This window comes from Rhodococcus yunnanensis NBRC 103083 (genome assembly GCF_001895005.1).
Taxonomy (GTDB): Bacteria; Actinomycetota; Actinomycetes; order Mycobacteriales; family Mycobacteriaceae; genus Rhodococcoides; species Rhodococcoides yunnanense.
Genome location: NZ_BCXH01000001.1, coordinates 230,444 through 345,786, shown reverse-complemented (window position 1 = coordinate 345,786; position 115,343 = coordinate 230,444). Strand labels below are relative to the sequence as shown.

At 63.3% G+C, this 115,343-nt stretch carries 103 protein-coding genes and 1 riboswitch (1 of these 104 cut by a window edge); of the genes, 44 read left to right on the top strand and 59 right to left on the bottom strand.

The window, feature by feature from the left end; genetic code table 11:
• Together RY1_RS01610 and RY1_RS01605 are read left to right on the top strand one after the other, a co-directional pair.
• On the top strand, positions 1 to 330 hold the 3' portion of the coding sequence (locus RY1_RS01610; RefSeq protein WP_072801762.1) for a phthiocerol/phthiodiolone dimycocerosyl transferase family protein. Its footprint begins 915 nt before the window's first position; the window shows 330 of its 1,245 coding nt (coding positions 916-1,245); its start codon lies off the left edge, out of view; its stop codon occupies positions 328 to 330.
• An 84-nt stretch (positions 331 to 414) separates the two neighbouring features.
• Positions 415 to 1,119: a M24 family metallopeptidase gene (locus RY1_RS01605; RefSeq protein WP_072801761.1), complete on the top strand. Its 705-nt coding sequence runs from the start codon at positions 415 to 417 to the stop codon at positions 1,117 to 1,119.
• A gap of 19 nt (positions 1,120 to 1,138) precedes the next feature.
• On the opposite strand, the gene RY1_RS01600 is transcribed toward RY1_RS01605, so the two are convergent.
• From RY1_RS01600 to RY1_RS01585, 4 genes are all read right to left on the bottom strand, one after another.
• The gene (locus tag RY1_RS01600; protein ID WP_072801760.1) at positions 1,139 to 1,351 is read right to left on the bottom strand and encodes a TOBE domain-containing protein; all 213 of its coding nucleotides are present in this window, start codon (positions 1,349 to 1,351) and stop codon (positions 1,139 to 1,141) included.
• 259 nt (positions 1,352 to 1,610) lie between these two features.
• Complete coding sequence (locus RY1_RS01595; protein WP_072801759.1) at positions 1,611 to 2,096, bottom strand: DUF2867 domain-containing protein; 486 nt, start codon at positions 2,094 to 2,096, stop codon at positions 1,611 to 1,613.
• A 127-nt stretch (positions 2,097 to 2,223) separates the two neighbouring features.
• Positions 2,224 to 2,796, bottom strand: a complete 573-nt coding sequence (locus RY1_RS01590) for a pentapeptide repeat-containing protein (RefSeq protein WP_072801758.1) — start codon at positions 2,794 to 2,796, stop codon at positions 2,224 to 2,226.
• A gap of 226 nt (positions 2,797 to 3,022) precedes the next feature.
• Entirely contained in the window at positions 3,023 to 3,523 is a 501-nt protein-coding gene (locus RY1_RS01585) for a nitroreductase family deazaflavin-dependent oxidoreductase (protein ID WP_072801757.1), read from the bottom strand.
• A 203-nt stretch (positions 3,524 to 3,726) separates the two neighbouring features.
• Between RY1_RS01585 and helR the strand changes: the two genes are divergently transcribed.
• Both helR and RY1_RS01575 read left to right on the top strand, forming a co-directional pair.
• Positions 3,727 to 5,964 (top strand): RNA polymerase recycling motor ATPase HelR, encoded by a 2,238-nt coding sequence (helR, locus tag RY1_RS01580; RefSeq protein ID WP_084727113.1) that lies wholly within the window; start codon positions 3,727 to 3,729, stop codon positions 5,962 to 5,964.
• The gene (locus RY1_RS01575) at positions 5,936 to 6,730 is read left to right on the top strand and encodes a HugZ family pyridoxamine 5'-phosphate oxidase (RefSeq protein WP_072801756.1); all 795 of its coding nucleotides are present in this window, start codon (positions 5,936 to 5,938) and stop codon (positions 6,728 to 6,730) included. The genes helR and RY1_RS01575 overlap by 29 nt, the downstream gene beginning before the upstream one ends.
• An 8-nt stretch (positions 6,731 to 6,738) precedes the next feature.
• Here RY1_RS01575 and RY1_RS01570 read toward each other — a convergent pair whose 3' ends face one another.
• The 8 genes from RY1_RS01570 to RY1_RS01540 form a co-directional block, all read right to left on the bottom strand.
• A complete protein-coding gene (locus RY1_RS01570; RefSeq protein ID WP_072801755.1) occupies positions 6,739 to 7,395 on the bottom strand; it encodes a nitroreductase family protein in 657 nt (218 codons plus the stop codon).
• A gap of 136 nt (positions 7,396 to 7,531) precedes the next feature.
• Positions 7,532 to 8,350 (bottom strand): ATP-binding cassette domain-containing protein, encoded by an 819-nt coding sequence (locus RY1_RS01565; protein ID WP_072801754.1) that lies wholly within the window; start codon positions 8,348 to 8,350, stop codon positions 7,532 to 7,534.
• 6 nt (positions 8,351 to 8,356) lie between these two features.
• Positions 8,357 to 9,415, bottom strand: coding sequence for an ABC transporter permease (locus RY1_RS01560; RefSeq protein ID WP_072801753.1), 1,059 nt, complete (start codon positions 9,413 to 9,415; stop codon positions 8,357 to 8,359).
• A 63-nt stretch (positions 9,416 to 9,478) separates the two neighbouring features.
• A complete protein-coding gene (locus RY1_RS01555) occupies positions 9,479 to 10,513 on the bottom strand; it encodes a substrate-binding domain-containing protein (protein ID WP_072801752.1) in 1,035 nt (344 codons plus the stop codon).
• A gap of 164 nt (positions 10,514 to 10,677) precedes the next feature.
• Positions 10,678 to 12,006 (bottom strand): hypothetical protein, encoded by a 1,329-nt coding sequence (locus RY1_RS01550; protein ID WP_072801751.1) that lies wholly within the window; start codon positions 12,004 to 12,006, stop codon positions 10,678 to 10,680.
• The gene (locus RY1_RS01545; protein ID WP_072801750.1) at positions 12,003 to 12,413 is read right to left on the bottom strand and encodes a hypothetical protein; all 411 of its coding nucleotides are present in this window, start codon (positions 12,411 to 12,413) and stop codon (positions 12,003 to 12,005) included. Before RY1_RS01545 ends, RY1_RS01550 begins: the two co-directional genes overlap by 4 nt.
• Positions 12,410 to 12,562, bottom strand: a complete 153-nt coding sequence (locus RY1_RS30035; protein WP_169914525.1) for a hypothetical protein — start codon at positions 12,560 to 12,562, stop codon at positions 12,410 to 12,412. Before RY1_RS30035 ends, RY1_RS01545 begins: the two co-directional genes overlap by 4 nt.
• Positions 12,563 to 12,564: 2 nt before the next feature.
• The gene (locus RY1_RS01540; RefSeq protein WP_072801749.1) at positions 12,565 to 14,451 is read right to left on the bottom strand and encodes a hypothetical protein; all 1,887 of its coding nucleotides are present in this window, start codon (positions 14,449 to 14,451) and stop codon (positions 12,565 to 12,567) included.
• A 273-nt stretch (positions 14,452 to 14,724) separates the two neighbouring features.
• On the opposite strand from RY1_RS01540, the gene RY1_RS01535 reads away from it, so the two are divergent.
• Positions 14,725 to 16,116: an NAD(P)/FAD-dependent oxidoreductase gene (locus tag RY1_RS01535; protein ID WP_072801748.1), complete on the top strand. Its 1,392-nt coding sequence runs from the start codon at positions 14,725 to 14,727 to the stop codon at positions 16,114 to 16,116.
• 20 nt (positions 16,117 to 16,136) lie between these two features.
• On the opposite strand, the gene RY1_RS01530 is transcribed toward RY1_RS01535, so the two are convergent.
• The 9 genes from RY1_RS01530 to RY1_RS01490 form a co-directional block, all read right to left on the bottom strand.
• Positions 16,137 to 16,511 carry an ArsR/SmtB family transcription factor gene (locus tag RY1_RS01530; RefSeq protein WP_072801747.1) on the bottom strand — a complete coding sequence of 125 codons (375 nt, stop codon included), beginning with the start codon at positions 16,509 to 16,511 and terminating at the stop codon, positions 16,137 to 16,139.
• Positions 16,508 to 17,173 (bottom strand): urease accessory protein UreD, encoded by a 666-nt coding sequence (locus RY1_RS01525; protein ID WP_072801746.1) that lies wholly within the window; start codon positions 17,171 to 17,173, stop codon positions 16,508 to 16,510. The genes RY1_RS01530 and RY1_RS01525 overlap by 4 nt, the downstream gene beginning before the upstream one ends.
• Positions 17,163 to 17,855, bottom strand: coding sequence for an urease accessory protein UreG (ureG, locus tag RY1_RS01520; RefSeq protein ID WP_072801745.1), 693 nt, complete (start codon positions 17,853 to 17,855; stop codon positions 17,163 to 17,165). Before ureG ends, RY1_RS01525 begins: the two co-directional genes overlap by 11 nt.
• A 53-nt stretch (positions 17,856 to 17,908) precedes the next feature.
• A complete protein-coding gene (locus RY1_RS01515; RefSeq protein WP_072802231.1) occupies positions 17,909 to 18,550 on the bottom strand; it encodes an urease accessory protein UreF in 642 nt (213 codons plus the stop codon).
• A gap of 11 nt (positions 18,551 to 18,561) precedes the next feature.
• Entirely contained in the window at positions 18,562 to 20,283 is a 1,722-nt protein-coding gene (locus tag RY1_RS01510) for an urease subunit alpha (protein ID WP_072801744.1), read from the bottom strand.
• On the bottom strand, positions 20,283 to 20,915 hold the full coding sequence (locus tag RY1_RS01505; protein WP_072801743.1) for an urease subunit gamma: 633 nt from the start codon (positions 20,913 to 20,915) through the stop codon (positions 20,283 to 20,285). Before RY1_RS01505 ends, RY1_RS01510 begins: the two co-directional genes overlap by 1 nt.
• A 168-nt stretch (positions 20,916 to 21,083) precedes the next feature.
• Positions 21,084 to 22,352, bottom strand: a complete 1,269-nt coding sequence (locus RY1_RS01500; protein WP_139279692.1) for a DUF6986 family protein — start codon at positions 22,350 to 22,352, stop codon at positions 21,084 to 21,086.
• A gap of 5 nt (positions 22,353 to 22,357) precedes the next feature.
• The gene (locus tag RY1_RS01495) at positions 22,358 to 22,759 is read right to left on the bottom strand and encodes a PaaI family thioesterase (RefSeq protein WP_072802229.1); all 402 of its coding nucleotides are present in this window, start codon (positions 22,757 to 22,759) and stop codon (positions 22,358 to 22,360) included.
• A 291-nt stretch (positions 22,760 to 23,050) separates the two neighbouring features.
• Positions 23,051 to 23,812 carry a hypothetical protein gene (locus tag RY1_RS01490; RefSeq protein ID WP_072801742.1) on the bottom strand — a complete coding sequence of 254 codons (762 nt, stop codon included), beginning with the start codon at positions 23,810 to 23,812 and terminating at the stop codon, positions 23,051 to 23,053.
• Between the two features lie 206 nt (positions 23,813 to 24,018).
• Between RY1_RS01490 and RY1_RS01485 the strand changes: the two genes are divergently transcribed.
• Genes RY1_RS01485 through RY1_RS01475 form a run of 3 tightly spaced genes read left to right on the top strand, consistent with a single transcriptional unit; the run spans position 24,019 to position 27,463 of the window.
• Positions 24,019 to 25,494 (top strand): iron chelate uptake ABC transporter family permease subunit, encoded by a 1,476-nt coding sequence (locus tag RY1_RS01485; protein ID WP_072801741.1) that lies wholly within the window; start codon positions 24,019 to 24,021, stop codon positions 25,492 to 25,494.
• Positions 25,491 to 26,597, top strand: coding sequence for a FecCD family ABC transporter permease (locus RY1_RS01480; protein WP_245819454.1), 1,107 nt, complete (start codon positions 25,491 to 25,493; stop codon positions 26,595 to 26,597). The genes RY1_RS01485 and RY1_RS01480 overlap by 4 nt, the downstream gene beginning before the upstream one ends.
• Positions 26,594 to 27,463, top strand: coding sequence for an ABC transporter ATP-binding protein (locus RY1_RS01475; RefSeq protein ID WP_072801740.1), 870 nt, complete (start codon positions 26,594 to 26,596; stop codon positions 27,461 to 27,463). Before RY1_RS01480 ends, RY1_RS01475 begins: the two co-directional genes overlap by 4 nt.
• Here the strand turns inward: RY1_RS01475 and RY1_RS01470 are convergent.
• Both RY1_RS01470 and RY1_RS01465 read right to left on the bottom strand, forming a co-directional pair.
• On the bottom strand, positions 27,460 to 30,018 hold the full coding sequence (locus tag RY1_RS01470) for a bifunctional lysylphosphatidylglycerol flippase/synthetase MprF (RefSeq protein ID WP_139279713.1): 2,559 nt from the start codon (positions 30,016 to 30,018) through the stop codon (positions 27,460 to 27,462). The genes RY1_RS01475 and RY1_RS01470 overlap by 4 nt on opposite strands.
• A 50-nt stretch (positions 30,019 to 30,068) precedes the next feature.
• Positions 30,069 to 31,370 (bottom strand): alpha/beta hydrolase, encoded by a 1,302-nt coding sequence (locus tag RY1_RS01465; RefSeq protein WP_072801738.1) that lies wholly within the window; start codon positions 31,368 to 31,370, stop codon positions 30,069 to 30,071.
• A 179-nt stretch (positions 31,371 to 31,549) separates the two neighbouring features.
• Between RY1_RS01465 and RY1_RS01460 the strand changes: the two genes are divergently transcribed.
• From RY1_RS01460 to gnd, 4 genes are all read left to right on the top strand, one after another.
• Positions 31,550 to 31,966 (top strand): BlaI/MecI/CopY family transcriptional regulator, encoded by a 417-nt coding sequence (locus RY1_RS01460; protein WP_072801737.1) that lies wholly within the window; start codon positions 31,550 to 31,552, stop codon positions 31,964 to 31,966.
• Between the two features lie 24 nt (positions 31,967 to 31,990).
• Positions 31,991 to 32,950 (top strand): M56 family metallopeptidase, encoded by a 960-nt coding sequence (locus RY1_RS01455; protein ID WP_072801736.1) that lies wholly within the window; start codon positions 31,991 to 31,993, stop codon positions 32,948 to 32,950.
• A 261-nt stretch (positions 32,951 to 33,211) separates the two neighbouring features.
• Positions 33,212 to 34,894 carry a DEAD/DEAH box helicase gene (locus RY1_RS01450; protein WP_072801735.1) on the top strand — a complete coding sequence of 561 codons (1,683 nt, stop codon included), beginning with the start codon at positions 33,212 to 33,214 and terminating at the stop codon, positions 34,892 to 34,894.
• A gap of 146 nt (positions 34,895 to 35,040) precedes the next feature.
• Positions 35,041 to 36,492: an NADP-dependent phosphogluconate dehydrogenase gene (gene gnd, locus RY1_RS01445; RefSeq protein ID WP_072801734.1), complete on the top strand. Its 1,452-nt coding sequence runs from the start codon at positions 35,041 to 35,043 to the stop codon at positions 36,490 to 36,492.
• Between the two features lie 93 nt (positions 36,493 to 36,585).
• On the opposite strand, the gene RY1_RS01440 is transcribed toward gnd, so the two are convergent.
• A complete protein-coding gene (locus RY1_RS01440) occupies positions 36,586 to 37,098 on the bottom strand; it encodes a DUF4262 domain-containing protein (protein WP_072801733.1) in 513 nt (170 codons plus the stop codon).
• 143 nt (positions 37,099 to 37,241) lie between these two features.
• Between RY1_RS01440 and RY1_RS01435 the strand changes: the two genes are divergently transcribed.
• The 9 genes from RY1_RS01435 (at position 37,242) to RY1_RS01395 (ending at position 49,715) form a co-directional block, all read left to right on the top strand.
• Positions 37,242 to 38,528, top strand: a complete 1,287-nt coding sequence (locus RY1_RS01435; protein ID WP_072801732.1) for a DEAD/DEAH box helicase — start codon at positions 37,242 to 37,244, stop codon at positions 38,526 to 38,528.
• Entirely contained in the window at positions 38,525 to 39,391 is an 867-nt protein-coding gene (locus RY1_RS01430) for a DMT family transporter (protein ID WP_072801731.1), read from the top strand. Before RY1_RS01435 ends, RY1_RS01430 begins: the two co-directional genes overlap by 4 nt.
• Before the next feature lie 18 nt (positions 39,392 to 39,409).
• Positions 39,410 to 40,846: a GMP reductase gene (gene guaB1 / locus RY1_RS01425; RefSeq protein WP_072801730.1), complete on the top strand. Its 1,437-nt coding sequence runs from the start codon at positions 39,410 to 39,412 to the stop codon at positions 40,844 to 40,846.
• A gap of 349 nt (positions 40,847 to 41,195) precedes the next feature.
• A complete protein-coding gene (locus RY1_RS01420; protein WP_072801729.1) occupies positions 41,196 to 42,578 on the top strand; it encodes a hemolysin family protein in 1,383 nt (460 codons plus the stop codon).
• Positions 42,571 to 43,689 carry a hemolysin family protein gene (locus RY1_RS01415; protein WP_072801728.1) on the top strand — a complete coding sequence of 373 codons (1,119 nt, stop codon included), beginning with the start codon at positions 42,571 to 42,573 and terminating at the stop codon, positions 43,687 to 43,689. Before RY1_RS01420 ends, RY1_RS01415 begins: the two co-directional genes overlap by 8 nt.
• Positions 43,690 to 43,706: 17 nt before the next feature.
• Positions 43,707 to 44,591, top strand: a complete 885-nt coding sequence (locus RY1_RS01410; RefSeq protein ID WP_072801727.1) for a 3-methyladenine DNA glycosylase — start codon at positions 43,707 to 43,709, stop codon at positions 44,589 to 44,591.
• Between the two features lie 67 nt (positions 44,592 to 44,658).
• On the top strand, positions 44,659 to 46,833 hold the full coding sequence (locus RY1_RS01405) for a malate synthase G (protein ID WP_072801726.1): 2,175 nt from the start codon (positions 44,659 to 44,661) through the stop codon (positions 46,831 to 46,833).
• A gap of 17 nt (positions 46,834 to 46,850) precedes the next feature.
• Positions 46,851 to 48,572, top strand: coding sequence for a substrate-binding domain-containing protein (locus tag RY1_RS01400; protein WP_245819453.1), 1,722 nt, complete (start codon positions 46,851 to 46,853; stop codon positions 48,570 to 48,572).
• A 3-nt stretch (positions 48,573 to 48,575) separates the two neighbouring features.
• On the top strand, positions 48,576 to 49,715 hold the full coding sequence (locus RY1_RS01395; protein ID WP_072801725.1) for a metallophosphoesterase: 1,140 nt from the start codon (positions 48,576 to 48,578) through the stop codon (positions 49,713 to 49,715).
• 24 nt (positions 49,716 to 49,739) lie between these two features.
• Here RY1_RS01395 and gcvP read toward each other — a convergent pair whose 3' ends face one another.
• From gcvP to RY1_RS01330, 13 genes are all read right to left on the bottom strand, one after another.
• Entirely contained in the window at positions 49,740 to 52,619 is a 2,880-nt protein-coding gene (gcvP, locus tag RY1_RS01390; protein WP_072802226.1) for an aminomethyl-transferring glycine dehydrogenase, read from the bottom strand.
• A gap of 157 nt (positions 52,620 to 52,776) precedes the next feature.
• A riboswitch (glycine riboswitch) is annotated at positions 52,777 to 52,874 on the bottom strand.
• Positions 52,875 to 52,885: 11 nt separating this feature from the next.
• The gene (locus tag RY1_RS01385; RefSeq protein WP_072802225.1) at positions 52,886 to 53,458 is read right to left on the bottom strand and encodes a MerR family transcriptional regulator; all 573 of its coding nucleotides are present in this window, start codon (positions 53,456 to 53,458) and stop codon (positions 52,886 to 52,888) included.
• Positions 53,459 to 53,849: 391 nt separating this feature from the next.
• Complete coding sequence (locus RY1_RS01380; RefSeq protein ID WP_072802224.1) at positions 53,850 to 54,323, bottom strand: bifunctional nuclease family protein; 474 nt, start codon at positions 54,321 to 54,323, stop codon at positions 53,850 to 53,852.
• A gap of 114 nt (positions 54,324 to 54,437) precedes the next feature.
• A complete protein-coding gene (ftsR, locus tag RY1_RS01375) occupies positions 54,438 to 55,175 on the bottom strand; it encodes a transcriptional regulator FtsR (protein WP_072801724.1) in 738 nt (245 codons plus the stop codon).
• Entirely contained in the window at positions 55,172 to 55,669 is a 498-nt protein-coding gene (odhI, locus tag RY1_RS01370) for an oxoglutarate dehydrogenase inhibitor Odhl (RefSeq protein WP_072801723.1), read from the bottom strand. Before odhI ends, ftsR begins: the two co-directional genes overlap by 4 nt.
• 210 nt (positions 55,670 to 55,879) lie before the next feature.
• Positions 55,880 to 56,308 (bottom strand): glycine cleavage system protein GcvH, encoded by a 429-nt coding sequence (gcvH, locus tag RY1_RS01365; RefSeq protein WP_072802223.1) that lies wholly within the window; start codon positions 56,306 to 56,308, stop codon positions 55,880 to 55,882.
• 18 nt (positions 56,309 to 56,326) lie between these two features.
• Positions 56,327 to 57,115: a DUF881 domain-containing protein gene (locus tag RY1_RS01360; protein ID WP_371829441.1), complete on the bottom strand. Its 789-nt coding sequence runs from the start codon at positions 57,113 to 57,115 to the stop codon at positions 56,327 to 56,329.
• A 5-nt stretch (positions 57,116 to 57,120) separates the two neighbouring features.
• Complete coding sequence (locus RY1_RS01355; protein ID WP_139279712.1) at positions 57,121 to 57,453, bottom strand: small basic family protein; 333 nt, start codon at positions 57,451 to 57,453, stop codon at positions 57,121 to 57,123.
• A 146-nt stretch (positions 57,454 to 57,599) separates the two neighbouring features.
• On the bottom strand, positions 57,600 to 58,454 hold the full coding sequence (locus tag RY1_RS01350) for a DUF881 domain-containing protein (RefSeq protein ID WP_072801722.1): 855 nt from the start codon (positions 58,452 to 58,454) through the stop codon (positions 57,600 to 57,602).
• Positions 58,447 to 59,055 (bottom strand): CDP-alcohol phosphatidyltransferase family protein, encoded by a 609-nt coding sequence (locus tag RY1_RS01345; RefSeq protein ID WP_072802220.1) that lies wholly within the window; start codon positions 59,053 to 59,055, stop codon positions 58,447 to 58,449. The genes RY1_RS01350 and RY1_RS01345 overlap by 8 nt, the downstream gene beginning before the upstream one ends.
• Positions 59,056 to 59,128: 73 nt before the next feature.
• Complete coding sequence (locus RY1_RS01340) at positions 59,129 to 59,749, bottom strand: NUDIX hydrolase (protein WP_072801721.1); 621 nt, start codon at positions 59,747 to 59,749, stop codon at positions 59,129 to 59,131.
• A 75-nt stretch (positions 59,750 to 59,824) separates the two neighbouring features.
• A complete protein-coding gene (locus tag RY1_RS01335) occupies positions 59,825 to 60,229 on the bottom strand; it encodes a nitroreductase family deazaflavin-dependent oxidoreductase (RefSeq protein WP_072801720.1) in 405 nt (134 codons plus the stop codon).
• A gap of 101 nt (positions 60,230 to 60,330) precedes the next feature.
• Positions 60,331 to 61,977 carry an FAD-binding dehydrogenase gene (locus tag RY1_RS01330; RefSeq protein ID WP_072801719.1) on the bottom strand — a complete coding sequence of 549 codons (1,647 nt, stop codon included), beginning with the start codon at positions 61,975 to 61,977 and terminating at the stop codon, positions 60,331 to 60,333.
• A gap of 248 nt (positions 61,978 to 62,225) precedes the next feature.
• On the opposite strand from RY1_RS01330, the gene RY1_RS01325 reads away from it, so the two are divergent.
• From RY1_RS01325 to RY1_RS01300, 6 genes are all read left to right on the top strand, one after another.
• A complete protein-coding gene (locus RY1_RS01325) occupies positions 62,226 to 63,569 on the top strand; it encodes a sensor domain-containing phosphodiesterase (RefSeq protein ID WP_072801718.1) in 1,344 nt (447 codons plus the stop codon).
• A 161-nt stretch (positions 63,570 to 63,730) separates the two neighbouring features.
• Positions 63,731 to 64,915 (top strand): M4 family metallopeptidase, encoded by a 1,185-nt coding sequence (locus tag RY1_RS01320; protein WP_084727106.1) that lies wholly within the window; start codon positions 63,731 to 63,733, stop codon positions 64,913 to 64,915.
• Between the two features lies 1 nt (position 64,916).
• On the top strand, positions 64,917 to 65,243 hold the full coding sequence (locus RY1_RS01315; RefSeq protein WP_072801717.1) for a protealysin inhibitor emfourin: 327 nt from the start codon (positions 64,917 to 64,919) through the stop codon (positions 65,241 to 65,243).
• 135 nt (positions 65,244 to 65,378) lie between these two features.
• Positions 65,379 to 66,812, top strand: coding sequence for a short-chain fatty acid transporter (locus RY1_RS01310; RefSeq protein ID WP_072801716.1), 1,434 nt, complete (start codon positions 65,379 to 65,381; stop codon positions 66,810 to 66,812).
• Between the two features lie 112 nt (positions 66,813 to 66,924).
• Positions 66,925 to 67,695, top strand: coding sequence for a PIG-L family deacetylase (locus RY1_RS01305; RefSeq protein ID WP_072801715.1), 771 nt, complete (start codon positions 66,925 to 66,927; stop codon positions 67,693 to 67,695).
• Between the two features lie 102 nt (positions 67,696 to 67,797).
• On the top strand, positions 67,798 to 68,955 hold the full coding sequence (locus RY1_RS01300; protein WP_072801714.1) for an alpha/beta fold hydrolase: 1,158 nt from the start codon (positions 67,798 to 67,800) through the stop codon (positions 68,953 to 68,955).
• Between the two features lie 4 nt (positions 68,956 to 68,959).
• Here the strand turns inward: RY1_RS01300 and RY1_RS01295 are convergent, their stop codons facing one another.
• Together RY1_RS01295 and gabT are read right to left on the bottom strand one after the other, a co-directional pair.
• Complete coding sequence (locus RY1_RS01295) at positions 68,960 to 70,414, bottom strand: NAD-dependent succinate-semialdehyde dehydrogenase (RefSeq protein ID WP_072801713.1); 1,455 nt, start codon at positions 70,412 to 70,414, stop codon at positions 68,960 to 68,962.
• A gap of 1 nt (position 70,415) precedes the next feature.
• Complete coding sequence (gene gabT / locus RY1_RS01290) at positions 70,416 to 71,783, bottom strand: 4-aminobutyrate--2-oxoglutarate transaminase (RefSeq protein WP_072801712.1); 1,368 nt, start codon at positions 71,781 to 71,783, stop codon at positions 70,416 to 70,418.
• Positions 71,784 to 71,909: 126 nt separating this feature from the next.
• On the opposite strand from gabT, the gene RY1_RS01285 reads away from it, so the two are divergent.
• A complete protein-coding gene (locus RY1_RS01285) occupies positions 71,910 to 73,421 on the top strand; it encodes a PucR family transcriptional regulator (protein WP_072801711.1) in 1,512 nt (503 codons plus the stop codon).
• Between the two features lie 40 nt (positions 73,422 to 73,461).
• On the opposite strand, the gene RY1_RS01280 is transcribed toward RY1_RS01285, so the two are convergent.
• The gene (locus RY1_RS01280; RefSeq protein WP_072801710.1) at positions 73,462 to 74,643 is read right to left on the bottom strand and encodes a phytanoyl-CoA dioxygenase family protein; all 1,182 of its coding nucleotides are present in this window, start codon (positions 74,641 to 74,643) and stop codon (positions 73,462 to 73,464) included.
• A gap of 129 nt (positions 74,644 to 74,772) precedes the next feature.
• On the opposite strand from RY1_RS01280, the gene RY1_RS01275 reads away from it, so the two are divergent.
• Positions 74,773 to 75,795, top strand: coding sequence for a LacI family DNA-binding transcriptional regulator (locus RY1_RS01275; RefSeq protein WP_072801709.1), 1,023 nt, complete (start codon positions 74,773 to 74,775; stop codon positions 75,793 to 75,795).
• A gap of 2 nt (positions 75,796 to 75,797) precedes the next feature.
• Here the strand turns inward: RY1_RS01275 and RY1_RS01270 are convergent, their stop codons facing one another.
• A complete protein-coding gene (locus tag RY1_RS01270) occupies positions 75,798 to 77,144 on the bottom strand; it encodes a YhgE/Pip domain-containing protein (RefSeq protein ID WP_072801708.1) in 1,347 nt (448 codons plus the stop codon).
• Between the two features lie 126 nt (positions 77,145 to 77,270).
• Positions 77,271 to 78,101 carry a class I SAM-dependent methyltransferase gene (locus RY1_RS01265; RefSeq protein ID WP_072801707.1) on the bottom strand — a complete coding sequence of 277 codons (831 nt, stop codon included), beginning with the start codon at positions 78,099 to 78,101 and terminating at the stop codon, positions 77,271 to 77,273.
• 121 nt (positions 78,102 to 78,222) lie between these two features.
• Between RY1_RS01265 and RY1_RS01260 the strand changes: the two genes are divergently transcribed.
• Both RY1_RS01260 and RY1_RS01255 read left to right on the top strand, forming a co-directional pair.
• Positions 78,223 to 78,933, top strand: a complete 711-nt coding sequence (locus RY1_RS01260) for a winged helix-turn-helix transcriptional regulator (protein ID WP_072801706.1) — start codon at positions 78,223 to 78,225, stop codon at positions 78,931 to 78,933.
• A 501-nt stretch (positions 78,934 to 79,434) separates the two neighbouring features.
• Positions 79,435 to 80,454, top strand: coding sequence for a GGDEF domain-containing protein (locus RY1_RS01255; protein ID WP_169914540.1), 1,020 nt, complete (start codon positions 79,435 to 79,437; stop codon positions 80,452 to 80,454).
• Between the two features lie 15 nt (positions 80,455 to 80,469).
• Here the strand turns inward: RY1_RS01255 and RY1_RS01250 are convergent, their stop codons facing one another.
• Positions 80,470 to 81,198, bottom strand: a complete 729-nt coding sequence (locus RY1_RS01250) for a hypothetical protein (protein WP_072801704.1) — start codon at positions 81,196 to 81,198, stop codon at positions 80,470 to 80,472.
• A 225-nt stretch (positions 81,199 to 81,423) separates the two neighbouring features.
• Between RY1_RS01250 and RY1_RS01245 the strand changes: the two genes are divergently transcribed.
• Complete coding sequence (locus tag RY1_RS01245; protein ID WP_084727163.1) at positions 81,424 to 83,562, top strand: Rv1355c family protein; 2,139 nt, start codon at positions 81,424 to 81,426, stop codon at positions 83,560 to 83,562.
• A gap of 123 nt (positions 83,563 to 83,685) precedes the next feature.
• Positions 83,686 to 84,546 carry a DUF4436 domain-containing protein gene (locus RY1_RS01240; protein ID WP_084727101.1) on the top strand — a complete coding sequence of 287 codons (861 nt, stop codon included), beginning with the start codon at positions 83,686 to 83,688 and terminating at the stop codon, positions 84,544 to 84,546.
• A 48-nt stretch (positions 84,547 to 84,594) separates the two neighbouring features.
• On the opposite strand, the gene RY1_RS01235 is transcribed toward RY1_RS01240, so the two are convergent.
• Complete coding sequence (locus RY1_RS01235; RefSeq protein ID WP_072802217.1) at positions 84,595 to 85,995, bottom strand: FAD-binding oxidoreductase; 1,401 nt, start codon at positions 85,993 to 85,995, stop codon at positions 84,595 to 84,597.
• 176 nt (positions 85,996 to 86,171) lie between these two features.
• Here RY1_RS01235 and RY1_RS01230 point away from each other — a divergent pair, with 176 nt between their 5' ends.
• Positions 86,172 to 88,472: a thiamine pyrophosphate-binding protein gene (locus RY1_RS01230; RefSeq protein ID WP_072801703.1), complete on the top strand. Its 2,301-nt coding sequence runs from the start codon at positions 86,172 to 86,174 to the stop codon at positions 88,470 to 88,472.
• 13 nt (positions 88,473 to 88,485) lie between these two features.
• Here the strand turns inward: RY1_RS01230 and RY1_RS01225 are convergent, their stop codons facing one another.
• Positions 88,486 to 88,998 carry a VOC family protein gene (locus RY1_RS01225; protein WP_072801702.1) on the bottom strand — a complete coding sequence of 171 codons (513 nt, stop codon included), beginning with the start codon at positions 88,996 to 88,998 and terminating at the stop codon, positions 88,486 to 88,488.
• Between the two features lie 230 nt (positions 88,999 to 89,228).
• On the opposite strand from RY1_RS01225, the gene RY1_RS01220 reads away from it, so the two are divergent.
• The 4 genes from RY1_RS01220 to RY1_RS01205 all read left to right on the top strand — a co-directional run bounded on the left by RY1_RS01220 (position 89,229) and on the right by RY1_RS01205 (position 92,837).
• A complete protein-coding gene (locus RY1_RS01220) occupies positions 89,229 to 90,419 on the top strand; it encodes an acetyl-CoA C-acetyltransferase (RefSeq protein WP_072801701.1) in 1,191 nt (396 codons plus the stop codon).
• Between the two features lie 94 nt (positions 90,420 to 90,513).
• Complete coding sequence (locus RY1_RS01215) at positions 90,514 to 91,338, top strand: SDR family oxidoreductase (protein WP_072801700.1); 825 nt, start codon at positions 90,514 to 90,516, stop codon at positions 91,336 to 91,338.
• A gap of 136 nt (positions 91,339 to 91,474) precedes the next feature.
• The gene (locus RY1_RS01210; protein ID WP_072801699.1) at positions 91,475 to 91,771 is read left to right on the top strand and encodes a DUF503 domain-containing protein; all 297 of its coding nucleotides are present in this window, start codon (positions 91,475 to 91,477) and stop codon (positions 91,769 to 91,771) included.
• A 91-nt stretch (positions 91,772 to 91,862) separates the two neighbouring features.
• Positions 91,863 to 92,837 (top strand): ABC transporter substrate-binding protein, encoded by a 975-nt coding sequence (locus RY1_RS01205; protein WP_245819449.1) that lies wholly within the window; start codon positions 91,863 to 91,865, stop codon positions 92,835 to 92,837.
• 98 nt (positions 92,838 to 92,935) lie between these two features.
• Here the strand turns inward: RY1_RS01205 and groL are convergent, their stop codons facing one another.
• From groL to RY1_RS01175, 6 genes are all read right to left on the bottom strand, one after another.
• Positions 92,936 to 94,585, bottom strand: coding sequence for a chaperonin GroEL (groL, locus tag RY1_RS01200; protein ID WP_072801697.1), 1,650 nt, complete (start codon positions 94,583 to 94,585; stop codon positions 92,936 to 92,938).
• Entirely contained in the window at positions 94,507 to 95,199 is a 693-nt protein-coding gene (locus tag RY1_RS01195) for an iron-sulfur cluster assembly protein (protein ID WP_072801696.1), read from the bottom strand. Before RY1_RS01195 ends, groL begins: the two co-directional genes overlap by 79 nt.
• 2 nt (positions 95,200 to 95,201) lie before the next feature.
• Positions 95,202 to 95,546, bottom strand: coding sequence for a propane 2-monooxygenase effector subunit MimD (gene mimD, locus RY1_RS01190; protein ID WP_072801695.1), 345 nt, complete (start codon positions 95,544 to 95,546; stop codon positions 95,202 to 95,204).
• Complete coding sequence (locus RY1_RS01185) at positions 95,543 to 96,649, bottom strand: aromatic/alkene monooxygenase hydroxylase subunit beta (protein WP_072801694.1); 1,107 nt, start codon at positions 96,647 to 96,649, stop codon at positions 95,543 to 95,545. The genes mimD and RY1_RS01185 overlap by 4 nt, the downstream gene beginning before the upstream one ends.
• Positions 96,650 to 96,697: 48 nt before the next feature.
• Positions 96,698 to 97,741 carry an FAD-binding oxidoreductase gene (locus RY1_RS01180; protein WP_072801693.1) on the bottom strand — a complete coding sequence of 348 codons (1,044 nt, stop codon included), beginning with the start codon at positions 97,739 to 97,741 and terminating at the stop codon, positions 96,698 to 96,700.
• A gap of 88 nt (positions 97,742 to 97,829) precedes the next feature.
• Positions 97,830 to 99,461, bottom strand: a complete 1,632-nt coding sequence (locus RY1_RS01175) for a ferritin family protein (RefSeq protein WP_072801692.1) — start codon at positions 99,459 to 99,461, stop codon at positions 97,830 to 97,832.
• Between the two features lie 194 nt (positions 99,462 to 99,655).
• Here RY1_RS01175 and RY1_RS01170 point away from each other — a divergent pair, with 194 nt between their 5' ends.
• Positions 99,656 to 101,398, top strand: coding sequence for a sigma-54-dependent Fis family transcriptional regulator (locus RY1_RS01170; protein ID WP_245819448.1), 1,743 nt, complete (start codon positions 99,656 to 99,658; stop codon positions 101,396 to 101,398).
• A gap of 90 nt (positions 101,399 to 101,488) precedes the next feature.
• On the opposite strand, the gene RY1_RS01165 is transcribed toward RY1_RS01170, so the two are convergent.
• Both RY1_RS01165 and RY1_RS01160 read right to left on the bottom strand, forming a co-directional pair.
• Positions 101,489 to 102,514 (bottom strand): Gfo/Idh/MocA family protein, encoded by a 1,026-nt coding sequence (locus RY1_RS01165; RefSeq protein ID WP_072801691.1) that lies wholly within the window; start codon positions 102,512 to 102,514, stop codon positions 101,489 to 101,491.
• Between the two features lie 32 nt (positions 102,515 to 102,546).
• On the bottom strand, positions 102,547 to 103,452 hold the full coding sequence (locus RY1_RS01160; protein ID WP_072801690.1) for a sugar phosphate isomerase/epimerase family protein: 906 nt from the start codon (positions 103,450 to 103,452) through the stop codon (positions 102,547 to 102,549).
• A gap of 229 nt (positions 103,453 to 103,681) precedes the next feature.
• Here RY1_RS01160 and RY1_RS01155 point away from each other — a divergent pair, with 229 nt between their 5' ends.
• Positions 103,682 to 104,689, top strand: a complete 1,008-nt coding sequence (locus RY1_RS01155; RefSeq protein ID WP_072801689.1) for a LacI family DNA-binding transcriptional regulator — start codon at positions 103,682 to 103,684, stop codon at positions 104,687 to 104,689.
• A 281-nt stretch (positions 104,690 to 104,970) separates the two neighbouring features.
• On the opposite strand, the gene RY1_RS01150 is transcribed toward RY1_RS01155, so the two are convergent.
• Both RY1_RS01150 and RY1_RS01145 read right to left on the bottom strand, forming a co-directional pair.
• Positions 104,971 to 105,588 carry a GyrI-like domain-containing protein gene (locus tag RY1_RS01150; RefSeq protein WP_072801688.1) on the bottom strand — a complete coding sequence of 206 codons (618 nt, stop codon included), beginning with the start codon at positions 105,586 to 105,588 and terminating at the stop codon, positions 104,971 to 104,973.
• A gap of 6 nt (positions 105,589 to 105,594) precedes the next feature.
• Positions 105,595 to 106,227, bottom strand: a complete 633-nt coding sequence (locus tag RY1_RS01145) for a TetR/AcrR family transcriptional regulator (protein ID WP_072801687.1) — start codon at positions 106,225 to 106,227, stop codon at positions 105,595 to 105,597.
• A gap of 227 nt (positions 106,228 to 106,454) precedes the next feature.
• Between RY1_RS01145 and RY1_RS01140 the strand changes: the two genes are divergently transcribed.
• The 3 genes from RY1_RS01140 to RY1_RS01130 are packed head-to-tail and all read left to right on the top strand — an operon-like array spanning position 106,455 to position 109,904.
• Entirely contained in the window at positions 106,455 to 107,582 is a 1,128-nt protein-coding gene (locus RY1_RS01140) for a DUF5938 domain-containing protein (RefSeq protein WP_072801686.1), read from the top strand.
• Between the two features lie 10 nt (positions 107,583 to 107,592).
• Positions 107,593 to 109,152: an AMP-binding protein gene (locus tag RY1_RS01135; RefSeq protein WP_072801685.1), complete on the top strand. Its 1,560-nt coding sequence runs from the start codon at positions 107,593 to 107,595 to the stop codon at positions 109,150 to 109,152.
• Positions 109,149 to 109,904, top strand: a complete 756-nt coding sequence (locus tag RY1_RS01130; RefSeq protein WP_072801684.1) for an SDR family NAD(P)-dependent oxidoreductase — start codon at positions 109,149 to 109,151, stop codon at positions 109,902 to 109,904. The genes RY1_RS01135 and RY1_RS01130 overlap by 4 nt, the downstream gene beginning before the upstream one ends.
• A gap of 118 nt (positions 109,905 to 110,022) precedes the next feature.
• On the opposite strand, the gene RY1_RS01125 is transcribed toward RY1_RS01130, so the two are convergent.
• The 4 genes from RY1_RS01125 to RY1_RS01110 all read right to left on the bottom strand — a co-directional run bounded on the left by RY1_RS01125 (position 110,023) and on the right by RY1_RS01110 (position 113,853).
• Complete coding sequence (locus tag RY1_RS01125) at positions 110,023 to 110,790, bottom strand: SDR family oxidoreductase (RefSeq protein ID WP_072801683.1); 768 nt, start codon at positions 110,788 to 110,790, stop codon at positions 110,023 to 110,025.
• A 158-nt stretch (positions 110,791 to 110,948) separates the two neighbouring features.
• Complete coding sequence (locus tag RY1_RS01120) at positions 110,949 to 111,542, bottom strand: TetR/AcrR family transcriptional regulator (RefSeq protein WP_139279711.1); 594 nt, start codon at positions 111,540 to 111,542, stop codon at positions 110,949 to 110,951.
• Between the two features lie 20 nt (positions 111,543 to 111,562).
• On the bottom strand, positions 111,563 to 113,005 hold the full coding sequence (locus tag RY1_RS01115) for an MFS transporter (RefSeq protein WP_084727096.1): 1,443 nt from the start codon (positions 113,003 to 113,005) through the stop codon (positions 111,563 to 111,565).
• 152 nt (positions 113,006 to 113,157) lie between these two features.
• Entirely contained in the window at positions 113,158 to 113,853 is a 696-nt protein-coding gene (locus RY1_RS01110; protein ID WP_072801682.1) for a TetR/AcrR family transcriptional regulator, read from the bottom strand.
• Positions 113,854 to 114,170: 317 nt separating this feature from the next.
• Here RY1_RS01110 and RY1_RS01105 point away from each other — a divergent pair, with 317 nt between their 5' ends.
• On the top strand, positions 114,171 to 115,289 hold the full coding sequence (locus tag RY1_RS01105; protein ID WP_072802213.1) for an NDMA-dependent alcohol dehydrogenase: 1,119 nt from the start codon (positions 114,171 to 114,173) through the stop codon (positions 115,287 to 115,289).
• Positions 115,290 to 115,343: the final 54 nt, after the last annotated feature.

The window sequence follows — 115,343 nt, the reverse complement described above, 5'->3', positions numbered from 1 at the left end:
CATATCCGATCGATCGGTGCTGCGGTGCACACGCTTGCCGACCACGCGCCGACCGATGTGGACAGTGCCGAGCAGGCGATGCTCGCTGCGACGAACGCCGATATCGAGATCACCAATCTCGGTGTGACGGAACAGCAAGAGTGGGATGACTCCGTTCGAGCGGTCTGGGGTCCGGTCATGAGTACCCAGGTAGCAGGTGAGCGAATTCTCGGCGTTGCCACTCATCTCGGACGGTTGCGCCTGGCGTTGACCTCGCACGAACACGTCGACCAGCTGCTGTCCGGCATCATCGACGTGCTGACCACATCCGCGAAATCCGGCGGGGCGTAGCTCTGTGGGTCAGACCCGTTCTACCCATCTACCTCTGCCACGACGAGTCCGGGAGTCACCCAGAACTTTTGCTAGATTCTGGGAATGGTTGTGAGTGTGGAGAGCGAAGACATCCGCGTCACGAAACTGCTCGACGCGCAGGACAAGGCGGTCGAGTTGTTCGATGCGATCACCGACCGTGGACTGATCCGCGCTGGTGCACAGGAAAAACAGGTCAGCGACGAGATTCGCGACCTCGCATCCGAGATGTTCGGGACCACCAAGTTCTGGCACAAGCGCATCGTCCGCAGCGGCATCAACACGTTGCAGCCATATCGCGAGAATCCACCGAATCGCACCATCGCCGACGACGATATCGTCTTCTGCGACTTCGGGCCCATCTTCGAGCAGTGGGAAGCGGACTTCGGTCGCACCTTCGTCCTCGGTGACGATCCGGTCAAACGTCGCCTGCGCGATGGATTACCGACGGTCTTCGATGCCGGCCGTGCCTACTTCGAGGCGCACCCCGACATCACCGGTGAGCAGCTCTACGCAGCAGTCGTCGAACTGGCCCAGCAGTCGGGGTGGGAGTTCGGGGGTGCCATAGCCGGGCATCTGGTCGGTGAATTTCCCCACGAGAAGATCGCCGGCGCAGAGATCGGGTCGTACATCGCCCCCGGTAGCGATCAGCCGATGCGCCGACTCGATCATTCTGGGCGCGTCTGCCACTGGATCCTCGAGATACATCTTGTCGACCGCAGCCGCGACATCGGCGGATTCCACGAAGAGCTTCTCGACCTAGGCCATTGAAAAACCAAGCAACAGAGTTTTATTCGACACCGATGGTGACCTCGGTCGACTTGACGAACACAGTGGCCGCTTGGCCGGCTTCGAGGCCGAGTTCGACCGCGGCTTCTCTGGTGATCGAGGAGGTGACCGTCTGCTCTCCGCCGTCGAGCTTGACCTTCACCGTCGCCATGACACTGCCCAGGGTGACGTCGGTGATGACACCGGTGAGTTGATTACGTGTAGATAGCCGCATGAGCGTTCCTGTTCCGTCGAGGGGTGCTGATGGATCAGTACCGAACGTTAATGGGCGAATCCTCGCTGCGCGAACGTGTCCGCGAACGCGGGCGGATCGGACTGTGTCTACCGCAATTCGTGGTTTCGACGATGCGTTGCGCCACGGCGTGGCAGCAGTCAGGTGGGCGGCGCGGCCCGATACACCCAGGCCCTGCGCCGTGATCCGAGGGTGACCAGCATGCGCGAGTAGTCCGCGACTCCGTATGTGTCCGCTGGGGTCAGTTGTGTCGCGGTGACTGTGAAAGCGGTGCCTTCGACGCGTCCCAGTGGACGTCCGACATACTCGAGCGCAATACGCCAGCCATCAGCAATCTGTGTACCGGCCAGATCAGAGTCAAATACACCGCGCCGACACGATCCTTGCTGTGCGTCTCGGTCTCCAACACTCCGTAGGAAAGCCCCGCCCGCTTGTCGATGCGGAACGTCGACCCGAATACGATCCGGCTGTCGCTGTTCCCCCCGCGTACGGCGGCGGAAGTCACGTCGGAGAATATGAACGGGCCTGCCGTCCCGCCAACCGCAATGTCCGGTGTCCGCGAACGGCCGGGTTGGGTGGCAAACCCAAACCGGCTCACTATTTTGTCTCGCAGATCCACAAGGCCCGTCAGCCACCTCGGCGCGCGGCCCAGGACCTGCCCGGCGAAGTCGATTGCGGTCCATCCTGCGGGGACCCGTATCTCGTGTCTGTCCGCGTACGCGACCATGTTCCTCCCTCGAGCTGAATACCAGCGTGACCACCTCGCCGATGACAGCATAAGCGGAAGTTTCATGTCATGGCTTGTCGCACAGCAATTTCGGACACCGAACCATCCGAGATGACGAGTGCTGGGCTCAGTCGGTCGTAGTACCGTTCGGAAGAGTGACATCGGTGAGATCGGCACCGTCGAGGACGGCGGCTGTCATCTTCGCTCCCACCAGGTTGGCTTTGCGCAGACACGCATCGGTCAAGTTGGAGCGGGTCAGATCTGCGTCGCCGAGGTAGGCGCCGGTCATGTTCGCTCCCGACAGATCGGCGCCGGCGAGGTTCGCGTGCCCGAGGTAGGTCGATATCAAGAACGCCATCGTAAGGTCGGTAGCTCGGATATCAGCGCGGGTGAGGTATGCACGCGTGAGATTGGCGTCGTGCGCTCGGACGCCAGACAGATCGGCTCGCGACAAGTCCGCGCCTACCAACTCGGCCGAAGTGAGAGTGGCGCCTCTCAGGTTCACGTCGGTCAAGGTGCATCCCGACAGATCCGCTCCTGTGAGATCAACACCGGAGAGGTCGGCGCCTGCGAGGTAAGCGCCGGCAAGATCGGCATCGACGAGCATCACGCTCGGCGCGCTCACTGAACGAAGAACATTCCAGGCCGCGACGTCCGAGCGCAGCAATTCGACCTGGTGATCACGCGTTGCTGGATTCATCGAAGCCCCCTGGTGAATCGGATCGAAACCCGACAGCTACATCTGCACAACCGACAGTGCCGTTACGTCGATCTCGCCGGCCCGTTGGACGGCCGTGTTGCTGAACATCGGAGCAACGGCGACATTCGTCACGCGAATTTCACTGATTGACAGAGAGTTACGGTCCGAGAATTTATCACTGGAGGATAGTTCCCGACCCATCTCGGCAAGTGACCGACTCACCACATCAGGACTTCGGGTCGGAACGCCGATCCTGCTCGAGTACCACCACAGGAATCTCTCGGTCCGTCCAGGATTGATAGTCCGCGAATCCGGAGTAGGCAGTCACCAGCATGGACCACAGGTCTGTTCGTTCCGAGGCTTCGGCAACGCGAGCCACAACCGCGACGTACTCGGTGCCGATCTGTACACGAGCTTCTGGGTGCGCGCGGAGATTTCGGTACCACTGTGGATTCTCTGCCGCACCGCCCTGCGACGCGGCAACCACGATATCTTCGGCTTGCCGTACGTACGCCAGCGGTGTGGTGAACTTACGGCCCGATTTCCTTCCGGTGTGTTCGAGAAGCAATATCGGCACGGGTTTCCTGAACGCGCTTTTCAATCGCCACTGACCCCCAACGCGCCCGCCCGTCGTTCGATACACAAATGCCTGCGCCTTGGATGCGAACTTGACTATACGAGGGGTAAATGGTGAATCGAGATATCTCGGCCGTTTTGGATGAACCATGACGACGCCTCTCCCCCAGGCATTTTCGACTCTCGATGATCTCCCGTGGACTCAGTCAGCGCAGCGCAGTGAACCGGAAGTCGACTAGTCCATCCCCTGTTCCCCTTTCAACTTATATCCGACACCGGGTCTTGTGGCAAGACCCCGTCTGTCCCTCATACTCGTGTGCCGACGCCACGACCAGCAGGAACGAGAGTGATGCAATGTCAGAATCCACAATCGGACATCTCGACTCGGAGCTGGGTGCCGTGCATTCGGATATCAGGAGCACCTTCGATCTACCCGAGCGCCTTCGCCACAAGGCCGATCCGGTGCTGATTGCCCGCGACGAGTCCTTCTTCACCACAGTCGAGAGCACACTCGCGGACTCCATCGCCGAATTGCGTCACCGTCTCGACGCCGCCCGCACCGCCCCCGTCGAGCTGGGACAGCAGGCACTCGAGCGAGACATGGAAGTGCACCGCCTCGAAGCCCGCATCCGTACTCTCCGCCGTTTCGGACTGGACCTGTGCCTGGGGCACACCATCGGATCGGATGATCGGCAGCCTGTCTACATCGGGCGCCTGGGGTTGCTGGACAGTGCAGGAAATCAGCTGCTGGTCGACTGGCGCTCCCCCGCGGCAGAGCCCTTCTTCGGGGCAACGCACGGGCATCCGATGGGACTTGCCCGAAGGCGCCGGTATCGCTGGACGAACGGACGAATCAGCGACTACTGGGACGAGGTGTTCGACGCGAGCGAGCTCGACGGCGACGGTGAACTCGAGAGAGCTGCCCTCGACGATCAGTCTGCGTTCATCGCCAGCCTGGGCGCCAGCCGGTCGACGACCATGCGAGACGTTCTGGGCACCATCCAATCGGATCAGGATGCGATCATTCGTGCTGGATCGGCTGGTGCTCTCGTCGTCGACGGCGGACCGGGGACCGGCAAGACAGTCGTCGCCCTGCATCGCGCGGCATATCTGCTCTACTCGGATCCTCGGCTGCGCCACGGTGTGCTGTTCGTGGGCCCCCACGACCCGTATTTGGCCTATGTCGCGGATGTTCTTCCACGTCTCGGAGAGGAAAGCGTGCACCTGTGCACTCTGCGGGATCTCGTCGCCGAAGGCGCTTCGGCGCGCGAAGAGTCCGATCCGGAGGTCGCTCGGCTGAAGGCATCGGCGGATCTCGTGAAGGCAATCGAAGCGGGAGTGAGGTTCTACGAGGAACCGCCCGGACAGGGAATGACCGTCGAGACCGAATGGGCGGACATCTGGCTCAGCCCCTCCGACTGGTCCGAGGCCTTCGCTGCTCCAGAACAGGGAACCCCGCACAACGAGGCACGAGAACAGATTCGTGACGTGCTCGTCATGATCCTCATGGACAAGTACGACGGCGATGCCCCAGCACACCTGCTTCGAAATTCGTTGGTACAGAACGAGGAACTACGCCTGCAGCTCGACGATGCGTGGATCCTGATCGACGCCGCTGACCTCGTGGCAGACCTGTGGACTGTGCCTGCTTATCTACGAAAATGCGCTCCGTGGCTGACCCCCGCGCAGATCGAGAAGTTGCAACGTCCCGCGCCGACGCAGTGGACACTGTCCGATCTGCCCCTGCTCGACGCGGCGCGAGCGCGTCTCGGCGACCCCGAAATCGCACGACGCGACCGTAGAAACAAGGCAGCTGTCGAGGTCGAGCGTGCGCAGATGGCCCGAGTCGTCGAAGATCTGATCGCGACCGACGATTCCGAGCTTCTCGTGATGTCCATGTTGCGTGGAGACGATCTACGCAACGCCCTGGACGACGATTCTGTGCTCGCGCACCCCGATCCGGACCTGCTTGCCGGTCCATTCGCGCATATCGTCGTCGACGAGGCTCAGGAGTTGACCGACGCCGAATGGCAGATGTTGTTGCTTCGGTGCCCTTCCCGCAGCTTCACGATCGTCGGAGATCGGGCCCAGGCCCGACTCGGATTCGCCGAGACCTGGGAACAAAGATTGACGCGGCTGGGCCTGGACCGCATCGAGGTCGCGTCGCTGACCGTCAACTACCGAACACCCGAGGAAGTGATGGGCGCTGCGGAGCCGGTCATTCGCGAAATGCTGCCCGATGCGAACGTTCCGGTGTCCGTGCGCTCGAGCGGGCGAGCCGTCGTCCACGGGGTTCGATCGGACCTCGATCGAATACTGAAGGATTGGCTCGCCGAAGGGGTCGATGGAACGGCCTGCGTCATAGGAGATTCCACGTTCGAACCGACTGCGCGTATTCGATCACTGACGCCGGAATCGGCGAAGGGCCTCGAGTTCGACCTCGTGGTTCTCGTTGCACCGGAGAAGTTCGGAACCGGGCTCGCCGGTGCCGTCGACCGATATGTCGCCATGACCCGAGCGACGCAACGACTCGTCGTCCTGACCGACTCCGTAGACTTCGCGCATGGCACTCGATCACGGCGACCCCGGTGACGCCCCATCCGTACCCGAGCCACTCATCGATCTTGCATCGGTACCTCGACCCACGCCGGCGGAGGAAGCTCGGACTGTGGTGGCTTCGACCAACATCGCGACTCTTGCGAGTCTGACGGCCGACGGGGATCCGTGGGCGTCCTACGTGACGTACGGACTGGTCGGCGGCTCTCCCGTCCTGTGTGTCTCACGGATGGCCGAGCACGGTCGCAACCTGTCGCACGACCCACGGGCGAGTCTGTCGATCGTCTCCCCCGCATCCGTATCGGACCCTCTGGCGACATCTCGGGTGACGTTGGCGGGCACCGTGGACCGACCTGTCGGCGATGAGCTCTTCGCTGCCCGCACGGCGCACATCGCGGCCGTGCCCGCTGCGAAGTACTACATCGACTACAGCGACTTCACCGTGTGGATACTTCGGGTGGACAGAGTCAGGTGGGTCGGTGGCTACGGCCGGATGGACTCGGCAGCAGGCGCAGACTATGCGTCCGCGTCTCCTGACCCGGTTTCGCCGCACGCGGCGGACGCGGTGGCACATCTCAACGGTGACCACGCGGATTCGCTGCTGGCGATGGCACGAAACCTCGGCGGCTACCCGGATGCAACCGAGGTCTCGTGTTCGTCCGCCGACCGCTACGGCCTCGACCTCAGCGTGGTCACGCCCCGCGGAAAGGCCGTGACTCGAGTGGGCTACGCCGAACCGATCGACAGTGTCGGAGGACTACGTCCGGCGACTGTCGAGTTGGCTCGACGCGCCCGAGGCTGACTGCTCGGTCACCATCTGTCGACGTGCAATACCGAGTCGAGGGGTTCACGCGGTGCGGGCTTGAACGTCTCGCCCGTGAAGTAGGCCGTGGGAAGTAGGGCGGCCTGATGAAAGCCCTCCGGAATCCCGAGCAACTCGGCTACCTCGGCTTCTCGCGAGAGATGCAACGTGGTCCATGCAGTACCAAGACCGCGAGCCCGAGCGGCAAGGGAGTAGCTCCATGCTGCCGGAAGAATCGAGCCCCACAGTCCTGCCTGGTTGCCCGCCGGAAGTTCGACGCCACCGCGAATGCACGGAATCACCAGTACGGGAACCTCACCCATGTGCTCGCCGAGCCATGCCACACTGTTGCCGATCCGTCGCTGTACAGGCCCACGGTCCGGATCGTCGACGAACTGCTTGGCTGCCGACGCCTGAGATGCCAAATACTTCTCGACCTCCTCGCGATAGATGTCGCCGATGCGGGCGCGCAGTGCGGGTTCGGTGACGACCATCCACTGCCATCCCTGACGGTTGGAGCCCGACGGTGCTTGCAGCGCGACCTCGAGACATTCGCGAATCAACTCGAGGGGAACCTCGCGGGTCGTGTCGAGGCGTTTGCGTACCGTCCGAGTCGTGGTCAGAAGCTCGTCGGGGGTCAGGTCGAGAACGGGGTATGACGTCATCGGTCGAGTCTGTCATTACCGGATCGACGTGCGGTTCGCACCCATGTCGGTCGTGCGGTTCGCACCCATGTCGGTCGTGCGGTTCGCGCCCGTGTGCTCGGTGGCCGTGGCGACCGAGCACACGGGCGACAGTGCGCTAGCGACGCAGCTCGTGGGTGAGGGTTTCCAGCTCGTCCCCACCCGCCATCTCCTTGGTGAGGTCGTCGAGGCTGATGTCGTCGTACGTGCAGTCGAGTTTCTGCCGACCACGGTTGAGGAGAACGAAGTGATCCCCGACCATGTATGCGTGATGCGGATTGTGGGTGATGAACACAACCCCGAAGCCCTGCTCCTTGGCAGCGGAGATGTACCGCAGCACCATTCCGGACTGCTTGACGCCCAACGCGGCTGTCGGCTCGTCCAGGATCAGCACGCGGGCACCGAAGAAGATCGCACGGGCGATCGCAACACATTGGCGCTGGCCGCCGGACAGCGAGCCGATAGGTGCGTCGACGTCGGGGAGGTCGATGCCCATCTTGTGGAGTTCTTCGATGGTCGTCGCGCGCATGGCGTTGACATCCAACGACTTGAACAAGCCGCCCTTGCGCAGTTCCTGCCCGAGAAAGAAGTTCCGCCACACCGGCATCAGGGCCACGACCGCGAGGTCCTGATAGACCGTGGCGATGCCCTTGGAGAGGGCGTCCTTCGGTGAATCGAACCGGGTGTCGACGCCGTCGACGAGAAGCTCCCCTTCGGTCTGCTGGTGCAGACCGGCCATGATCTTGATCAGGGTCGACTTGCCTGCACCGTTGTCACCGAGGACGCCGGTGACTTCGCCTGCGCCGACGCGGAGGTTGATACCGGAAAGGGCGATGATGTTGCCATACGACTTACCGACGTTCTTCAGTTCGATGAGGGGTGTACTGCCGCCGCCGGAAGGTGCGGGTTCGACCGGAGTTTCAGCATGAGTGGTCATCTCGGGTCACCTTTTCGCTGCGTAGGTACGGAATGAATTGTTGGCAATGACGGCGAACAGCAGCATCGCGCCGAGGAAGAACTTGAACCAGTCGGGATTCCAACCGGCGTAGACGATGCCCTGGTTGGCCATGCCGAAGATGAAGGCACCGATCATGGCGCCGACGGTCGTACCGAAACCACCGGTGAGCAGGCAGCCTCCGATGACGGCGGCGATGATGTAGAGGAACTCGTTACCGACGCCCTGCCCCGACTGGACAGTGTTGAACGCGAACAGCAGGTGCATGCCGACGAACCAGGCGCAGAACCCGACGAACATGAACAACCCGATCTTGACCTTGGTGACGGGTACACCGATGGCACGTGCCGAATCCTGGTTGCCGCCGACTGCGAAGATCCAGTTACCGATCCGGGTCTTCATCAACACCCACGTGGAGATTGCGGTGAAGAGCAGCCACCACAGGACTGTGATGCGGATGGACACGCCGCCGATGACGAACGAGGACGCGAAGACTTTCTTCGCCGAATCGAACCCTTGCATGTCCGAGATCGAGGGGGTGGCTACCTGGCCGGTGACGAGCTTGGTGACAGCGAGATTGATACCGGTGAGCATCAAGAACGAAGACAGCGTGATCAGGAACGACGGAATCTTGGTCTTCATCACCAGATAGCCGTTGAAGAACCCGACCGCGAGCGCCAACACCAACGCCAGCGCGGAACCGAGCCAGACGTTCAGGTGCAGGTTGTAGGCAATCATCGACGCCATGATCGAGGAGAAGGTGACCGCAACGCCGGTGGACAGATCGAATTCGCCGCCGATCATCAACAGCGAGACGCCGATGGCCATGATGCCGATAGTGGACGACGCGTAGAGGACGGTGGCGAGAGCCTCAGGCGACCGGAACGGTGGTGCGACGATGCAGAAGAAGACGAAGATGACGATCGCGCCGAACAGGGCGCCGATCTCGGGCCGGACCAGCAGCCGCTGAAACGGCTTCTGCTTGCGGACTCGTTCATCGGTGACAACGGTGTGCTTGGACAGATCCAGATCGGCCTGCGTACTCATGAGAAATCCTTCCGTGCTGGAGGCAGTCTGCCCGGCCCGAGACAGGTCGGGCAGACCGCAGTCCTAGCGAGTTCCGTTCTTGGCGTACTCGGCAATGGCGTCGATATTGGACGAGTCGATGAACGCAGGGCCGGTCAGAACCGGCGTGCCGCCACCGATGGTGTTTCCGTTGTTCAGGTACAGCCACAGTGAATCGACGGCCAGGTAACCCTGGAGGTAGGGCTGCTGATCGATTGCCCATTCGACGTCGCCGGACTTGATTGCATCGACAAGAGCGGAGTTGGTGTCGAAGGTGACGACCGTAGCGTCGCTACCGGCATTGGCCTTCGACTGCACAGCGGTGAGTGCGATCGGCGCACCGAGAGCGACGATGTGGTCGATGCTCGGATCCTGCTGGAGCTTCGCGGTGATCGTTGCCTCGACGGACGGCATGTCCTTGCTGTTGACGTTCAGGATCTCGGTGCTTCCACCGGTGAACCCCTTGGTCACGCCCGCGCAGCGAGACTCGAGCGCGACCTGGCCTTGCTCCTGGATGATGCAGAGCGTCTTCTTCGCTCCATCCTGGGTGAGTCGAGCTCCTGCTGCCTCGCCTGCGATCACCTCGTCCTGGCCGAAGTACTGCTGAACGCCCTGCGCCTTCCACGAGTCGTAGCCGGAGTTGAACGCCACTACTGGCACTCCTGCTGCTGTCGCCGCTTCCACTGCCGGCGCCATGGCGTCGGGCTTGGCCAGGGTGAGTGCAATTCCGTCGACCTTGGAGTCGATGGCGCTCTGCACCAGGTTGGCCTGGTTCGGGGCCTCCGGGTCCGAGGAGTACCGCAGTTCGATGTTGTCCTTCGCTGCAGCGGCCTCTGCGCCCTTCCTGATCAGGTCCCAGAAGGTGTCACCGGGTACTTCGTGAGTGATCATGGCGATCGTTGCACGCGGTGTGTCTGCCGTACCCGCGTTGGAGCCGCCCCCCGTGGACTCGGGTGCGCCGCCCGTACTGGAACAACCGGCGGCCACGGTGGCGCACAGCGCCAAACCGATGACGGCGCCTGAGCGCAGCCGGCGGATCGTTCCCGGATTGCCTGTACCGCGACTCGTGTGAAGTGTCATCAATTCTCTTTCTCGACGCCGGACCGAGGATGGCCGGTGGTGAATCAATCGATGTAGCGATCAATATGTAATCCACATCACAGCCTAATGTCAAGCATTTATCCGGACATTAGGAAGTCTTCCCATTTGAAATGTCGGGTCCAGTGACGCGATCGTCGCCTCGGTCAGCCCCCGAAAAGCAAGAACAGGCCGCCGAAAGTGAACCCGACCATCAACACCATCAGTGCCAGTTGACCGGTCAACTGATGTCCGCGGGGCAGCAGACGAAGGGATGCGTCATGGGCAGCCGCCACCCCGAGGACGTGTCCGGCCAGGACGCACAGGACCTTGATGGACGAGACGACACCAGGATGCTCGGACAGCGCGTAAGTCACTTCCCAGCTCTGCTGGCCGAGCAGGTTCCATCCCCGATCGAGCGGATCCAACAACAGGAGGATGGTTGCCTGGCCTTTTTCCACGAGGTAGGTCAGATAATGCGCGAGGACGTATCCGAAAACGATCGGCACCAGAGAATGGACCAGGTGCCCTGGCAATCGCCTGCGTTGCTCGGCATCCACGCCGCCTGTGGCCCGAGCGCACAACCAGAACGAGGCGCCCACGAAACCGATGAGAACGGACAACCCCGCAGTGCGCCACACCATGCTCGCCACGCTGTTCGACGCCATGTCGTCGACGAGGTTGCGCCACGCCGGAAGTTGCGAAGCGCTGTCGAATGCTGTGGACCCCAGTAGCACTGCAACCACCGCGACGGCGCCGGGAAGCGTGGGCAGCGAAGGTAAGCCGTCCAAGGGATTTCGAAGAACGAGGGAGCGATCGGTTCGGTTACGTGCCAATACCGCCAGAGTCGAGACGGTGTCGCTGTATCTTTCGAACGGGTCGGCATTGGTGAACCAGACGTCGCCGAACACTGCCGCTCCGACGAACATCACCACGAGGTAGCCGCAGCACCAGAGTCGGATGGCGGTCATGGAACCGGGATCGGCCGCGGCCAGCTCCAGCCACACGAAGGCAAACAGACCGGCGGCGGCGGGCCATGCGCCCAACCACCGCGGATACTTCGTCACTGACCGCGAGGGGTCGCGGGCGATCGACCTGCACACCGCCGCGTGCACCGTCCTGACCGGAGATACGATCCGCCAGACCGGACCGAGCACCGCCGACGCGACAGGCACACCGACCCAGACGAGGACGTAGAACACACCGGGCAACGCGTTGGAGGCGTTCTGTGGGCCGCTGATCGCGACCCAGACGACGAACGCGGCGAATGCCAGCGCCGCCGTGCGCACGGCCGCGCGAGTTGCGCAGGCATCGACAGTCCGAGTGATGCTGCTCGGCAATCGAACCCAGAAATGCGTCGGGTCGAGACGGGGGGTTCGCCAGGCGAGGATCAGGACTGCGAACGAGATGGACAGCGCCCACGCTCCCCCGATCAGAACGAAGGTGACCGGGAGTGGCAGATCGGTAGATCCTCCTAGCCCGTGGGCAAGAATCACGGCCTGACTACAAGTGTGGCGATCGTGCGGTCCGCATGATGGAGCTCGAGTGCCACCTGGCCCGGAACCTCGACGGTGAATTCGAAGGACTGCCCCTCGGCGGCCTCGATCTCGAAAGAGTGCTCGGGGACAGAGTGAACGTGCAGCTCGTCCGAGGTGTCGCTGTCGACGGTGACCGTGATCTCCTCGCCCACCGATGCGTCGTACCGCACGTTCGTGGGCGTGACCGATCCGTTCTCGATCCGTACGTCGACAGTCAGCCCGGAGGGTTCGGAGAGATCTTCCGATGCAGGACTGGCGACACTGTCGGTGATGGTTGTGTCCGCCGCGTTCGGCTCTGTGGAGCACGCAACCGAAAGAGCAAGCGCAGCAGTGATGATCACCGCCAGGTGGGCCCCGGCTCTCATGAGTCCTCCTCGTCGTTCTCGCGCCGCTCCGCCCGACGATCCCGGCCGACGACGAACAGCACGACGGCCACGATCACGAATGCAGGGATCAGGGCGGGCAGAGCAAGTACGACCGAGTGGTCGGCCAGGTACACGGTGTCCGCAGGCATGCTCATATCCGACTCGGCGTCGACGTGGATCGGCGGTTCCGCAATGCATGTCGAGGAGTGACCGAACTGATCCGGACCGTTCCCCACGACAACGCCCACACGAGCAGAAGCGTGCACACGAGCACCGTCAGCGATGCAACGGCGAAGAGCCACGTCGGATGGTCGAAGCTCCGTTCACGTTGAAGCAGTGTGATTTCCGAGACGAGACCACGCGTGAATGCGGGCTCTGCGGATACCTCGGCCGCGCCGATCCCAGGATCTGCTGCCATGAAGATCGGTGCCGCAGTCAGTGTCCGGCCGTCGTGCACACGCAGGACCGTCTTCCATGAGCCGTCGACGGGAACGGGCCTGGTCGATCGGTATGTTCCCGGACCTGTTCGCTCCAGTTGGTCGACGACCAACCCTCGCAAGCTCGCCCCGCCGCCCTGCCACGCGAGGATGGCGACCCACTCGGGGTCGTCGCCGACCAGATCGGCTGGATCCACGGTGACTTCTGCTGTCACCATGCGGAACCCGTCGACCTGCCCTGCCTCCGCCAGACGAACCGAGGCCGTGGCATCGGAGGGGACGTCGAAAGTCAGACCGTTGGCGACGGTGGCTCCGAGAGCCACGATCATGGCCAGCACGACGCTGCGGCGCAGCGCCGGCCGCGGGAGGCCGTCACCGCTGAGGGCCTGCGCGAACAGGCCGGCGCAGAGACCTGTGGTGACGCCGACGGGGACGGTCATCCACAGTGTGTCGACCCACATGCTCGTCGTCCATGGAAAGACGTAGACCGCGTCGATCCACAGCGATTCGAGCCAGACTCCGATCGTTCCGACCGCGAGCCCTGCCACCGCACCGAACAGCAGTCTGCGTTTGGCGAGTGGCGTGAGCGCGATCGCTTCGACGACGACGGCTGCGCCCAGGTACAGCGCGAACACGTTGTGCGGTTCGCCCAGAATCGGTCCGACGACGATCGCGGTGATCTCGCGGATCACCGCCGCGAAACCCACCGCGAACAGTGCGGCGCCCGGACCGACCATGAGGCGTGCGGCTACCAGAGCGAAGGCACCGGCGCCCACGATGAGCATCGGCTGAAAGATCAACTGGAACTGCTCGACGCCGAAGTCGAACTCGATCTGGAACACCGACAGACCGATCAGCAGACCACCGAAGGCCGAACCTCGGATCACCCACGTGAGTATCGGGCTCTTGTGCCACCGAGGATCAGGTCCGTCCGCGGCGGAACCCATCGAAATGCGTCCCTCGTGTTCGAGCAGAATCACTCCGACCAACGACAATCCGGCTCCGCCGATCAGCATCAGATGCGTCGGCCCCCACAGGGTGACGTCCTGCCCGAACATCCGATGCCAGATGTCGTCGAGCGGGAACCCGATGAGGGCGTAGAGGCCTGCACCCGCGATGAGGATGCCGCCCGTCGGTACGTACCAGGTTCTGGTCAGCTTGACAGCCGCCCGCCCGGGCTTCTCGTCCAGCGGCAGGATCATCGCCAGAGCACCCGCGATGAACAGGAAGAACAAGCCCACGAGGATGAAGTAGTGGGCGGGGTTGGCCAAGGGGCCCTCGTCCCGGCCGCGGCCGATATGCAGGCTCACATCCCAGATGAACCCGAGGAACGCCGTCAGGATCGTCGAGATGAACAAGACGAGGGGCAATGCGGCCCAACCGGGGAGGTTCGCCTTGGATCCGGCGAAATCCGCGAGGCGGCCCAACCAGGTGATTCTGCGCGTACGGTGCAGAAATGCGAGGTAGAGAAGCCCCGCCGAGATGACCCCGGCGGCTGCACTCATCCCGAAAACCTGGTCGAGAGCCGCTCCCCCTCCCTCGGCGGCAAGGGTATCGACGGACATGTTGAGGTTACCGGAGGTAACACTTATCTCGAACATGGTCAGAGTATGAACCTCCGGACGGGGAAAAACCAGACTTTGCTCGGAACCGTCGCGACGGGTGAAACCGACCGCGCTTCTGAAGCGATCAAGAAGCGATCAAGGGCGGCGCTCACGGTTACCGCTGACACACCGTGAGTAGGTACTGCAGGTCAGCCCCTGTGCGCGAAGGATCGAAGCGCGACCGAGGCCTCCACATGGGAACCTTGCGGAGACGCCTGAATCGATGGCGGCTACCGTTGTACCGACATCTCAATCTCTAGGGAGCAGGTAATGAGCATCCAACCGGTCGAATCGAAGCGTCATCACGTCGTTGTCATCGGTTCCGGATTCGGAGGTCTTTTCGGCGTCAAGGCACTGAAGAAGGCCGACGTCGACATCACACTCGTCGCCAAGACCACCCATCACCTCTTCCAGCCGCTGTTGTACCAGGTGGCCACCGGCATTCTGTCCGTCGGTGAGATCGCGCCAACGACGCGAGTGATCCTGCGCAAGCAGAAGAACGCCGAGGTCCTGATGGGTGAGGTTCTCAACATCGACCTCGCCGCCAAGACGGTGACATCCAAATTGCTCGAACGCGTCACCGTGACGCCTTTCGACAGTTTGATCGTTGCTGCGGGCGCCCAGCAGTCCTACTTCGGCAACGACCACTTCGCCGAATTCGCGCCCGGAATGAAGACGATCGACGACGCGCTCGAGCTCCGCGGCAGAATCCTCGGCGCCTTCGAGCAGGCCGAGCTGTCCGACGACCAGGAAGAGCGCGACCGTCTGATGACGTTCGTCGTTGTCGGCGCCGGTCCGACCGGTGTCGAGTTGGCAGGACAGATCGCCGAGCTCGCCGACCGAACCCTCGACGGTGCGTTCCGCAACATCGACCCACGCGACGCCCGCGTGATTCTTCTCGATGCGGCGCCCGCGGTACTGCCCCCCATGGGCGAGAAGTTGGGCAGAAAGGCCGCCGAACGGCTCGAGAAGCTCGGCGTCGAGATTCAGCTCAACGCGATGGTCACCGACGTGGACAACGACGGTCTCACCGTCAAGGAGAAGGACGGCACCCTGCGGCGGATCGAAGCGCAGTGCAAGGTGTGGTCCGCGGGCGTGCAGGGCAGCCCGCTCGGAAAGCAATTGGCCGAACAGTCGGAGTCGGAGACCGATCGCGCCGGTCGCGTCATCGTCGAGCCGGATCTGACCATCAAGGGCCACCCCAACGTATTCGTCGTCGGTGACCTGATGTTGGTCAAGGACGTACCGGGAATGGCGCAGGGTGCCATTCAGGGTGCCAACTACGCGGCGAAGCAGATCAAGGCATCGCTCGCCGGCAGTGATCCCACGCAGCGTCAGCCGTTCAAGTACTTCGACAAGGGTTCGATGGCGACGGTGTCGCGCTTCAATGCCGTGGCCAAGGTCGGAAAGCTCGAATTCGGTGGCTTCATCGCGTGGGTCATGTGGTTGGCGTTGCACCTCTACTACCTCGTCGGTTACCGAAGCCGCATCACGACGGTCATCTCGTGGTTCGTGACGTTCCTCGGTCGCGGACGCGCGCAGATGGCGTCCACGGAACAACAGGTGTTCGCGCGACTGGCCATCGAGCAATTGAACTCGTTGGAGTCATCGGGATCGGCGAACCTCAACAAGGTCGAGCAGCAGGAGAAAGCTGCGGGCTGATCTTCCCCGACGTATCGGCGTCACTCCTGCACGTGATGTGCATGGGTGGCGCCGACTTCGTGTAGCAGAGTATGCACTACATCGTCGTCGAGGCGATACGTCATCTTCTTGCCGTCACGTTGCACCGCGACCCATCCTTCGTTTCTGAGGAGTCGTAGTGCGTGCGATACCGACGTCGCCGACATTCCGAGCGCCGCAGACAGATCCGACACGCAAATCCCCGGTGCGCGGTGCATGCACAGCAGGATCCGCAGTCGCGTCGGGTCGCCGAGCAAGTCGAACCGCTGAACCCAGACACCGAGATCGTCCACGGCGTCGAGGGCGGCACGCGCCTGCGCCACGTGTTCCGGATCGAACGGCTCGGTCGAGTCCTTGTCGACGGGCGCACTGTTCATGACAGCAACGGTAGTGCGTCGAGACGGGGCCCGGTCGAAGTCGTCAGAGTTCCACCGCCGGCAAGCGGCATCCGCACCGCCGAGCTCCCCACCGCCGCCGCGACACGAGTGTCGGGAAACATCACGCTGCTGCACAATGCCATCGGCGCGGATATCGCATCATGGCCCACCGTCCCTGCACCCAGTTCGACGCGGTGTCGAAGGTGCGGCACGCCACCGATATCGGTCCGCATGGTTCCGTGCCACCGGCCTGCGTGCTCGCCTGCCCTCCCGATCTGTACCCGTTCTCGGTAGTCGACGGTCGCGTCGGCGGCGAACGCGATGTCGGTGAGAGTTCGGTGAACGGCGTTGCCCGCCACGATCATCGGTTCGGGATCGAAGACCAGCACTCCCCCCTCGTCGACGACGAACAGCCATTCCGCCGACGACTCGACCTCGGCGCCGCCGGGAAGAGCGACCGACGCCGCGACGCTGCGAACCGTCAGTCTGGCCCCTGCGCCGACGACGATCCGGATGCTCATCTCGTCTCCGCCCAGCGGTGTCGCGGCAGTACCGATCATGTGGACGGTGTCCGGCCCGGTGAGGCGTCCGCTCAGTCCTCCGACCGATCTGATTCGCGGACTACGGTCCGCGGACGCCTCGATGGTGAGCTCAGTGCGCATCGGCGGCGGCCGACTCCTTCAGCTGCGATCGCACCCATTCGAGCACCAACGATGCGGACGGGTCGTCGGTCAGCGAGATCAACGCGGTCGGACGACCCTCCCGGACGCGCACGGCGTCGTTCTCCATGACAGTCAGATCCGCCCCCACGAACGGCGCCAGATCGGTCTTGTTGATCACCAGCAGGTCGGAGAACGTCACTCCCGGTCCCCCCTTACGCGGAACCTTGTCACCACCCGCGACGTCGACGACGAATATCTGCACATCGATCAGGCCGGACGAGAACGTGGCGGTGAGGTTGTCGCCACCCGATTCCACGAGAATCAGATCCAGCGGCGGATTGCTCTCGACCAAGTCGTCGATCGCGTCGAGATTGGCCGTGATGTCGTCGCGAATCGCAGTGTGTGGGCATCCACCGGTCTGTACGGCAGTGATGCGCCGATCGGGAAGAACCGCGTGCCTGCGCAGGAAGTCGGCATCCTCGGTCGTGTAGATGTCATTGGTCAGTACCGCCAAGGACAGCTCGTCTCGTAGCTCACGGCACAACGCCGCCACCAGCGCGGTCTTGCCCGAGCCGACAGGCCCGCCGATCCCGACGCGCAGCGCTTCCCCGGGAACGCGGGCGCGTTTGGGTCGGTCGAGACCGTGTTGGTGGGGCTCACCGTCGATGAGATGCGGGGGCATGGTTGCCGCCTTTCGTGTCGAGAGATACTTCGATGTCAGGATACGAACAGAGGTCAGGATACGAACAGTGGACGTTCGCGTAAGGCGTGTGATTCCGACAGCACGTCGAGCAGCGGATCGGACAGATCGATCAGCGCAGGTAGTTCCGCGCACACCTGATCGGTGACCTCGTTGCAGATGCGAGCCAGCCGCAAGGTGCACGCAGCCACCTCGGAGGGATCGAGCGCAAGCAACCGCTGTGCTGCGATGGCTGCGCCCGTCATGGTCGTGTAGATCTGGACCGATGCCAGGTCCTGCCCCGTGAGCCCCACTACTCGACCTACCACTCCGGCCACCACCGGCAGGTGAGGGCGACGCCCGAGCGCGGCCCAATCGTGTTCCGGCCATGTAGTTGTGGCCAGCCGAAGCAAACCTCTCCCCTGTGCGCGCGAGCTGCGGCGCGCGGCGGGCGACGGGGTGCGAGCGTCGGTCTCCGCTTCGGCGGCAGTCGCGTTCAGGAAGCCGGCGCAGACCGCGGCCGCGATCGACGCGGCGACGGCACCGCTCGTTCGCAGTCGCCGCGTCAGAAATGCCTCGACGGTCGGAACGTCTCGAACGAGCCCTTGTGCGATGGCTTCCTCGACTCCGCCGGAATGGACGTGCCCGCCGGTCGGGAGACGAGAATCCGCCAATGTCAGAACGGTCGACACCTGCATGGCCACCGCACTCAAAAGAGGAAATACCTCTGCGCCATCGGCAATTCGGTGGCCGGTTGTTCCTTCCACACCTCACCGTCGATTCGCACCGTGAACGTGTCCGGGTCGACCTCGATTCGAGGCTGCGCGTCGTTTCGAGGCATATCGGCCTTGCCGACGGAACGAACGTTGCCCACCGCCACCAGCTTTCGGTCGCAATTGAGTCGATCGGCCAAACCGTCCTCGATCGCCTGGGGCGCAACGAAATGGACCGATGTCGCCGCTGCGGCCTTCGCCGACGCGCCGAACATCGGGCGGGGCAATTCCGGTTGCGGGGTCGGGATCGACGCGTTCGCATCTCCCATCTGCGCCCACGCGATCATGCCGCCCTTGATGACGGCATGTGGGCGAACACCGAAGAACGCCGGATCCCACAGCACGAGGTCGGCCAGCTTTCCCAGTTCGACCGATCCGATCTCGTGGTCGAGGCCGTGCGCCACGGCGGGACAGATGGTGTATTTCGCGATGTATCGCATTACTCGATTGTTGTCCGCTCGGACATCACCCGAGAGGTAACCGCGCCGCTGCTTCATCACGTGAGCGGTCTGCCACGTGCGCAGTACGACCTCGCCGATCCGGCCCATGGCCTGCGCATCACTGCCGATCATCGAGATGGCGCCCATATCGTGCAACAGGTCCTCGGCAGCAATCGTCGACGGGCGAATCCTGCTCTCCGCGAACGCAAGATCCTCCGGAATCGACGGGCTCAAGTGGTGGCAGACCATGAGCATGTCGAGGTGCTCGTCGAGGGTGTTGACGGTATGCGGCCGCGTGGGGTTCGTCGAACTCGGCAGGACGTATCCCTGGGAGGCCACCGTGATGATGTCGGGTGCGTGTCCCCCACCCGCGCCTTCGGTGTGATAGGCGTGTATGCCGCGCCCCTTGATGGCGGACAGCGTGGTCTCGACGAAACCGGCCTCGTTGAGCGTGTCCGAGTGCAGCGCAGCCTGTACTCCGGCGTCCTCGCACACCGACAGGCATGCGTCGATCGCGGCGGGCGTCGAACCCCAGTCCTCGTGCAGCTTGAAACCCGAAGCGCCGGCGCGCAACTGCTCCCACATCGCATCGCGGCTGACGGTGTTTCCCTTGCCGAGCAACACTATGTTGATCGGCCAATCGTCGAGCGCTTCCAGCATGCGAGACAGGTGCCACGCGCCCGGCGTCACGGTGGTCGCCTTACTGCCTTCGGCTGGACCGGTACCGCCGCCGATGACGGTGGTGATGCCTCCCCCGAGCGCCTCCTCCATGATCTGCGGACAAATGAAATGGACGTGGCAGTCGATGGCTCCCGCGGTGAGAATCTTGCCGTTTCCGGCGATGATCTCGGTGGACGGGCCGATCACGAGGTCGGGATGAACTCCTGACATCGTATCCGGGTTTCCGGCTTTACCGAGCGCGACGATACGTCCGTCGCGAATTCCGACGTCTGCCTTGATGATTCCCCAGTGGTCGACGATCACGACACCCGTGATGACGGTGTCGGGGGCGCCGTCGGCGCGGCTCGCGCGGGACTGACCCATCGATTCGCGAATGACCTTGCCACCGCCGAAGACTGCCTCCTCGCCCGCCGCGCCAGGCCCACCACTGCGATCCTCGGTGACCTCGATCAGAAGATCGGTGTCTGCCAGTCGAATTCGGTCTCCGGTCGTCGGACCGAACAGCTGCGCGTAGCGCGATCGACTCAGTTGGGCCATCAGGAATCCAGCTTTCCGGGAGGAGTGAGGCTCAGTCCGTACACCTCTCGGCTACCGCCGAGTGGGACGAGTCGAACGGTCATGGCAATGCCGGGTTCGAACCGCACAGCGGTGCCCGCGGGAATGTCGAGCCGCCGTCCGTGAGCACGCGCGCGGTCGTAGTCGAGCGCGGTGTTGGCCTGAGGGAAATGCACGTGGCTCCCCACTTGAATCGGCCGGTCGCCGGTGTTGACGACGTCGATCGTCACGACGTCGGCGCCTTCGTTGATCTCGATGGTGCCGTCCAGCGTGATGACCTCGCCCGGGACCAGGTGATTGTCACCGCGTTTCGGCGATATCGGTTCATGGACGGTGATGAGTTTGGTTCCGTCCGGGAAGGTGGCTTCCACCTGCACTTCGGGAAGTAGTTCCGGGACACCGCTCATGACGTCGTCGGCGGTCAGAACCTCGCGTCCGGACGCCATGAGCCGAGCAACCGAATGTCCGTCGCGCGCGCCCTCGAGCAGATGGTCGGTGATGAGTGCAACCGCTTCGGGGTGATTCAACTTGCATCCGCGTGCCCGGCGCTTGCGCGCCAACTCCGCGGCGTAGCTGAGAAGCAGGCGATCCTGCTCGTGCGGAGTCAGCCGCATTGGTTCTCTTTTCTCTCACTCGTACGCCGTCTCACGACAACGCTAATACTGACACGATTCGGGTCGGCGGGCAGCCGATGTCGAGCGATCAACCGTTACGTCGATGTGACCTGACCGAAACACGACCGGCTGTGCCTTGCTTCCGAAATCCGAACCGGTGGAGAGCAATTAGAACTCGGCGGCTGCGGTTCTACCCAACAATCCGACCAGCACGGACCGAGACACGGACGAGGAGACGTCGAGCAGTTCCTGCTCGGTCACCGCTCCTGAATCGAGTCCGCGCACCAGCACACCGGCGAGGGCCTGCGCCGTCGCGGGCTCGTCCATGACGCCGCTGTCCCGACGATCGAGATAGGCCGCGACACGGGTGGCCGCCGTCGGCATGGCAGTTCGAAAGAACGTCAGCGTGGCCAGCCACCGCGTCACCAGATGGCCCGGATGCATGTCCCAGCCCTGATAGAAGCCACGTTCCAACGACCTGGTCACCAACGCGAAATGCCGTCGCACTGCAGCCTCGATCTCGATCTCGGAGCCCGACGGCACCACCTGGGTGGAACCGTCGCACACCCACACCCCGGACTGGGCCGCCGCCACGAGCATGACGTTCTTGGCATGATCGGCAACCGGATGGGCCAGAGACTGCTGCGCCGACGTGATGCCGCACGCCGCGCTGTAGTCGTACGTGCCGTAGTGCAGCGACGTGCAACGGCCGTCGGCGAGCCCGAGTGCCCGTGCGACGGTCGCAGTTCCGTCCCGCCCGACGATCGCCTGCGGACTCTCGATCTGTAATTCGAATCGAAGCGCGCGGTCCGGTAGTCCGTGAGCCCGCTCCAGTTCTTCGCACAGGGCGACCACCGCGGTGACCTGTTCCGCGGCGCGGAGCTTCGGGACGGTGAAGACGAATCCGTCCGGCACGCCCCCTGCACCGTCGAGCACGAGTTCGAGGGTCCGGATGCCACGAAGCCTTTCGTGTGGCGCAAGCCCTTTCGTGCGGACACCCAACCACGTCGGACCCAGCGGATCCACCGACAACGTGCGGAGAATTTTTCCGCTCTCGCGTGCGTGGCGATCCTCCTCCGTGTCCGATCGCCAGCCGTACCCGTCCTCGAAATCGAGCCGAACATCCTGGATCGGACTGGTGGAGAGCGTCGCGCGTACCGACGGCAGAACCCCGGCGGGGTCGAGGGACTCGAACAGCTCGGCGTTGCTCTCGAGCAGACTCGACGCCTGTGAGCCCCAGTGCCGGAGAACATTCGGATCGGCGTCCGATGCGGGCAGGTACACGGTGTGGATCGGTTGGCCCCCGATGCGATCACCCGGATAGTCACGCCCCAGCCGCGCATCCACCGGTCCGAGGATCGATTCGATTCGTGAACGGCCGACGTCGTCGAGTCGAGTACCGTCGAATCCGGATTCTGCGATCTTGTCGTCTCTCACACGGCCTAGTGTCCCAGAGTTGCGGTGTCGACGATGTTCGCGAGCCGGACCTTTCCCTGCGCGACGAGTTTGCCCGCATCGTTGGAGATGTCGACCTGCCACAGCTGCTGCGTCCGTCCGCGGTGGACCGGAACGGCCTCGGCGCTCAGACGACCGGTTCTCGAGGCGCGAAGGAAATCGGTGTTGTTGTTGACGCCGACGACATGCCCACGCTCGCCCAACCATGCCGTGGCGCCGAGGCTGGCCAACGACTCGACCACAGAGCACAACACGCCGCCGTGCATGATGCCCGCGGGCTGATGCAGGCTCGGCGTCACGGTCCACTCGGCGCGCACTCGATCGGCGGTCACCTCGGTGTAGACGAGACCGATGGCCCCGTCGAATCCGCGCCCGCACAGCTCTGTCACGACGGCGGGATCGGTACTGACGGTCGGTCCGCCGGTCGATGTCGGTTCCTGATCGGTCAACGTCTCTCCTCATGCAGGTTCCGCGCCGAGGCGACGTCGGAAGTCTCAATCAGGACTACACGAGACCGAACACAGAAAAATCGGCGGGCCTCACATTCGATGAATGTGGGGCCCGCCGTGGCAAGGACCGGGAGTCACTGCAGCCCTCAGGACTCCGGCGCGGTCCGTTCGTCTGTGATTACCATAGGCTAGCCTTACCTCTTTGGCAAGCGTCTCCGAGGCAAAGGTTTCTCAGGACGCACGCATGCGAATCCGGCCCAGTGTTGCCGGACGCGATCTGACCGGCGCCCCGGCGGCAACGAACGCATCGAGAAGCAACTGCCCGCGCCGCGCGCCAGTGGACGCATGCGTGCCTGCCAGGATCGGCACGTAGGTGGAGGCGCCGAGCACGGCGTCGCCGACCAAGCTCCAGAACGTTCGAGTATCGAGCGGAGCCCGGTCACCGATTGCGCGCAGCACTGCCTCGAGCGAGGTGATGCATCGGTGTGCGGTCCACACGAAGAGCGCCTCCTCGCACGGGAGCGTCACTGTGCCCGGGGCACCTTCGAGTGAGTCACCAGGGAGAATTCGGAGAACCGGGGACGCAACTCCCGCCCAGTCGATGCCGCCGTCGCTGTCCATGTGAATCCACATGTTGTCGATGCCCGGATCCCATGCCCGGCCGTCGAGGACCAGAAGTGCCGCAACGCGGCCGACGACGGCGTGCACGAGGGCGGTGGCGACCTGTGAGGCGGCCGCCTCGGTGGTTCGAAGATCTTCGACGCATCGCGCGAGCATCTGGTCGGTGCGCCCGTCGTCGAGCCCGGCTGCCAGCTGCCACCATCGGCGTTTTGCCTCGTTCGCCATCGTTGCTACCGCATACATCCTCGGATAGTCAGCGTTGAGCGCACGAAGCCGGATGCACGAGCGAGCCAGCGGACTGCCTTCGTCGGCGCCGGCGAGTGAACGATGCACATCAGCCCAGGCAGCGGTAGTGGTAGTTGCTACTGACATCAGACACTCCCTCTATCGACAGACGTGACCCTGAGGTCCGTTTTACATAGGTTAGCCTAACCAAGTGATCCGGGCGGGCCGAGGGGCACGCCGTGTTCCCTCCGTCACGCGCCACCTTGGCTAGCCTTACCTGGACGCGCACTTCGGTGAAGGGTTCCGTAACCTAAGCCGGTACCACTTCTACACAGTGAGGAGTCACAACAACAGTGACCACGGCCCCATTGCTCGGCCCGGGAAATCCTCACCCGACGCCCGACGAAAACTTCGCCAAAGAAGAGATTCCTCGCGGGACTGCACCGTGGCGTCTGCGCCTTGCTGCTACCGTCGTCGATCTCGCGATAGTTCTTCTCCCCCTTGCCATCGGCTGGTCGATCGTCGATTCCCTGCGCGACGACAACGGCGGCGGTGAAGCCGACCGATTCGTGTTCGGAGCCATTGCCGTCGCCGTCGCCTGTGGGCTGCTGCTGTGGAACCAGGGGTTTCGAGAGGGCCGCGAGGGCCAGAGCACCGGCATGCGGTGGACCGACCTCATCGTGCGTGATTCCGAGTCGGGCGGACCGCTGGGCCTGCGGCGCTCACTGCTCCGACAGATCGGTATCGGGCGGCGCAATACCCAGGTGGTTCGCGAGAAGACCGCGCTGGACGAGCAATTCGAACCGATTCCCAGAGACAACACCGTGGCCGGAATTCGGAAGCGGAGAGTTCTCGGTCTCGTCGTGCTTGCGATTGCTCTTGCCGCCGCAATACTCGCCAGCATCGCGATCGGGGCACGGCCACTGACGTTCGCCGAGATCGGACACGCGCTGCTGAACTCGACCGGCACGGACACTGACATCATCATCCGCACTCTCAGAGTGCCCAGAACTCTGCTCGCGCTCGTCGTGGGTATCGCGTTGGGTATCGCAGGCGCGTTGATTCAGGGACACACCAGAAACCCGTTGGCCGACGCAGGCCTTCTCGGACTCAATGCCGGTGCAGCGTTCTTCGTCGTGCTCTCCATCTACCTCTTCCGATTCAATTCTCCCAGTCAGTATCTGTGGTTCGCCTTCGCTGGTTCCGCAGTCGCGAGCATCGTGGTGTTCGGCTTGTCGTCGATAGGAAACGGAAGAGCGAGTCCGCTCAACCTGGCGCTCGCAGGAGCCGGAGTCGCGTTCTTTCTCGCCGCCATGACCAACGCTGTCGTGTTGCTCGATCAGACCAGTCTCGACGGATACCGGTTCTGGTCGGTAGGTTCCGTGGCAGGGCGAGGCCTCGATGTGCTGTGGCAGGTGCTGCCGTTTCTCGTCATCGGAGTTCTGATCGCACTCGCGAGCACCCCAGGCCTCAACGTCATGAGCCTCGGCGAGGACGTCGCCAGATCTCTCGGCACCAACATCGCTCTCACGCGCACGGTCGGCATCATCGCGATCACACTGCTCACCGGAGCGGCAACCGCGGCGTGCGGCCCGATCGCCTTCATCGGTCTCGTCGTCCCACATGTCGCGCGGGTCGTGACAGGTCCCGACTATCGCTGGCTGGTCCCCTACGCCGGACTCATGGGCGGAGTGATGCTGATGATCGCCGACGTGATCGGACGAGTGGTCGTCCGACCGGGTGAGCTCCAGGTCGGCATCGTGCTCGCACTGTTCGGTGCCCCGTTCTTCATCGCTCTCGTTCGTCGTCGGAAGTTGGCAAGCCTGTGACCGCGCATCTGGAATCACCACCATCGGACCTCGACGCCGGTGAATCGACGGTTCCGTCCAGACCAGGCTTCCGCCTCGGACCGGTGTCACTGGTTCGTCGGCCACTGATGGTTCTGATCAATCTGGTGCTTCTGGCTGCTCTGTTTCTCGTCGTGTGCATCAACATCGGTCGCGGTGATTTCCCGCTCTCGATCGGACAGGTCGTCGACGTGCTCGTCGGCGGCGGTTCGCGGATCGATCGCTTCATCGTCATGGATCTTCGCCTTCCGCGATCGCTGACCGGACTATTGGTAGGCATGGCTCTCGGCATGTCGGGCGCCGTGACGCAGTCCATCTCGAGAAATGCTCTTGCGAGCCCTGACATCCTGGGTATCACTGCAGGTGCCAGTGCCGCTGCCGTGGCCCTGATCGTGCTCGGCGGCGGAGGAACCTTCGTCGGCATCCTCGCGACTCTCGGCCTACCCGTCGCTGCCCTGATCGGCGGTGTCATCACCGCGATCGCGATCTACGCACTCGCTTGGAAGCGAGGTGTCGAAGGTTTTCGATTGATCCTGGTGGGTATCGCGATCAACGCGATGCTCACTGCCGCGATCGGGTGGCTGCTCATCAGTGCCGATATCAACGACGTGTCACGAGCCCAACTGTGGCTCAACGGATCTCTGAACGGTGCCGACTGGGGCAAGGTGTGGCCCGTCCTGATTGCCATCGTGGTGGTCGGATCCATGACCGTCGTGTCGACCTTCACACTCGGCGCGCTTCGGTTGGGCGACGACAACGCCCGCTCGCTCGGCGTCCGACTTCAGTACGGTCAGGCATCTCTACTGCTGGCGTCGGTCGCCCTTGCTGCGATCGCCACCGCCGCAGCCGGACCCATCGGATTCGTCGCTCTTGCAGCTCCGCAGATCGCACTTCGGTTACTGCGCACTCCCGGACCCCCGATCATCGCCTCGGCGATCATGGGCGGACTGCTGGTGGTGGGCAGCGACCTCATCGCTCGGACCATCCTGCCCGTGGAACTTCCCGTGGGCATCGTCACGTCGGCCCTCGGCGGACCGTTCCTCCTCTATCTTCTCGTTCGTGGTAATCGAAAGGCCTCCGTATGACAAGCATCGACCCGTCACGTCTCGTCGCGGAGGACCTCACTCTGGGTTACGGTGACCGCATCGTCGTCGAGAACCTCGACCTGCAGGTACACACCGGTGTTGTCACCACCATCATCGGACCCAACGGATGTGGCAAGTCGACGCTGCTGCGCGCGCTCGGACGTCTTCTGAAGCCGAAGTCGGGCAAAGTGATTCTCGACGGCAAAGCGATCTCGTCGATGCGAACCAAGGATGTAGCGCGGGTGCTGGGCATGCTGCCTCAAGCTCCGACAGCTCCGGAAGGCCTGACCGTCGGTGATCTGGTGTCCCGTGGCCGCCACCCACACCAGTCGTGGATTAGGCAGTGGAGCTCCGACGACGAGTCCGAGGTGGCGAACGCTCTCGAACTGACCGGCGTCGGCGACCTCGCCGACCGGCCGGTCGACGAGCTGTCCGGCGGACAGCGTCAGCGGGCGTGGATCTCGATGGCACTCGCGCAGGGCACCGACATTCTGCTTCTCGACGAGCCGACGACCTACCTCGACCTCGCGCACTCGGTGGAGGTTCTCGATCTGGTCGACCGCATGCACGAGGACATGGGTCGCACCGTCATCATGGTTTTGCACGACCTCAATCTGGCCGTGCGATACAGCGATCAGCTCATCGTGATGTCGCAAGGCAAGATCGTCGAGTCGGGTCGCCCACAGGATGTCATCTCCGAGCAACTACTCCTCGACGTCTTCGGTCTGGAGGCAACCGTGATCGAGGACCCCGTCTCCGACCGACCGTTGATAGTCCCCATCGGCACACGACACGTCTATGGCGCCGTCGGCGGTCCACAGAAATCGGCTGCGCACTCCGTCGCGGCCCCGCAGTCGACTAACTAACGCTCTATCATCGTCTTGACGAGTCGATACCCCTGACCGAACGACACCTCGGGCAGGTACGCCCGCCCGACTGCGTTGCCGATGCTCGGTAACGCAGCCGGGTCGGCATAGGTCATGTGCATCGGTTCGTATCGCGGCTGGAACTTCGATTTGAAGGCCAGAAGGGACCTGAATCCGTACACCGGTTCGAGAGTCTTGCCCAGCACGTCGAGGAGCCTGTCGAGAAGCCTGGAGAACGTCAGCTCCTCGGAATCGGAGTCTTCGGTGCCGCCGTCGTCGATCTTGGCCAGCGGCGCGCCGGACAGGCTGAGGAAACGGACCCCCTCCTCCTTCAACAGAATTGCCGCCGACGCGATGAGAAACTCCATCGCCGGTCTGAACCCTTCCGATCGTCTACGCATGAAGTCCAGTGTCCAACCGACGATCTGACCGTCCTCGTACACCGGCATCCACGACGTGACTCCGTGTACGGTTCGGTGCTCGTCCACCGCGATCAGACAGCGCACCTGCGCGTCGTCGACTTCTTCCAATCCGCCGAGCGTGAAACCCATCTCGGGCATGCCCTTGTCTGCCACCCATTCTTCCGAGATGGCGGTGATCTGGTCGGTGATCGCGAGTGGGGCCTCAGGAAAGCTGATCCATTCCGCCTCGACACCCGCCTTCTTGGCCCGATTGAGCGCAGTGCGAACATCCTGAAATCTCTTGCCCGTGAACGCGAGAGCCTCCAGATCGAGTATGGTCTCCTCCCCCACCTGGATTCCACCCCACCCGATGCTGTCGGTGATCTCGCGAACCGCAGGGGTAACCGAATAGAAGCAGGGAATCCACCCATTCTTCGACGCGAACTCGGCAAAGTCGACGACGCTGTCCCGCAGTCGTTCCCGCGGGCCGACCGGATCGCCTGTAGTAAGAGCGACGCCGGAGATGACGCGGTACGCGACGTAGCTTCGCCCGTCGGGTGAGAACCAGTACGTGTTTCCACGCCATGTCGTCATCCAGGACAAAGCGCTGCCTGTACTCCGGGTGAGCAGCTCGCGTGCTCGCTCGGTCGAGTCGGTCTCCGCACCGAATGCCGGTGTGAGGAACGTGTTGAGCGTGACTATGCACAATGCTCCCCAGAACAACACTCCGGTCCACTCGAACAGCAAGGTCGTCGGGACACTTCCGGGGAGGAAGCGAGGTTCGAGCCACTGCAGATAGACCGGCGGAACGAGGCGTTGAGGGAAGTCGGCGAGAAGGCCGAGAGCTGTTGGTTCGTTGTCGAACCCGCTCCGTGCAGCCAGTCCTCCGAGGACGTACAGGACAGCCAGCACCACCGCTGTTCCTACTGTCACCAGCGTCCATCGTCGGTAAGTGCCTTTCGGCGCCGATACATCGAAGAACTTTCGGGTCAGAAGCAAGAGAATCAGCACTGCCAGCGGAAGCAGGAACGGGACGATCGTCCGATACGCCGTGGGCGATTCCAGGCCGTAGAACACCGACTCGTCGTCACCGGACTCGATGAATCGAATGGCGTAGTTCGCAACGGACACGATGAGCAACACCACTTGCGCGAACACTGTGGCACCCCAGGCGAATTTCCGGCCTCGACGTAGGCCGTCGGCCAGGAACAGCAGGAAGATCGACGGCATCAGCGACAGGATGGTCGGACCGACGCCGCCGAGACGCAGTTCGAGCAGCCCCGTTCGGCATTCGGGGTCGGTTGCCGAATCAGCGCAGATTTCGCGAACTTCCGCAGCGGTGTACGGCACGCCGCGAACGACGTCGCGGAGTACTGCGAAGGGCCCCACCGCATCCGGACTCAATGCGGCGAGCACAGGGCCGAGTGCGCTGGCCGCGACGACGAGAGCGACGAGGACGCGTCCCTCGCGTTGGGTCCCTGCCAGTCGCGGCCCCCGCGCGGACCTCCCGACGATCACCGGCCCCAGCGCAAGGCCGACCACCGCGGCTGCAAGACGGACCACGTCCTGCAGGTGGCCGCTGAACAGGGCAGACGTGATCAGCAGAGCGAGTAGCCCGACGCGGATTCGGCGACGCCACAGAGTGTCCATTCGCGCGGTCGCCACCATCACCACCCCGACGATCCAGGTGGTCGGGCCGATCGCCGTGCCGACGTGCAGACGGAACCCCCAGTCGGCGTCGAACAGTTTGGCGAGCGCCGCGACGCCGAGACCGAGCAGCGACCCGAGAACCTGAGTCGATGCCGCAGCGAGTGCGAACTTCGCCGACCCGAATCGTCGCTCGATCGGGGCCGCCGCCACGACGACCGCGATGACGACGAACACATAGCCGGCCACGCCGGGCGCAAACAATCCGGCGGTCAACGCGGTCCAGACGCGGAATTGCTCGAACGGCATGATGCCGAGGGCGAAATCGTGGTGCAGTGTGTTGCCCCCGACCGCGAGTCCGACTACCCCGAGCGCCAGAACGACGGCCAGCAATCCGAAACTGACAGGGGCGCCCTTTGCGCCGTACACGATCAGCGCCCGCAATCGCGACAATTGCCGCAGCGACTTCTTCCAATCCGTGGCCAGGCGATCCTTCCGTAGTTGCATCCAGCTCGGAGCGATGTCCTCGACCGGTCGGGTGTCTTCCACGGACTCGTTCACGAGATCAGACCCACTCTCTGCATCAGCCACGGTAATTCGAGTTCGAGGCCCTTGGACCAGACAGCGAAGCTGTGTCCGCCTGGAACCTCGTCGTAGCGCACGTCCATGCCGGCCGCCTTGGCTGCCTGGTACATCGTCTGCTGCCCCGGTTTGTAGTCGTTGTCGTCGGCGCCGACGACAAAGGCTCCACCCGAGTCCGGGTACTTCTTCGTCTTCAACAGATCGAGAGGGTTGATTGCGACGAACGCGGCCTCGTTGCCACCGAACGCCTCGTTCACGGTTCGCGAACGATCGCCCAGGGTCGGCTCCAGCTGCCCGGACAGGTCGAGAAATGTTCGATATACATCGGAATGGTTCGTTGCCATCTGTATCGAACACGTTCCGCCGTAGGAAAGCCCGCCGATGATCCAGCTGCGTGGATCGGGATCGACCTGCAGATTCGACTTGATCCAGTTCGGAACGTCCTGAGACAAGTACGTCGCGACGTTGCCGAGTGCCGAATCGACACACAGCGGATTCGCGAGAGTCGACCCCGTGGCGTCGGCGACCACGACGACCGGTGCAAGACCCCCGTGGTCACGTGCGAACGCATCCATGGTGGCGGTCAACTTTCCGCCCTCGAGCCAGTCGTCCGGCCCTCCCGGCTGGCCGGCAAGGAGCACCAGCACCGGCAGCAGCGGCCGAGGGTCGGCGAAGTACGACGGCGGCAGATAGACCTCGGCCGGTCGGGCGGAGAACGAGGACACCGTGGGCGGAATCGTCACCGACGTCAACTTGCCCCCCGAGGGCATGGTCGAGGGGGCGGTCCATGCAGCATCGAGTGGATCCCCGGTGACGACCTGCGCGCGCGGTCCTGGCACGTCGCTCAGTGAGATTCGGTCGACGTCGTCGACACCGAGCACCGTCGCGACTGTCGGGTACGCGGCGAAGACGAGATTCACATGGGCGGCGGCGGTGAGAACGACCAGAATCGCCGCGAGGATCGACATCCCCTTCGCGAGAGCACCCTGCGCCGCGATCGTCCGAGGAGCGACAAGCAGCAGCGCAGCGATTCCGATGGAGATCCACACGTAGATCTCGATCTCGATCGGATCGGGGAACGGTCGCCAGATCTTCTCCACGACGACGTAGAGCGCGATCCCGACGATCAGAGCTGCCGTCGTTGCAAGTGGTAGGGCCCGAAGGACATACCAGCGGCGTTTCGAGACGAGGAGCCAGAGTCCACCGAGTGCTCCCAGGACGGACACGAATGCCGACGTGGTGTCGCTCACGAGCGACAGCGAGAGGAACCAGTTCAATCCGTGCCTCCACCTCGCAGTCGAACGGGTATCAATGCAGGATAGGCATATCGGTGCCGTGAATTGCGGACCGTGGGGAAAATGACGGTAAGTGTCTATGACGCATCCCACATGAACGGACCGCCGTTACTACCAGCAGTAGTACGCATTTGTGTCGGACTACCCGTAGAATTCGTCGAATGGCTGGTCTAGGCGAACTCGAGCGTGCAGTGATGGATCACTTGTGGGACTCCACGGAGCCGCAGACCGTGCGACAGGTACACGAAGCTCTCGCCACGCGTCGAGAGTTGGCATACACCACTGTCATGACGGTGCTGCAGCGTTTGGCCAAGAAGCAACTGGTCGTGCAGCAACGAGACGATCGGGCCCACCGCTACGCGCCGTTGCACGGGCGTGATGAACTCGTGGCGAGCCTCATGGTCGACGCGTTGGCGCAGGCACCCGAGTCGGGAGGCCGCGCAGCCGCTCTCGTCCACTTCGTCGGACAGGTCGGTGCCGACGAAGCTGCGGCACTCCGAGAGGCCCTTGCTGCGCTCGAGGTGGCACAATCGTCAGGACACTCCGATACGGGCGACGACGAACGCCGTTCGGATTGACCCCAGCCGTCGGTTAGTGAGGATATGAACTCCACCACAGCTCTGGTATTCGCGCTGCTCGCTCTGCTGTTGGCGGGGCCGGTCCCTGCTGTCCTCAGCCGTGCGACATGGCCGTTTCGTGCCCCGCGCGCCGCACTGGTCCTCTGGCAGGCGATAGCGATCGCCGCTGTGTTCTCTGCCTTTTCCTCCGGTTTGGCGATCGGCGGCCTGCTGCTGGTGCCCGGGCCCGACGGTCGACCAACTACTGCGCCGACCGACGAGATCGATGCACTGGGGCTCCCGCTGTGGCTTCTGTACGTCGTCGTACTCGCGATCACACTCGGAATCGGCGCCAAACTGATCTTCTCGTTCGTCCAGGTGGCGGTGCGCACCCGTCGGAGGCGTGCGAGGCACCGCGTACTCGTCGATCTCCTCGACTGCAGCGACGACGGGCGCCCGTTCCCCGGCATCCGAGATGCCGACGTTCGCGTGCTCGATGCCGTCGAGCCGATCGCCTACTGCCTGCCGGGTCTACGGCAGCGGGTCGTGCTCAGCGAGGGCGTTCTCACTCACCTCAGCCGCTCCGAGGTCAAAGCAATTCTCACCCACGAGCGCTCGCATCTGCGGTCGAGGCACGATCTGGTTCTCGAGGCCTTCACCGCGGTCAACGAAGCTTTTCCGCGCATCGTGCGAAGCAAATCGGCGCTCGGAAGCGTTCAACTGTTGGTCGAGCTGCTCGCCGACGATTCCGCGGTGAAAGTCACCGGTCCGACGCCCTTGGCGCGTGCCCTCGTCACGTGCGCCGGGTCGACTGCGCCGCGGGGTGCTCTGGCGGCAGGCGGCCCGAGCACACTCATCCGGGTTCAGCGCCTCAACGGTCCACGAAGCGACATCACGATCAGCGCAGCGGCATACACGACGGCTGCGGTCATCCTCGTGGTCCCGACCATATTCGTGGCGATGCCGTGGCTGGAGGAATTGAGCCGTCTCCTCGGCCACCGCTGATCGAGTAGGGCAGCTCACACCTGTTCGAATCGTGAATCGAACAGGTGTCGCGTACAGTGGACCGAGGTCGCCATCGCGGCCTAGCAATTCGAAAAGGCACAAACAGCCCCACTCTGTGTGACATGTGTTCGCACACTGATGGCCAGGTGACAGTGCCCTGGCTCGTCTCTATGTGTTCTGGCTGTTGTTGGTGCCCCTTCTCGGGCGGTCTCTATAGCTGTGGCTTCGTGGCGTGCCCGTAATCCGGAGAGGTTCAACTGCGTGACCCACGCTGTTTCGACTAGTACACCCGTTTCCCCCACCGCGGACGCTTCCAGCGAACCCGCATCGATCACTTTCGCCGAGCTCGGCCTTCCCGAGCCCGTGGTTGCCGCACTCGCACGCAACTCGATCACCGTGCCATCGCCGATTCAGGCGAAAGCACTGCCCGACGCCATCGCAGGCAAGAACGTTCTCGGACGCGCACAGACCGGTTCGGGCAAGACGTTGGCCTTCGGCCTGCCGATCCTCGCGCGGCTCGCGCTGCACACCGATCGCCCGTCGGCCAAGCGCCCTCGTTCGCTCGTTCTCGTGCCGACCCGTGAACTTGCGTTCCAGGTCGTCGACTCCTTGACCCCGTACGCAGGGGCGCTCGGACTCACCGTCCGCGCAGCCGTGGGCGGAACGCCCTTCAACAAGCAGGTCGAGCAGTTGCGGCGCGGCGTCGACGTCCTCGTCGCGACCCCGGGCCGGCTCGCCGATCACCTTCGTCAGGGCACCTGCGTCCTCGACTCCATCGAGATCACTGCACTCGACGAGGCAGATCAGATGGCCGACATGGGATTCCTGCCCGAGGTGCGCGCCGTCCTCGCCGACACCCCGGCCGACGGTCAGCGAATGCTGTTCTCCGCCACGCTCGATCGTGAAGTCCAGTCGCTGGTCCGTCAGTTCCTGCCCGACCACGTCGAACACTCCACACAGGATGGCAAGGCCAGTGTGCGGACGATGGATCACTACCTTCTGTGTGTCGACCGCGGCCAGAAGGACGTCGTTCTGTCCGAGATCGGCGCCCGCGAAGGACGCACCATCATGTTCGCCCGAACCAAGCTGGGCTGCGACGGCATCACCGATCGCTTGCGCGCGTTGGGTATTGCGGCCGAGTCACTGCACGGCGGTAAAGCACAGAACCAGCGCACCCGAGTGCTCGAGCGCTTCAAGAACGGCCGTACTCCAGTTCTCGTCGCCACCGACGTCGCCGCTCGCGGAATCCACGTCGACGGAATCGATCTGGTGGTTCACGTCGACCCGCCTGCAGACCACAAGGACTACCTCCATCGCGCCGGACGTACCGCCCGTGCAGGCGAAAAGGGAACCGTCGTCGCGATCGTGCTTCCCAACCAGCGCCGTCAGGTTCAGCGTCTGACCGGCATGGCGGGCGTCAAAGCAACGTCGGTCAACGTCTCGCCTGGTTCAGCCGAACTCAGCAGCATCACCGGTGCCAAGAAGCCCACCGGCGAGCCGCTGCGCGCCGAGAGCAGCGCACCGAGGGATCGTCGTGACAGCCGTCCGCGTACCGGCGGTTACCAGGGTGACCGTCCGCGTACCGGTGGCTACCAGGGCGAGCGCACTGGCGGATACCAGGGTGACCGTCCCCGCACCGGCGGCTACCAAGGTGACCGTCCGCGTACCGGTGGCTACCAGGGTGACCGTCCGCGTACCGGTGGCTACCAGGGTGAGCGCACTGGCGGATACCAGGGCGACCGTCCCCGCACCGGCGGCTACCAGGGCGACCGTCCCCGCACCGGCGGCTACCAGGGTGACCGTCCCCGCACCGGCGGCTACCAGGGTGACCGTCCCCGCACGCATTCCAGTTCGGCTCACGAGGACTCGAAGTCGAGCGGATTCCGTAGCCGCACCGACCGTCGTTCCTACGACGGATTCGATGGTCCTGCGCGTACGCACTGATTCGCTTCGATGATGTGAATGCACTCGAACGGGGGTGCCGACTCGGTGGAGTCGGCACCCCCGTTTTCGGTTGTGAGATCCGACCGGAAACGACGCAGTAAACCCCCCGGCTTTCGTTTGTGCGCTCGGCAAGGAAAGCTGTACCCATGACCTCAGCAGTGGACCCGTCAGAACTCGCCCAGATCGGTGTCACCGGACTCGCCGTGATGGGCTCGAACATAGCCCGAAACTTTGCGCACCACGGACATACCGTTGCGCTGCACAACCGCAGCATTGCAAAGACCGATACTCTGCTCGCCGAACACGGTAGCGAAGGCAAATTCATCCGCACCGAGACGATCGAAGAGTTCGTCGCTGCGTTGCAGAAGCCTCGCCGAGTACTCATCATGGTCAAAGCCGGAGACCCCACCGACGCAGTCATCGAAGAACTCGCGGGCGCGATGGAAGAGGGCGACATCATCATCGATGGTGGAAATGCTCTGTACACCGACACCATTCGGCGCGAAGCATCGCTGAAGGAACGCGGCCTGTTGTTCGTCGGAGCTGGAATATCGGGCGGCGAGGAGGGCGCGCTCAACGGCCCGTCGATCATGCCAGGCGGGCCCGCCGAGTCGTACAAGGCGCTCGGTCCACTGCTCGAATCGATTGCAGCACAGGTCGATGGCACTCCCTGCTGCACGCACATCGGCCCCGACGGCTCCGGCCACTTCGTCAAGATGGTGCACAACGGCATCGAGTATGCCGACATGCAGCTGATCGGCGAGGCGTACAACCTGTTCCGCGATGCACTCGACTTGACCCCGGCGCAGGTTGCGGATGTGTTCACCGAGTGGAACAACGGCGACCTCGAAAGCTACCTCGTCGAGATCACGGCTGAGGTTCTGAAGCAGGTCGACGCCAAGACCGGGCAGCCACTCGTGGACGTCATCGTCGACGCCGCCGAGCAGAAGGGCACCGGCCGCTGGACCGTCAAGGCAGCACTCGATCTGGGAGTTCCGGTCACCGGAATCGCCGAAGCCGTGTTCGCCAGGGCGCTGTCCGGGTCGCGGAACCAGCGCAAGGCCGCTGTCGGCCTTGCCTCGGGTACCCTCGCCGAAAAGCCGTCCGATGCCGAGCAGTTCACGCACGACATCAGCCGCGCGCTGTACGCGTCGAAGATCGTCGCGTACGCACAGGGCTTCGATCAGATCGCCGCAGGCAGTGCAGAGTACGACTGGGATCTGCATCCCGGCGATCTTGCAACGATCTGGCGCGGCGGTTGCATCATTCGTGCCCGCTTCCTCGACCGCATCAAGGATGCGTACGACGACAACGCCGAGCTGCCCAGCTTGATTCTTGCGCCGTACTTCCGCGAGGCCATCGAGAACGCGATCGACAGCTGGCGACGTGTTGTCATCACCGCAGCATCGCTCGGCATCCCGGTTCCTGCTTTCGCGTCCTCGCTCGCGTATTACGACGCTCTGCGCGCGAAGCGTCTCCCCGCGGCATTGACGCAGGGACAGCGCGATTTCTTCGGTGCGCACACCTACGAGCGCACCGATTCCGAGGGTAAGTTCCACACGCTCTGGAGCGGTGACCGCAGCGAGATTCAGGCCTGACCCTGGCACACTCGGCCGGCGAGATTCGCTGGTCCCGCAGAACGTACCTGCGCGACCAGCGAATCTCGTTGCAGTTCACCGGTGGAACTTTCGTCAGATGTCGCCCTCGTACCACCCCGGCGGCGGACCGAGAACAGGCTGGACGATCGTCGACACGACGTCGCCTTCCCACGGCAGATTCCCCGTGGCGTCACGCCACACAGCTTGTACCGCCCGGACAGCGCCCGGCGGATATACGTTCTCGGCCATGAGCAACCACTCCCCGCTGTGCATCACGTCCACGAAATACAGATCGAACCCGGCTACCCACGCCCGTGAGCCTGCTTCGAACACCTCACCTGCAACCGAAATCCGGCGCCCGAGTGCGTTCAGTACCGTGGACGATTCGGCAGGCCCACGGCCGGTGATCACGATCTCAGGATGGCCGACGGCAGTCAGTCCCACCGTGTAGCAGAACGCGGGATCGACGCCACACCCGTCGAATTCCTCGTACGACGAGGGCGGAGCCGAGGCGACGTACTGCAACGCCCACCCGTGCCGGTCGATCGTGTCTTCCAGGTCGCGCACGTAGTCCTCGATGGACTGTCCGTCGCACAATGCACACATAGCTCCCCCAAGCTCTCGTTTTGGGCGCACGTTCCGAGAAGCCGAATGATTTCTCGGAAGCCGCCGCATTCGAACGTATGTTCCCGTGCACATACTGGCGTGTGCCACCGACAGAAACTTTGGGGTGGCTGTACTGTTCCGCTATGCCCCAGCACTCGTCGTTTGCAGATCTGGGGCTCGCACCCGTCGTGACACACGCACTCCGCCGAATCGGCGTCGAGTCGCCGTTCCCGATTCAGGCGGCCGCCATTCCGGATGCTCTGGGGGGCCGCGACATACTCGGACATGCTCCGACAGGGTCGGGCAAGACCCTCGCGTTCGGTCTCCCGCTACTTCAGCGGCTGTCGGGAAGCAGCAGTCGGCCGTCGAGCCCTCGTGGCCTGGTACTGGTGCCGACTCGGGAACTGGCTCTGCAGATCGAAGCGTCGTTGGACGAGCCTGCGCTGGCATCCGGTGTTCGCGTCATGGCCATCGTCGGAGGCGTTCCACTCAAGCGTCACATCGAGCGGCTCCGTCGTGGTGTCGACGTCGTTGTCGCGACGCCGGGACGCCTCGAAGATCTGACGGCTCAGGACGCGGTATCGCTCGCCGACGTGACCGTCACGGTCGTCGACGAGGCCGATCGAATGTCCGATCTCGGTTTCCTCCCCCAGGTGCGCAAGCTGCTGGATCGTACGAGCAAGGACGGGCAGCGAATGTTGTTCTCCGCCACGCTCGACGGCGATGTGTCCGAACTCGTCGAGCAGTACCTTCACTCCCCCGTCGTGCATCGCACCGAGTCGACGGAGCCGGAACGAGCTGCAATGAGCCACCACTTCTTTCGAGTTTCGGCCGAGGAAAAGGATTCGGTCGCAACAGTTCTCGCAGCCCGCGACGGTCGCACCATCGTCTTTCTGCGCACCAAGCACGCCGTCGACCGATTCGCCGAGGGACTCCGCACGGCCGGCGTCGATGCGGTCGCGCTGCACGGCGACAAGACACAGGCCGCCCGTACACGCGCACTCGCATCGTTCGGCAACGGATCGGTTCCCGTTCTCGTCGCGACGGACGTCGCTGCACGAGGGCTCCATGTGGACGGCGTCACGTTGGTGCTGCACGTCGATCCGCCCGCGGATGCGAAGGACTACACACATCGGGCGGGAAGGACCGCTCGCGCGGGAGACAGCGGAACCGTCGTCACGCTCGTGGCACCGGGTCAGGAGGAACATGTGAGTGCGTTGGCAATCGAGGCGGGAATCGCCGTCGCGTTCACCGATGTGACACGCTCCAGCCCGGTTCTGCGGGAGGTTGCCGGGGCCCGGGCGCCGACGGGCGTGCCCGTGGTGCGCAGCGCGGCGGCTCCCGCCGCGACCACTCCGCGGCAAGGTCGGCGGAACGCATCGCCCGCTCGCGGGTCGCGAGAACACGGTCAGCGACGTGGTCCTCGATGAACGAACTTCCGGTATTGGCCATCGTGCTGGCGTTGATCGCCGCGTTCCTCTTCGCCTGCGCCTCCGTTGCACAGCAGAGCGCCGCCGCAGCGGTGCCCGAGGGCGAATCCCTGATCGCCACGCTTCTGCGCAGCCCGCGGTGGTGGGCAGGTGTGCTCGGTGACATCGGCGGTTACGGGGTCCAGGTCGCCGCGTTGTGGGTCGGTTCGGTGCTGGTGGTCCAGCCACTTCTCGTCTCGATGTTGCTGTTCGCGTTGCCGCTGTCCGCGAAGTTCTCCAGCTATCGCATGACGAGGTCGACCTGGGTGCTGGCCGTAGCTCTCGCTGCGGCGCTCGCGGTGTTCATCGTCGTCGGTGATCCCACCGAGGGGCATTCGAATGCCCCGTTCTCGCAGTGGCTGGTGCCCTTGCTGATCGCCTCGGGCGTGGTACTCGCCGCGGCACTCGCTGGACTCCTGCTCCAGAAGCCGAGCCAGCGCGCACTTCTGCTGGGCGCTGCAGGCGGACTGCTGTTCGGCATGGCGGTCGCGTTCACCAAGTACGTCACCGATCTCGTCGAGAGAGACGTCGTCGAGGCTGTCACCGCGTGGCAGACCTACGCGCTCGTCGTCTGCGGGGTCCTCGGCTTCTACCTTCAGCAGCGCGCCTTCCAGTCCGGGCCGCTGTCCGCCTCGCTACCTGCCGTCACCATCGGGGAACCCTTCGGTGCGGCTTTCCTCGGCATCACGGTTCTGGGTGAACGTGTGCGTGACGATCCGTTCGAACTCACCGTGATCGGGCTCTGTGTGGCCGTCATGATCTTCGCGACGATCGCCCTGTCTCGCTCTCAGGCCAAGGTCACCGAATACGCAGAAGTGGCCTGACCGGTACGCTGGCGAAACGTGCAGTTCCTCGAAGGCCGGCGGCCACCGTACGATTTGACCTACGACGACGTCTTCCTCGTCCCCACCAGGACGGATGTGACGTCCAGATTCGACGTCGACCTCGCGACGGTCGACGGATCAGGGACGACCATCCCCATCGTGGTATCCAACATGACCGCGGTGTCCGGTCGTCGCATGGCCGAAACCGTTGCCCGGCGGGGAGGCATCACGGTACTTCCGCAGGATCTCCCGATCACGGCCGTGGCCGACACCGTCGAGTTCGTCAAGAGCCGTGATCTCGTCGCGGACACGCCCGTCGTGCTGGGCCCGGATGCGTCGGTGTCGGATGCTCTCGCCCTGATGCACAAGCGAGCGCACGGTGCGGTCGTCGTCGTCGACGGCGGCAAGCCCGTCGGTGTGGTCACCGAGAGCACCTGCGCGGACGTCGATCGTTTCGCGCGGTTGCGCTCGGTGGCGGTCCACGATTTCGTCACCGTCGCCGCCGACGCATCACCGCGAGAGGTGTTCGACGCTCTGGAGGTGGCACACGAGAGTCTTGCGGTCCTCGTCACGGGCGACGGTTCGCTGGCCGGGGTATTGACCAGAACCGGCGCGGTGCGTACCGGTATCTACACTCCCGCAGTCGACGCAGCAGGGCGTCTGCGAGTGGCGGCTGCGGTCGGCATCAACGGCGATGTTGCAGCCAAAGCGAAGGCACTCGCGAACGCAGGCGTCGATCTTCTCGTGATCGACACCGCACACGGTCATCAGGAGAAGATGCTCGAAGCGCTGTCCTCCATCAAGGCACTCGATCTGGGGATCCCCCTTGCTGCAGGCAACGTGGTGTCGGCGAGTGGAACCCGCGACCTGGTGCAGGCAGGCGCGGACATCGTGAAGGTGGGTGTGGGACCCGGTGCGATGTGCACGACCCGAATGATGACGGGCGTCGGCCGCCCCCAGTTCTCGGCGGTTGCCGAATGTTCGGCGGCTGCAGCCGAACTGGGAGCGGCCGTGTGGGCTGACGGCGGAGTACGGCATCCGCGCGATGTGGCACTGGCGCTTGCCGCAGGCGCGTCGAACGTCATGATCGGATCGTGGTTCGCCGGAACCTACGAATCACCGGGCGACCTGAAGTTCGACACCGCGGGCAACGCGTACAAAGAGAGCTTCGGGATGGCATCCAAGCGTGCGGTGGCTGCTCGCACCGTGACCGACAGCGCGTTCGACAGGGCTCGCAAGGGACTGTTCGAGGAGGGCATCTCCAGTTCGAGAATGCGCCTCGATCCGGATCGGCCGGGAGTCGAGGACCTCATCGATCACATCTGCTCGGGCGTTCGGAGCACGTGCACGTACGCGGGGGCACGGACACTGCAAGAGCTTCACCAGCGCGCTGTGCTCGGTGTGCAGTCCGCAGCCGGATTCGCCGAAGGTCGACCACTTCCCAGCGGTTGGTGACGTTGCCCCACTCGAGATCACACGAACGCCTGCAGCCGTTAGAATGATGGCTTCGCGATCGAACGAACACATTTTCGCCGGCCCATGCGAATCGGCGGTGCCCGAGCACCGGCGAAGCATTCGGCGGAACGACAGGAAGGAACAAGGTGCCTGAGGCACCCGTAATCACGACAGCCGTCGTCGCGTCCAGCGACCACGGCGACGAGGGCTCCACTTCGGAGGGCTCCTCTATCGAGCCGGGAGACAAACCCGGCGACACCCGAACATCGAAGATTCGCTCGCCTCGCCTCCTTCGGCAGGCAGAGCCCCACGGCGCGATGCGCCTGTCTCAACTTCGGCGGCGATAGCCGTGGACATTCTCGTCAGCATTCTCAGCCTGGTCGGCTTCGTGGCCCTCACCGCCGGAACGGCACTGTTCGTGGCCGCCGAATTCGCGTTGACGGCGTTGGAGAAGAGCGCCGTGGACTCGTCCGTCGCTGCGCTCGACGACATTCGTGCCCGGCAAGTACAGAAAGCGCACCGCACGCTGTCCTTTCAGCTGTCCGGAGCGCAGCTCGGTATCACCATCACCACACTCATCACCGGCTATCTCGCAGAGCCCGTTCTCGCGGGATTCTTCGTTCCGGTGGCCGAAGCGCTGGGCGCGTCCCAGTCTCTTGCGGAAGGCGTGTCGCTGGCCATCGCGCTGATCATCGCGACGTCGTTCTCCATGATCTTCGGCGAGTTGGTTCCGAAGAACATCGCGATCGCGATGCCGATGGGAACCGCGCGTTCGACGGCAGGAGCCATGTCCGGGTTCTCCGCAGTCTTCCGATGGGCCATCAACGGACTGAACGGATCGGCCAACTGGCTGGTCAGGAGACTCGGCGTCGAACCGGCCGAGGAACTCAGGTCCGCGCGGTCGCCACGTGAGCTCAGTTCCCTGGTCCGTACTTCGGCTCAACAGGGCTCGCTCGACGAAGGAACTGCCCGGCTCGTCGGACGGTCGTTGCAGTTCGGCGAACGATCGGCAGAGGAGTTGATGACCCCACGCGTGAAGGTCGAATCACTGTCGGTGTCGGACACTGCATCGGACCTCATCGAGACCGCGCGCAGGACCGGGTTCTCGAGGTTTCCGGTGGTCGACGGCGACCTCGACGACACGATCGGTGTGGTGCACATCAAGCACGCGTTCACCGTTCCTGCAGCGCTACGACGGACGACCCGGCTGGACTCGCTGGCCCAGGACGTCCCCGTCGTACCGTCGAGCCTGGACGGGGACACCGTGATGGAGCGCGTGCGCTCCGACGGAATGCAGGTCGCACTCGTCGTGGACGAGTACGGCGGCACCGCGGGGATGGTGACCATGGAGGATCTGATCGAGGAGATCGTCGGGGATGTCCGAGACGAACACGACGAACCCGAGATCGACGTTCAGCGGTTCGGCGACGGTTGGATCTGCTCCGGCCTGCTCCGTATCGACGAAGTTGCCGCGGCGACCGGGTACTTGGCCCCTGAGGGCGAATACGAGACCATCGGCGGGCTCGTGTTGTCCGAGCTCGGCCGGATTCCCGCCGAAGGAGACACCGTTGCGCTCCCCGACCCCACGTTCGACGATCCCACGGATTCCGACGGTGGATGGGTCGCCAGGGTGACGCGCATGGATGGTCGCAGGATCGACCGGGTCATGTTGCAGCCGGTGAATTCGGGAACGTTGGAGCACATTCGCGCCGAGGAGAACGCTCATGGGTGATTTTCTCGCGGTTCTGCTCGCAGTTCTTCTGCTCGCCGGAAACGCATTTTTTGTGGGAGCCGAGTTCTCGCTGATCTCCGCACGCCGTGACCGGCTCGAATCTTTACTGGCGCAGGGGAAGAAACGAGCCAAGTCCGTGATCGAGGCCGGGCAGAACTTGTCGCTCATGCTGGCTGCGGCGCAGCTGGGCATCACGATATGTTCGATTCTTCTCGGTCGCGTCGGCGAGCCTGCGGTGGCGCACCTGATCGAGAAGCCGATGGACCTCGTGGGGATACCGGAGTCCCTTCTTCATCCGATCTCGTTCACGATCGCGCTCGCGCTGGTCGTGGTGCTGCACATCCTCGTAGGCGAGATGGTCCCCAAGAACATCGCGATCGCCGGCCCGGAGAAGACAGCGATGTTGCTCGTACCGATCCATCTGATGTTCATCAAGATCGCCAAACCGCTCATCTCGTTCTACAACATCTGCGCCAACCTCACCTTGCGCGGGCTGAGGATCGAACCGAAGGACGAACTTGATTCGTCGGTGTCCGAAGACGAGCTGTCTCAGATGATCGGTGAGTCGAGGTCGGAGGGTCTGATCGACGAGGACGAGCATCGCCGACTGACCCAGGCTCTCGATACGTCCGGCCGCACCGTCGCCGAAGTCCTGATTCCGTCGACACAGGTACGCAGTGTTCGGCTGTCCGGTTCGGACGCCGCGTCTGGACCGACGCTCGGTTCGGTCGAGGAAGCGGTGATCGCCACTGGATTCTCCCGGTATCCGGTGCAGGCCGCCGACGGATCGCTCGTGGGATATCTGCATCTCAAGGACGTGCTCGAATACATGCTCGACGAGTCCGCAGGCCCGGACACCGAGATCCCACGCTCCGAGGTGCGCAGGCTCCCCGTCGTCGCAGCCGACACCATGCTCGACGACGCGTTGACCAGGCTTCGTCGTATGAGCAGTCATCTCGGTGCCGTGCACGACGCGTCGGGAAACACCATCGGAATCGTCGCACTGGAAGACCTCGTCGAGGAGTTCGTCGGCACGGTCCGCGACGGCACCCACCGCAATGCGGGACCAACACCCGGGCAAGCCACCATGCGTGGGGGTGGATCGTACTGACCTCGACCCGGACACGGATGTCGGAGCAGGAGTGGACGCTGCGGCGCGCCGCCCACTCGGACCGTATCGACGGTCTGATCGGGGACTACCTGCACCACAGAGCGCAGGGCGCAACACACCCCGTTCTCGATTTCCTGTTCACCTACTACAGCTTCAAGCCGGGACATCTACGACGCTGGAATCCTGGCTACGGTGTCGTGCTGACGGGCGACTCAGCGACCGACTATGCGTCCTTCGCCTCGTACGAACCGCACGACGGTGGCTTTCGGGTGCGTGAATCGCTGCTCGAGCGGCGTCGATCCGCCGTCGAATTCACCGCGGCCCTCCTGCGTTCGACACGCGCGCGCCAACCGAACCTCGGGTGCTTCGGACTGCACGAGTGGGCGATGGTCTACCGCGGCGGGCAGTCGGCCCTACGGCACGGTTCGGTACCGCTGCGGTTAGGGCACGACGGCACGGACGCCGTGGTCGATTCGATGAATGTGCGGTGTACGCACTACGACGCCTTTCGGTTCTTCACCGACGAGGCAGTCCCGAGAAACGCCCTGTACCTCGAGCCGACAAGCCGTGTGAACCACGAACAACCCGGTTGTGTGCATGCGGGCATGGATCTGTACAAGTGGAGCTACAAACTTGCGCCTCTCGTCGACTCGGAGCTGGTTGCTGATTGCTTCGAGTTGGCGCTCCGTGCGCGCACGATCGACATGCGGGCCAGTCCGTACGATCTGTCCGATTACGGCCTCACTCCGATCTCCATCGAAACTCCGGCCGGGCGAGCGGAGTACGTCCGCGCTCAGACCGACCTGATGGCCAGGGCAACCCCTCTCCGCACGGCATTGATCGAGCGATGCCAGAATCTACTCGTGAGCGGCGGTTACACCGTCGGACCTACTGCCGAGTAACATCGACGACGATGTCGTTGTGTGGGCGCCCGGGTGGCGCCCGTGATCCGGAAAGAGCGAGGGATTCATGACCGAGCGTGTTTCTGTTGGTGGACTTCAGGTTGCCAAGGTGTTGTACGACTTCGTACAGACCGAGGCGCTCCCGGGAACCGGAGTCGATTCCGAGCAGTTCTGGTCCGGCGCCGAAGGAGTGATCGCCGATCTGGCCCCGAAGAACAAGGCACTGCTCGCTGTCCGCGACGAGATTCAGGGCAAACTCGACGCCTGGCACGGAGAGCATGCGGGCCCGAACTACGACAAGACCGCCTACAAGAGCTTTCTGAAGGACATCGGTTACCTGCTCGACGAGCCGGCCGACTTCTCGATCACCACCTCCGGCGTCGATACCGAGATCACCTCCACGGCAGGCCCCCAGCTGGTCGTGCCGGTCCTCAACGCCCGGTTCGCGATCAACGCCTCGAACGCCCGCTGGGGATCGCTCTATGACGCCCTCTACGGCACCGATGCGATCTCCGAGGACGGCGGCGCCGAGAAGGGCACCAGCTACAACAAGGTCCGCGGCGACAAGGTCATCGCTTTCGCCCGGGGTTTCCTCGACGAGGCTGCACCCCTGACCTCCGGTTCACATGTGGGTACTACCAAATATGTGGTCGATGCTGCATCGCTTACGGTCACCCTCGCCGACGGCAGCACGGCCGGGTTGGCGGACCCGGCGCAGTTGCTCGGCTACCAGGGCGCCCCGGATGCGCCGTCGGCGATCCTGCTGCGCCACAACGGTTTGCACTTCGAGATCCAGATCGACCCGCAATCCCCGATCGGCAAGACCGACGCCGCAGGGGTCAAGGATGTTCTCCTGGAATCCGCCGTCACCACCATCATGGACTTCGAGGACTCGGTCGCTGCGGTCGACGCCGACGACAAGGTCCTCGGCTACCGCAACTGGCTCGGACTGATGCGCGGCGACCTCACCGAGGACGTCTCCAAAGGCGGCAAGACCTTCACCCGCACCCTGAACCAGGACCGCGTCTACACGGGCGCGGGCGGTGGGGAGTTGACCCTGCACGGACGCTCGCTGCTGTTCGTCCGCAACGTCGGTCATCTGATGACCTCCGATGCGATCCTCGATGCCGACGGCAACGAGGTCCCCGAGGGCATCCTCGATGCGTTGTTCACCTCGCTGACCGGACTGCATTCCTTGGCCGCGGACAACGTGCTGAAGAATTCCCGCACTGGGTCGTTGTACATCGTCAAGCCGAAGATGCACGGCCCCGACGAGGTCGCGTTCGCCGCCGAGCTGTTCGGGCGCGTCGAGCAGGTCCTCGGCCTGCCGGTCAACACCCTCAAGGTCGGCATCATGGACGAGGAGCGCCGAACCACGGTCAATCTCAAGGGTGCGATCGAGGCGGCGAAGGAGCGGGTGGTGTTCATCAACACCGGCTTCCTCGACCGCACGGGCGATGAGATCCATACCTCGATGGAAGCCGGCCCGGTCGTGCCGAAGGGTGAGATGAAGGCCCAGACCTGGATCAAGGCGTACGAGGACTTCAACGTCGACACCGGCCTCGCAGCAGGGCTCGAGGGCAAAGCTCAGATCGGTAAGGGCATGTGGGCGATGCCGGATCTGATGGCCGACATGCTCGAGCAGAAGATCGGTCATCCTCAGGCCGGTGCGAATACCGCGTGGGTGCCCTCGCCGACCGCCGCGACCCTGCATGCGTTGCACTATCACAAGGTCGATGTCTTCGCTCGGCAGGAAGAAATCTCCAAGAACAAGCGTGCCAGTGTCGACGACATTCTGCAGATTCCTCTGGCTCCGTCCACCGACTTCTCCGACGAGCAGAAGCGCAAGGAACTCGACAACAACTCCCAGTCGATCCTCGGGTACGTCGTGCGGTGGATCGATCACGGTGTCGGGTGTTCGAAGGTGCCCGATATCAACGATATTGCGTTGATGGAAGACCGCGCGACACTGCGTATTTCGTCGCAGTTCCTCGCCAACTGGATCCGTCACGGCATAGTCACCGAAGACCAGGTGCGCGAGTCGCTGAAGCGGATGGCTCCGGTGGTCGACCGCCAGAACGCATCGGATCCGACATACAAGAACCTGGCACCGGATTTCGATTCCAACATCGCGTTCCAAGCGGCCAGTGACCTGATCTTCCAGGGCACCAGCCAACCCAACGGCTACACCGAGCCGATCCTGCACCGCCGACGCCGGGAGTACAAAGCCGCCAACGCGTAACCGGTAGCCTTTCTCACGTGGGCGAACATCGAACTTCGGGGGGAACCCGAGGTATCAGTAAGGGCCCAGTGATCGCGGCGGGTGCCATCATCGTGCTGGTGCTCGCCGTGTTCGGGTGGTTTCAGCTTCGGGACCGCATCGCGAACCAAGGAATACAAGCGGCCGAAACATGTGTCGAAGGTCAGTTGACGCTGCCGGTCACCGTCGATCCGGACATCTCGACGCAGGTCACCGACCTGGCTGCCGAGTTCACCGCTACACGGCCCGTCGTCCGTGATCACTGTGTGGCCGTAGCAGTTACTGCCGCGGACTCGGCCCAGGTGGCAGGTGCACTCACCGCCGCGGACCCCAGCTGGGATCAGCAGACGCTGGGGCCTGCCCCCGCGCTCTGGATCCCACGATCCTCGGACACACTTGTTGGACTCCCGGCAGGGACGGTCGCCGGAACACCACGTTCGATTGCACAGTCGCCCGTCGTTCTCGCAAGCCCGATCGCGGTCACGTCCGCGATGCGGGACGCAGGGACGGGGTGGGCGGACCTTCCGGGACTTCAAGGCGCACCCGACGGTCTCGACGTGCTCGGGTTGCCAGGGTGGGGCGGTCTTCGGTTGCAGCTACCGATCGGTCCGTCTTCGGACTCCACCGCCGCCGCGCTGGCCGCTGTCGCTGAGTCCACTTCCGGCACTCCGATGACCCCCGAAGATGTTCGCCGCGGTTCCACGGTGTCTGCCATGTCTGCCCTCGGCAGCACCGATCATGACCGGAGTGCGGTGGTCACCGATTCGACCGAGACAGCGCTTGCCCGGCTGAGTGCAGACATCTCGCCCACGGCTGATTTTCATTCGGTCCCCACCACCGAGCAACAACTGGCCGCAACCTTCGCGGACAGCGGGATCTCGGCGTATGCACCGACCGGTTCGGCACCGATCGCGGACTATCCGGCAGCCATTCTGTCCGGGAGATGGACGGACGAGACACTGAGCCGCGCCGCGGCACAATTCGTGGACTTCGTCGGCCTCCCCGAGAACCGGGCGCACTTCACCGATGCCGGGTTCGAGACAGCAGACGCCCCGCCCGACGCACCGACCACGTCGGCGGACACGGCTCGCGCGTTGATCGACGCAGTGAGGAATCCAGCGACGCCGCGTCGGGCGACGATTCTTCTCGACGTCTCCGGGTCGATGGACACCGTCGAGGGTGGTCGCAGCCGCCTGCAGAACACCACCGCAGCATTGCGGCAACAGTTCGAGGCCGTGACGGACTCGTCCGAGCTGGGATTGTGGGTATACAGCAATGCTCTCGATGCGCAGCGGCCGTTTCGGGAGGAGGTGTCGACGGGGCCGGTCAGCGAGGCGTTGCCGTCCGGAACCAGACGCTCGCAACTATCGGCTGCGCTGGATGCTCTCCGGCCCAGTACCGCCACGTCGACGTACGAATCGGTCACGGCCACGTACATCGATGCCGTCGAGAACTTCGCGCCCGGTGTACCAAACAGCGTGATACTCGTGACCGACGGACCCAACGACGACCCCTCCATCTCGTCCGAGAGGTTCCTCTCCGTGCTGGCAAGCTCGAGCAAGCCGGACCGGCCCGTGTCGATCGACGTCGTATCGATCGGAACCAATTCGGACATCGGTACGTTGCAGTCCATGTCCGACATGACTGGCGGCTCGGTGACGACCGTCAATACGTCGGATGGACCCGAACTCCCCGACCTTCTCCGAAAGTTGCTGTACTGACCCATGACACGACTGCTCGTGTTCGGCACGTTCCTCGCTCTCGTCGGCCTCGTACTTCACTTCCGCTACGTCAGGGCGACACGACTGCCGCGGCCGTACTCCACGATCGCCGATGTCGTGTTGATCGGCATGTGGCTGCTGGCCCTGATCGGCATCGGATCCGGTGAGCTCTTCGATCCGGACTGGGCGCGTGGACCCGCGTTCGTCGGGCTCAGTTGGCTCGCAGTCGTGCTCTACCTCGTGCTCGGGACTGCGCTGGTCGGCCTCGTCACGGTGTCCATCCGCATCGTGATGGCAGTTCGCGGGCGCGACTCGGTGACCGCCCGCCGCAAGGCCACACGAATCGGCTCCGCCGTCGCCGCTGCGGTATCGGTGGTTGCCGTGGGCTACGGCCTCGTCGAGGCATCCGATCCGCGGGTCACCGAGACCACGGTCGCACTGAACCGGCTTCCGGCCGAGTTCGACGGACTACGTGTGGCCCTGGTGTCCGACCTTCACGTGGGGCCTGCCAGAGGCGAAGGCTTCGTGAGGAAAGTGGTCGACGACGTCAACGCCCAGTCACCGGACATCGTCATACTGGACGGCGACCTGATCGACGGTACCGTCGAACTCGTCGGTGCGGATCTTGCTCCACTGAAACAACTTTCGGCGCCGCTCGGTGTGTTCGGGGTGAGCGGCAACCACGAGTTCTACGCCGACGACGGTGGCAAGTGGCTCGATCTGTGGTCGACCCTCGGAGTCACCGTGCTTCGAAACGAGCGGCACGTCGTGACCAAGGACGGCGCCGCCATCGACATCGTCGGAATCAACGACGCGACAGCTCCTGCCCCGTACGAACCGGATCTTGCCGGTGCTCTGGCGGGACGCGATCCCGACAGGTTCTCGCTCCTGCTGGCGCACCAGCCCCTTCAGGCCGTCGAAGCATCCGATTTCGGTGTCGACTTCCAAGTCTCGGGACATACTCATGCCGGCCAGATCTGGCCTCTGCGATATCTCGTACCACTCCAGCAGCCGAGCGTCGAGGGGCTGGACCGCGTCGGTGGCACCACGTTGTACACCACCCGAGGGGCAGGTGCGTGGGGTCCACCGGTCCGTGTTGCAGCGCCGCCGGAGCTCGCGATGCTGCAACTGGTTACGTCCTAGGCTCGAGCCGAGTACGCAGGGCCGTCACGCGAACGCTTCGATGGGCGGGCACGAGCAGACGAGATTCCGGTCTCCATGCGCGCCGTCGATCCTGCGAACTGCAGGCCATACCTTCGCACGAGTAGTTACCGACGCAGGGAAGACAGCTTCCTCACGGGTGTAGGGATGGTTCCACTCGCCGACGAGGCTGCGGGCTGTGTGCGGGGCGCCTCGCAACGGGTTGTCCTCGACGGGCCACTCCCCGGAACCGACTCGGTCGATTTCCGCACGGATAGCGATCATGGCGTCGCAGAAGGCGTCGATCTCATCGAGGTTCTCGCTCTCGGTCGGCTCGACCATCAGCGTCCCTGCTACCGGGAAACTCATCGTCGGCGCGTGAAACCCGTAGTCGGCCAGTCGTTTCGCCACATCGTCGACGGTGACTCCCGTACGTTTGGTGAGCTCTCGAACGTCGAGAATGCACTCGTGCGCAACCATGCCGTTGTCACCGGTGTACAGAACGGGAAAGTGCTCGTCGAGCCGACGTGCGATGTAGTTCGCCGACGCGATGGCGGTCAACGTGGCCTTGCGCACACCGACTGCTCCCATCATTCGGATGTAGGCCCATGTGATCGTCAGAATCGACGCGCTTCCGAACGGTGCGGCAGCGACCGGCGCCCCACCACCGAGACCCTCGCGCAACGGGTGTCCGGGCAGGTACGGCTGAAGATGTGCCCGAACTCCGATCGGGCCGATTCCCGGCCCTCCGCCCCCGTGCGGGATGCAGAACGTCTTGTGCAGGTTCAGGTGGCTCACGTCCCCGCCGAACCGACCCGGACGGGCAAGTCCCACCAGCGCGTTCAGGTTTGCGCCGTCCACGTACACCTGACCGCCCGCGTCGTGTACTGCGGCGCAGATATCGTCGATTTCGTGTTCGTAGACGCCGTGCGTCGACGGATACGTGATCATGATCGCGGCCAGAGAATCTGCGTGCTGGGTGATTTTGGCGCGAAGATCGTCGACGTCGACGTCTCCGTTGGTCCGGCAGGACACCACGACGACCTTCATTCCGACCATGACTGCTGAGGCGGCGTTGGTTCCGTGGGCGCTCGATGGAATCAGGCAGATGTCGCGGTGCTGATCTCCGCGTCCCAGGTGGTAGTTGCGGATGGCAAGCAGCCCGGCGTACTCGCCCTGACTACCTGCATTGGGCTGCAGACTCACCGCGTCGTAACCGGTGATGTCGACAAGCCATTTCTCGACGTCGGCGATGATGGACCTGATGCCGACGGTGTCGGCATCAGGCGCGAACGGATGCAGCCTCGCGAACTGGGGCCACGTGATCGATTCCATCTCCGCTGTCGCGTTGAGCTTCATCGTGCACGATCCCAGCGGGATCATGCTTCGGTCGAGGGCAATATCCTTGTCCGACAGCATTCTCAGATAACGAAGCATCGACGTCTCGGTGCGATGGCGTGTGAATGCCGGGTGGGTGAGAAAATCGGACGTTCGGACGAGGCTCCCGGGAATGGACTCCGCGGCATCGGTTGTGGTCGGAGTCGCCCCGAAAGCGTCGAGAACCGAGGCGATGTGACCGACAGTCGTCGTTTCGTCGCACGAGATACCCACGGTGTCCTCGTCGATCAGCCGGAGGTTGATACCCGACTTCTTGGCTGCACCGACGACATCCCGTGCGCGCCCGGGGACCGACGCGGTCACCGTGTCGAAGAATGTATCGCTTGCGAGTTCGATTCCCGACTGCCGAAGTCCTGCGGCCAGTGCACGCGCGCGCGAATTGACCTGATGCGCAATGAAACGAAGCCCGTCGCTACCGTGGTAGCTCGCGTACATCGCCGCAACGATGGCGAGCAGAACCTGCGCGGTGCAGATGTTCGATGTCGCCTTCTCGCGTCTGATGTGCTGTTCGCGTGTCTGCAGGGCGAGCCGGTATGCCAGATCCCCGTCCGCGTCCACGGACACACCGACCAACCGGCCTGGCAGTTGCCGCGAGTGAGCGGAGTGGACGGCGAGGTAACCGGCGTGCGGCCCACCGTAGCCCATAGGAACACCGAATCGCTGAGTGGTACCGAAGCAGACATCGGCGCCGGACTCGCCCGGCGGCGTCACCAGCGTCAGAGCGAGCAGATCGGCGCCCACAGCGACCAGGGCGCCTGCCTCGTGCGCACTGGCGGTCAGGGCACGGTGATCCATGAGACGTCCACTGGCACCGGGGATTTGGGCAAGGACACCGAAGAAGTCACCGTCGGGGAGCCCGTGGGAAAGGTCGTGGTGCACGAGTTCGATTCCGAGCGGTTCGGCCCTCGTCTCCAGTACTGCCAGAGTCTGTGGGAACACGTCGGTGTCGACCACGAATCGAGGAGACTTCGACGTGCGGTTCGCCCGACGTAGCAGCGTCATCGCCTCTGCGGCCGCCGTCGCCTCGTCGAGCATCGACGCGTTGGCCACCTCCATACCGGTCAGATCCGCAACCATGGTCTGAAAGTTCAGCAGCGCTTCGAGCCTGCCCTGGCTGATCTCCGGCTGGTAGGGGGTGTAGGCCGTGTACCACGCTGGATTCTCGAGAATTCCGCGAGTGATCACCGGTGGTGTCAGCGTGTCGTAGTAACCGAGACCGATCATCGACGTCGCTACGGTGTTCTGCGCCGCACGATCGGCAAGTTCGGCAAGAGCATCGTGTTCTCCGACAGGCTCGGGGAGTGTGCCGAGCCCCTCGCTGACTCCACCCGAGGACTCGTCGAGAATCGATGCAGGAACGCACTTGATCGCGAGGTCGTCGAGAGTAGCGACTCCAACGACATGCAGAATCCGATCGAGCTCCGCGGAGTCGGGACCGATGTGCCTATCGGCGAAGATACGCCCGTGCGACGTCGGCGGTGTAGCTGAGCGAGAGTTCGTTTCGGTCACGAGGAGCTCCAAGGGTTCGGTGCGTACGACAGGGCGCTCCTCCCCCTCTGTCGAATGCTCACCGAAACGAGCGCCTGAGAGATTCGGCCCGCCGATGGCTACCGGACGTCCTTTCCCCTTGGGCGGATGGGTACTCCCATCACTTTCCAGAGACGTCGAAGCTCACACGGTCCGTGTGCCTGAGAGATTGACGGGGAGGTGTTGCTCCTTCGGCGTCCGGAACTGGCTGCCCCGGAACTCTCCCGCGCAAGCGCGACGTCTGAAGTCTAACCGGTCTTGCGGCTCGCGCGATTCTTGCGTCGAGACGCCAGCTCGTCCTCGGGCGTCGTCTCGGATTCTCCACCGTCCGCTCGCTCGGCGGGAAAGTCTGCGATGAGGCCGGTCAGTTCACGCATCGCGCCGTTGACAGCGATACCGAACACGCCTTGCCCACCCTGGAGGAGATCGACGACCTCCTCGGCGGAGGTGCACTCGTACACCGTCGTACCGTCGGAGAAGAGGGTGATATTGGCGAGGTCACCGACACCCCGCTGCCGAAGATGGTCGACGGCCACGCGGATGTTCTGCAGAGAAATTCCTGTGTCCAGTAGCCGTTTGACGATCTTCAGGACCAGCATGTCCTTGAAGGAGTAGAGCCGCTGGCTGCCCGAACCTGCCGCGCTTCTGATCGACGGAACGACCAATCCGGTGCGGGCCCAGTAATCGAGCTGCCGGTAGGTGATTCCAGCGATCTGGCATGCGCTGGGTACTCGATATCCGACAAGATCGTCGGGCACGGAGTCGTCGGGAAACAATCCTGGTTGAAAGTCTTGGACCTGCCGCGGGGGGACCGTGTCCACCGAACTCGCGGGGTTGTATTCTGTCGCGGTGTTCTCTGCTGTCGCGGTGTCCACCGTTGCGGGGTCGCCAGCTCCTGATGCGTCGGTCGCTGAACCGTGGTGGCGTTCCTGCGGCTGATCTCCCACTGACTGCTCCCTCTTCGGATGTCTCGACACTGCGCGTGAACCTGACTCAGGTTCTACCGGGATGCGCTCCCGGCGTACTGCCGCGTGAAGTCCATTCCGCGTACCAGGCCAGACTACTCTCCGGCGCGGATCGGCGACATACGATCGCCGACTGGAACTCACAGGCTGAACGCTATGGCGCGTTTCTCTCGGAATCAACGCGCCGCGCCGTAAACCTGAACCTAAAGTTGAGGTTGAGACTCTTCCGTTACCTCGATCGCGATCTTCAGCCGTCCGTGGCCTTGAAATCGTCGGGCGAAACCGATTCCAGAAATTCCTTGAACTTCTCGACCTCGTCTTCACGCTCGTCCGGCATCAGCAAGCCTGCCTCGGCGAGAACGGGCTCTTCTGCGTAGATGGGAACACCCGCACGCAGCGCGATCGCCACCGAATCGGACGGGCGGGCCGATACACGGACGTTCTTGTCGAACACGAGATCGGCGTAGAACGTCCCCTCTTGCAGATCAACGATCCGAACCTCTTTGAGGGTGTGGCCGAGCGCACCGATCAGATCCTTGATCAGATCGTGCGTCAAAGGGCGCGCCGGCTGTACGCCCTGCTGCTCCAATGCGATGGCGGCCGCTTCCGTCTGCCCGATCCAGATGGGCAGATAGCGTTCTCCATCGGACTCCCGCAGCAGAAGAACCGGCTGGTTCTGGGGCTGCTCGACACGAATACCGACGACGCGCATCTCACTCATGGTGACTGCCTCCCACATGCTTCGAAAATCGGGCCGCAGATCCGGGTCCGTCCACTGCGTCGAGTCTATTGGATGTTCGCGACGCAGTGGAGTCCAGCGACGACATCGAACGCGTCAACGATCGAGAGCGCCTCGCACAGCAGCTTTGACCAAACACGTATGCAGAGTCAGAGACAGCGCCGCAAGTTCGCGGATCATCTCCTCGGCCCTGTCCCGTGCTCCTGCATCGCGACTCTTCGCGACGGGTCCTGCAATTTGTGCGACCAAGCCGGCTTCGCGATCTGCCGCCAGCTTGAAGGCGCGAAGGTGCCGAACCTCGAGACCGAACTGCAACATTGCGTGGGCAGTTCGGGCGAGTACAACCGATCCTTCGTCGTAGAAACCGGCCTGTCCGGGAGTGACGAGACCAGCGCGGATCAACTCGGTCAGGAACGGGTCGTCGATGCCCGCCCGCTCCAACAGGTCGGACTTGCTCACCCGCGTTTCACGATCCGCCAGGAACTCGTCCGGATCGACCTCGCCTGGGGCAACGCTGAGCGTGCGCGGCTTACGCGGCGCAGGTTCGGCTCGCTCGACCCGCGCCGCGCCGCTGTCGATCGCCTCCAGCTGCTCTTTGATGACCTTGAGCGGAAGGTACTGATCTCGCTGCGCTGTCAGCACGAACCTCAAACGTTCACAATCGGCGACGGAGAATCTCCGATAGCCGGACGGCGTCCGCTCCGGCGAGATCAAACCCTCTGCTTCGAGAAATCTGATCTTGGAGATGGTCACATCTGGAAAGTCGGGCCGAAGTCGATCGAGGACGGAGCCAATCGACATCCCCCCGGGAGACTGCTGCCCGACGGCGGTCACTGGCTGCCCGCACCTGCAGACGACTCCCCTACCTGCGATCCTGCTCCTCCGCGTGGTCCGGTCAGGAAGACAAGACGGAACTTGCCGATCTGGACCTCGTCACCATTGGCCAGCACGGCCGAGTCGACGGGCTCGCGGTTGACGTACGTGCCGTTGAGGCTGCCGACGTCGACTACCTGGAACTCGTCGTCGTCCTGACGGAATTCAGCATGACGACGGCTCACAGTGACATCGTCCAGGAAGATGTCACTGTCGGGATGACGACCGGCCGACGTCGTCGGCTGGTCGAGCAGGAAACGAGAGCCTGCATTCGGGCCTCTCTTCACGACGAGAAGCGCGGACCCGACCGGTAGGCCCTCCACACCCGACACCGGAGCTTCGGAAGTCTGACTCGTTGCCGAGTTGTCCAGCTCCTGAAGGAAGTCTGCACGGAAGACCGACGTGGTCTCCGCCGGCGACTCTCCGTAGATGCCGTCGTTGTCGTTCTCGCTCACCGTTTCTCCTTCTCAGTCCGATCACCCGGGCGACGTACACCGCGGGCTACGCAGTAGATAGCTTGCACGTTCAGTTCTTGTTGCGGACCTGTCTTGTTGCGGACCTGTCTTGTTGCGGACCTGCGCCCCGACACGGCATCTACACATCAACGACCGTACCCTGCGTACGAGCGTGGGTGTAGACGGTTTCTCCAGTCCGCTCCCGCGAAGTTACCCGGCCGTAATGGCAGCATATCCGTCGGCGTCGAGCATCTGTGTCACCGCTGTGTTCAACGTGGCTTCGGTGTCGACCTCGAGCTCGACCAACCAGCCGTCGGTGTACGGACCGGTGTTGACCTTTTCCGGACCGGCATCCAAATCCTCGTTGACGGCAATGACTTTGGCGGAGATCGGCGCGAAGACGTCCGACACGCTCTTGGTCGATTCCACCTCGCCCATCGAGGACCCTGCGGTGACCTCGTCGCCGACGGCAGGAAGCTGGACGAAGACGACGTCGCCGAGTTGACCTTGTGCGAAATCGGTGATGCCGATTCTGACCGTCGTCGGGCCGGTCCTGTGCACCCACTCGTGTTCGGGTGTGTACAACAAGTCAGCGGATGGCACGGTGTCGCTCAACTCGGCAGTCCTTTCGGGTGGCATCCCGACCATGCGGTCGAGCTAGTTTCCGGGCTGAGCGTATTGACGTGATCGTGGGTCCCGCAAGGCGGACACGGTGACCTGGTCCGATTGAGATACTGCGCACTCTCCCCCATTTCGAGCGACTGTGTCGACCACTCCGCCAGGGATGTCGAGCGCAGCCGACAGAGTCGGCGGATCGCCTATCGCAGTCAATACGAACGGTGCGGATATCTCGCTCCCGTCGACGACGACGGATCCGGCTGCCCCCGCAATCCAGGAGTCGACGCCGATACGGATGGGCTCGCCTCCGTCACCGGAGATCTGCACCGCCTCGGCTCCCGCTGCGCGCAGTTCCTGTAGCGCATCGACCAGTACCTCCGATCCGACGCCCGTTCTCGGGTCCTCGACGGTGACGACGACTCCCGGTCCCGTGGCGCCGACAACACCGACCTGTATCGACAGCGCATCGAGCTTGGACTGAGCTTCGGTGAGCGCCGCACCCGACCCGCCTCCCTCGGCACGCAGGGCCGACAGCGTGTTCTGCAAGGTCGTGATGTCCTCGCGGATGGACGCTTCGCGCCGTCCGAGGTTGTCGAGGACAACCAGTAGATCAGCGGGTCTGGCCGAATCGAGCGAATCCTCGCTCTCGTTCACGCGAACTTGGGCGGCAAGCCCGATCCCGAGAACAGCCATCAGGAGGACGGCCAGACACCCGAACACTACGGACCGGCGACGGCCATCGACTCGACTGGGCCCATCGACGTGACCGTGGCCATCGACGTGACTATGGGGATCGTCGCGCAGTTGATGCTTCCCCTCGTGTGTCACCGTTCTCACGCTCCGAAGAGTCGGCGACGCAACGCCGCCGCATTGCCGAATATTCTGATGCCGAGCACGACGACGATTGCCGTCGACAGCTGGGTTCCGACGCCCAGTTGGTCGCCCAGCCACACGATCAACGCCGCGACGACGACGTTGAACACGAACGAGACGACGAAGACCTTCGCATCGAATATCTCGTCGAGATACGCCCGCAGGCCGCCGAAGACTGCGTCGAGGGCGGCCACGACGGCGATCGGAAGGTACGGCGCCACCGCTTCCGGAACCTCGGGTGAGGACACGGTTCCGATGACGACTCCGATTGCCAGCGCGACGAACGCCAGCAGTAGAAGGCTCCCGCCTCGTCGTGGGGCATCGGCGCGAGGCCTACTCGGCCCGGGAATCTCGCTCGTTCCCCCGCCGTCCGTGCCTTCGCCACCGTCCGTGCTTTCACCGAGGTTGCTGCCGTCCCCGATGTCGCTGCTGTCTTCGGTCATGGGGAACCCTCCGGGCGGGCAGCAGACACAGGACGCGCCGTGGCAGCGGGTAGTTGGAGATCGTTGTCGGGTCTGACGTCGAATCCGACACGGTACAGCTGGGACAGCGCCGACATTCGAAGGTATGCGTCGCTGACGGAGAACCGGGCCTGCAATTGCGATGGGGAGCCGATCGCTGAGATCGAATACGGCGACGGCACTGGGCGATTGTCGACCAGCATCGCTCCGCCTGCTTGTCTGATCGTGACGTTGGGGCCGATCCTGACATCCCCGACGGCGATGGCTTCCGCACCGCTCACCCAGAGCGAATTGACGACGACCTGGAGATCTCGATCTATGACCGCGGCCGCCGATCCACGCGTGCGCCGGGAAGCGTCGGACAGCGATGCAGGCGATGCAGGTTCCGAGACGACGACGGTGATGCCTGGACCGGATGCCGAGGTGGCGCCCGCCGCGACCTCGAGCGACCGCAGGTCGGTGAGTACCGAACCTCCTGCGTCGCTGCTCGCCAGCGCCGTTTCCCGTGCCGTGTCGACCTCGGCCACAAGAGCACTTCGTTGCGCTTCGAGGTCGTCCGCACGGTTCGTCGCAGCTCGAACTGTCGCAACCGTCTCTCGCTGAACTCCAGGGGCATCGGAGGGGTGGTCGGCCACTTGGGAGATGGCGAATCCGAACACGACACCTATGGACAGAGTTCCCAGTGCGGTCCATACGGCAGTCGATCGGACGGATGGCCGACCAGCGGTGTGCCGTCGAGAGTGCGCCGCGGCGGCATAACCGGGGTCGAGGTGCTCCGACATCAACGATCGCAACAGCGAAGGAACAGGGTTGCGGGTGATTGCCCTACGCATCGTGTGCAGCCCGGTCGGATACCGGCACCGTCGCACCGACCAGGACCGCCTTGTAGGTGTAGAGGATGCCGGTCCACACGTAGAGGGCAGTGCCCCACAAGAGCAAGGCATGGCCGATCGGGGACAGAACCTCGGCGACTTGCGAATCCCCTGTTGCGCCGAGCAGCACGGGCAGTGCGATCATGATCACGAACGTCGCGGCCTTACCGAGATAGATCACGTCCGGTGGTGGTAGTCCTCGCCTTCTGTACACGAGAATGGTCCCGGCGAGTATCAGGTCGCGGCCGATCAGAATTGCAGTCACCCACCACGGGATGATGCCCCGTAGCGAAAACGCGAGCAGCGTCGTCACCACCGACAGACGATCGACGAACGGGTCGAGCAATGCACCGAGCCTGGACGACTGGTCGAGGGCGCGCGCGAGTTTGCCGTCGAGCCAGTCCGTCGCCCCACTCACCAACAACACTGCCAGGGCCCAGCCGTCGGCCTCCCGTTCGAGCAGGAGGTAGAGGAACAGCGGAATCAGGAGCAGCCGTAGCACGCTGAGAACGTTGGGAACGGTGAGAATTCGATCCGAACGGTCCGTACCGGACGTGCTCACGCCGAACACCTCGATTCCTCGTTCGCAGCGAAGGCATCCCCGAATCGGCGGGAAACGACACTGCCCTCCGTCGTCACCGCCACGCGAACACCGGTTGTTCGAAGTCTGCCACGCGGGTGTGCCGTCCACGAAGTACGACTTCTCTGAACTGATGTACGACGGCTCCGGTGGGCGCATGGACGAGTGAATCGCGGAACGGCCACTGAACGACAGGTCTGTTCGACTGCTCGATCGTTACGAAACGTGCATCGACGTCGATTTCGGCAGACGAGACCTCGTACACCGTCGCGACTTCTGTCGGGCTCGGTGACATCTCGTCGAGCCGATCACCGACCCACACGACAAAAGGACTGATGACATATCCCGACCGAGTCTCGTAGTCGTCGAGGCGCCCGAGAACGCAGTCCTGCGGAACTGTCAGACCCAGCTCTTCCTGTAGCTCACGAAGACACGCGGCTTCCGTCGTCTCACCGGGATCGACCGATCCGCCGGGGAGTGCGAACTGGCCTGGATGAGCGCGGAGCCGTGAGGGTCGCTTGGTCAGCAGTAGCCGTCGAGCGTGCGCCGGGCCACCGATGGCCAATGCGACCGCCGCCGCTCTCCGCGTCCCCACCGTGACCGAACGATGGTCGAAATGGGACAGGGCGAGCTCGATGTTCGCTCGCTCGAGGCGATCGTCGGCTGGGGAGTTCATACAGTCGAGGCTAGAGGGTGCAATCCGTACTCGCCCACGCGACTTGCGGTGGGTCCTGTTTCGAACAACGACGACTCAGGGCGCAGCGAGAACGACGACCGGAATGACCCGGGAGGTCTTCTTCTCGTAGTCGGCGAAACCGGAGTACAGGTCGGCCTGCCGGCGGTAGAGCTCGTCTCGTTCGGCACCCTTCACTTCCGAGGCGACCACGCTGAGCGTCTTGTCGCCGACCTCGATCGTGGTGTCCGGATTGGCTTTCAGGTTGTGGTACCAGTCAGGGTTGCTGTCCGCCCCTGCCTTGGACGCGAAGATCACGTACGTGTCGTCGTTCGGCAGGTACATCAACGGACTCACTCGTTCGGTGCCGGTGCGAGCACCCACGCTGTGCAGTAGAAGCAGCGGCGCTCCTTCGAACGGGCCACCCACCTTGCCGTGATTGCTGCGAAACTCCGCGATGATCTGCTCGTTGAAGTCGGCCATCGAACGCTCCTCGAATGCGGTTGATCGGTGCGCACAACTTTACCGATGCGCGCCGACACGAAGGCATTTTCCGTTCGTCGCGCCATGTGTCATTCATCGTGTCATCGTGATGCAGCGCGACCCGCCGATCGGCCGGAGAAGATGCATCCGCCCAGGAACGTCCCCTCCAGCGACCGGTACCCGTGCACTCCTCCTCCGCCGAATCCTGCGACCTCACCAGCAGCGAACAGTCCCTCGAACGGGGACCCATCCGGCCGGAGCACACGGGAGTCCAGATCGGTCTCCAAGCCGCCCAGCGTCTTTCGGGTCAACAGGTGCAGTTTGACCGCGATGAGCGGTCCGGACTCGGGATCGAGCATCCGATGCGGTGATGCAATACGAGCTGCCCTGTCTCCCTTGTATTTTCGTGCGGCATGTATGACCGATACCGATAGATCCTTGCTGAAGCCGTTGTCCATCTCCCGGTCACGCGCCCGCACGAGATGCTCGATGTCGACCGGATCGAGTTCGATGTCGCCGATCTTGTTCATCCCCGCCACCAAATCGGTAACGGAATTCGCGACGACGAAGTCCTCCCCTCGACGCTTGAATGCTTCGACGGGACCAGGCGCGCCCGAACGCACTCGTTCGAGAAGCTTTCTCACGCTTCTACCTGTCAGGTCCGGATTCTGCTCCTGCCCCGACAGGCCGAACTCCTTCTCGATGATCTTCTGGTCGAGTACGAACCACGAATAGTCGAATCCGGTCCGGACGATGTGTTCGAGTGTGCCGAGTGTGTCGAACCCGGGAAACAAGGGTGCGGGAAGCTGTGCGCCGGTCGCGTCGAGCCACAGCGACGACGGACCGGGAAGGATCCGAATTCCGTGATTCGGCCACACAGCGTCGTAGTTGGTGATTCCTTCGGTGTAATGCCACATCCGGTCGGGATTGATCACGCTGGCTCCGGCATCTGCGGTGATCTGGAGCATTCGCCCGTCGACGTGCGCAGGTACACCGGTCAGCATGTGTTTCGGCGGTTCTCCCAGCCGAGCAGGCCAGTTCTTCTTCACCAGTTCCCAGTTGGCTCCGATTCCGCCGGAAGTCACGATCACTGCGTCCGCCGCGAACTCGAACTCACCGATGCCGACCCGGGAGGACGGGACACCGCGTGCGGCCGTCGTATGTTCGAGGCGTGTGCCGCGCACTCCTGCTGCGACTCCGTTGACCACGACGATCTCGTCGACTCGGTGGCGATGGGCGAGGGTGACCGTCCCGTTCGCCACACCGGCCCGTACCGTCTCGGCGAATATGTTCACCAGTGCAGGTCCGGTACCCCACGTGATGTGAAATCTGGGCACCGAATTTCCGTGGCCGGTGGCACCGTAACCGCCCCGTTCTGCCCACCCGACGAGCGGAAAGATCTTCAGGCCCCGTTCGCGAAGCCATGATCGTTTCTCACCCGATGCGAATTCGACGTACGCCTTCGCCCATCGGCGAGGCCAGAGATCCTCTTCTCGATCGAATCCGGCAGATCCCATCCAGTCCTGCATCGCCAGTTCGTGGGAATCCTTGATTCCGAGTCGGCGTTGTTCGGGGCTGTCGACGAAGAACAGCCCACCGAACGACCAGAAGGCCTGTCCTCCGAGATTGGCCTCGTTCTCCTGATCGACCAATATCACGTGTTTGCGGGCTGCGACGAGTTCCGCCGCCGCGACCAGACCAGCGAGACCTGCACCGACGACAATGACGTCGGCCTTCTTGTCGACCATGTCCACCTACTTCCCCGGCGCTGCAGAGGTGACGACCTCGGATGCAGCGGTGCGATATTCTCGACCCGAGTTTCGACTGTAGACGGCGGCCGTGGTGTTCGGACCGAGAGCGCGTCACTCGCGTCGTGTTCCAGGCCGGACCGGCAAAACTGAATCGATGTAACGGCAGTGACTGGTTCTGACATACTATTCACGGTCGGGAACATGGATCAGGTGCGGGTGCGCCGCAGTGTTGATGGAGGCGCAAAGTGGTCCGAACCCGGATCGAGAGGCAGAAGGATTCTGCTCGTAAGTACCTCGACTTCGCAGCGGTCTCCCCAGCATTGGAAAACGCGACTGCGGTAACCGCGCAGGCGTTGGGATTTCCGGTCGCAATGGTCAATATTCTCGACGACGGCAATCAGTACACCCTTGTCGCTTATGGAATCGAGGATCTTGCCGGATGCGTCGTGCCACGATCACAGGCCGCGTGCACCACGGTCGTCGAACTCGGTCACTCCCTCGTGGTCGGCGATGCGTCACTGGCAGGGGCTGCGACGGCCGACTCCCCACTCCACACCGGGTCGCCCGGCCATGCGCTGATCGCCTCCATGCGCGATGCCGGCTTCCGGTCCTACGCGTCCGTACCGCTTTTCGGGCGCGAATCGATTCCGATCGGCACCCTGTGTGTGCTCGATGCGCAGCCGCACGATCTCACACTGGATCAGGTGCACTTGCTCGAGCAATTGGGCGTCATGGTCGAAGATCATCTCGACGTCCAGCGCAGCCGATCCCGAGTCTTCACGCCCGTGGGAAATGTGACGGAGCTGACAGCGGCGATCGATACGGGCGAGATCGCGCCGTGGTACGAACCGATCGTCGACCTGGGAACAGGAAAGATCTTCGCCCTCGAAGCACTTGCGCGATGGCAACACCCGATCGAGGGTCTGGTCGAACCTGGCGATTTCATCGTACAGATGGAGACGACTGACCTCATCGTGGATCTGGACCTGCGGATCCTCGCCGCGGCGTGTCAGGATTTTTCGCGGTGGACGATGGATCGACCCTGTTTGAAGTTGTCGGTGAATGTGTCGGGTCATCACTTGGATCGACCGGACTGCGTAGACCGAATCCTCTCCATCGTGACCAACGCGGGGTTGCCCGCCGAAGCCATCATTCTGGAGATCACCGAGACCGCCCGCGGGACCATGGTGGAGGACGAGGCTCGGATGGTACGGGCGCTTCGGGCCGCCGGATTCACGGTACTGCTCGACGATCTCGGTTCCGGGTGGTCGCCGGTGCCCCGGCTGATGCACGTCTCGGTCGACGGTTTCAAATTGGACCGAACTGTTGCGTCCGCGTTGCACACCAAAGTCGGCCACGCAGTAGCTCACGCGATGTTGCAGTTCGCCGATGAACTGGGACTGTCGGTGATTCTCGAAGGACTGGAGACTGTGGCCAGGCTGGACGCCGCGCGGGTCCTGGGCTTTCGGCTCGGACAGGGGCACCACTTCTCCAAGGCCGTTCCAGAACAAGAGGTCCCGGCTGTGATCAAACACGTCGAGGAGTTGATGCGTGAGCATCTCGAATCCTCGGACAAGCCCGGCGACTGAAGTTCGTCAACCCGGATCACTTCCACAACCCGGATCGCTCCCAACAACCCGGATCACTTCCAACAACCCGGATCACTTCCAACAACACGGATCACTTCCAACAACACGGTGTCGCACCTAGGGACTACTGTGCTGTCGACGCCGACCGGAAGGTACTCCGCATGCCAGCTCGCACCGCAGACAGTGACCGTACTCCGCCCGCACATCGGATTCGTCCTGTGGTTCCGCCGTTCTTGCTCGAGCGAATAGCCGCAGGAACCGATGTCGGTGGGCGCGGAGTGGCCATCGATCATGCGGCTTCGAGTGCCGCCAGGACTCTGCAAGTGGACCGTGAATTCGCCGACGGCCGCCGACGTTCGAACGAATTCACTGCGCCGCGTGCGGTCCCCGGCCGAAAGGCGCTGCGCCGCTCGATCTTCGACGCCGAATCCTCGCGAGATCTTCCCGGCGTTCTGGTGCGACGGGAATCCGAAGCACCGAGCGGTGACGTGGCGGTGGACGAGGCGTACTCAGGCCTCGGCGTCACGTTCGAGTTCTTCGAGAAGGTGTACGGCAGATCGAGTCTCGACGGCCGAGGTCTACCACTCGATGCGACGGTGCACTACGACCGCGACTACGACAATGCGTTCTGGGATGGTGAACGCATGGTATTCGGCGATGGAGACGGTGAGGTGTTCGACCGATTCACTGTCTCGATCAGTGTCATCGCGCACGAACTGGCACACGGCTTCACGCAGTTCTCGTCGCAACTGAATTATTCGGGACAGGCAGGGGCTCTCAACGAGTCGCTGTCGGATGTATTCGGAGTCCTCGTCGAGCAGTACTCGCTCGGTCAGACTGCCGAGGTTGCATCCTGGCTGGTCGGCGAGGGGCTCTTTCTCCCTGCGGTGGAGGGACGGGCGCTGCGCTCGATGCTGGAACCAGGAACTGCCTACGACGACGATGTCCTCGGCAAGGATCCGCAGCCTGCCGACATGGACGGCTACGTGGAGACGAGGTCCGATTACGGGGGCGTGCACATCAATTCCGGCATTCCGAATCGAGCGTTCGCGGTGACTGCCAGGGCACTTCCGGGGCCTGCATGGGATCGCGCCGGGCAAGTGTGGTTCGACGTCGCGACCGGCGGCGCGCTCCGGCCCGATGCCACCTTCGAGGATTTCGCATCGACTACCGTCGCTGCGGCTGCAGCCCGATACGGAGACGAGTCCGACGTTCGCCGCGCAGTAGTACAGGGTTGGGCTACCGTTGGGATCACGGTGGGCGACAGCGATGTACCGGTTGGCCAAGCAGCGGGTGGTACAGGACCGGTTGGCGATGTAGCGGCCGCCGCGACGCAGAGGACGTGAGATGTTCGTCGAGGTGGTTCGGTCAGGGGGTGTCGCCGGCATCACCCGCAGGGCGCACGTCGATACCGACACCGTCGATGACGAGCGGACGCTGCTCGAATGGCAACACCTGATCGAGGCAGCGCGTCCTCTTCTCGCTCGACTGCCGGAGGAGCAATCGCCGCAGCAGGAAAAGGCGCTGTCGCAGGACACATCATCGCCGGTCCCCGATGGATTCATGTGGAGTGTGTCGATCGGCGACACCACGTGCGTTGCCGACGATGCGTCGGTCACCGGACCACTGCGCGCCCTCGCGCTCAGGACGCTGCGCGAGGGCCGTAAGCACTGAGTGTCGGCCGAGGCCCTGCATTTCTGCACAATGCATGTGCACGAGCATTCCTTGCGCATGTGTGTGGGTCGGTGGAAGCTGATCCGAGCATGTGGCCTGTCTCACAGGCTCCCCCGATCACGTGAGGAACTGTCGATGACTGCCACCGATACCGCTGCACCTTCGGAGAAGGGGCTTGCCCGCGCGGCGCAAGGCCTGGCCCGCGCAACCGAAAAGTGGTTTCCGGACGCGTACATCTTCGCGCTCGTCGGGGTTCTCGCCGTTGCTGTGCTTGCGTTCGCCAACGGATCGTCGCCGCAGGCTGTGGTCGATGCCTTCGGAAACGGCTTCTGGGACCTGACGGCTTTCACGCTGCAGATGGCGATGGTCGTACTCACCGGGTACGTCGTGGCGACATCCCCACCGGTCGCGAAGTTGATCACCGCCCTCGCGGCAGTGCCCCGATCGGCGGCCTCCGCGGTGAGTTTCGTGGCGTTCCTGTCGATGTCGGTGTCGTTCGTCAACTGGGGACTGAGCCTCGTGTTCGGCGGACTCCTCGCGCGCGCCATAGCGAGGAGGGCCGACCTGCGTGTCGATTACCGCGCTCTCGGCGCTGCAGCGTTCATGGGCCTCGGTGCGGTATGGGCTCTCGGAATGTCGTCTTCTGCGGCACAGCTGCAGGCGACGGCCAGTTCGCTTCCACCCACCTTGCTCGCAGTGACCGGTGTGCTCGACTTCGGGACCACGATCTTCACCTGGCAGTCGCTGGTGATGTGCGCGGTGATCATGGCACTGACGGTCCTGATCGCACATCTGTCGGCTCCGCGCGGGGCAGCCATCAGGACTGCGGAGTCGATGAAGGTGCACCTGGACGACACGATCACGGCGCCTCGCCCCCGGACGCGTCCCGGCGAGTGGTTGGAATACAGCCGCGTTCTGCCACTTCTCATCGGGGCGATGACGCTCGGGTGGTTGGTATCGCAACTGCTCACACTGCCCGTTCTGAAGGTGGTCAGCAGCCTCAACGGCTACCTGCTGGTCTTTCTGGTACTCGGTCTCGTGCTGCACGGAACACCGAGGCGATTCTTGGACGCAGTCGCGCGGGCCGTTCCCGCGACCGCAGGCATCCTCGTCCAGTTTCCCTTGTATGCCTCCATGGCCGCGATTCTGACCAAAGCCGAGGGACGCAACGGCGTCACCATTTCCGAGCATCTGGCGGACTTCTTCACCGACATCGGTAGCGGCGGCGGGTTCGCTGTCGTGATCGCGGTCTACACGGTCGTTCTCGGCCTGTTCGTTCCCTCCGGCGGCGGCAAATGGTTGGTCGAGGCGCCCTACGTCATGCAGTCCGCCACCGACGTGCAGATGAATCTGGGTTGGACGGTTCAGATCTACAACGTTGCCGAGGCGCTGCCCAACCTGGTGAATCCGTTCTTCATGCTTCCACTTCTCGCTGTCCTCGGACTGCGTGCCCGCGATCTCATCGGGTTCACATTCCTCCAATTCATGTTTCACCTACCCGTTGTCCTCGTCCTGGTATGGCTGCTCGGTACGACATTCGAGTTCGTCCCTCCTGTTGTTCCTTCGTGACTGCCGAACCGAATCAGTGCGCACCACAATCGAACAAGGCCCGGACAGTGACGGATCCGAAACCGCGGACGGATTCGCCTGCCCCGCAGTGTCGAGCCGCTAACCTGCCAGCATGACCACGATCCCGAGTGTGTTGTGCGTACACGCCCATCCTGATGACGAGGCGCTGTTCACGGGCGGGATTCTCGCGCGTACCGCTCAGGCAGGCGGTCGAACGGCAGTCGTCACGTGCACGTGGCGAGACGGTGATCCGAGGGTGGACGAGCTTCGCGAATCATTGACGATTCTCGGTGCCGGAGAACCACGCCTGCTCGGTTACACCGACAATGCGTTCGACGATGGAGTCCGCTTCTGCTCGGCGCCGTTCGACGAAGCGGTGGGCAGGTTGGTCGGCCACATTCGAGACTTTCGACCCGACATAGTCGTCACCTACGACGCGTTCGGATCGTATGGGCACCCCGATCACGTTCATGCGCATCGAACGACACTCGCGGCGGTCGAGGCAGCCGGCTACGACCAGCTCTTTCGTGACGCCGGGCAGCCATGGTCGCCCCGACATCTGTGTCTTGCCACTTTCCCGCGTAGTGCTATCGAGCAGCACTGGCTGACCTTGTTCGGTTCGCCCGCGCCTGCGCCGGGCACCGGAATTCCGGGGATATCCGACGAACTCGTCAATCTGACCGTCGATGTGAATGCGTGGTACGAGACCAAGTGGGCTGCGTTCGCAGCGCACAGGTCCGAACTCGAACGAGGCGGGGGCGCCAGTCGGTTCGCGCACATGACAGATGCGCAGCGGCGTGCGATGTTCGGTACTGAATGGTACGTACACCGCGAACTGGCCGGCCACAGTATGCCCGGGGTGGATCCCTTCCTCGCTTCGTGAGGCATCGAGGCGCTCAGCACTCAGGATGTCCGTACCGAGTGGACGCGTACCGTGGACAGTGAACACACACGCGTCGAGACATAATTCGGAGAGTATTCCTTCGTGCAGTGGGACGACCAGCTGCGCCGCGACAGACTTGCGCAGACTCGGCTCGGACGCGACTGGGTCGTGTACGGGCGAACGCGTCGTGCCATTCTCCGAGTACTACTGGCGTCCATCCCCGTGCTGATCGTTCTCGGACAGTACTGGACCCTGGATGTGGCCCCGGAGCAACGCAGACTGGCTGCAACGACGCCTCGGGTCGACCAGATCTACGACGCCCGCAGCGCCGAGGGCAACAACACCGCTGTGGTGGACATGGTCGGACTGGGCAACGTCGACGCGTCGCCGACAGCGTTCTCGTTGCCTGCCTTCGATCGAATCGGGAACGTGTGGGCGTTGCGATACGACAACCGTGGTATCGACACTCGTGTCATCAGCGAAATCGTGGCCGACAGAGCCTCCGCTGCCGGTGTGGAGAACATCGTCCTGGTCGGCCACAGTATGGGCGGCGTCGTCGCTCTCGAAGTGGCGCAACACATTTACGAGGACACCGACAGGCGTGTGTCGGGCGTGGTCCTGGACAGTACACCGCTCGATCTGCACGCGGTGCGAAGCGAGGGTCGTGATGCGGGGGCGAACCTGCTTCGCTGGATCGGGTGGCTCCCCGGAGCCCGTGAAAGTCGTTCGCTCCGAACGGTCGTCGAAATGGCGGCCCGCTCCGATCGATTCGTCGATACGCATTCGACGTGGTATCCGGGGATCGAGTGGTCGAACGCCGTCGACGCGTTCGACGAGGTCCTGCGCGACAAGATCCTCAATCGATCCGCCGCGAGCAACGGTTTCATCGAATCTCAGTTCAAGACGATCGTTGCGTCCGGCGCCCTCGACAACCTCGATGCGCTGACGGCGCCGACGCGTGGAAAGCCGCTTCCGGCAATCATTCTGATGCGCCCCACCGTCGGCGGGGCCGACGGCGTCGTCGACATCGACTATTCGCAGTCGATCCTCCTCGATCGAGTCGGCGGAGCCAGCGGTCAGTTGCGTGTGGTGAGAATGGACGGCACCGGTCATGCCAATCCACGACAGGAGCCGGAGCGATACAACGAGGCCATCACAGCCCGGGTGCTGCCGTTCCTCGCTTCACGAATCTTCGGAGCCGGTCGTTCGGATCGACCACTGGACCAGGCGGCCGATCCGACGACGTCCTTCGGTCAGTGACAGGTCACTGCAGCGCAACATATTTGGTTTCGAGGTACTCCTCTATGCCTTCGGTGCCGCCCTCGCGTCCGAACCCCGACTCCTTGACACCGCCGAAGGGAGCGGCCGCGTCCGAGATCGCACCCCTGTTGACGCCGACCATTCCAGAGTCGAGAGCTGCCGACACGCGCATCGCGCGATCGAGATCGCGTGTGTAGAAGTACGAGACCAGTCCGTACTGGGTGTCGTTGGCCGCGGCGACGGCCTCGGCCTCGGTGTCGAATCCGACGATTGCCGCCACCGGTCCGAAAATTTCCTCGCGCAGTAAATTCGCGTCGGCAGGCACGTCGTCCAACACGGTGGGCGTGAAGAAGAATCCAGCGCCGTGGGGCGCACCGCCGCCCGTACGCACGGTGGCACCCTTGGCTACCGCGTCGTCGACCAGCGCGGTCACTGTCGTACGTTGCTTGGCGTTGATGAGGGGCCCGATGTCGGTGCCGCCGATATCTCCGGCGCCTACCGTCAGTGCCTCGATTCGTGCGGTCAGCTTGGAGGTGAACTCTTCTCGAACCGAGTTGGCCACGTACAGCCGGTTCGCAGCGGTACACGCCTCTCCCCCATTGCGCATCTTGGCCAGCATGGCGCCGTCCACCGCAGCATCGACATCGGCGTCGTCGAAAACGATGAACGGCGCGTTGCCGCCCAGTTCCATCGAGGTCCGCAGCAATCGATCGGCTGCGTTGCGGACAAGCAGCTTGCCTACGCCGGTGGAACCGGTGAACGTCACCTTCCGAAGGCGAGGGTCCGCCATCAACGGCCCGCTGACGGCGGCCGCATTCAGGGTGGGAAGGATGGAAAGCACACCGGCCGGCAGCCCGGCATCCGCGAAAATCTGGCCGAGCAGCAGCATCGTCAGCGGTGTGTCCTCGGCCGGCTTCACGATCACCGTGCACCCCGCAGCGAGGGCGGGACCGATCTTCCGGGTCCCCATCGCCAACGGGAAGTTCCACGGGGTGATGGCCAGAACCGGCCCTACCGGTTTCTTGGTCACCAGAATACGGCCGTTTCCGGCAGGCGCCTGGGTGAAGCGGCCACCGATGCGCACTGCTTCTTCGGAGAACCACCGCAGGAACTCGCTGCCGTACGCGACTTCACCGCGGCTCTCCTGCAACGACTTCCCCATCTCCAGGGTCATCAGCAACGCGAAGTCCTCGACGCGTGAGTTCACCGAGTCGAAAGCACGGCGCAGAATCTCGGCGCGCTCACGTGCCGGAGTTGCTGCCCAGGACGACTGAACCGAATCGGCGAGGTCCAGAGCCGTGAGAGCGTCCTGGGAGGTCGCGTCGGCGACGGTGGTCAGTTGATCGCCGGTGGCAGGGTTGAGCACCGCGAAACGCGCCCCAGTCGATCCCGGTGTCTGTTTGCCTCCGAGCCAGAGGTCGGTGGGAAGCGACGAGATCAGGTCGTGCACTGCAGTCATGTCAGTTCTCCTCGGCGACGATACGGATGGAATTCTCGAGAACGGTCAGTGCCTCGTCCAGTAAGGCGTCCGAGATGACGAGAGGGGGGAGCAAACGGATCACGTTGCCGTAGGTGCCGCAGGTCAGAATGACCACACCGTCCTGCAAGGCAAGTGCCGCAATCGATTTGGTTGCCTCCGCATCGGGTGCGCGGCCACCACCGGGCAGCACGAATTCGACGGCGAGCATTGCGCCGCGTCCACGTACCTCGCCGATGATGTCGATCTCGTCCGCAAGCGCTGTCAATCGCGATGTCACGGTGTCCTCGATCGCGCGGGCACGGCCGTTCAGATCGAGTGTTTCCATCTGTTCCATGGAGGCCAGTGCGGCTGCGCAGGCGACCGGATTTCCGCCGTACGTGCCACCGAGGCCGCCGGGATGAACGGCGTCGATCAGCTCCGCACGACCGGTCACTGCGGCCAGGGGCAAACCACCGGCGATGCCCTTCGCCATCGTGATCAGATCCGGGACGATGCCTTCGTGCTCGCTCGCGAACCACGCCCCGGTGCGCGTGAACCCCGTCTGCACCTCGTCCGCGATGAAGACGACACCATGGGCTCTGGCCCACGCCGAGAGGGCAGGCAGAAACCCGTCGGCAGGAACGATGAATCCGCCTTCACCCTGGATCGGCTCGATGAGGAGCGCTGCTACGTTGTCGGCACCGATCTGCTTCTCGATGACCGAGATGGCACGGGCAGCCGCCTGCGCGCCGCTGATCTCCGAGCCGTCGACATTCAAACCTTCGCGGAAGGGGTAGGACATGGGCACGCGGTAGACCTCGGGGGCGAACGGCCCGAAACCGCTCTTGTACGGCATCGATTTCGCGGTCAACGCCATCGTGAGGTTGGTGCGGCCGTGGTAGGCGTGATCGAACACCACGACCGCGTCCCGACCCGTTGCATGACGCGCGATCTTGACCGCGTTCTCGACTGCTTCGGCGCCACTGTTGAAGAGAACACTGCGCTTGTCGTGATCGCCGGGGGTCAACTCGGCCAGTTTCTCGGCGACCTCGATGTAACCCTCGTACGGAGCGATCATGAAACAGGTGTGCGTGAAATGGCCGACCTGTTCCCGTACTGCGTCCACGACGGTGGGGTTGGAGGCTCCGACACTCGTCACGGCAATTCCTGCTCCGAGGTCGATCAGCGAGTTTCCGTCGACGTCGACGATCACGCCGCCGTCCGCGTCCGCGACGTAGACGGGCAACGTCGACGCAACGCCTGCACCCACGACGGCTTTACGCCGTTCGGCCAGCGCCGCGGAACGGGGGCCTGGAAATTCGGTGACGCGACGACGCTCCTGCGGGAGCCGGTACTCGATGGTGTTCATGACTGCGCCTTTCTGCGGTATTCCCCTACGAGTATGCGACGTCGCCCGCTGGTCCTACCGTGACGATGTGTACAGAACATTCGGCATAGCCACTCCACTTCGGCACAGGCGGCTAGGCTCCCAGATGTGAGTGTTCACATCCCATGGCTGTTGACGCAGAAACACCTCGAGTTGACGCAGCGAGGTGGTCCGAGAGTGGGTACCGCGCCCATTGCCTTCGTTCACGCAACCGAGCTCGTCGATCCGAGCCCGTGGTTGTCCGGCGGCGAACTCGTGCTCACGACCGGCCTCGGCTTCGAAGCGGACAGCGCCGAACTCGGCGTGTACGTCCGCCGACTCCGCGATGCAGGCGTGGCCTGCCTTGGATTCGGAACCGGTCTGTCACACAACAGAATTCCATCGCTTCTCTTGGCGGAGGCCGACGCAGCAGGCCTACCCGTGCTCGAGGTTCCGTTCGCAACCCCGTTCGCCGCGGTCGTCCGCACGGTGATGAACAAGATCGCCGAGCAGGAGTACGAACAAGTCCTGCGTGCGGCACAGGTGCAGACGCGTATCACTCGTGCCGCATTGCGCGGCGGTGTCGACGCGTTGGTGAAGGAACTCGCGATCGCGACCTCCACCGAAGTCGCTTACATCGGCGTACGCACCGAAGCGGTACATCCGAACACGGCGCACGCACTGGTGGCCGAGGCACGCGAGATTCTCGCGCGACGAGGCACGTCGGCGAGCGCGACGTCCTCCATGTCGGTCAGTGAACCCGGTCGAACGTTGACCATGCAGCCGGTGGGTCTGTCGACCACAGCAGCGGGCCACCTCGCGATGGTGACGGCGGGTCCGGTGACAGGAGTCGAGCAGGTTCTGCTCGGTCACGCCGTGTCGCTGCTGACCCTCGAGCTGGAAAAACCTGCACGGCTTCGCGCCGAGCAGACCCGGCTGCACACCGTGGCCACCGCACTTCTGCTCGACGGCCGGTTCGACGCACACTCGGTTCCGGACTATCTCGTCGATGCAGCCGACGCACACGGGCGGATCCGCGTCCTGACCGCCACCGCTGATCGGTCGGTCGAGATCGCACGTCGCGTCGACGAACGAAGTGCTGCACTGGGACGCGACGTCTTTCTTCGGCACGACGCCGCGACCGTCTCGATAGTGCTCAAAGGGGACGACGACGCTGAGTTCGCAGAATGGCTACTGCCCGAGCATCCTTCGCTCCGTGCGGGTCTCAGTGCTGTGCACTCGTTGTCCGGCGTGATGACCGCAGCGGAGCAAGCTCGGTTGGCGATGAGTCTTGCCGCTTCCGGTCGCAGCGAACGTCTTGTCGATTTCGGCACTGCCCGAGGTTCGCTGGTTCTTGCGTCCGAACCAGTGCGTAGGGCACTGCTCACCATGGCTGTGTCGACGGTGAACCGACTCGCCGCTCACGACGCAGCGCACGGAGGCGAACTACTGGCGTCGCTACGTGCGTACCTCGAGGCCAACGGCCAATGGGAGACAGCAGCGGCGCAGCTCGGCGTGCACCGACACACATTGCGCGGCAGAATATCTCGCATCGAGGACCTCCTCGATGTCGATCTGGCCAGCGCACGAGTGCGTGCGGAACTCCTGCTGTCCATCCTCGCTTCCGACGGAGCGAAGTGAGGGGCCGAGCCCGCGAACGCGGCCGGCCCCTCACTTCTCGTCATGGGCGATGGCGTGCGGCGAGTGCTGCCTGCGCTTCGACGAACGTAGGTAGATCCATCAGGGCTGCCACCGCACGGTGGACCAGCTCGGCGTGCGTTTCACCGGCCAACCCGCTGATCGGTTGATCGAGGTCGAGGTTCGAGGGGAACGCGTACCCTTCCGCCGATGCCGCGATGACGTTGCCCAACGCGCGATCGCGTCCGTCCGAGGCCAGTTGAAGCAACGTCGGGTACAGAGCGGTGCAGATCGCGTCGCGATCGACACTGTCGAGTGCACGGCCGAACGGCGACGACACCTGCAACAGGTTCGCCATGCGGTAGATGTCGCTGGATGTGTTGTGCCCTGCGGCGTGGAACAGTGCAGGGTTGAAGAACACAGCGTCACCGGCTTCCAACGGCAACTGAATGTAGTTCTCCGCGAAGTACTGACGGAATTCGGGGAGATTGAATGCGATGTAGCCCGCCTCGAACTTCTGCGAGTACGGGAGGTACATCGTCGGGCCGCTCTCGATCGGCATGTCGCAGTGCGCCACTGCGCCCTGCAGAGTCAGCGCCGGCGACAGCCTGTGAATGTGCGCGCGGAACTGCGCCGCCGTGTCGGTCGACATGAAGCCGAGGTGGTAGTCGCGATGCGGGTTCTGCGCGTTGCCGCCCGGGTTGACGACATTGATCGCAGAGGTCACCTGGTACATCGGGCCGAGCCACGCTTCGGAGATGAGGGACAGAATGTCGTTGGAGTAGTAACGAGCAAAGAGGTCGGGGCGTTCGACAGCGAGTTTCTGCAGTGCAGACCAGATTCGGTCGTTCGCCCCGGGCTTCGCGAAGTGATCTCCGCTCGACACGCCTGACCGATGCTGCTGCTCGATGACCTGGTGGAAATACGCGGTGGTCTCGTCGAGAGCGTTGTCGGTCGTGAACGCGCGCTTGAACACGACGATGCCGGGTCCGTTGAGCAATGCATCGGCGAGTTCGTCCTGCACCAGCGACCGGGTCTCCCCATCGGCAACAGTGTCGACGAGGGACGGTGCGTCGTAGATCAGAACGTTCTTCACGACGTCGGAGGCGAACCGGTAGTCCGAGAGAGATGTCGTCCGAGAGACCAGCCGCTGGAACTCGTCGATGTCGCAATCGATCTCGCTGAGCCGATCTGTGCGTGGAGACTGACTGACGTTGCTGGTCATCGATTCGTTCCTAACGTTGCAAGGGGGCGAGGTGCTCGGTGGTCTTCATCGCCTCGGTATGTCTATTCTCGGGAACGGCAGTGAGTGCAATCAACCCGCAGATCCATCAACTTTCCCTCAGGAGATCCGATGCCCCACCCGTATCCGGTACGCGAGATCGCGCGACAGGCCGGGGTGAGCGAGGCAACGGTGGACCGCGTGTTGCACAAGCGTCCAGGAGTACGCGCGGGGACGGTACTGCAGGTCGAGCAAGCCATAGCCGACCTCGATCGCCAGCGCACGCAACTGCGACTGTCAGGACGCACGTTCATGGTCGACGTCGTGATGGATACACCCAACAGGTTCTCACGCCTCGTGCGGCAGTCCCTCGAGGCGGAGCTGCCCGCTCTTCGGCCGGCCGCGATACGTGCGCGTTTCCATCTTCGTGAGGGATGGCCCGTGGACGACCTCGTGGCCACCATGGATTCCATTGCCGACAAAGGTAGCCACGGCGTCGTTCTCAAAGCCCCCGACACCCCCGTGGTCGAGGCCGCCATCGATCGACTCACGGCCGCTGGGATTCCCGTTCTGACGCTCGTGACGGATGTTCCGGCGAGCAGCCGGATCGCCTACGTCGGGATGGACAATCGTGCGGCCGGCACCACGGCGGCGTACCTGACAGCTCAGTGGCTGAGGCATTCGGACGCTGCCGTGCTGGTCATGACCAGCCGCAACTTCTTCCGCGGCGAGGAAGAGCGAGAGATGGGTTTCAGGTCCGCGATGCGGGCTCAGGATGCGCGGCGCCGAATCGTGGAGATCTCGGACACCGACGGCCTCGATCAGTCGACTCGCCGGTTGGTCGCCGACGAGCTGGATCGAAGCCCGGACATCCGCGCGGTCTACTCCATCGGTGGTGGTAATTCCGGCATCCTCGACGCCTTCTCCGACGCCCGGCGAGAATGCGAGGTGTTCATCGGTCACGACCTGGGGCAGGAGAATCGCGCTCTTCTGCAGACCGGGCACCTGACGGCGGTGCTGCACCACGATCTGAGAGAAGACATGCGCTCTGCAGCACGGTCGATCATGACCTTTCACGGAGCCCTGCCCGGTGCGGTCGGAGCCGTGCGGTCGAAGATCGATGTCATCACCCCGCACAACATGCCGAGGCAATGACGTCAGGTTCCTCTCGAGGCCGCCGACCCCTCGTTGCGGCGTTCGTAGCCCTTGCGGTCGTAGTACCGGACGACGAGGAGTCCGAACGCGAGTCCGATGGCCATTCCCACCAGTGTCGCGGTGATGCCGTGTCCCAAACCCGCATCCCACCGCGCGTCGAAGTACAGGATCGACCGCACGGCGAGATACACCTGATGCATCGGTTCGAACTCCGAGAGCCATCCGAATATCCGCGGCGCGGCGCTGATCGGAACAGTCGCTCCTGCGGACGGCAATCCGAGGACGACGAACAGGATCAGGTTTATCAGCAGACCGAGCGCTCCGAACACCGACACGATGGACACAGCGGTGACGCCGACCGCGGTGATTGCCAGACTTCCGTACATCCACAACAGCAACGAGTGCTGCGAGGGCATCCCGAGGGACGTCGATATCCACAGGTACAGACCGGAGACGACGAGGCCGAGAACCGCCATGAGCGCCCACTTCACGAGCATCGTCTGAAGCCGCGTGATCTGTGCGGCCCGGCCGTGCCGAAAGAAGGGACCGAACTCCGTCGGCGTGAAGCCGAGGGCGCTGTCGACCAATGCACTGACGACCATTGCACCGGTGAACCCGGCAAGCAGCAGCAACAACGCATAGTAGAAGGCGGACAGCCCGAGGCCCGTGCCGCCGGGAAGCGGGTTGTGTGCGGTGACGATGATGTCGATCGGATCGGCGAGGGTCAGCGCAGCAGCTCCGGAGATCACCGCGTCGGGTGACGGTCCGAGTCGGGCGTCGACGGCCTCCGTGAGTCGAGTGCCCACCTGCTTGTTCGCTTCGCCGAGTGCTTGGTCTCCGATAGCGCTGAAGAGGGACGAACCGAGAGTTCCTGCCCGCGGGTTGGTGTACACGGTGATCACCGGCTTCTCGACCTCCCCGGCGACCACGCTCGCCGTGCCGAGGATCGACAGTCGCTTCGTGAAGTCGCTGGGAATCACGATGGCGCCGAACACTTCACCGCTGTCGAGTTGGTCCTGCGCCTCGGCGATTCCCAGTTGTCGGAGGTCGACGGTGTCCGGATCGATTCCGGATACGAGTGCATCTCTGATGTCGTTGCCGAAGTTCGCCTGTTCACCGGTTGCCAGAACGTCGCCCTCGTCGCTGACGACGAGGGCGACCGGAAAGTCGTGCAGACTCTTCTTCGGATCCAGAATTCCGCCCATGTAGACCGCCGCGAGAACCGACATCAACACCGACACCACGACGATCGGTGTGATCCAGAACCGGAGGCTGCGGACGGCCGTTTCACCGGCGCCGGTAACTGCTTCACGTTCGTGGCGTGCCAGTCCAGAACCCTCGTCCGTCATGTGGCTCCTTCGATCCGGTCGATCGATCCTCACGAAACAGTACGTTCAGCACAGGCCTGTGCTGGCGAGAATCGATAATCGACCGACGGAAACCAGCGTCGGGACGGCCGTCACCCAGCACCGATCTCATCCAGCGCGTCGACCGGTGACCAACAGATACTCCCAGTGCATTCGTGTCCCATCGAAGAACTCCGTCGCCAGATCCTCCAGTGCGGCATCGAGCTCCTTCACCTTCTCCGGCTCTGCAGCGATGCGCTGATACACAGCGATCGTCGGACCGTACTTTGCTTTGAAGTAGTCACGAAACGCGGCTGGGCGATCGAAGGCATCGACGTCGAGTTGCCGTACTTCACAACGTAAGTCGACCACTCGGTCACCGAACAACTCGCGAATGTGCGCTCGGTCACCCCACAGCGGAGGCGGTTGCGCGCCGGGAGGTGGCGGCGCGGCGTAGGGCTTCATTACCGCGAACATCCGGCCGATGAACCCGGACGGTGTCCAATCGATCAATCCGATCGCCCCTCCTGGGCGGGCAACTCTGATCAGCTCGTCTGCAGCGACCTGGTGATGCGGCGCGAACATCACTCCGACACACGAGATCACCGCGTCGAATTCACCGTCTGCGAACGGCATTGCCTCTGCGTCGGCTTCGCGCCACTCGATCTCGAGTCCTCGGTCGGATGCACTACGTCGACCGGCCTCGAACAACTCCGGTGTGAGATCGCCTGCTACGACGCGTGCGCCTCGTGCCGCGGCAGCGAGCGCGGCATTTCCGCTACCGGCAGCCACATCGAGCACTCGCTGACCTGTCGAGATCGAACAGGCCTCGGCGAGGATCGGTCCGAGATCACCTATCACCTCGGAAGCCACGGCCGGATAGTCGCCCATCCCCCACATCGACCGGTGTGCCTCTTTCACTGCCCGATCGGCAGCGACTGTGTCCACGAATTCAGTCATGTCACTTTCCCTCCCATCTGGTTGTACTTGAATGGTAGGAACCTGACAGCGCCCGTCTCCAGTACTGAATCTGTACTGCTCGCCCTGGTGATGAGCATCGGACGGGCATAAAATTCGGGTTATGGGGGCGACCTACCACCAGTTCTGCCCCGTCGCCAAGGCGATGGAGTTGTTCGACGAGCGCTGGACCCTGCTGGTCGTGCGAGAACTCGTTCTCGGAAGCAAACGGTTCAACGATCTTCGCCGGGGACTCCCCCGCATGTCCCCGAGCCTGCTGTCCAAGCGGCTACATCAGCTCTCTGCTGCCGGTGTCGTCGAAAGGCGGACCGTCGGCGACGAAGTGCATTACACCCTCACCGATGCAGGACTGGAACTGCGATCGGTCGTCGAAGCTCTCGGATCCTGGGGTGCTCGATGGATCGGAACGCTGGGCGATTCGGATCTCGATCCGCGGCTGCTCATGTGGGACATGCATCGACGTGTCGATACCTCGGCGGTTCCGGTCGGACGGACTGTCGTGAAGTTCAGAATTCGTGATGTGCAACAAAGAGCCGGGGATTGGTGGTTGGTCCTCGATGGTCACGACGTGGACATCTGCGACGTCGATCCAGGCTTCGACGTGTCGCTGACCGTCTCGGCCACGTTGCGCGGGCTGACCGAGATCTGGAGTGGTGACATGTCGTGGCACGAGGCCCTCAGGGCGGAGGTGCTCGGCATCTCTGGGCCCGAGAGTCTGCGGCGCGGCTTCCCCGGTTGGTTCGTCCTGCCGCGCACATCCGACGTACGGCGAGCTCTGCCTGGCCGCCCCAGCATCAGCAGCGCCGATTCCTGACGTCGACCAGCTGCATGTTTTTGCGACCGACGGTCGCATCCGCAACGGCGTAGTGCACCGAATCGCCGACGGCGCTGGAGTTCTCCGTGAGACCTGTCGGTTTCATTCTCGAGTCGGTTACGTACCCGATGGATAGCGGCGACGAAAAACGAATTCGGTCCGTATTGTCGTGCGCATCGCGACTTGCACGAGTCGTTCGATCCCGGCAGGGCCGCATTGTGATCTACTACAAGATCAACATGTTGGGGCGCTGTTGCTCGGTGCGCTACGGAGAAGGTGTGGAGGCTGTGATCGTGTTCCCGGAGGTGCGCGGTGTCGTGGGTATCACGGGGGTGGCTTTCACGTCAGCGGGCAGCGACCCAACCCACGAACTCCGCGATGCTGTCGGGTAACGCGTTGGGTCGACAGACAACGGAACCCGTGCCGACTGTCACGGAACCCTCGTTTCCGAGACGGTGGGCGCAGTGGTGGTGGAGCCGATCCGACGCACGGTCCACGGCAGTGTTGTTCAGTACATCCGGGGCTCTTCCGCTGCCCGCGTTGGCTTTGCTTTCTGCGGATTTTCTCAAGCCAGGAGCACTGCCCAGTCTCCTCGTGGTCTGGGTGTGCACTGTCATCAGCTTCGTATCGACGTTGGTCATGGGCAGACTGACGGACCGAGCATTTGCAATGCTGGGTTTCCTCGGGATGACCGGCATCGCGGTCGCGGCCTATCTGGTGACGGACCCGGCAGCGGCGAGAGCGATCGTCACCTTGCTGTCGGCCATTCCGGCGATCGCGGCCATGGCCTCCACGCCACGGGTTGTCGCATGGTCGACCACGTACGCAATCCTCCTTGCTTCGCTTGTGTCGGTGGCCGAGGCGACGTCGTTCTCCGCGGCACTGGTGGCGTGCGGCGTAGGAGTCACTGTGATCGTGTTGCCGGTGTTCATGGTGGCTGCTCTGCGTCTGTCGTTGGAACGGGCAGTGACGCGCGCGGCGCATCTTGCGGAGATCGATCCGCTGACCGGACTGCTGAACCGGCGCGGCTTCTACGCGCGGACCGCCCGGATCTTGATCGATGCCGCTCACGCCGAAACCGAAATCGGATGCGCGTTGATCGACATCGACCACTTCAAGTCCATCAACGACAAACGGGGACACGCAAGCGGCGATGCCGTTCTGGTCGACACGGTCGACGTCATGAACGAGATGATCCCATCCGGGTCTCTCACTGCCCGCCTCGGCGGTGAGGAATTCATCATCTTGACGATGGTGGACTCGGTCGACGAGTGGACCGACATCGTCGAAAGAATTCGCCGTGAGGTCGAGAAGTCTACCGATGTGACGATCAGCATCGGTGCGGTGTCCGCACCGGTGCTGATCGATCGCGGATCCGGCGATTCCACCGAGACGATCATCGACCAACTTTCCACTGCTGCCGATCGGATGCTCTACAAGGCCAAGTCCGGCGGCCGGAATCTCGTCATCAGCGAATCGATGCCCAGGTGCAGGCTCTTCGTTGCGCAGACCAGATCGTGAGCCGAGGCCTGCATCTCACGCGGCCGCGGACGTCGCCGACCTGTCCAACGCGCGCGCATCACGACGCATCAGAGACAGCACGACCGGTTGCGCGTCGTCCTGGATCGAGTGCCTGTCCCACCACATGATGCGGGTTTTGTATCTCGCGTCGGGATACGCGGCGTGCGGAACGGATTCGGCGACGCGTCCACCGGACGACTCCCATCGTCGGAGCACGTGTTCGGCCGCAGTCGCCATGACCCACCGCACGTCCATGGCATCCATCGTTGGAATGGCGACGCGCGCGAGTGCGCCTGCCACCAGTCCGGGATCGGTGGCATGGGAACCGACCCAGGCCGTTTTCATCTCCACGACACCGTCGCCCACGCGCGAATCGATCATCGATCTGATCATGTCTCGCCCCGGATTTCCGGCCCACTCCGTCAGCGCGTGCGATTGCTCGGCACGTTGATACGCACCCTGGCCGCGGACTCCGCCGACGACGTCGCCCGCTCTGTCGATCGTGGCGAAGAACAGGGCAGTTTCGGCGCCGATTCGACGCGCGTCCTGCTCCATCGCCATCGTCACACCATGCTTTTCGTACGACCTGCGCGCGCCGCGCAGGAACTCGGCCCACAACCCAGGATCTTCACGCGGGGTGGTTCGTACGAGACCGAGGCCCGTGGAGTCGTCGAAAATTTCGGCTCTGCCCACATCGCAGGGCGCAGTTCGAAATGCCGTTCGGTCGAGGGAAGAGACAGTCATGAAGAGACCTTTCGCGTGTAGCGCCCGTCGTTACTCGGACGCCATGAGGGGACCGACGAATGTCGGCGAGGGCCACTGCGATGCGGTGCACCGTGTTCGATTGTGGGCGGTGAAAGGGCCACCGCACAACGCAGGCAGCTATCCCCGCCGGTTCCGCAACCGAAGAACAGTAGAAGATGAAACAACCGGATGTCTCACGCAGTCCCGTCGCCCCGAGAGGAACCGATGAATCACAGCACGTCCCCAGCGAGTAGTTCGACGGGAAGAATCGACATTTCCTCCGCCGTATTTCTCACCGACGTCCAACTCGAACAGGTGCGCGCCGAGGGAACACGGATGCTCGACACCACAGACGAACAGCTCGCCTCGCTCCGATCACTCACTCCCCCGCCGTCCGACGAGGCTCTTGCCGAGCAGCCTCGCTGGGTGCACTACCCGTGGCGATCGACCGCAGTTCGCGTACTCGGCCCAGCCGGCTTCCACCGACTGAGATTGGATCGCAATCGGAACAAGATCACCGCGTCCGAGCAGGACAGGCTGCGGCAACTGTCCATCGGTGTCGTCGGACTCTCGGTCGGACACACAGTGGCCTACGCACTGGCGATGGAAGGCCTGTGTGGTTCACTCGATCTCGTCGACTTCGACGACGTCGATCTGTCGAATCTCAACCGAATCCCGGTCTCTCTTGCCGATCTGGGTGTGAACAAAGCGATCGTGGCTGCTCGGCGAATTGCCGAAATCGATCCTTACCTCCCGGTGCGCGTACGGACCGACGGAATTGGGACAGACAACATCGACGACTTCCTCGACGGGCTCGACCTGGTGTTGGAGGAATGCGATTCGTTCGACGTCAAGGTACTGGTCCGCGAACGGGCGCGCGCGCGACGGATTCCCGTTGTCATGGAAACCAGCGACCGTGGGGTGCTCGACGTGGAGCGTTTCGACCTCGAGCCGGATCGGCCACTGTTCCACGGTCTTGTCGGTGATATCGACAGCACGTCGCTGGCGGATCTGACTGCCAGGCAGAAGGTTCCGTTGGGTTTGCGCATTCTCGATCCGAAGGCACTGTCCACACGAATGGCTGCATCGCTTCTCGAAATGGGCAGAACACTGTCGACGTGGCCGCAGCTCGGCGGCGATGTCCTGCTCGGTGGCGCATCGGTCGCGGCTGCGGTTCGACGTTTCGGGTTGGGAGAGCCTCTTCCGTCGGGTCGGATCCGCATCGATGTCGACGACACGCTGGATCTGCTGGGAGACGTGCCCGTCGTGACGCGCGAGGTCACGCGAGAACAAGACGAGCGTCCTTCGCCGGTTGCGGTGTACCGGACTCTCGACACGGCCTCTGCGATATCGTTCGCCGCCGGCCGGGCCCCGTCAGGCGGCAATGCGCAGCCGTGGTCTCTCGACGTCGACGACTCGGGAATCACTCTGCGAGTCGATCCCGCTCGTTCGTCTTCGGTCGACATTGCCTACCGCGGCAGTTTCGTCGCACTCGGTGCCGCCGTCCACAACGCGATTGCAGCCGCGACAGACCGCGGCGTACTCGGCGACGTGGTGGTGACCGGACACGGTGTCGACACCGCGGTTCGGGTCGAGTTCGGGACCGAGGGACACGCGCGCAGCGGACTCGACATCACGCACGTGCTGGCTCGGGCGACCAACCGCGCCGCGCCCATCGCCGCATCGATGTCTCTCGCCGATGCAGAGGAACTCGGCGCTGTAGCCGATGGCGCGGACGCACGGGCAATCGTGATCATCGATCCGGGGACCATCGACGAGGTCGCCGACATCGTCGCTGCAGGCGATCGCATCAGATTTCTCACCGGTCCGCTTCACGGGGAGATGATCAGCGAACTGCGATGGCCGGAGACCGGCGCGGACCTCTCGGCACACGGAGACACCGGGATCGAGGTCACGTCGTTGGGGATCGCCGCAGACGAGCTGATCATGCTCGACGTTCTCGCCAGATCGGACGTGATGGGCGCGCTGGCGGACTGGGACGCCGGATCGATGCTGGGACGGGACACACACGATCGGATCAGCGGAAGTTCCGCCGTGGTCGCCGTTGTGGTGGACGGTGAGACGCCTGCCGATTACATCCGCGGCGGCCGAATCGCACAGTCATTGTGGGTCGACGCCGAACGACGTGGATACGCAGTACATCCGATCACCCCACTGTTCCTGTACGCGAACCGGGCAGAGGAGATCGAATCCATTTCCTCTGATCGTGGCACGGAGCTACAGGACTTGTCGACGTCCCTCGGCACGACGCTCGGCGTCCTCGACAGTGAGCGGATCGCGCTGCTGCTTCGGGTCTTCCGTACCGATTCCGCGCCTGAGCCGAGCCGAAGACTGTCCCTCTGATCGCACACCGCTCGGGCCCCGCACTCGAAATCGACTCGCGCCGCGCTCGCGCGCAATAGACTTGCCGCGAATCGGAGCCCGACCGCGGTGCCCGAAAGGTCGAGGCCGAGAGAGGCTTACCCCGTGGGTGCTGATGACGAGGGCACGGCCCGTGGCCGAGCGTGGACGTGGCGTGGCATTGTCATAGCGGTTCTCGCGGTGGTGACCTACGTCGGTGTCGTATTCGCATACGCGAGCGGAAGCGACACCGACACACCCGATCTACGGGAGCCGGAGAGTTCAGGTGCGCTCGTCTATCTCGATGTCGATGCAGTGGACGGCGAGAACTTCTCGATCGGCGCTCGGGTGTCCGTCTATCCGGGGAGTTCACTGCTGGACGCGAACGGATATCTCGTCGACGATGTGGAGGTCGATCTGTCTCCGACGGCGATCGACGGACCACTCCAGTTCCCGAGCGGCACCAGAGTCGGCGCGCTTCCGGTGACCTTGTACTCCGACGGAGACATCACCCAGTGGCCTTTCGACTCGCAACAGGCCACCGATGTCGTGGTACGCGTGCTCCGTGATTCCGGATCAGGGCCGGTGCCTGTTCCAGCGCAGGTTGCGGTCACGAATTCCTTGACAGGCTGGAACATCGACGCCGGTGACACCGATCCCTCGTCGGGTCAGTCGTTCGACATCACGGCGCACCGAACAGCCGGATCACTGATCTTCGCCCTCGCGGTCTGCGCCGTCCTGCTGGTTCTACCGCTGTGCGCGCTGTTCGTGACGATTCAGACGATTCGGAATCGCAAGAAATTCCAACCACCGATGGTCACGTGGTTCGCCGTCATGTTGTTCGCGGTACTCCCCATCCGAAACCTGTTCCCTGGCAATCCCCCGATAGGGTCCTGGGTGGATTACACGCTCGTACTGTGGGTCGTCGCCGGTTTGGCCACGGCAATGGCACTGTATGTCCTCGCCTGGTGGCGGCAAGCACCGTGACGCCCCTGCAGGTGTCAGAGCGGGTACGGTGTCAGAGCGGGTACGGCGTCAGAGCGGGTACGTAGCGAATACTCCGGTGGGATCGTGCTGCCGTCGCGCAGCGCGGAGCCTACTCAGGTTGCCCCCGAACGCGGCGGCCGTTTCGTCGTCGGTCTCGGTGAATCCCGGCCGGACTTCGACGCTGTAGACGCCGGTTCTGTGGCCGGACAGCGCCGACAGTGTGTCGCGCGCCCACGACGTGCACGCAGGTCCGTCGGCGGGGTCGTCCCAGATTGCGTTGAGAGGGATGTTCCATTCGCTGCTGCGGCCCCAGAATGCCGTGTCGGTGTCGCCGATGTCGGAGAGCGCTCCCCCGGTCTGCTGAAAGTCGATCCGACAGGCTCGAGTGGGTGCACGTGATATCTGGTGGGCCAGCGCCTCGGCCACCTGTGCGTCGAGGGTAGGTCCGACGAACAATGCTTTTCCGAAGAACGACCCGCGCCGGTCACCTGGCTGAGGAAGCGACATGGGCGCCGGGTCCGTCCCACCTCGGCCAGGCGGCGAATACTGTGGCAGCCCCGACAGGTAGCGGCCGGTCGTTTCCGAGCGGTAGTGGTGCTCGCTCGATGCTCGGGCGACCTCGGTTGCCGCGCAGCGGCCGACGTCGATGTCGGCGGGATCCCGACTCGCGCATGCGGTGTACACGAAGAACACCGGACGACCCGGTGCCGAATCGCTGTATCCGAGCACCGCTCCCATGCTCGTGTGGCGCGGAAGTTGCGGTGCGATCCGAAAATAGGTCGGCAGAGCGTCGAGTCCGATCAGCATTCGGTCGACCCACATGGTGCCGACCTCGTGCGTGCGCAGTGTTGCCGAGACGATCACCCCGAACGGCGGTGCGCACCCACGGACGGCCCACCACAGTTCGGCCTCCTCCCCTCTGCTCTCATGCGACAACCGAGCCGACTCTCCGTCCGGCAACACCAATTCGACCTCGCTGAGATGATCGAGTGTCAGTCCGAGGCTCCTGGTGTAATAGCCGATTCCGCCCCGCGCGATCAAGCCGAACCCAGCGTGTTCGGCAATCCCGACGGGGACGATTCGACGAGCGGGTGCCATGGCGTCGAGCATCGTGCCCACTGTCGAGCCACCATCGACCACCACTGCCTCGCCCTGTGGGCGCGCGCTGTTCATGAAGACGGACAGATCCATCATGATCGACCCGTCGGCAACACAATTCGAACTGAGGCCACCTCCGCGAACCGTCACCGTGCTTCCGGTGCGGCCGGCGATTCGCACGACGGTCGCAACGTCCGCGGCGCTGGTCGGGGTCACCACACACGACGGTGATCGGCGCGAGGCATCGGGAAAGAACGTACGCCCCAGAGATTCGCGGTACCCCGTCGAGTCAGGGGGATGTGCCAGCGCGCCGAGCTCTTCCGTCAACAGCGCTGTCGACTCGGACTCGATGCTCACGTGCGTCCTCCGAACTCCGCACGGCTGCGGACGACGGTTCGATTCCGGACCGTCGCCCGGCGCGTTGCTCATCGTATGCCCGAATTGCATGGCCCGAATCGTATCGACTCCGTTCCATTCCCCTCGATCTTGCATACAGTGAAAGTGGTCCAGATCTGCGAGGAGCCCCGATGACATCGCCGTGCAACAGCGACACACTTGCCGAGATCGAACGACGAGTGCTGTGGTTGTCCACCTCGATGATTCACCACGCCAACCGAATCCGGCCCAACCCGTCCGGACTGAAGGTGGGAGGCCACCAGGCCTCGTGCGCGTCGATCGTCACCATCATGACGACCCTGTGGTTCGAACAGCTGCGACCCGGAGACCGAGTCTCGGTCAAGCCCCACGCATCTCCGGTCCTGCACGCGATCAACTACCTGCTCGGCGGGCTCGACGAGTCCTACCTCCCCACTCTGCGGCAGTTCGGAGGGTTGCAGTCCTATCCGAGCCGAAGCAAGGACCCCGACTCGGTCGACTACTCGACGGGGTCTGTCGGAATAGGAGCGACTGCGCCGATATGGGGCGCGATCGCGCGGCGCTACGTCGACACCGCGTTCGGTAGCACGGGTGTCGGCAGGCAGTACTCGTTGGTCGGCGATGCCGAGTTGGACGAGGGCGCGGTGTGGGAAGCGGTGATGGACAGCTCCGTGGCCGAACTCGGTGAAATCGTATGGATCGTCGACCTCAACAGGCAGTCGCTCGATCGCGTCGTTCCGAACATCGCCGCAGATCGACTGGGCAGAATGTTCGACGCAGCCGGTTGGCAGGTGATCACCGTCAAGTTCGGTGCACTGCTCGAGTCGCTGTTCGAACGCCCGGGTGGCTCCGAGCTTCGGCGCCGGATTCTGGACATGCCGAACGCCGAGTACCAGCGACTTCTTCGATGTACCGCAGAGGAGTTGCGCCTCAGACTGCCTGGCGACGGCCACTCCGCACCCGCCGTCGAGAAGACGATCGCAGATCTGGACGACGCGACGTTGCTCCGTGCGATCCGGAACCTCGGAGGCCACGACGTCGACGCACTCCGGGATGCGTATTCGCGGATCGACGACACACGCCCCACGGTCATCATCGCGTACACCATCAAGGGCCATGCACTGCCGACGGAAGGCCATCCACAGAATCACTCGTCGTTGCTCAGCTCCGACCAATACGACGATCTGGCGCACGCACTCGGCGCCGATCCCGACGATCCGTGGCGCCGATTCGACACCGGATCCGATTCAGCGACAGTCTGCGCGTCCACCTCGGCTGCATTGACACGACCGCCCGTCGATTCGGAGGAGCCGCCGTCGGTGCCGGAAGACATGGGCCGAACCCCGTCGGGGATTTCGACGACTCAGGCTGCGTTGGGCCGAGCACTTCTCGATCTGACTCGTGCTGCACCGGACGCAGCGAGACGGGTAGTGACCGTCAGCCCGGATGTGAGTTCGACGACCAACCTCGCCGGTTGGCTCAACAAGGTCGGCGTGTGGTCACCGCACGAGCGTCGGGATTGGTTCGCCGACGACGCGGAGACGATCATGCACTGGCGTGAGAAGCCGACGGGCCAACACATGGAGCTCGGTATCGCCGAGACCAACCTCGTCGGCTTGATGAGTGAGCTGGGCACGACGTGGAGCCGCTGGGGCCAACCGTTGTTCCCCATCGGGGTGATGTACGACCCATTCGTCGAGCGCGCTCTCGAGCCGTGGTCGTTCGGTATTTACGCCGGCGGGCAATCGATACTCGTCGGCACGCCGTCCGGTGTGACGCTCGCGGCCGAAGGCGGTGCACACCAATCGATCACGACACCGTCGATCGGTCTCGAACAGCCTGGGTGCGTCAGTTACGAACCGGCGTTCGCGATCGACACCGAATGGATACTGTTCGCGTGTATCGGCAGGCTGGGGCGCCCGGACGGCACGTCGTCCTATCTTCGCTTGTCGACACGTCCGGTCGATCAGACTCTCGCCGCGGTCCCCTCCGACCCGTCTGCACGCGAACACCGTCGGCGTCATGCCGTCGCGGGTGCGTACACGATGCGACGGAACCCCGAGTGCGCGGTCGTCCTGGTGGGGATGGGAGCAGTGGTGACCGACACGCTCGTCGCTGCGGATCGTTTGTCCGAGATGGGGATCGCAGCCGACGTCGTGTGCGTCACCAGCCCTGGACTCATCTTCGAGGCCCTACAGGCGCGGCGTGGGCACGGAACTGCCGCCTCGTGGATTCTCGACCACGTCTTCCCTGCAACGCGCACTGCGCCCGTGGTCACCGTTCTCGACGGGCACCCGCACACACTCGCATTCCTGGCGGGCATCAACGGCGTTCGCGGGTCGGCACTCGGGGTGACTGGATTCGGGCAGGTCGGCTCTCTCGACGACGTGTATCGGTACCACGGCATCGATGCCGATGGAATCGTTTCTGCCGCTCTGGATCTCGTGACCTGAACGACGATCGCTCCTAGAGGACGTGGTTGCCGTACATCTCTCCCAGTGGGTCCGAGATGAGCTCGATGCGGGCGCCGTCGGGATCGCGGAAGTACAGGGAGACCTCACTGTGCTCGATGAACTCGATCTTCTCGCCGATCAGCTTGTCTCGCAGTGCTTCCCAACGCGAAGGTTCGACACTGATCGCGACGTGATGCAGCCCGCCCAATACTTCCCTGTACGGCCCGACGTCCAGTCCGGGAAAGTCGAAGAAGGCGAGCAGATTTCCATTTCCGATGTCGAAGAAGAAATGCGACGAGCCTGGATAGTCGCGGTTCTCGATCAGCTCGGTCAGAGGAAATTCGAGCAAACCCTGGTAGAAGCGAATCGTTGCTTCGACATCGGAACTCACGAGCGCGGTGTGATGGAGCCCGCGGGCCGAAGACTTCGGTCGAGTCTCGGGCGGTGCCAGGTACTCGGCACGTATCCGGGCACGCTCACTATCGGAGCGCACCGATCGCGCACTCTCGGAATCTGTGGTGGTCATGGGCCCAGCCCTTTCGCGTTGTCCATCTCGTACTCGACAGTATTTCAGATCGTTGCTGTGTCAACTATTCGATTCTTCACTCGACGCCGTTCACTGAGTGGACGGATAGTCTGGGGTCGCCCACGATACGAGCAGTTCTCGTTCGGGCGCACCACAACCCTTTCGGTGAACCGCGATTCCGGTGTTGACTTGTGACGTCTGGTTCGTCGTGAAGCTCCCGGAGGATTGTCGTGGTCACTTCTGTCATCGTTGCCGGGGCTCGGACCCCTGTCGGACGCCTGATGGGTTCGTTGAAGGATCTGTCGGGTTCGGAACTCGGCGGTATCGCCATCAAAGGCGCCCTCGACAAATCCGGGATAGCACCCGAATCCGTCGAATACGTCATCATGGGCCAGGTCCTCACCGCAGGCGCAGGCCAGATCCCCGCCCGCCAAGCCGCCGTCGCAGCAGGAATCCCGATGGACGTCCCCGCACTGACCATCAACAAGGTCTGCCTGTCCGGAGTCACCGCCATCGCCATGGCCGACCAACTGATCCGCGCAGGCGAATTCGACATCGTCGTCGCCGGCGGACAGGAATCGATGACCCAGGCACCACACATGCTCGAAAAATCGCGCGCCGGATTCAAATACGGCGACGTCACCCTCAAAGACCACCTCGCCTACGACGGCCTCTACGACATCTTCACCGACCAAGCCATGGGCGGACTGACCGAATCACGCAACAACGGCGACCTCGCCTCCACCCGCGAAGAACAAGACGCCTTCGCCGCCGCCTCCCATCAACGCGCCGCCGCGGCATGGAAGAACGGCATCTTCGACAACGAAGTGGTCCCCGTCACGATCCCGCAACGCAAAGGCGAGCCGATCGTCTTCGCCCGCGACGAAGGAATCCGCGCCGACACCACCACCGACACACTGGCAGGACTGCGCCCAGCCTTCTCCAAGACCGGCACCATCACCGCAGGCAACGCCTCGACCATCAACGACGGCGCCGCCGCGGTGATCGTGATGAGCAAAACCAAAGCCGAAGCACTCGGACTGGACTGGATCGCCGAAATCGGAGCCCACGGCGTCGTCGCCGGTCCGGACTCGTCGCTGCAGTCCCAACCGGCACGGGCCATCGTCGCAGCCTGCACCAAGGAAGGCATCGACCCGGCCGATCTCGATCTCATCGAAATCAACGAAGCGTTCGCGGCCGTCGGGATCGCCTCGGCACGCGAGCTCGGTATCGACGAGTCGAAGGTCAACGTCAACGGCGGCGCCATCGCGATCGGGCACCCACTCGGAATGTCCGGGGCACGTATCGCACTGCACCTCGCACTCGAACTGGAGCGCCGCGGCGGCGGAATCGGCGCAGCCGCACTCTGCGGCGGCGGCGGACAAGGCGACGCCCTCATCATCCGCGTACCCAAGAAGTAACACACCCGTCGGGGAATGGCCGAGGGTGTGATCGGCGTTGCACGCAACCGGACACGCCGCGGACACGGCGTGCGTAGAGGAGAAGGGTTCGAGCATGGCAGACAAAGTCTGGTTCATCACCGGTACATCCCGTGGATTCGGACGTGAATGGGCGATAGCAGCCCTCGAGCGTGGTGACAAAGTCGCCGCAACCGCGCGGGACACCTCGACACTCACCGATCTCGCCGACAAATACGGCGACGCGCTGCTACCGATACAGCTCGACGTCACCGACCGCGCCGCCGACTTCGCGGCAGTCGAACGCGCGCACGCTCATTTCGGCCGGCTCGACATCGTCGTCAACAACGCCGGTTACGGTCTGTTCGGTTTCGTCGAAGAAGTCAGTGAACAGCAGGCTCGGGACCAGCTCGAGACCAATGTATTCGGCGCACTCTGGATTACACAGGCAGCGCTGCCATTTCTGCGTGCACAGCGCAGCGGCCACATCCTGCAGGTCTCCTCGATCGGCGGGATCAGCGCATTCCAGAATGTCGGCCTGTACCACGCCTCGAAGTGGGCGTTGGAAGGTTTCTCGCAGTCACTCGCCCAGGAAGTCGAATCTTTCGGAATCCATGTGACATTGATCGAGCCAGGCGGTTTCTCGACCGATTGGAGTGGATCTTCGTCCGCCCGAGCAACCGAACTTCCCGCGTACGCGGAGGCACACGAAGCCGCCAATGCGGCACGCGCACAACGCACGTCGAAGCCCGGCGACCCACAGGCCTCGGCGCGCGCGATACTCAAGGTCGTCGACGCCGACGTGCCGCCGCTGCGCGTCTTCTTCGGCGAGGCGCCGTTGGCAATCGCCAAGGCGGACTACGAGAGTCGTCTTGCGAACTGGGAACAGTGGCAACCCGTCGCCATCGAAGCTCAGGGCTGACCCGGCCCGAACAGAGGTCGAGCTCGGGGGTGGACGACTGCCACCCCCCGAGCTCGATCTGTATCTCAGCTCATCCACACGGTGATCGTGCGGGCGCGTTTGTGCGTCCGCGCACTGAGCCTTAGGCTTCGGTGCGATGTGGATCGGATGGATCGAACTCGACTTTCTCCTGGGCGACGTGCACTCCTTGAAGGAGAAGCGTTCGCTGATTCGCCCGATCGTGGCGGAGATGCAACGCAAGTATTCCGTGTCGGTCGCCGAAGTCGATCATCTCGAACTGCATCGTCGCGCAGGCATCGGTGCATCCGTCGTCGCAGCCGATTCGGTACACGTGTCCGAGGTGCTCGACCGAATCGAGCGACACGGCGCGTCCCGCCCCGAGGTACAGCTCATTTCTGCGCGTCGGCGAATCGTCCGCGCCGATGACATCTGAACCGTCCGCGCGAGGCCATTCGGGTACCGAGTGAACTGAACATTCTTCGACTACTTAGGATTGCCTGACCTATTAGATCGAGGAGCTTCACGTGCGCATTGGGCGTTCCATCTTCACCACATTCGCGGCCACCGTTGCGGTCGCAGGTTTGCTCGCTGGGTGTACTTCCGGCGATTCCTCCGATGCCGACGCAGAGACGCGCACCGTCGAGACCGTGTACGGATCCATCGAGGTACCGGCGTCTCCCGACCGTGTGGTCGCAGCGTCGTACGACACACCCTGGCAGCTGATGTCCCTGGGCGTGAAGCCTGTCGCCACGCAGGACTACTCGAGTTGGATCGAGGAATTCACGCCGGCTCAGCAAGAGTTCGTCGACGGACTACCCACCATCGGGCCGTTCGGCGAATACAACTTCGAAGCAATCGCATCCGCGGATCCCGACGTCATCGTCGGCGATGCAGACGAGATCGATCAGGCCACGTACGACCAGCTGGCCACCATCGCACCGACGGTAGTGGTCAAGGGCGACAGCCGAGGAGATTGGCAGAAGATCACCACCGACCTCGCGTCGGCCCTGGGCCGAGACGACGAGCTGAACGACTCGAAGGCCGCCTACGAGGCCACACTGGATCGAGTGAAATCGGAGTACGCCGACGTCATAGGCGGCAACGAGTGGGCGCACATCTCCCTCGGTGACGAGGAGGGACAGTTCTCCATTCAGCAACCGACCGGAGCGATCGGCAATCTGGTCGTCAACGAATTGGGCCTGAAGTACGGGCCGGGCATCCCCACCGATTACACCGATCGGGGGTACGAGTCGTACTCGTTCGAACAGATCCCCGACATCCTCGCAGGCGTCACCGTAATTCTGTTCCCGCTGAACGCCGACGGCTCGACCAGCGAGACCGTGCAGGCCGTTCTCGACAACACACTGTTCGGTCGGATTCCCGCTGCGCAGGCCGGACACGTGTACGGCCTGGTATCGAGCGTGACCGACTACGACACCGCTGACAATTGGCTCGGCGAGGTGGAGTCGACGGTCCTGCAGCCTCTGTCCGCAGCCTGACGTACCAGGTGACCGAGAGAACCTCTCGTCCTGCACACCAGGACGAGAGGATCTGCCACTTCAGTAGATGTCGGCTTCGTCAGTAGATGTCGGCTTCGTCAGTAGATGTTCGATGGTCGCACCATCCCCTCGGCGAGATCCCCGAATCCTGGCGCCATGATCGCACCCGGATTGCCGAAGACCTCTTCGACGACGGCCGTCTCGGTCGTGATCAGCAGGGCCGCAATCGAGGCCGCGCTCTCGAGCGCCGCACGCGTGACCTTGAAGGGATCGATGACCCCGTCGTCGAACATGTCCCCGTATTCACCGGTCAGCGCGTTGAAGCCGTGCCCGAGCGGCAATCCGGCGACGACCTCGACCACCTCGTCACCCTCGAAGCCCGCATTGATGGCAATCCACCGCAGCGGCTCGGTCAGCGCTTTGCGGACGACGTCGAGGCCAACTGCTTGGTCTCCCGTGAGCTCCAGATCGGCGAGTGCGCGGTGCGACTGTGCCAGTGCGGTCCCGCCGCCCGAGACGATGCCGGACTCCAATGCCGCCCTGGACGCGGCGACTGCATCCTCGACTCGCAGCATCCTCTCTTTGAGCTCGACGCTCGTCGCACCGCCGACTCGAACCACCGCCACCCGCCCCGTCAGACGAGCGATTCGCTGTTCGAGGCTGTCGCGGTCGCCGTCGATCTTCGATCTCTCGAATTGCGCTTCCAGTTGCGCGACGCGCGAATCCAACAGATTCTGTTCCCCTCGACCTCCTACGATGGTCGTGTTGTTCTCGGTCACCGTGATTCGATCGCATGATCCGAGCTGATCCAACGTCACCTCGAACAATTCCAGCCCGGTGTCCTTCGCGATGACCTGTCCACCGAGAGCGATTGCCAGGTCCTGCAATTCGGCAACGCGGCGGTGTCCGAACCCGGGGGCACGAACGACGACGGACTGCATCGTCTTGTGCATGTTGCCGCCGACGAGCAGTTGCAGCGCGGGTCCGTCGACGTCCTCGGCCAACACCACGAGAGGCCTGTCGGCGCGCTTGGCCGCCTCGATGCTCGGCATGATGTCCTGGACCTGATTGATCTTCTTGTTGGTCAGCAGAATCACCGGGTTCTCGTGGACGGCTTCCATACGTTCGGGATCGGTGATCATGTAGCCCGAGATGTACCCGTGGTCGAACTCGATCCCGTCCACGACCTCGACGGACATCCCCAGAGTCTCACTCTCCTCGGTGGTGACGATGCCGGACTTGCCGACGTACTCGACCGCTTCGGCCACGCAGTGCCCGATCGACTCGTCGTCGCTCGCTGCCAGAGTCGCGATTCTGCGGAGGTCTTCTTTTCCGACGATCTCCACTGCCTGCGCCCGCAACGATTCGACGACGGCGGACACCGCGGTCTCGATGCCGCGGCGCAACCGCATGGGATTGGCACCTGCATCGACAGCCCTCAACCCCTCACGGACCATTGCCTGCGCCAGAACGGTGGCCGTCGTCGTACCGTCGCCGACGACGCCGTTGGTCTTCATCGCCACCTCCTTCACCAACTGAGCACCCATGTTGGCGAACGGTTCTCGGAGCTGAATCTCCCGCGCAATCGTGACACCGTCGTTGGTGATCGTGGGCGGACCGGTCAACTTCTCGAGGACTGCGTTTCGCCCCTTCGGCCCCAGGGTCACTTTCACCGCATCGGCAAGTGCGTTGACTCCTTGTTCGAGAAGTGCGCGGGCTTCGGTGTTGAACCGCAGTTCTTTGGCCATGACGTGGTCCTTTCGAGCGTGTGTATTGGGGGCTGTTGCGCCGGCACAATGCGGCTGTTCGCTGACGATTCATCGACGATCACTCGACTGTTGGGGCAGATGCTCAGACCTAATGCACCGCGTCGGCGAATCAGCGCTGCAGTGTATTTTTCGTGCCTGATGTCACGCAGTGTGAGCGTACCCAATCGATCCGGTTCTGCGCCTGCAGTTTTGAGATGTTCCGCCACGGAGCGCTCCATCGCAGCGCGGTGTGCATTCTTCAGAAAAGTCGAACGCACATCGCTGCCGTCGGCCTCGGCCGCGAGTCCGGCGTTGATCTCGGCGCTGAACCGATGCTGGTCCACGACAACACGCACCGGACCGACACCGTCGACGAGGTCCAGCGCGTCCACGGCATCCGCGACCACCAGGTAGGCGAACCTGCGCGAGCAGAAGGCGACCGGTAGACGCAGCCGCACCACCAACCCGTGTGCGTCTACCACCACCGGCCCGACCAAACCCAATTCGGTTATGGGAACCTCCGACTCCGGGTCGACGACGGCCGTGAGTGCCTCGAAGACGTCGACCGCAGCGCGGGCAGGCCGCGCGCGGACCGACGTGTAACTACGAGACATGGTCAGTGACGTTCAGCCAGATCGAACCCGATGTACTCTGCCGCATCCTCGGGACTGGCGAACAGTATTGTCTTGTCGTCCAGATGAACCATCCGACCGTAGTGCGTCGAACTGATCTCCTCGAATATGGATCCGTCGAATTCCTGTCCGAGCGCGTCGGTGAGTTCGTCGTAGTCGAAATCGAGCAGCTTCTTGCCGTCGACTCGAATCATCGACGGGTACTCGGTGAGCTCGACGCCGTCCTTTGCGCCCATGACCTCCGCGACCACGCGTCCGATCGGGGTGTTCATCAGCGTGACGCCACACATGTTGGAAAATTCAGTGTCGGATCCGAAATGCATGGTCATCGTGCCAACTCCTTGGGGATGTCGAGGCCGAGGCTTTCGAGCAGAACGGTGAATTTCTCGGAGGCCGTATCCAGGCTGGAGGCGAAGGTGACGGCCTTGTCCGCGGGCTGAGACCAGATCGGCTGCAATGCCCGCGCTGCGTCCAGGCATCGCGGTACCCACACCGACATCCACTCACCGAACAGTGCACGATTCGCTTCCCCGTGCTCCGGATCCCGTGTCAGCAGTTGAAAGAGGGTTCGGGTGTAGCTCAGATCGCGGTCGTAATCGTGCTCGCCGGTACCGACGATGGTCGGCGTGATGTAGTCGCCGTTGCGTGCCGAGATCTGCATCACCAGTTCGGTGCGGAAGAGCGATCCGAGTAGCTGCTCGAAGACGATGTTCGTCGCGAACAGCAGTTCGCACCAATCCGGTACAGCGGTCAGCTGTTCGACCACCTCACGAGTCGGCTGCCATTCCGGTGCGTTCTGCCAGACGTCCTTGTGTGCGGATCCGTCGAATGCCACATCGGCTTCGGACAGATCAAGATTGAACAGCGCAAGGTCCTGTGCGAAGCGCATCTTGTGTGCCGCGTTGACTGCAACAGCCGTGTTGATCATGTTCGTCGGCCCCGACCGTTGAATCGAGGTGAAGACGTGCAGTGCCAAACCGTTCTCCGCGTGCATCCACGCGCCGAGATTGCGTTGGACGAACGTGAGCCACGGCGTGTTCCAGCCGTCGTACGCTCGTGCTCGCTTGGCATTGCTCAGACACAATTCCACCTGATGAACGACGGCCGAATTGTTGCGGAAGATGGTTTGATCCCATTCCTCGTTCGGGTCGAGAAAAGCGTGCCAGTTCGACGACGCCGCCTTCGTCCATTCCTGCGGATATCCACCCGGCCCATCACCGAATCCGTAGATCCAGCCCTGCGACAAGTGGCGGTCGGGGTCGGGTTGGACGTCGACGGTCACGTCCTCGTACATCGTTGCCCGGCGCTTGGCGGGTTGAAAGTAGCTGTACGTGCGTGACTTCGAACTCGGGAACTCGAGCGCACCTGCTTCGGAGTCGGTGAACTCGATCTTGGGAAAGCTACGTTGCTTCCCCTCGGTGGTGGCAGTCATCTCTTGCCTCTCGGTTGTCGCAGTGGGCTGATTCGGTACAACTGATGGTTAATCGAAGGCGGGGCTGGTGAACTTGTCGTAGAAAACTTGGTCTTTCGGCGTGCCGCACACATCGAGAAGCTCGAGTGCCGCATCCACCATCGGAGGTGGTCCGCACAGGTAGACCTCCGATTTGGCTATGCCGGGTTCCAATCTGCGTACTACATCGGTGACGTTGCCCTCCTCGAACGAGAGCGAACCCGATCCCTGCGCACCCGCCGCGTCCGAGACACACGCGATGAACGCGAAATCGGTCAACCCGCGGCCCACTTCCGAGATCTCGTCGATGTAGAACAGATCTTCGGGAGTTCTTGCGCCGTAATAGAAGTGAACCGGTCGCGGGTTGGACGTCTCGCTCATGTGCCGGACGAGGGACAGGATCGGCGCCATGCCTGCCCCTCCCCCGATGCATACGACAGGCAGAACGTGACCGTCCTTCAACGTCGACGAGCCGTACGGTCCGGTCAGCGCAATCTCGTCCCCGACCGATATGCCGTCGTCGAGCAGTGCAGCGAATTTGCCCCCGGGATACTTCTTGATCAAGAACTCGACGTCGCCCGGAGACGAGGGAGTCGAGGCCATGGAAAACGATCTGGTCTCCTCGGTTCCGGGGAGGTGCAGATCTGCGTACTGGCCGGCCTTGAACTGGAAACCTTCGGGCGCGGTCGGCGCAAGGCGCAACGACACGATGTCACCCGTCATCGATTCGACGGCGACGACACGCGTGGTCACATCCTGGATGGGGAGGCCGCCGAGTAGTTCGTCCTCGTCGAAATTCAACAATTCGATCGTGCAGTCGCTGTATGCATGTGTGCGACAGAGCAATACGAACCCCTCGTCCACCTCCGATTCGTTGCACGCGAACGTCGAGTAGTTCTCCATCTGGATGTCCCCGTCGAGAACGAAGGACTTGCAGGCGGAACAACGTCCTTCTCGGCAACCGTGCATCAAATGGATTCCCTGACGAAACGCTGCGTCGAGAATGCTTTCGTCCTCACGAACCTCCATGTCGATATCGACAGGTTCGAAATTGATGCGATGTGTGTCGGCCACGTGCTTCTCCTGATGTCTGTCGTGCTGATTACTCGGTGCGGTGGGTGATGCCGGAACCCCCGGTACGGCATCACCCACCGACCCTGAATCAGGCCGGGACGCCACCGGCCCTGTATGCCGCGACATGAGCTTCACGTTCGGCGTCGGACATCGCGTTGAGCAGCACGTTCGGGCTCTGGAAGACGTTGCCGCGCACATCGTCGAGCGTCCACATCTTCTTCGGGTCGTCCAGGTGCAGGTGCGGTTGCCCCACAAGGGTCTTGCCGTCGTCACGGACGTACCCGAGATCGGACACGATGTCCGCCAGGTCCTTTCCGTGATGGAGGGTCTCCCATTCGCGGAACCCGGTCAGACGTCCCATGTTCGGGGTCGCCTTGCCCTCGTACTCACTGCGGAAGGCCACAGCGTCGGTCCAGTAGCAGGTTTCGGAGCAGTACGTCCGCCACTGGTTGTCGACCTTCTCCACGACCATGTCCTCGCGGATGAGCGCCGGAACCATACAGGTCCAGCACCGGTGCGGGTACTGGTATCCGACCTCCTCGAACGCGATCGGCTTGTTCCGGCCCGGGTAGGCCAGACGGTTGTACTCCTCCCACCACTTTCCGTACTTCGAGTACCACCCCGGGTACTTGTGCTCGAACCATTCGAAGTCCTTGTCCGTCATGGTGTCGATGCGCCAGTAGTTGACCGGCCATCCCGTGGCGAAGAATCGAGCGACCTCGTGTACGTAGCCCTTGTTGGTGATCCGGTTCCACGCCTCTTCGACCAGGTCGTGCGGGATCGTCAGGCCGTACTTCTCGAGCGGGATCAGGTAGCTGCGGTAGTAGTCGTCGTAGATCCACCGTCGCCACATCTCGGCGTAGCTCTCGCGATCCTTACGCCGGTCCTTCGTCCCGTATTCGATGAACGTTCCGATTGCGGCGTCGACGACACAGTGATTGTTCCACCATGCATAACGAAGGTCGCGTTCGAGCAGTGGACGGTTTCGCTCGTCGGCGAGCGCCATCAGCAGAATGGAATAGCCGTTGGAGATGTGCCGCGATTCGTCGGACTGCACCGAGTGGAAGACCGTCGGGAGCAGGTAGTCGCCGTTCGCCGCCGCTTCGTCGGGCATGGCCACGAACAGAGTGTTGGTGAACGCCGTTTCCGCCACCACGGTCAAGTAGATATTGGCTGCGGTGATGGCGTCTCCGGTGATGAACCCCTCGCCGAACTGGCGACCGATGGTTCCCGCGTAGTTGTTCGCGAACGCCTTCTCGGTCATGTCGAACCCTGCGGGATCGATGTAGTTGTTCATGTAGAGCTTCTTGAGATTCATCTGAATCGTCGAGTGGCGGACCTCGTCGATCATCTGCACGGCAAGGCCGTTGTGAATCTCCGGGTTAGGTACGGCGTCGATCGCCATCGGCATTGCTCGTGCTGCCGAGATCTCGGGAAACGGAATGATGGACAGGAACAACTTCTGCCATTCGAGCCAGCGCTGCTGTACCTGGCGGAACATGTTTCCGCGAATCGCGCCGTCCATCGCGCCGTACACACGGTTGTCCTTCTCTTCCTCCATCGGGAAGTAGGAACGCATGATCTGCTTCAGCGGATCCTTCTTGGGGGCCTTCTCGAATGTGTAGTCGGTCCCGAAGCGTGTCGCAGGCGTCGCGAACGTGGGTTCCCAGGTCAACTCCGAGATTTTCGCGTGTGCCTTGGTAAGGCTTTGTCTACTCAAAGTGCGCCTCCTCGATGTGAGCCGGCGGGTTGTCGGCTGCTGTGGGGTCCGTCGTGAGGAAAGTGAACACCGAGAATCACGCACGATCTGTCTCAACGTGAGACGCGGATCACACAAATTTGATAGTTGACGCCTAGACTTGTCCCGCGCACGCAACCATCGCGTGCCACCACTGCCGCTAGGGGAGCCGTGCAATGGAGTCGAACGCTCCGAACAGTCAACCGTCGGTGTCGTCGCGACGGAAGTCCGATGACCTGCGCACCAGCCAGTGGCTGCGTGCGTCGTGGACTCGATCGCACGACGCGCTGGGCGACGACGACCGACCGTCTGCCGAGTACGTGGACAAGGTGCCCGGAGACACGGTGTTGGCGCGCGCGGCACGGCCGGTTCTCGCCTCGCTCTCGGATGAACTCGACGGCGAGCCCGTGGCGTTGGTCCTCACCGATTCGAACGGCGTAGTGCTGACCCGAAGCGGCGGTGATGCAGGTCTACTGGCCGCGCTCGACCGCGTCGAGCTTGCCCCCGGCTTCCGATACACCGAGACGCAGGTCGGCACCAATGGCATCGGCACGGCACTCGAGGTGGGAGTGCCGCTGATGGTGCAGGGTGGACAGCACTTCAGCGGTCCGCTGAGGTCCTTCTCGTGCGCCGGAGTTCCGATCACCCATCCGATCACGGGAAATGTGGTCGGGGTCATCGATCTGACTGCCGATGCGCAGCACTCGAACGCCCTGATGCTGTCATTCGCCAAACTGGCGGCTGCGCGAATTCGGGATGGAATTCTCGAGGATGCAAATCGACTCGATCGAGCCGTGCTCAACGATTACCGCGCTGCATGCCACCACTCCGGGCGCTCCGTGGTTGCGGTCGGCGAGAAGCTGCTCATGATGAACGAGATGACTCAGCAACAGTTCGACGCCTACGACCAGCACGCGATACTCGAACGCACGCGCGACGCTCGCGGCGAGACCAAGGCATTCAGCGTCCTGATCGACCTACCGAGCGGATCCACAACGCAATTCAGCTACACCCCTTCGTTCGCCGATGACAAGCTCGCCGGCGGAATCGTCCGCATGAAGGAACCGACACGCGGCAAGAAGCGAACCGTCGGCAATCGTCGGACGCCGCGCCTGAGCGGACTCTCGGGTAGAAGCGCGGTGTGGCAACGGGCAGTGAATGTGGTGTCCGACGCGTGCGCACAGCGCGAATGGCTGATTCTCGACGGCGAAGCAGGCACCGGCAAGGCGACTCTGGTCAGCGCCGCCCACCGACATCACTGTCCCGGTCGCCATCTGGCGATCATCGATGCGGCAGTTCTGTCATCCGAGGAAGCCCTCGACTGCGTTCTGCAGGAGTTGGACGGCGGCTCCGATCTACTCGTCCGACACGTGCACAGTCTCTCGGACGAGGCGACATCCGAACTCGACGCGATGTTGCACAAGGAACGCCAGGGAGTCGACGCGGATCCCTGGGTCGTACTCACCCGGACCGCGTCGACAGCCGACGCGAGTTCGACACTGCTGCAGATCTTCCCGAAGACGGTCGAAGTGCCACCGCTGCGCTACCACCTGGAGGACGTCCCCGACCTGATGCGGATGTTTCTGGACGCGTCGGGAGCCCACGAGCTTATCTTGACACACGCTGTGGATCAGCAACTGATGCGATTGGCGTGGCGCGGCAACGTCACTCAGCTTCGGCAGGTCGCCGAAGAGATCTCGCGCCGAATCCGGTCCGGTGTGATCGGTCCCGACGAACTTCCCGCAGAGTGTCGTGCCACCACCCGTCGTACGCTGTCGAGGATTCAGGCCCTCGAACGTGACGCCATCGTCGAAGCTCTCGCCGTCCAATCCGGTGACAAGACCGCTGCCGCAGTATCTCTCGGGATGTCCCGAGCGACGATCTATCGGAAGATTCGGGAACTCGGAATCACTCCCTGACAAGACCCGGCCGATCACGGAACGAGCCCGGCCGGCACGAACATGCCAGCCGGACTCGACAGCTCTGCGGTCAGGACGTGAGCTCTGCGATCAGATGGATGAACGCCGCACCATCTCCACGGCTACCCGCTCACCGGACTCGAGCGATTTCACACCGGCTTCGCACACGGCGGCAGCAGCGTAGCCGTCCCACGCACCAGGTCCGTCGATATAGTTGCCGGTGTCGGCACCTGCCTTGACTGCGTCGACCCACCGCTGAATCTCGACGTCGTAGGCCTGGCCGAAGCGCTCCTTGAACGACGGGGTGATCTGTCCACCCCACGTGCCGGGCTTGGTCTTCCGCACCAGGCCGACGTCGAGACCGATCATCGCACTTCCCAGTTCGCCGACGACCTCGGTACGCACCTCGTAGGCGACACCGGTGGTGACGAAGACCTCGGCGTCGACGTGCCGACCTGATTCGGTCGCGAACAGAGCGATCTGGGGATCCTGAAGTCCCTCCGGCGCATTCGAGTTCGCCGACGGCGTGATGATCTGCACCGAGGCGATCTCCTCGTCGAGGAGGAAACGGGTGACGTCGACCTCGTGGACCAGCGAGTCCTTGACGATCATCGCGCTGTCGAAGTTCGGGGGTACCTCCGGATTGCGATGTGCGCAGTGCACGACGAGGGGACGGCCGAGGTCACCGGAGTCGATCAGGGCCTTGAGCTCGGCGTACTCGGTGTCGAATCGCCGCATGAACCCGACCTGGATGAGCGTCTTTCCCAGTGCGGCTTCGGCTTTGACGACGGCCAGTGAGGTCTCGACGTCGGTCGTGAGTGGCTTCTCGCACAGGACGGGCTTGCCGTGCTCGAGACACGCAAGGAGCTGCTTCTCGTGCGTCGGTCCCGGGGTTGCGAGCAGTACCGCGTCGACGTCGGGATCCGCGATGGCGTCGATCGGATCCGCTGTCGCGCGGCAACCCGGAATGGTCGCAGCGAGATTCTCTGCCTTGTCGAAGAAGTAGTCGTTGACCACTGCGACGCGGGCGCCTGCGATCTTCGAGGTGATTCGGGCGACGTGGTCGGCACCCATCATGCCTACGCCCAGTACGGCGATACGCAATTCATCGGACATCTCGATCTCTTTCGTGAGGGCGCGTCGGGGCGCTATGTGAAGGTGACGGACGGAATACCGCAGGAAGCCAGGTACTTCCGCGTGCGCTGCGCGATGGGAAGCGGCACATCGGGAGCGCACGGGTACATGTCCTGTTCCACGATCGCGAAGACATCGATGTCGAGCTTTTCGATCGCGGCCAGCAGCGGCGGCATATCGGGAATGCCGAGTGGAGGTTCGGTCATGGCGCCGAGTGCGCATGCCTCACCGAACGGCAGATCCTCGGCTTCGACCTTGGCACGGACATTTTCGTCGACCTGCTTGAGGTGGAGATATCCGATGCGCTCGGGCGCGCGTTCGATGATCGCGATGTTGTCGCCGCCGCAATAGCTGATGTGACCGGTGTCCAGGCACAGGTTAACGAAGTCGCTCGAGGTGCCGTCGAGGAAGCGGTAGACGTTCTCTTCGGTGTCGACGTGCGAATCGGCGTGCGGGTGATACTGCGCCTTGACGCCGTACTGCTCGAACATGCGCTTGCCGAGTTCATTCATGCCCTCGGTCTTCTTGCGCCACTGATCAATCGTCAGGTTGCGATCCTCGAGCACTGCTCCCGTACTGGGATCACGCCACATCTCGGGGATCACCACCACGTGCTTGCCGCCGACCGCTGCGGTCAGCTTGGCGACGTCCTCGATCTGCGACCACACGGCGTCCCACGAATCGTCCTGATGCAGGCGTTCGAAGACCGTCCCCGCAGACAGCTTCAGGTTGTGTGCGGCGAGTTCGTCGGACAGTTGTTTCGGATCCGTCGGCAGGTAGCCGAACGGGCCGAGCTCGATCCATTCGTAGCCCGACGCCGACACCTCGTCGAGGAATCGGGTGTACGGAGTCTGCTGCGGGTCCTCGGGGAACCACACGCCCCACGAGTCCGGTGCAGAGCCAACTCGGATCACGCTCATGATCGTCCTTTCGGGTGGTCTCGGATCGCACACGAGGAGAGATCGGTGCCCGAGTAGTTCGTACCTACTGTCGCGCGTTACTGTCGCGCTTCAGTCGTTTACTATTGTGAACTGATGTGTGATTGTCAAGACATTAGGCTCACGTGCTTGACGGTGGTCACGCAGGACAGGAGGACACGTGCACAACTCGGCCGATGCTTCCGAGCTGTCGCCACGGCGGCGCCCGACGATGGCCGACGTGGCCGAGCGGGCCGGGGTGTCTCGAACACTGGTGTCGTTGATCTTCAGCGACAAACCCGGTGCGTCCGACGACACCCGAGGACGGGTACTGCGGGCTGCCGACGAACTGGCGTATCAGCCCGACCGCGCTGCCCAGCTGCTGGCCCGGGGTCGAAGTCGCACTCTCGGCGTGCTGACCGACGTCAAACAGACGTTCCAGGCCGAGATGATCGGCACTGTCTACGACGCCGCCGAAGCCGCAGGCTACGAGGTGCTTCTGTCGGCGAGTGGCCCGACCCGCGACGAGCGCAAGGCGATCGAGGCACTGCTGAGCCATCGCTGCGAGGGGCTGATCCTCTTCAATCCCCTGTCCGAATCCGACTACCTGCGATCGGTGGCGTTGCGTGCGGCGCTCACGATCGTCGGTCGCGGGGTGCCCGATGCCACTGCCAACACAGTTCGTTCCGCTGATGCCACCGGAATCGCACAATCAGTGGAGCATCTCGTCGCGTTGGGACATCGAGACATCGTGCACATCGACGGCGGGGAGCACGCGGTCTCCACCGAACGCCGCCTCGCCTACGTCGCGGCAATGCGGCGCCACAGGCTCGACGCCTTCGTTCGGGTCTTCCCAGGAGCCCACGACGAGGCTGCCGGTATGGCTGCTGCATCCGTCCTGCTCGGGGAAGACGTCCTCCCCACCGCGGTGATGGCGGGCAACGATCGCTGCGCTCTCGGTGTCATGGACGGGTTCACGAAAGCAGGGGTATCGATTCCGGACGATGTCTCGATCGTGGGATACGACGACTCCCCCTTGTCGAGCCTGACGCGAATCGATCTCACCACGGTCCGCCAGGACAGCGCCGAGCTCGCGCGCCGGGCGCTGGCGTTCACCGTGTCGATGCTCGACACTGCCGATGCCGAGCCCGGCGAGTGCGTCATCGAACCCGAGTTGGTGATTCGTGGGACCACGGCCGCAGCGAGGCCCACGAGCCCGGAGGCCGGTGCACCGCGATAGGGGGGGCTGCGCGACAGGAGGTGCTGCGCGATCAGGATGTTCCCGTGGTGTCCTGTTCGGTGTCGAGCGCCCGCGAACGCGCTGTCGCGTCAGCGCTGTCCGATCGACGTGTTGGGCGACGGCATACCGCCATGGTCTGCTCCCACCACGACTGTCGAGTGTTCGAATCCGATCGAGACCCTGCCTTCTCCACCACTGCCTCCGCCCGTCCGCACCGTTGCGTCACTTCGATGCAGGTACCCGGCCGGTCGAAGGTTCAACCCTTACACGACCTCACGACCTCACGACGCGGATGTGACCGGTTGTCTGAGGATCGTCCTCAATCTGGACGGCTCGACCCGCCTGGCGTCGCTGAGGTAGACCTCGTGATGCTTTCCGGTCATTCGAAGCCCTGCGCTCGGGATGAACTCCTCGTGGAGCCTCGCCAGAACACCGGCTTCGTCGTCGTACGAGCCGACGTGCAACGTCTGTACGCATCGGCCTTCCCTCATGGTTTCGAGTCGTACGTTGCCGAGGCCGGCTATCTTTTTCTTCTCTGCGACAGCGGCAACAGCCGAATCGAACATCTGAGTGTCGATCCAGTCGGGCACCATGATCATCGAGGTCCAACTCCATCGCGTCTTGTCCCGATCGACGGTGAAAGCGTTCATATCGGCAGCCCACCACAGCGCTTCGAGGGGCATGACGACATAGTCCTCGCCGAGCTCGTTCTTGCTCGCGAATTTCAGCGTGTAGGCAATCGGATACAGAGCGGCAATCGCGGCGCTGTATGCCGGGGATGTGTTCGGGTCACCGTGTCCATCGACCATCAAGTACTGCAGCGCAGGCACATCGACGATCCTGAACTCGCCCCGCTTCGCCGTGTAGCAGTCGAGGCTCTTCTTGAAATCGGTCTTCACGGCCCACTACCGGCCGAGATCGAGCAGCGCGAAGGCCGCGACGAGCTGGTCGCGTCCAGCGGCGATTTCGTCGTCGTGTCCGGCAAAATGGTGCAGCAGCGCGCGCTGGAAAATTCCGTCGAGAAGGACGTAGGCGGTCGCCTTGTCGATCGTCGGTTCGGAATCACGTAACGCGCAGTAGCGGCCGACAACACGCCAGATCATCTCCTCGCGCCGCTCCTCGATCTCGAGTACGTCGTCACGGAACGAGCCGCCGAACAGGCTCTGGTTACGCAGGTCGTACCAGAGGCGATGAATCCGTGCGTCCGAAACGAGTGTGCCGAAGTACGTGTCGGCGAAATCGGTGAGCAAGTGCTCCGCGTCGACTGCGGCGCCGACCACTTCGTCGTATCGAGTGACGCAGATGGCCTCGTACTCACGGACCGCATGCGTGATCAGGTCGAGTTTGTCGGAGAAATAATAGTGCAGCACGCCGTGCGAGTACTCGGAGTTCTGCGCGATCTCCCGCAGCGACGTGCGTGCGTACCCGAGCTCGGCGAGCGTGTGCAACGTCGCTCGTGCCAGCTCGGTGCGCTTGGCCTCGAACTTGTTGCGAGCTCTCTCCTCGATACGCGCGCGGGTATCGACAGTCTGTGTCATCTCTCGTTGTCCTTTCGCGCGTAGATCACTCGCCGCTCAGTGTAGGCCTGAACGTCTCGCACAGGATTTTGGCCACTCGTCCAGTTTTTTCTTGACGTCTGTCCAAATATTGCCATAGTGTGATCCGCAGCACACGGAGCACGGCGGGTTTCACAGCCCATTCGGTGTCCGAGTGCGTTCCACGACCGTCTGCCACATGGCGGACCGCTCACGAGAGGACCTCTTCCATGCCAACCGACAAGCGTGTCGTCGTCTACGGTGCGTCGGGATACACCGGCCGCCTGATCTGTGAGTACCTGCGGGAGTACAACATTCCGTTTCTGGCTGCCGGCCGGGACCACAGCCGCGTCAAGAGCATCGTCGACGCTGTTCCGGGCATCGAGACCGTCGAGTACGACGTCGTCGAGGTCGAACACACCAAGGACGCACTGGTGGAGGCATTCCGTGGGGCGGAGGTGGTGCTCAACACCGTAGGCCCGTTCTCACGATGGGGGCACGCAGTCGTCGAAGCGTGCCTCGAGATCGGCGCACACTACACCGACACCAACGGTGAACAGGACTGGATGATCGACGTGGAGGCGCGCTACGGACGCGACTTCGCCTCTCGGAACCTGGTGCTGACACCGGGTTTGGCGCAGATGTACAGCATCGGCGAGATCGCCGCCAACATCTGCCTCGAAACGCCGGGACTCGATACGCTGGACATCCAGGTCTTCTGGAAGGGGCATCCGACGGTCGCCTCGACCAACACGATCCTGACCAACGCAGCATTCTCGAAGGCCTTCTACCTGGAGCAGAACGAATACGTCGAATGGCCTGCGGAAGACGGTGTGTATCAGGTCGTCGTGCCCGGCCAACACGACCTCGGACTGGCACTGCCGTGGGGTGGGACATCCCATCCGGTGTGGTTCAAGAACGATCCGCGGGTGGCGAATGCTCGCGCACTCGGCGGCGTGATCAACCGGCCGTTGATGCTGGCCGTTCCTCAGATCATCGCCGCAGCGCTGGAGCAGATGGACGGCAAGACGGACGCCGAGAAGTACCAGATCATCGACACCGTGTCGGCGTCGGTGCGCAGCGAGACACCGCCACGCGAGAACCCACGCATCAATACCTCGCTGGATTCGGTGTACGCCTCGGGCCCACTCGGCCGCGTGCACACCGTCATTCACGGAAATTGCAACTACAAACAAACCGCGTTGCTGAACGCGTTCGCGGCCTCGCATCTACTCCAGGCTCCGCCACGGGCGGTCGGATTCGCGTCCAGTTGTCAGGCATTCGGCCACCGCGAGCTGCTCGGAGTGCTGCGAGCGTTCGGTTTGGTGCTCGACCCCATCGTCACTGCACACCGCTGAGGACGAACAGATGCGCCTGTCCGACTATCTGGACAAAGGGGTCTCTCTCGGCCGAGATGCACCCTGTCTCACCATGGGCGACGACACCCGTAGCTACGGCGAGGTGTACGACCGGACGATGACGATCGCCGGTGCGCTTCAGCGCACCGGCATCGACACCGGCGATCGTGTGGCGGTGCTCTCCGCCAACGATCCGATGGCACTGATGTGCGTGTTCGGCATCTCGCGAGCAGGAGCCGTGTGGTGTCCCATCAACCCGCGCAACGAGGCCGACGAGAACCGCCAGTTGTTCGATCTGTTCGGATGTCGACTGTTGTTCTTCCAGAGCGCATTTGCCGATCTGGTGGCGCGTATCCGAGACCAGCTACCGGCGTTGCAGTGGCTGGTATGCATCGACGGAGATGTGCCGGGCGCAGTGTCCTTCGAACAATGGCTCGCCGACAACAGTGGGGAGCTCGACCCCCGTCGACGACCGGCGGACGGGCTTGCGATGATCGCCGGAACGGGCGGAACCACGGGCACACCGAAGGGGGTGCGCCTGACGGAAGAGAACATGATGGTCTCGACGGCGACAGCGCTGATGAGTTATCCCTTCGGCGACCGTCCGCGCTATCTGGCACTCGCTCCGCTCACTCATTCGGCGGGGGTTCTGACGTTCCCCATATTGAGCTTGGGCGGACACGTCGTCGTGATGCCGGCTCCCGATATCGGGAAGTTCCTGTCTCTCATCGAGCACCACGGCATCACGCACGCATTCCTCCCGCCGACGGTCATCTACGGCGTCCTCGATCATCCGGATCTCGATTCGACGGACCTGACCTCGCTCCGATGTCTCTGGTACGGAGCGGCGCCGATGTCGCCGACACGTCTGGAGGAGGCTCTCGCACGCATCGGGCCCGTCCTCGGGCAGCTGTTCGGGCAGACCGAAGCTCCGAACATGATCGCTGTCCTCTCTCCTGCCGAGCATTTTCGTGACGACGGGTCCATCGCGACCGAGCGTCTGGCTTCGGCAGGGCGACCGACACCGTTGACGACGGTGGCGATCATGGACGACCGAGGCACCGTGCTCGGTCGGGGTGAGCGAGGCGAGATCGTCGTGCGTGGACCGTTGGTCATGCCCGGCTACCACGAGAACCCCGACGCCACAGCCGAAGTCAGCACGTTCGGTTGGCACCACACCGGCGACATCGGATACCTCGACGACGACAACTATCTGTTCGTCGTCGATCGGGCGAAGGACATGATCATCACCGGCGGATTCAACGTCTACTCGGCGGAGGTCGAGCAGGCACTACTCACACATCCCGCGGTGAAGGAGAGCGCAGTCGTCGGTCTACCCGACGACAAGTGGGGTGAACGCGTCACCGCCGCAGTTCAACTCAGGCCGAACCACGTGGTATCCGGCGAAGAGTTGATCGCGTTCGTCAAAGAGAGACTGGGAAGCGTCAAGGCACCCAAGCAGATACAGATCTGGGACGACCTACCGCGCTCCAAGGTCGGGAAGGTCCTCAAGACCGAAGTACGCAGCACCATGCAACTCCCGTCACCATCGAAAGGAACCACACCATGACCGAACTCGAAGGCAAACGTGTATTCGTCACCGGATCCGGCGCTGGCATCGGAAAGGCAATATCAGCCCTGTTCATCGAGCGCGGTGCCCACGTCGTCGTCAGCGATATCGACGAAGAAGCGGCAGCCACGGCGGCCGAGGAGATCGGCGCTGCCGGTGTCGCCAACTGTGACGTCACCGACGAGGGGCAGGTCCAGACCGCGGTCGCTCAGGCTGTGGAGATCCTGGGTGGTCTCGACGTTCTGGTCAACAACGCCGGTATCGAGATATCGTCGCCGTTGCTACAGCAGTCGACCGACAGCTTCGACAAGATCTACGCCGTGAACGTGCGGGGACCGTTCCTGGCGATGAAGGCCGCGATCGGGCCGCTGATCGAGTCTCAGGGAAACATCGTCAATATCTCCTCGGTCGCCGGTGTCGGCGGGAGTCCGTTGCTCGGTTCGTATTGCGCGACGAAGGCCGCGCTCATTCAACTCACCCGGGTGGCAGCGGTCGAGATGCGACCGTCGGGAGTTCGAATCAACGCGGTATGTCCAGGATTCGCAGACACCAGCATGGTCGATCGACTGATTCCCGATTTCGAGGCCGCAACACAGGTTCCGTTCGGTGACCTCGTGGCCGCCAAGCAGGGACGTCTCGGCACCCCGCAGGACATCGCAGAAGTGGTGGCATTTCTCGCGTCCGATCGAGCGTCGTGGGTAACCGGCAGCCACTACATCCTCGACGGTGGCCTGACCGCCTCCCTCGTCTGATCAGCGACACCGCGCAACGTTCGAAGAACCGCGTCGAACGAATGTAGGTACTCGGCCACATCCCAGGTCCAATGGCGAACCGGGATGTGGCCGTGGCGCGCGAATACCTGCCCGGCACTCAGACCAGCGGAGACCGCTGCGACGTCGACGCCGCTACCCGATCGTCGCCCTCGAGAGCTCGATACGACGAACCGGGCTCGTATCCACCCGCGAACGGCCCGGACACGGGTGCCTGCACCTCGATCTTGCGAATGACGACGTCCAACGGGAGGCGACTGAGCCAGCTCACCACATCTGCCACCCGTCGTGGGTCGAGTTGTACCGACGGGGCATCGGGTCGATCGATCATCGCAGTTCGTGTGGGGCCCGGTGCGACGACGTTCACCGCAATTCCTTGGGGTTCCAGTTCGGTTGCGAGCGACTCCGCGAATCTCTCGAGTCCTGCTTTCGACGCCGCGTAGGCCGCCAGCGCCCGCCGTCCTTTCATCGCTGCCACCGAGCTCAGAAGAACGAGACGGCCCCCTGCTGTCATGAGCGGAACCAATTCGCGTGCAACGAGGAAGGCCCCACGAAGGTTGACGGACAGAATGTCGTCCCAGTCCTCGATCGCCATATCCGTCACGGGATCGGCCCGTAGGACTCCGGCCGAGTACACCACCAACTCCGGCGACAGGCCCCTCTCGCGCAACGTCTCGGCGAGGCCGCGGACGCCGTCCGCCGACGTGATGTCGACAGCCAGGTAGGTCCCCCCGACGTCGTCGGCGATTTTTTCCAGCTCTTCTTCACGACGTGCGACCAGTATGACCGAGTAGTGCTCGGCCAGCGACCGACTGATCTCGGCGCCGATACCCGACGATGCTCCTACGACGACGGCCAAACCCTTCACGACAGGGGTCCCCTCTATTTCGACGCTCGAGTTCGCTCCCGTGCACCGCTTCGAAGCGGCGTCAGAAGGTAGCTCACGATACTAATGATTGTGACCATACATCGGGGAAGCCTGTCGAAGCGGAATTCGACGCGAATGGACCGCGAAACCGTGCTCGGTTACGAATCACCCCAATGCCGGCCGTTTTCGAGCGTGACGGCGGGTTCGGCGATGGCGTTGAGGATCAAGTCGGCGTATCTGTGCCACGCCGTAGGCGAGTGCTCGCCCTGATCGAACAGCACTCGCGACACTCCGCCGAAAAGAACACGGACATCGTGTGCCGACACATCCTGTCGAACACTCCCCTGCTGCTGACCGGCCGCGATAATGCTGTCGAACGCGGCGCTGTGGTTGGCCATGCGGGGAAGCGACTCGGCCAGGGATCGATCGCGCGCCAGTCGATCGACGATCCCATGGAACAGCGTGTGGAGGGTGCCGTACGGATCCTCCGAGCGTTCGGCTGCTTCGTTGATGTACCGGTCGAACCAGTCGAGCTGAAACGAGGCCACTGCGGCGACGAGGTCCTGCTTGGTCGGGTAACTCCGGTAGACGGTCGCCTTCCCGACTCCCGCACGCTCGGCGATCTGAGGAATGGTGGCCCCGACGCCGTTTTCCGCGAACAGTTCCACGGCCGCCACCAGTATCCGCTCGTGATTCGCACGCGCATCGGCACGCTTGGTCGACCAGTCCGGTTGTGTCTGGCGTTCGTCCATCGTCACCGCTTCAGTGTGCATCACACCACTGCGGCAGCCTCTGCCTGCTCGTCCACGTCGTCCGTTCGCCGCGCCTTCGGCAGCGCGAAGCCCACCGCAAGGGCGATGACGGAGGCACCGGCCGCTAGCCAGAACGAATCGGTGAATGCGCTGTCCTGCGGCAGCGGACTGCCTTCCTGAACACTTCCGGCGATCAGGGTGCCCACGACCTGCGATCCGATGGCCGTACCGAGCGAACGGAAGAGGACGTTGATCCCTGTTGCCTGGCCTCGTTCACTCGCGGGCGTGTTGTCCATGATCAAGTTCGGTAGAGACGACAGGCTCATCGCCACACCGACGAGCACCAGCGTCGAAAAACCGATGATCTGGCCGAGGCCACTGTGATCGATTCCGAGCAGCGCCAAGCCGATGGTCGTGATCAGGGTTCCGACCAGCAGGGCGAGCTTGCCACCGAAGCGAGCGATCATCCGTCCGGCCACTGCACCCGCCACGAGCAGTCCGAGACATCCCGGCAACAGAACCAGGCCTGCGCCGGTGGCGTCGAGACCGAATCCGAAGCCCGAACTCTCCGGTAGTTGGGACAGTTGGGGTATCAGCACGAAGATCCCGAACATGCTCGCACCGACCAGGAGCGTCGCGATATTGGTGACGAGCACGATCGGACGAGTCAACGCTCGAACATCGAGCAGCGGGTCGGAGACTTTGCTTTCGAAGACAACGAAGCCGACCAGTACGACGAGCCCTGCGATGGCGAGTCCGAGCGTGGATCCCGACGTCCAGCCCCAGGACGCACCTTTGCTGAGTGCGAGCAGAGGTGCAGTGAGGCCGACAGCGAGGAGGGCGAGTCCGACGAAGTCGATTCGACCAGTGGACCGAGGTGCGATCTTGGGCAGCAACGTCGCTCCTGCTGCAGCCAATCCGGACAGGGCCGCGCCGACCCAGAAGATCCAATGCCAGGTGGCGTGGTCGACCAGAAGACCTCCGAGCAGCAGACCCACTCCTGCGCCGAGCCCGGCGATAGCCGAGATCAGACCCAGTGCCGCGGCACGTGCTCGTCGATCGAGTACATCAGCGATGATTCCGAAGCACAGCGGGAACAATCCGCCGCCGACGCCTTGGACCACCCGGGCCGCGATGAGTATCCAGATATTCGGCGCCAGAGCTGCAACCACGCTCGCCGCAGTGAACACGACGAGCACGATGAGCATCCATCGGCGCTTTCCGTACATATCCCCCAGCCGCCCGATGACCGGAGTCATGATCGCTGCGGAGATGAGGTAGGCCGTCAGTACCCACGCGACGTTGCCGGCCGAGGTGTCGAGCGATACCGCCAGGTCACCGAGGGCAGGCACGATAGTGGTCTGCGCCAGGGAGAATGCAGCAGCGCCCAGCGCCAGGACCAAGGTCACGGTCCTCGCGGAAGGCTTCGTGCGCAGGCCGGGCGCATCGTTCGGTGTCGTCATCGTCTCTACCTTCAAATAAATGGACCCTGGAGTCCGGTTAGAGATCGAGGCTATCGCGAGGCCGACGAAAGGGCACGTCGAAACAGTGTGGAATAGTTCACTATGACCAGGCACACACCCGTACTCGGTGGCACAGCAGCTGCCGGATCGAACTACCGGTCCGCAGTGGTGACGTCAGGGGAAGAGGTGACTGCGGGGGAAGAGGTGACTGCGGGGGAAGAGGTGACTGCGGGGGAAGAGGTGACCACCCGGGAATCGGGAGCACTGCCGTGAACAGGCCCGATTCCATCGAACACGACCTGAGTCACCTGATCGATGAACTCGGCGGTGATCTGCTCGTGAATGAACAGTCGGTGCATCAACGAGCCGACGATGATCTCGGCGACCGTACTGGCCGGCGCTCCCGACCTGACCTGGCCGCATTCCTGGCCGCGTAGCACGCGCGCAGCGACAGCCGAGCGCGCACGAGAACCCACCTGCTCCTGGAACCCGCGAGCGATTTCGGCATCCTCCGCAGAGGCGGCAGCGGCTGCCCGAATGAGAGCAACCGCGCCGTCGTCCTCGGTGACGTGCATGAATCTCAGCATCCATGCGCTGATGTCCGCGTGAACGTCCCCACTGTCGTCGAGTTCGATCATCGGAACGAGAAGGTAGCCGTGGAGCAGACATTCGGCGACCAGCGATGCTTTGGACGGATACCAGCGATAGACCGTCTGCTTGGATACGCCTGCCGCGAGAGCCACGCGGTCGATACTGAATTTGTCGTATCCGCGGTTTCCGAGCTCGATGCGTGTCGCGTCGAGAATCGCATTCCGCGCGGTCTCGGACCGTGGACGTCCGGCTGGCATGCACACAGTATGCCAGCCGGCGCGACGACGCCGTTTCTCGAGGCACGCCCGCCTTCGGTCGAACGAACGTACGACGCGTTGCGGGTTTCGTTGTTCACCGTTGCAATTTCGGCTGAATCATTTACATCGATCGCTCGTTGGCCTTATTGTCGACTGTCGAGACGCTCCGTACAGTTTCGGGCAGCGTTGCCTTTCGTTTTTTCGCGAACACCGAGTCGGCACCACCGTGAACCGGGTAGATCTCGCAGGCGACGATGGCCGCCGGTCAGGTGGGTCTCGGTCACTCGGTCAGCATCAGCACAATGAGAGGAACTCCGATGGCGAATCACACTCGCGCGGCGGTCATGTGGGAGAAGGGCAAGCCCTGGGAAGTCGTCGACCTCGGGCTCGACGACCCCAAGGAACACGAAGTGCTCGTCCGAGTCGAGGCCGCTGGTCTGTGCCACTCGGACGACCACATCCGGACGGGTGACTCACCTCCTCGCTACCCCGTTGTCGGCGGTCACGAGGGCGCAGGCGTCGTGGAGAAGGTCGGACCTGGTGTGCGTCGTGCCAAGGTCGGCGATCGCATCATCATCGGATACATCCCTACCTGTGGCGTGTGTCGACCGTGCCTGGCCGGTAAGCACAACCTCTGCGACAACGGTCTACACGCAGGAACGGGCAAGATGTTCGACGGCACGTTCCGTATGCACTCGGGTGATACCGACCTCGGCGGCTTCTGTGCGACAGGAACTTTCTCCGAGCGCATCGTGATTTCCCAGGACGCGTGCATCCCGCTCCCCGACGATATTTCGTTCGAGCTCGGGGCTCTGCTGGGGTGCGGAGTCCCCACCGGTTTCGGCAGCGCGACCAAGACGGCCAACGTTCGACCCGGACAGACAGTGGTCATCTACGGCGCCGGCGGTATCGGCATGAACGCTGTCCAGGGCGCTGCGCTGGCCGGCGCAGCCCGCGTGGTGGTGGTCGATCCGAATCCGATGAAGCGGACCGCCTCCATGGACTTCGGCGCAACGCACACGTTCGAGACGCACCAGGAGGCTTTCGACTTCGTCAAGGAGGTGACGTGGGGTGCCTTGGCCGAGAACTCCATCATCACTGTGGGAGTCACCGATCAAGAAGTCGTCTCACAGGCCTTCGACATCATCGGTAAGGGTGGTCAGGTAACGCTGACCGCGGTCGGTAACTCGGCACACAACACCATCGTGCTCAACGGCAACTACATGATCGGGTACGAGAAGCGGGTTCAGGGATCGATGTTCGGTTCGCTCAGTCCGCTGCTCGACATTCCGCGCCTCATCGATCTGTATCGCCAGGGAAAGCTCAAACTCGACGAGCTGATCTCCAACCGATACTCGCTCGATCAGATCAACGAGGGATATCAGGATCTGCTCGACGGTAAGAACCTGCGCGGAATAGTCGTCCGCAGCAAGTAGCAAGTACGAGCACATCTTCGGGTGTGGGTGTGAATTCAGAACTCGAGAGGATTT

Coding starts and splice junctions, on each gene's coding strand:
- RY1_RS01605 (WP_072801761.1), top strand. CDS start 415: ATGGTTGTGAGTGTGGAGAGCGAAGACATCCGCGTCACGAAACTGCTC.
- RY1_RS01600 (WP_072801760.1), bottom strand. CDS start 1,351: ATGCGGCTATCTACACGTAATCAACTCACCGGTGTCATCACCGACGTC.
- RY1_RS01595 (WP_072801759.1), bottom strand. CDS start 2,096: ATGGTCGCGTACGCGGACAGACACGAGATACGGGTCCCCGCAGGATGG.
- RY1_RS01590 (WP_072801758.1), bottom strand. CDS start 2,796: ATGAATCCAGCAACGCGTGATCACCAGGTCGAATTGCTGCGCTCGGAC.
- RY1_RS01585 (WP_072801757.1), bottom strand. CDS start 3,523: ATGGTTCATCCAAAACGGCCGAGATATCTCGATTCACCATTTACCCCT.
- helR (WP_084727113.1), top strand. CDS start 3,727: ATGTCAGAATCCACAATCGGACATCTCGACTCGGAGCTGGGTGCCGTG.
- RY1_RS01575 (WP_072801756.1), top strand. CDS start 5,936: ATGGCACTCGATCACGGCGACCCCGGTGACGCCCCATCCGTACCCGAG.
- RY1_RS01570 (WP_072801755.1), bottom strand. CDS start 7,395: ATGACGTCATACCCCGTTCTCGACCTGACCCCCGACGAGCTTCTGACC.
- RY1_RS01565 (WP_072801754.1), bottom strand. CDS start 8,350: ATGACCACTCATGCTGAAACTCCGGTCGAACCCGCACCTTCCGGCGGC.
- RY1_RS01560 (WP_072801753.1), bottom strand. CDS start 9,415: ATGAGTACGCAGGCCGATCTGGATCTGTCCAAGCACACCGTTGTCACC.
- RY1_RS01555 (WP_072801752.1), bottom strand. CDS start 10,513: ATGACACTTCACACGAGTCGCGGTACAGGCAATCCGGGAACGATCCGC.
- RY1_RS01545 (WP_072801750.1), bottom strand. CDS start 12,413: ATGAGAGCCGGGGCCCACCTGGCGGTGATCATCACTGCTGCGCTTGCT.
- RY1_RS30035 (WP_169914525.1), bottom strand. CDS start 12,562: ATGCCTGCGGACACCGTGTACCTGGCCGACCACTCGGTCGTACTTGCT.
- RY1_RS01540 (WP_072801749.1), bottom strand. CDS start 14,451: ATGTTCGAGATAAGTGTTACCTCCGGTAACCTCAACATGTCCGTCGAT.
- RY1_RS01535 (WP_072801748.1), top strand. CDS start 14,725: ATGAGCATCCAACCGGTCGAATCGAAGCGTCATCACGTCGTTGTCATC.
- RY1_RS01530 (WP_072801747.1), bottom strand. CDS start 16,511: ATGAACAGTGCGCCCGTCGACAAGGACTCGACCGAGCCGTTCGATCCG.
- RY1_RS01525 (WP_072801746.1), bottom strand. CDS start 17,173: ATGCGCACTGAGCTCACCATCGAGGCGTCCGCGGACCGTAGTCCGCGA.
- ureG (WP_072801745.1), bottom strand. CDS start 17,855: ATGCCCCCGCATCTCATCGACGGTGAGCCCCACCAACACGGTCTCGAC.
- RY1_RS01515 (WP_072802231.1), bottom strand. CDS start 18,550: ATGCAGGTGTCGACCGTTCTGACATTGGCGGATTCTCGTCTCCCGACC.
- RY1_RS01510 (WP_072801744.1), bottom strand. CDS start 20,283: ATGGCCCAACTGAGTCGATCGCGCTACGCGCAGCTGTTCGGTCCGACG.
- RY1_RS01505 (WP_072801743.1), bottom strand. CDS start 20,915: ATGCGGCTGACTCCGCACGAGCAGGATCGCCTGCTTCTCAGCTACGCC.
- RY1_RS01490 (WP_072801742.1), bottom strand. CDS start 23,812: ATGTCAGTAGCAACTACCACTACCGCTGCCTGGGCTGATGTGCATCGT.
- RY1_RS01475 (WP_072801740.1), top strand. CDS start 26,594: ATGACAAGCATCGACCCGTCACGTCTCGTCGCGGAGGACCTCACTCTG.
- RY1_RS01470 (WP_139279713.1), bottom strand. CDS start 30,018: ATGCAACTACGGAAGGATCGCCTGGCCACGGATTGGAAGAAGTCGCTG.
- RY1_RS01460 (WP_072801737.1), top strand. CDS start 31,550: ATGGCTGGTCTAGGCGAACTCGAGCGTGCAGTGATGGATCACTTGTGG.
- RY1_RS01455 (WP_072801736.1), top strand. CDS start 31,991: ATGAACTCCACCACAGCTCTGGTATTCGCGCTGCTCGCTCTGCTGTTG.
- gnd (WP_072801734.1), top strand. CDS start 35,041: ATGACCTCAGCAGTGGACCCGTCAGAACTCGCCCAGATCGGTGTCACC.
- RY1_RS01440 (WP_072801733.1), bottom strand. CDS start 37,098: ATGTGTGCATTGTGCGACGGACAGTCCATCGAGGACTACGTGCGCGAC.
- RY1_RS01435 (WP_072801732.1), top strand. CDS start 37,242: ATGCCCCAGCACTCGTCGTTTGCAGATCTGGGGCTCGCACCCGTCGTG.
- RY1_RS01430 (WP_072801731.1), top strand. CDS start 38,525: ATGAACGAACTTCCGGTATTGGCCATCGTGCTGGCGTTGATCGCCGCG.
- RY1_RS01415 (WP_072801728.1), top strand. CDS start 42,571: ATGGGTGATTTTCTCGCGGTTCTGCTCGCAGTTCTTCTGCTCGCCGGA.
- RY1_RS01410 (WP_072801727.1), top strand. CDS start 43,707: ATGTCGGAGCAGGAGTGGACGCTGCGGCGCGCCGCCCACTCGGACCGT.
- RY1_RS01405 (WP_072801726.1), top strand. CDS start 44,659: ATGACCGAGCGTGTTTCTGTTGGTGGACTTCAGGTTGCCAAGGTGTTG.
- RY1_RS01395 (WP_072801725.1), top strand. CDS start 48,576: ATGACACGACTGCTCGTGTTCGGCACGTTCCTCGCTCTCGTCGGCCTC.
- RY1_RS01380 (WP_072802224.1), bottom strand. CDS start 54,323: ATGAGTGAGATGCGCGTCGTCGGTATTCGTGTCGAGCAGCCCCAGAAC.
- gcvH (WP_072802223.1), bottom strand. CDS start 56,308: ATGCCACCCGAAAGGACTGCCGAGTTGAGCGACACCGTGCCATCCGCT.
- RY1_RS01350 (WP_072801722.1), bottom strand. CDS start 58,454: ATGCGTAGGGCAATCACCCGCAACCCTGTTCCTTCGCTGTTGCGATCG.
- RY1_RS01340 (WP_072801721.1), bottom strand. CDS start 59,749: ATGAACTCCCCAGCCGACGATCGCCTCGAGCGAGCGAACATCGAGCTC.
- RY1_RS01335 (WP_072801720.1), bottom strand. CDS start 60,229: ATGGCCGACTTCAACGAGCAGATCATCGCGGAGTTTCGCAGCAATCAC.
- RY1_RS01330 (WP_072801719.1), bottom strand. CDS start 61,977: ATGGTCGACAAGAAGGCCGACGTCATTGTCGTCGGTGCAGGTCTCGCT.
- RY1_RS01320 (WP_084727106.1), top strand. CDS start 63,731: ATGCCAGCTCGCACCGCAGACAGTGACCGTACTCCGCCCGCACATCGG.
- RY1_RS01315 (WP_072801717.1), top strand. CDS start 64,917: ATGTTCGTCGAGGTGGTTCGGTCAGGGGGTGTCGCCGGCATCACCCGC.
- RY1_RS01310 (WP_072801716.1), top strand. CDS start 65,379: ATGACTGCCACCGATACCGCTGCACCTTCGGAGAAGGGGCTTGCCCGC.
- RY1_RS01305 (WP_072801715.1), top strand. CDS start 66,925: ATGACCACGATCCCGAGTGTGTTGTGCGTACACGCCCATCCTGATGAC.
- RY1_RS01295 (WP_072801713.1), bottom strand. CDS start 70,414: ATGACTGCAGTGCACGACCTGATCTCGTCGCTTCCCACCGACCTCTGG.
- gabT (WP_072801712.1), bottom strand. CDS start 71,783: ATGAACACCATCGAGTACCGGCTCCCGCAGGAGCGTCGTCGCGTCACC.
- RY1_RS01280 (WP_072801710.1), bottom strand. CDS start 74,643: ATGACCAGCAACGTCAGTCAGTCTCCACGCACAGATCGGCTCAGCGAG.
- RY1_RS01275 (WP_072801709.1), top strand. CDS start 74,773: ATGCCCCACCCGTATCCGGTACGCGAGATCGCGCGACAGGCCGGGGTG.
- RY1_RS01270 (WP_072801708.1), bottom strand. CDS start 77,144: ATGACGGACGAGGGTTCTGGACTGGCACGCCACGAACGTGAAGCAGTT.
- RY1_RS01265 (WP_072801707.1), bottom strand. CDS start 78,101: ATGACTGAATTCGTGGACACAGTCGCTGCCGATCGGGCAGTGAAAGAG.
- RY1_RS01260 (WP_072801706.1), top strand. CDS start 78,223: ATGGGGGCGACCTACCACCAGTTCTGCCCCGTCGCCAAGGCGATGGAG.
- RY1_RS01250 (WP_072801704.1), bottom strand. CDS start 81,198: ATGACTGTCTCTTCCCTCGACCGAACGGCATTTCGAACTGCGCCCTGC.
- RY1_RS01245 (WP_084727163.1), top strand. CDS start 81,424: ATGAATCACAGCACGTCCCCAGCGAGTAGTTCGACGGGAAGAATCGAC.
- RY1_RS01230 (WP_072801703.1), top strand. CDS start 86,172: ATGACATCGCCGTGCAACAGCGACACACTTGCCGAGATCGAACGACGA.
- RY1_RS01225 (WP_072801702.1), bottom strand. CDS start 88,998: ATGACCACCACAGATTCCGAGAGTGCGCGATCGGTGCGCTCCGATAGT.
- RY1_RS01215 (WP_072801700.1), top strand. CDS start 90,514: ATGGCAGACAAAGTCTGGTTCATCACCGGTACATCCCGTGGATTCGGA.
- RY1_RS01210 (WP_072801699.1), top strand. CDS start 91,475: ATGTGGATCGGATGGATCGAACTCGACTTTCTCCTGGGCGACGTGCAC.
- groL (WP_072801697.1), bottom strand. CDS start 94,585: ATGGCCAAAGAACTGCGGTTCAACACCGAAGCCCGCGCACTTCTCGAA.
- RY1_RS01195 (WP_072801696.1), bottom strand. CDS start 95,199: ATGTCTCGTAGTTACACGTCGGTCCGCGCGCGGCCTGCCCGCGCTGCG.
- mimD (WP_072801695.1), bottom strand. CDS start 95,546: ATGACCATGCATTTCGGATCCGACACTGAATTTTCCAACATGTGTGGC.
- RY1_RS01185 (WP_072801694.1), bottom strand. CDS start 96,649: ATGACTGCCACCACCGAGGGGAAGCAACGTAGCTTTCCCAAGATCGAG.
- RY1_RS01170 (WP_245819448.1), top strand. CDS start 99,656: ATGGAGTCGAACGCTCCGAACAGTCAACCGTCGGTGTCGTCGCGACGG.
- RY1_RS01165 (WP_072801691.1), bottom strand. CDS start 102,514: ATGTCCGATGAATTGCGTATCGCCGTACTGGGCGTAGGCATGATGGGT.
- RY1_RS01160 (WP_072801690.1), bottom strand. CDS start 103,452: ATGAGCGTGATCCGAGTTGGCTCTGCACCGGACTCGTGGGGCGTGTGG.
- RY1_RS01155 (WP_072801689.1), top strand. CDS start 103,682: ATGGCCGACGTGGCCGAGCGGGCCGGGGTGTCTCGAACACTGGTGTCG.
- RY1_RS01145 (WP_072801687.1), bottom strand. CDS start 106,227: ATGACACAGACTGTCGATACCCGCGCGCGTATCGAGGAGAGAGCTCGC.
- RY1_RS01140 (WP_072801686.1), top strand. CDS start 106,455: ATGCCAACCGACAAGCGTGTCGTCGTCTACGGTGCGTCGGGATACACC.
- RY1_RS01135 (WP_072801685.1), top strand. CDS start 107,593: ATGCGCCTGTCCGACTATCTGGACAAAGGGGTCTCTCTCGGCCGAGAT.
- RY1_RS01130 (WP_072801684.1), top strand. CDS start 109,149: ATGACCGAACTCGAAGGCAAACGTGTATTCGTCACCGGATCCGGCGCT.
- RY1_RS01120 (WP_139279711.1), bottom strand. CDS start 111,542: ATGGACGAACGCCAGACACAACCGGACTGGTCGACCAAGCGTGCCGAT.
- RY1_RS01115 (WP_084727096.1), bottom strand. CDS start 113,005: ATGACGACACCGAACGATGCGCCCGGCCTGCGCACGAAGCCTTCCGCG.
- RY1_RS01110 (WP_072801682.1), bottom strand. CDS start 113,853: ATGCCAGCCGGACGTCCACGGTCCGAGACCGCGCGGAATGCGATTCTC.
- RY1_RS01105 (WP_072802213.1), top strand. CDS start 114,171: ATGGCGAATCACACTCGCGCGGCGGTCATGTGGGAGAAGGGCAAGCCC.